The 115,343-nt window shown below is 57.7% G+C and carries 91 protein-coding genes (2 of these 91 cut by a window edge); 28 read left to right on the top strand and 63 right to left on the bottom strand.

Annotated features, from left to right (window positions below):
* Together NMK_RS03325 and NMK_RS03320 are read right to left on the bottom strand one after the other, a co-directional pair.
* Positions 1-999 carry the 5' portion of an EAL domain-containing protein gene (locus tag NMK_RS03325; RefSeq protein ID WP_227871336.1) on the bottom strand. Its footprint begins 1,422 nt before the window's first position, so the window shows 999 of its 2,421 coding nt (coding positions 1-999); its start codon is at positions 997-999; its stop codon lies beyond the left edge, outside the window.
* A 157-nt stretch (positions 1,000-1,156) separates the two neighbouring features.
* The gene (locus NMK_RS03320) at positions 1,157-2,035 is read right to left on the bottom strand and encodes a DMT family transporter (RefSeq protein ID WP_109014328.1); all 879 of its coding nucleotides are present in this window, start codon (positions 2,033-2,035) and stop codon (positions 1,157-1,159) included.
* 98 nt (positions 2,036-2,133) lie between these two features.
* Between NMK_RS03320 and dapC the strand changes: the two genes are divergently transcribed.
* The gene (gene dapC / locus NMK_RS03315) at positions 2,134-3,312 is read left to right on the top strand and encodes a succinyldiaminopimelate transaminase (RefSeq protein ID WP_109014327.1); all 1,179 of its coding nucleotides are present in this window, start codon (positions 2,134-2,136) and stop codon (positions 3,310-3,312) included.
* A 75-nt stretch (positions 3,313-3,387) separates the two neighbouring features.
* On the opposite strand, the gene NMK_RS03310 is transcribed toward dapC, so the two are convergent.
* Both NMK_RS03310 and miaA read right to left on the bottom strand, forming a co-directional pair.
* Positions 3,388-4,875: an adenylate/guanylate cyclase domain-containing protein gene (locus NMK_RS03310; RefSeq protein WP_146187125.1), complete on the bottom strand. Its 1,488-nt coding sequence runs from the start codon at positions 4,873-4,875 to the stop codon at positions 3,388-3,390.
* A gap of 141 nt (positions 4,876-5,016) precedes the next feature.
* On the bottom strand, positions 5,017-5,925 hold the full coding sequence (miaA, locus tag NMK_RS03305; RefSeq protein ID WP_265415756.1) for a tRNA (adenosine(37)-N6)-dimethylallyltransferase MiaA: 909 nt from the start codon (positions 5,923-5,925) through the stop codon (positions 5,017-5,019).
* A 187-nt stretch (positions 5,926-6,112) separates the two neighbouring features.
* Here miaA and NMK_RS03300 point away from each other — a divergent pair, with 187 nt between their 5' ends.
* Complete coding sequence (locus NMK_RS03300; RefSeq protein ID WP_109014324.1) at positions 6,113-7,738, top strand: methyl-accepting chemotaxis protein; 1,626 nt, start codon at positions 6,113-6,115, stop codon at positions 7,736-7,738.
* Positions 7,739-7,741: 3 nt separating this feature from the next.
* On the opposite strand, the gene NMK_RS03295 is transcribed toward NMK_RS03300, so the two are convergent.
* From NMK_RS03295 to NMK_RS03285, 3 genes are all read right to left on the bottom strand, one after another.
* On the bottom strand, positions 7,742-9,016 hold the full coding sequence (locus NMK_RS03295; protein WP_109014323.1) for an MFS transporter: 1,275 nt from the start codon (positions 9,014-9,016) through the stop codon (positions 7,742-7,744).
* A 71-nt stretch (positions 9,017-9,087) separates the two neighbouring features.
* Positions 9,088-10,908 carry a DNA mismatch repair endonuclease MutL gene (mutL, locus tag NMK_RS03290; protein WP_109014399.1) on the bottom strand — a complete coding sequence of 607 codons (1,821 nt, stop codon included), beginning with the start codon at positions 10,906-10,908 and terminating at the stop codon, positions 9,088-9,090.
* A 46-nt stretch (positions 10,909-10,954) separates the two neighbouring features.
* Positions 10,955-12,163, bottom strand: coding sequence for a DesA family fatty acid desaturase (locus NMK_RS03285; protein WP_109014322.1), 1,209 nt, complete (start codon positions 12,161-12,163; stop codon positions 10,955-10,957).
* 124 nt (positions 12,164-12,287) lie between these two features.
* Here NMK_RS03285 and NMK_RS03280 point away from each other — a divergent pair, with 124 nt between their 5' ends.
* The gene (locus NMK_RS03280; RefSeq protein ID WP_109014321.1) at positions 12,288-12,716 is read left to right on the top strand and encodes a hypothetical protein; all 429 of its coding nucleotides are present in this window, start codon (positions 12,288-12,290) and stop codon (positions 12,714-12,716) included.
* A gap of 35 nt (positions 12,717-12,751) precedes the next feature.
* Here NMK_RS03280 and NMK_RS03275 read toward each other — a convergent pair whose 3' ends face one another.
* Complete coding sequence (locus tag NMK_RS03275) at positions 12,752-13,213, bottom strand: cyanophycin metabolism-associated DUF1854 family protein (RefSeq protein ID WP_109014320.1); 462 nt, start codon at positions 13,211-13,213, stop codon at positions 12,752-12,754.
* Positions 13,210-15,495: a cyanophycin metabolism-associated ABC transporter gene (locus NMK_RS03270; protein WP_109014319.1), complete on the bottom strand. Its 2,286-nt coding sequence runs from the start codon at positions 15,493-15,495 to the stop codon at positions 13,210-13,212. The genes NMK_RS03275 and NMK_RS03270 overlap by 4 nt, the downstream gene beginning before the upstream one ends.
* Positions 15,496-15,747: 252 nt before the next feature.
* Here NMK_RS03270 and NMK_RS03265 point away from each other — a divergent pair, with 252 nt between their 5' ends.
* The 4 genes from NMK_RS03265 (at position 15,748) to NMK_RS03250 (ending at position 22,347) form a co-directional block, all read left to right on the top strand.
* Positions 15,748-17,925, top strand: a complete 2,178-nt coding sequence (locus NMK_RS03265; protein ID WP_109014318.1) for a cyanophycin synthetase — start codon at positions 15,748-15,750, stop codon at positions 17,923-17,925.
* A gap of 35 nt (positions 17,926-17,960) precedes the next feature.
* Positions 17,961-20,528 (top strand): cyanophycin synthetase, encoded by a 2,568-nt coding sequence (gene cphA / locus NMK_RS03260; RefSeq protein ID WP_109014317.1) that lies wholly within the window; start codon positions 17,961-17,963, stop codon positions 20,526-20,528.
* A 156-nt stretch (positions 20,529-20,684) separates the two neighbouring features.
* The gene (locus NMK_RS03255; RefSeq protein ID WP_109014316.1) at positions 20,685-21,524 is read left to right on the top strand and encodes a hypothetical protein; all 840 of its coding nucleotides are present in this window, start codon (positions 20,685-20,687) and stop codon (positions 21,522-21,524) included.
* A gap of 13 nt (positions 21,525-21,537) precedes the next feature.
* Positions 21,538-22,347 (top strand): DODA-type extradiol aromatic ring-opening family dioxygenase, encoded by an 810-nt coding sequence (locus tag NMK_RS03250; RefSeq protein ID WP_109014398.1) that lies wholly within the window; start codon positions 21,538-21,540, stop codon positions 22,345-22,347.
* A 21-nt stretch (positions 22,348-22,368) separates the two neighbouring features.
* Here the strand turns inward: NMK_RS03250 and NMK_RS03245 are convergent, their stop codons facing one another.
* The 5 genes from NMK_RS03245 to NMK_RS03225 are packed head-to-tail and all read right to left on the bottom strand — an operon-like array spanning position 22,369 to position 31,870.
* Complete coding sequence (locus tag NMK_RS03245) at positions 22,369-23,814, bottom strand: efflux transporter outer membrane subunit (protein ID WP_109014315.1); 1,446 nt, start codon at positions 23,812-23,814, stop codon at positions 22,369-22,371.
* Positions 23,815-23,825: 11 nt separating this feature from the next.
* Positions 23,826-26,939: a multidrug efflux RND transporter permease subunit gene (locus NMK_RS03240; protein WP_109014314.1), complete on the bottom strand. Its 3,114-nt coding sequence runs from the start codon at positions 26,937-26,939 to the stop codon at positions 23,826-23,828.
* A gap of 1 nt (position 26,940) precedes the next feature.
* Positions 26,941-30,033, bottom strand: a complete 3,093-nt coding sequence (locus NMK_RS03235; protein WP_109014313.1) for an MdtB/MuxB family multidrug efflux RND transporter permease subunit — start codon at positions 30,031-30,033, stop codon at positions 26,941-26,943.
* A complete protein-coding gene (locus NMK_RS03230; RefSeq protein ID WP_109014312.1) occupies positions 30,030-31,382 on the bottom strand; it encodes an MdtA/MuxA family multidrug efflux RND transporter periplasmic adaptor subunit in 1,353 nt (450 codons plus the stop codon). Before NMK_RS03230 ends, NMK_RS03235 begins: the two co-directional genes overlap by 4 nt.
* Positions 31,383-31,402: 20 nt before the next feature.
* Entirely contained in the window at positions 31,403-31,870 is a 468-nt protein-coding gene (locus tag NMK_RS03225) for an OmpH/Skp family outer membrane protein (RefSeq protein ID WP_227871335.1), read from the bottom strand.
* Between the two features lie 298 nt (positions 31,871-32,168).
* Here NMK_RS03225 and mqo point away from each other — a divergent pair, with 298 nt between their 5' ends.
* Together mqo and NMK_RS03215 are read left to right on the top strand one after the other, a co-directional pair.
* Positions 32,169-33,656: a malate dehydrogenase (quinone) gene (gene mqo / locus NMK_RS03220; protein WP_109014311.1), complete on the top strand. Its 1,488-nt coding sequence runs from the start codon at positions 32,169-32,171 to the stop codon at positions 33,654-33,656.
* Positions 33,649-34,878 (top strand): SGNH/GDSL hydrolase family protein, encoded by a 1,230-nt coding sequence (locus NMK_RS03215; RefSeq protein ID WP_227871334.1) that lies wholly within the window; start codon positions 33,649-33,651, stop codon positions 34,876-34,878. Before mqo ends, NMK_RS03215 begins: the two co-directional genes overlap by 8 nt.
* Before the next feature lie 6 nt (positions 34,879-34,884).
* On the opposite strand, the gene NMK_RS03210 is transcribed toward NMK_RS03215, so the two are convergent.
* The 5 genes from NMK_RS03210 to NMK_RS03190 form a co-directional block, all read right to left on the bottom strand.
* On the bottom strand, positions 34,885-35,316 hold the full coding sequence (locus NMK_RS03210; RefSeq protein WP_109014397.1) for a DUF2721 domain-containing protein: 432 nt from the start codon (positions 35,314-35,316) through the stop codon (positions 34,885-34,887).
* Positions 35,317-35,331: 15 nt separating this feature from the next.
* Complete coding sequence (gene tpiA / locus NMK_RS03205; protein WP_109014309.1) at positions 35,332-36,123, bottom strand: triose-phosphate isomerase; 792 nt, start codon at positions 36,121-36,123, stop codon at positions 35,332-35,334.
* A 254-nt stretch (positions 36,124-36,377) separates the two neighbouring features.
* Positions 36,378-37,379, bottom strand: a complete 1,002-nt coding sequence (locus NMK_RS03200; protein ID WP_227871349.1) for an AraC family transcriptional regulator — start codon at positions 37,377-37,379, stop codon at positions 36,378-36,380.
* A 12-nt stretch (positions 37,380-37,391) separates the two neighbouring features.
* Complete coding sequence (locus NMK_RS03195; protein WP_227871333.1) at positions 37,392-38,480, bottom strand: NAD-dependent epimerase/dehydratase family protein; 1,089 nt, start codon at positions 38,478-38,480, stop codon at positions 37,392-37,394.
* Between the two features lie 266 nt (positions 38,481-38,746).
* Positions 38,747-41,287: a CHASE domain-containing protein gene (locus tag NMK_RS03190; RefSeq protein ID WP_109014307.1), complete on the bottom strand. Its 2,541-nt coding sequence runs from the start codon at positions 41,285-41,287 to the stop codon at positions 38,747-38,749.
* 439 nt (positions 41,288-41,726) lie between these two features.
* Here NMK_RS03190 and NMK_RS03185 point away from each other — a divergent pair, with 439 nt between their 5' ends.
* Entirely contained in the window at positions 41,727-46,040 is a 4,314-nt protein-coding gene (locus NMK_RS03185) for a DEAD/DEAH box helicase (protein WP_109014306.1), read from the top strand.
* Positions 46,041-46,137: 97 nt separating this feature from the next.
* Positions 46,138-46,419: a hypothetical protein gene (locus NMK_RS03180; protein ID WP_181376151.1), complete on the top strand. Its 282-nt coding sequence runs from the start codon at positions 46,138-46,140 to the stop codon at positions 46,417-46,419.
* 97 nt (positions 46,420-46,516) lie between these two features.
* On the opposite strand, the gene NMK_RS03175 is transcribed toward NMK_RS03180, so the two are convergent.
* A complete protein-coding gene (locus NMK_RS03175) occupies positions 46,517-47,503 on the bottom strand; it encodes a zinc-dependent alcohol dehydrogenase family protein (protein ID WP_109014305.1) in 987 nt (328 codons plus the stop codon).
* 150 nt (positions 47,504-47,653) lie between these two features.
* Between NMK_RS03175 and NMK_RS03170 the strand changes: the two genes are divergently transcribed.
* From NMK_RS03170 to NMK_RS03150, 5 genes are all read left to right on the top strand, one after another.
* A complete protein-coding gene (locus NMK_RS03170) occupies positions 47,654-48,334 on the top strand; it encodes a TetR/AcrR family transcriptional regulator (RefSeq protein WP_109014304.1) in 681 nt (226 codons plus the stop codon).
* 2 nt (positions 48,335-48,336) lie between these two features.
* Positions 48,337-49,770, top strand: a complete 1,434-nt coding sequence (locus tag NMK_RS03165) for an efflux transporter outer membrane subunit (RefSeq protein WP_109014303.1) — start codon at positions 48,337-48,339, stop codon at positions 49,768-49,770.
* Entirely contained in the window at positions 49,767-50,879 is a 1,113-nt protein-coding gene (locus NMK_RS03160) for an efflux RND transporter periplasmic adaptor subunit (RefSeq protein WP_109014302.1), read from the top strand. Before NMK_RS03165 ends, NMK_RS03160 begins: the two co-directional genes overlap by 4 nt.
* A gap of 12 nt (positions 50,880-50,891) precedes the next feature.
* Positions 50,892-53,981, top strand: coding sequence for an efflux RND transporter permease subunit (locus NMK_RS03155; RefSeq protein ID WP_109014301.1), 3,090 nt, complete (start codon positions 50,892-50,894; stop codon positions 53,979-53,981).
* A 77-nt stretch (positions 53,982-54,058) separates the two neighbouring features.
* Positions 54,059-54,943: an arginase gene (locus NMK_RS03150; RefSeq protein ID WP_109014300.1), complete on the top strand. Its 885-nt coding sequence runs from the start codon at positions 54,059-54,061 to the stop codon at positions 54,941-54,943.
* Positions 54,944-55,023: 80 nt separating this feature from the next.
* On the opposite strand, the gene NMK_RS03145 is transcribed toward NMK_RS03150, so the two are convergent.
* The 7 genes from NMK_RS03145 to NMK_RS03115 form a co-directional block, all read right to left on the bottom strand.
* Positions 55,024-55,311, bottom strand: a complete 288-nt coding sequence (locus NMK_RS03145) for a PsiF family protein (protein ID WP_109014299.1) — start codon at positions 55,309-55,311, stop codon at positions 55,024-55,026.
* A gap of 216 nt (positions 55,312-55,527) precedes the next feature.
* The gene (gene ccoG / locus NMK_RS03140) at positions 55,528-56,976 is read right to left on the bottom strand and encodes a cytochrome c oxidase accessory protein CcoG (protein ID WP_109014298.1); all 1,449 of its coding nucleotides are present in this window, start codon (positions 56,974-56,976) and stop codon (positions 55,528-55,530) included.
* Positions 56,977-57,086: 110 nt separating this feature from the next.
* A complete protein-coding gene (locus tag NMK_RS03135; RefSeq protein WP_109014297.1) occupies positions 57,087-58,358 on the bottom strand; it encodes an NAD(P)/FAD-dependent oxidoreductase in 1,272 nt (423 codons plus the stop codon).
* An 80-nt stretch (positions 58,359-58,438) separates the two neighbouring features.
* Positions 58,439-59,824, bottom strand: coding sequence for a TolC family outer membrane protein (locus tag NMK_RS03130; protein WP_109014296.1), 1,386 nt, complete (start codon positions 59,822-59,824; stop codon positions 58,439-58,441).
* Positions 59,825-59,828: 4 nt separating this feature from the next.
* Positions 59,829-60,038, bottom strand: coding sequence for a YgaP family membrane protein (locus tag NMK_RS03125; RefSeq protein ID WP_109014295.1), 210 nt, complete (start codon positions 60,036-60,038; stop codon positions 59,829-59,831).
* 11 nt (positions 60,039-60,049) lie between these two features.
* Entirely contained in the window at positions 60,050-63,232 is a 3,183-nt protein-coding gene (locus NMK_RS03120) for an efflux RND transporter permease subunit (RefSeq protein ID WP_109014294.1), read from the bottom strand.
* Positions 63,229-64,254, bottom strand: coding sequence for an efflux RND transporter periplasmic adaptor subunit (locus tag NMK_RS03115; protein ID WP_181376150.1), 1,026 nt, complete (start codon positions 64,252-64,254; stop codon positions 63,229-63,231). Before NMK_RS03115 ends, NMK_RS03120 begins: the two co-directional genes overlap by 4 nt.
* A gap of 116 nt (positions 64,255-64,370) precedes the next feature.
* On the opposite strand from NMK_RS03115, the gene NMK_RS03110 reads away from it, so the two are divergent.
* The 5 genes from NMK_RS03110 to cydX are packed head-to-tail and all read left to right on the top strand — an operon-like array spanning position 64,371 to position 67,723.
* The gene (locus tag NMK_RS03110) at positions 64,371-64,712 is read left to right on the top strand and encodes an ArsR/SmtB family transcription factor (protein WP_109014395.1); all 342 of its coding nucleotides are present in this window, start codon (positions 64,371-64,373) and stop codon (positions 64,710-64,712) included.
* Between the two features lies 1 nt (position 64,713).
* Positions 64,714-64,905, top strand: coding sequence for a cytochrome oxidase putative small subunit CydP (gene cydP, locus NMK_RS03105; RefSeq protein WP_109014292.1), 192 nt, complete (start codon positions 64,714-64,716; stop codon positions 64,903-64,905).
* A gap of 9 nt (positions 64,906-64,914) precedes the next feature.
* Positions 64,915-66,465, top strand: a complete 1,551-nt coding sequence (locus NMK_RS03100) for a cytochrome ubiquinol oxidase subunit I (protein WP_109014291.1) — start codon at positions 64,915-64,917, stop codon at positions 66,463-66,465.
* A gap of 10 nt (positions 66,466-66,475) precedes the next feature.
* Positions 66,476-67,618: a cytochrome d ubiquinol oxidase subunit II gene (gene cydB / locus NMK_RS03095; RefSeq protein ID WP_109014290.1), complete on the top strand. Its 1,143-nt coding sequence runs from the start codon at positions 66,476-66,478 to the stop codon at positions 67,616-67,618.
* 9 nt (positions 67,619-67,627) lie between these two features.
* The gene (gene cydX, locus NMK_RS03090) at positions 67,628-67,723 is read left to right on the top strand and encodes a cytochrome bd-I oxidase subunit CydX (RefSeq protein ID WP_109014289.1); all 96 of its coding nucleotides are present in this window, start codon (positions 67,628-67,630) and stop codon (positions 67,721-67,723) included.
* 270 nt (positions 67,724-67,993) lie between these two features.
* On the opposite strand, the gene NMK_RS03085 is transcribed toward cydX, so the two are convergent.
* Genes NMK_RS03085 through NMK_RS03075 form a run of 3 tightly spaced genes read right to left on the bottom strand, consistent with a single transcriptional unit; the run spans position 67,994 to position 69,907 of the window.
* Positions 67,994-68,284 (bottom strand): c-type cytochrome, encoded by a 291-nt coding sequence (locus tag NMK_RS03085; RefSeq protein ID WP_109014288.1) that lies wholly within the window; start codon positions 68,282-68,284, stop codon positions 67,994-67,996.
* 2 nt (positions 68,285-68,286) lie between these two features.
* A complete protein-coding gene (locus tag NMK_RS03080; protein WP_109014287.1) occupies positions 68,287-69,504 on the bottom strand; it encodes a molybdopterin-dependent oxidoreductase in 1,218 nt (405 codons plus the stop codon).
* Positions 69,505-69,526: 22 nt separating this feature from the next.
* On the bottom strand, positions 69,527-69,907 hold the full coding sequence (locus NMK_RS03075) for a sulfite exporter TauE/SafE family protein (protein ID WP_109014286.1): 381 nt from the start codon (positions 69,905-69,907) through the stop codon (positions 69,527-69,529).
* Positions 69,908-70,082: 175 nt separating this feature from the next.
* On the opposite strand from NMK_RS03075, the gene NMK_RS03070 reads away from it, so the two are divergent.
* Both NMK_RS03070 and NMK_RS03065 read left to right on the top strand, forming a co-directional pair.
* Positions 70,083-70,997, top strand: coding sequence for a LysR family transcriptional regulator (locus tag NMK_RS03070; protein WP_109014285.1), 915 nt, complete (start codon positions 70,083-70,085; stop codon positions 70,995-70,997).
* A 68-nt stretch (positions 70,998-71,065) separates the two neighbouring features.
* Entirely contained in the window at positions 71,066-71,962 is an 897-nt protein-coding gene (locus NMK_RS03065; protein ID WP_109014284.1) for an NAD(P)/FAD-dependent oxidoreductase, read from the top strand.
* A 34-nt stretch (positions 71,963-71,996) separates the two neighbouring features.
* On the opposite strand, the gene NMK_RS03060 is transcribed toward NMK_RS03065, so the two are convergent.
* Entirely contained in the window at positions 71,997-72,215 is a 219-nt protein-coding gene (locus NMK_RS03060) for a hypothetical protein (protein WP_109014283.1), read from the bottom strand.
* Between the two features lie 294 nt (positions 72,216-72,509).
* On the opposite strand from NMK_RS03060, the gene NMK_RS03055 reads away from it, so the two are divergent.
* The gene (locus NMK_RS03055; protein ID WP_109014282.1) at positions 72,510-72,995 is read left to right on the top strand and encodes a TspO/MBR family protein; all 486 of its coding nucleotides are present in this window, start codon (positions 72,510-72,512) and stop codon (positions 72,993-72,995) included.
* A gap of 4 nt (positions 72,996-72,999) precedes the next feature.
* On the opposite strand, the gene NMK_RS03050 is transcribed toward NMK_RS03055, so the two are convergent.
* Positions 73,000-73,872, bottom strand: coding sequence for an HDOD domain-containing protein (locus NMK_RS03050; protein WP_109014281.1), 873 nt, complete (start codon positions 73,870-73,872; stop codon positions 73,000-73,002).
* Between the two features lie 220 nt (positions 73,873-74,092).
* On the opposite strand from NMK_RS03050, the gene NMK_RS03045 reads away from it, so the two are divergent.
* Positions 74,093-74,272: a hypothetical protein gene (locus NMK_RS03045; RefSeq protein ID WP_109014280.1), complete on the top strand. Its 180-nt coding sequence runs from the start codon at positions 74,093-74,095 to the stop codon at positions 74,270-74,272.
* Positions 74,273-74,406: 134 nt separating this feature from the next.
* On the opposite strand, the gene NMK_RS03040 is transcribed toward NMK_RS03045, so the two are convergent.
* From NMK_RS03040 to NMK_RS03025, 4 genes are read right to left on the bottom strand one after another with little or no spacing between them, the layout of a single operon-like run.
* A complete protein-coding gene (locus tag NMK_RS03040) occupies positions 74,407-74,802 on the bottom strand; it encodes a hypothetical protein (protein ID WP_109014279.1) in 396 nt (131 codons plus the stop codon).
* Positions 74,803-74,831: 29 nt separating this feature from the next.
* On the bottom strand, positions 74,832-75,989 hold the full coding sequence (locus NMK_RS03035) for an HlyD family secretion protein (RefSeq protein ID WP_109014278.1): 1,158 nt from the start codon (positions 75,987-75,989) through the stop codon (positions 74,832-74,834).
* Positions 75,979-77,406, bottom strand: a complete 1,428-nt coding sequence (locus NMK_RS03030; RefSeq protein WP_109014277.1) for an efflux transporter outer membrane subunit — start codon at positions 77,404-77,406, stop codon at positions 75,979-75,981. Before NMK_RS03030 ends, NMK_RS03035 begins: the two co-directional genes overlap by 11 nt.
* Positions 77,406-79,031, bottom strand: coding sequence for an MFS transporter (locus tag NMK_RS03025; RefSeq protein WP_109014276.1), 1,626 nt, complete (start codon positions 79,029-79,031; stop codon positions 77,406-77,408). The genes NMK_RS03030 and NMK_RS03025 overlap by 1 nt, the downstream gene beginning before the upstream one ends.
* 132 nt (positions 79,032-79,163) lie before the next feature.
* Here NMK_RS03025 and NMK_RS03020 point away from each other — a divergent pair, with 132 nt between their 5' ends.
* Positions 79,164-80,027, top strand: coding sequence for a LysR family transcriptional regulator (locus NMK_RS03020; RefSeq protein WP_109014275.1), 864 nt, complete (start codon positions 79,164-79,166; stop codon positions 80,025-80,027).
* Between the two features lie 21 nt (positions 80,028-80,048).
* Here the strand turns inward: NMK_RS03020 and NMK_RS03015 are convergent, their stop codons facing one another.
* The 18 genes from NMK_RS03015 to glgC form a co-directional block, all read right to left on the bottom strand.
* Positions 80,049-81,884: a nitric oxide reductase activation protein NorD gene (locus tag NMK_RS03015; protein WP_109014274.1), complete on the bottom strand. Its 1,836-nt coding sequence runs from the start codon at positions 81,882-81,884 to the stop codon at positions 80,049-80,051.
* Position 81,885: 1 nt separating this feature from the next.
* The gene (locus NMK_RS03010; RefSeq protein WP_109014273.1) at positions 81,886-82,836 is read right to left on the bottom strand and encodes a 4Fe-4S binding protein; all 951 of its coding nucleotides are present in this window, start codon (positions 82,834-82,836) and stop codon (positions 81,886-81,888) included.
* 3 nt (positions 82,837-82,839) lie between these two features.
* On the bottom strand, positions 82,840-83,655 hold the full coding sequence (locus NMK_RS03005; protein ID WP_370848363.1) for a CbbQ/NirQ/NorQ/GpvN family protein: 816 nt from the start codon (positions 83,653-83,655) through the stop codon (positions 82,840-82,842).
* On the bottom strand, positions 83,652-83,915 hold the full coding sequence (locus NMK_RS03000) for a cytochrome C oxidase subunit IV family protein (protein ID WP_109014272.1): 264 nt from the start codon (positions 83,913-83,915) through the stop codon (positions 83,652-83,654). The genes NMK_RS03005 and NMK_RS03000 overlap by 4 nt, the downstream gene beginning before the upstream one ends.
* Before the next feature lie 155 nt (positions 83,916-84,070).
* Entirely contained in the window at positions 84,071-84,682 is a 612-nt protein-coding gene (locus tag NMK_RS02995; protein WP_109014271.1) for a cytochrome c oxidase subunit 3 family protein, read from the bottom strand.
* Positions 84,683-84,806: 124 nt separating this feature from the next.
* The gene (locus NMK_RS19015; protein WP_146187124.1) at positions 84,807-85,067 is read right to left on the bottom strand and encodes a hypothetical protein; all 261 of its coding nucleotides are present in this window, start codon (positions 85,065-85,067) and stop codon (positions 84,807-84,809) included.
* 271 nt (positions 85,068-85,338) lie between these two features.
* Positions 85,339-88,635 (bottom strand): EAL domain-containing protein, encoded by a 3,297-nt coding sequence (locus NMK_RS02985; protein WP_109014269.1) that lies wholly within the window; start codon positions 88,633-88,635, stop codon positions 85,339-85,341.
* Positions 88,632-89,738 carry a chemotaxis-specific protein-glutamate methyltransferase CheB gene (gene cheB, locus NMK_RS02980; RefSeq protein WP_109014268.1) on the bottom strand — a complete coding sequence of 369 codons (1,107 nt, stop codon included), beginning with the start codon at positions 89,736-89,738 and terminating at the stop codon, positions 88,632-88,634. The genes NMK_RS02985 and cheB overlap by 4 nt, the downstream gene beginning before the upstream one ends.
* Complete coding sequence (locus tag NMK_RS02975; RefSeq protein ID WP_109014267.1) at positions 89,735-91,921, bottom strand: hybrid sensor histidine kinase/response regulator; 2,187 nt, start codon at positions 91,919-91,921, stop codon at positions 89,735-89,737. The genes cheB and NMK_RS02975 overlap by 4 nt, the downstream gene beginning before the upstream one ends.
* 10 nt (positions 91,922-91,931) lie before the next feature.
* Positions 91,932-93,566 (bottom strand): methyl-accepting chemotaxis protein, encoded by a 1,635-nt coding sequence (locus tag NMK_RS02970; protein ID WP_109014266.1) that lies wholly within the window; start codon positions 93,564-93,566, stop codon positions 91,932-91,934.
* Between the two features lie 13 nt (positions 93,567-93,579).
* Entirely contained in the window at positions 93,580-95,307 is a 1,728-nt protein-coding gene (locus NMK_RS02965; protein ID WP_109014265.1) for a methyl-accepting chemotaxis protein, read from the bottom strand.
* Positions 95,308-95,369: 62 nt separating this feature from the next.
* Positions 95,370-95,912, bottom strand: coding sequence for a chemotaxis protein CheW (locus NMK_RS02960; RefSeq protein ID WP_109014264.1), 543 nt, complete (start codon positions 95,910-95,912; stop codon positions 95,370-95,372).
* Positions 95,909-97,252, bottom strand: coding sequence for a CheR family methyltransferase (locus NMK_RS02955; RefSeq protein ID WP_181376149.1), 1,344 nt, complete (start codon positions 97,250-97,252; stop codon positions 95,909-95,911). Before NMK_RS02955 ends, NMK_RS02960 begins: the two co-directional genes overlap by 4 nt.
* Positions 97,253-97,259: 7 nt before the next feature.
* Positions 97,260-97,718: a chemotaxis protein CheW gene (locus NMK_RS02950; RefSeq protein WP_109014262.1), complete on the bottom strand. Its 459-nt coding sequence runs from the start codon at positions 97,716-97,718 to the stop codon at positions 97,260-97,262.
* A gap of 212 nt (positions 97,719-97,930) precedes the next feature.
* Positions 97,931-98,908, bottom strand: a complete 978-nt coding sequence (locus NMK_RS02945; protein ID WP_109014261.1) for an ROK family protein — start codon at positions 98,906-98,908, stop codon at positions 97,931-97,933.
* A 16-nt stretch (positions 98,909-98,924) separates the two neighbouring features.
* On the bottom strand, positions 98,925-100,934 hold the full coding sequence (locus NMK_RS02940; protein ID WP_109014393.1) for an alpha-amylase/4-alpha-glucanotransferase domain-containing protein: 2,010 nt from the start codon (positions 100,932-100,934) through the stop codon (positions 98,925-98,927).
* A 10-nt stretch (positions 100,935-100,944) separates the two neighbouring features.
* A complete protein-coding gene (locus NMK_RS02935) occupies positions 100,945-102,702 on the bottom strand; it encodes a glycoside hydrolase family 57 protein (RefSeq protein WP_109014260.1) in 1,758 nt (585 codons plus the stop codon).
* 83 nt (positions 102,703-102,785) lie between these two features.
* Complete coding sequence (gene glgC, locus NMK_RS02930) at positions 102,786-104,078, bottom strand: glucose-1-phosphate adenylyltransferase (protein WP_109014259.1); 1,293 nt, start codon at positions 104,076-104,078, stop codon at positions 102,786-102,788.
* Positions 104,079-104,230: 152 nt separating this feature from the next.
* Here glgC and glgB point away from each other — a divergent pair, with 152 nt between their 5' ends.
* Both glgB and pgi read left to right on the top strand, forming a co-directional pair.
* On the top strand, positions 104,231-106,408 hold the full coding sequence (gene glgB / locus NMK_RS02925) for a 1,4-alpha-glucan branching protein GlgB (RefSeq protein WP_109014258.1): 2,178 nt from the start codon (positions 104,231-104,233) through the stop codon (positions 106,406-106,408).
* Positions 106,409-106,416: 8 nt separating this feature from the next.
* Positions 106,417-108,060, top strand: coding sequence for a glucose-6-phosphate isomerase (gene pgi, locus NMK_RS02920; RefSeq protein ID WP_109014257.1), 1,644 nt, complete (start codon positions 106,417-106,419; stop codon positions 108,058-108,060).
* 66 nt (positions 108,061-108,126) lie between these two features.
* Here the strand turns inward: pgi and NMK_RS02915 are convergent, their stop codons facing one another.
* The 9 genes from NMK_RS02915 to fabF form a co-directional block, all read right to left on the bottom strand.
* A complete protein-coding gene (locus tag NMK_RS02915) occupies positions 108,127-108,522 on the bottom strand; it encodes a hypothetical protein (protein ID WP_181376148.1) in 396 nt (131 codons plus the stop codon).
* A gap of 49 nt (positions 108,523-108,571) precedes the next feature.
* Positions 108,572-109,336 carry an MBL fold metallo-hydrolase gene (locus tag NMK_RS02910; protein ID WP_109014256.1) on the bottom strand — a complete coding sequence of 255 codons (765 nt, stop codon included), beginning with the start codon at positions 109,334-109,336 and terminating at the stop codon, positions 108,572-108,574.
* Positions 109,327-110,106 carry a TatD family hydrolase gene (locus tag NMK_RS02905; RefSeq protein ID WP_109014255.1) on the bottom strand — a complete coding sequence of 260 codons (780 nt, stop codon included), beginning with the start codon at positions 110,104-110,106 and terminating at the stop codon, positions 109,327-109,329. Before NMK_RS02905 ends, NMK_RS02910 begins: the two co-directional genes overlap by 10 nt.
* A gap of 19 nt (positions 110,107-110,125) precedes the next feature.
* Positions 110,126-110,506 carry a PilZ domain-containing protein gene (locus NMK_RS02900; RefSeq protein WP_109014254.1) on the bottom strand — a complete coding sequence of 127 codons (381 nt, stop codon included), beginning with the start codon at positions 110,504-110,506 and terminating at the stop codon, positions 110,126-110,128.
* A complete protein-coding gene (holB, locus tag NMK_RS02895; RefSeq protein WP_109014253.1) occupies positions 110,503-111,534 on the bottom strand; it encodes a DNA polymerase III subunit delta' in 1,032 nt (343 codons plus the stop codon). The genes NMK_RS02900 and holB overlap by 4 nt, the downstream gene beginning before the upstream one ends.
* On the bottom strand, positions 111,521-112,132 hold the full coding sequence (gene tmk / locus NMK_RS02890; RefSeq protein WP_109014252.1) for a dTMP kinase: 612 nt from the start codon (positions 112,130-112,132) through the stop codon (positions 111,521-111,523). Before tmk ends, holB begins: the two co-directional genes overlap by 14 nt.
* Entirely contained in the window at positions 112,132-113,130 is a 999-nt protein-coding gene (mltG, locus tag NMK_RS02885) for an endolytic transglycosylase MltG (protein WP_109014251.1), read from the bottom strand. The genes tmk and mltG overlap by 1 nt, the downstream gene beginning before the upstream one ends.
* Positions 113,114-113,953: an aminodeoxychorismate lyase gene (gene pabC / locus NMK_RS02880; protein WP_109014250.1), complete on the bottom strand. Its 840-nt coding sequence runs from the start codon at positions 113,951-113,953 to the stop codon at positions 113,114-113,116. Before pabC ends, mltG begins: the two co-directional genes overlap by 17 nt.
* Positions 113,954-114,294: 341 nt before the next feature.
* Positions 114,295-115,343 carry the 3' portion of a beta-ketoacyl-ACP synthase II gene (gene fabF / locus NMK_RS02875; RefSeq protein WP_109014249.1) on the bottom strand. It continues 190 nt past the right edge of the window, so 1,049 of the gene's 1,239 nt are visible here — the last part of the coding sequence; its start codon lies off the right edge, out of view; its stop codon occupies positions 114,295-114,297.

Raw genomic sequence — 115,343 nt, 5'->3', positions numbered from 1 at the left:
CGCCGCCACCTGGGTGGCCGGCTGTTGTTGCGGCATGGCGAAGTAATAGCCTTGAGCGTAGATCAGTCCAAGATCCTGGCAAAACGTGATGTCTTCGACCCGCTCCAGACCTTCGGCGACTACGGTACATCCCAGGCGCTGCGCCATGGAGATAATGGCATCCAGCAGCACCGTGCGTGCTCGGCTGCCCTGTGCTTCATGCACGATGGTCCGGTCGATCTTGATGAAATCGGCCCGCACGGCCGCCAGCGTGCGCAAGCCGTTGAAACCGGAACCCATGTCGTCCAGTGCAATGCGCAGGCCCAGCTTGCGGATTTCGTCGCAATGCTCGGCCAGTAACTCGGGCGCGACTTCCTCGCTCTCGACGATCTCGATGACGATATCGCGACGGTCGATACCCAGGCGTTCCATCGATTCCAGCAAAGGTGCCAACCACGTGCGCTGGAGGATGGTTTGCGGCAACACATTGACGAACAGCAGCGTACCCGGAGGAATATTGTGCGCCTTGCCTTCCAGCGCCAGCATCGTGCAGACGTGGTCCAGCTCGTCGGCGCGATTGACCTGCCGTGCCAGCTTGAAGGCTTCTTCTCCGTTTAGCAATTGGCCTACGGGATCGACCATGCGGCACAAGGCTTCGTAGGCGAACACCGTACCTGGCTGGGTGAAATCGACGATGGGCTGGAAATGCATTTGCACGTGCGAATCCAGGTCTCCCAGCAACCAGGGGTGGCGCTGCTGGGCGTAGAAGGTATTGAATGGCAGCGTGGCGGCGAGGGCCTGAGCCGGGTGGATGGTTTCGCAATCCTGCGATAGCAAGACGAAGGATTGGTCCAGTACCCGGGGCGGCAGCGTGGCGACAAGCGCATTCATGCTGCGCATCAAGGCATTGCGATCTTCGAAGGCTGCTGTGTATGTGCCGTCGCCCGACGACATCATGTTCAACGGTTCGAGAGCCGTCCCCGCTGCATGGCCCCCTGGAATGCGCAGATAGAGTTTCATAGTGGATTCTTCGATCAACTGTTGTATCGAGAATCCTGCAAGGGTTGTGCCAGGCTTAATTCCTACAACTTGTAGGGAACAGCTCACCTTTGGCTTGAGCTGCAACACATTTTGGTGCGGCACAACGTGCAGCGATGTCAAATTCGGTGCATTTTGCTTACTTCTTCTCTTCCATCTTGCCCGAATAAAGTGCGGCGCCGATGATCATCAGGCCGCCTATCCATTCACGCGGTGATAGTTCTTCGCCTGCCAGCCAGTAGGATGACACTGCTGCGACTACAAGCTCGAACATGAAAATCACTGCGGCTTTGTTAGCAGGCGTGTTAGTCACGCCCAACTGGACCAGCCACGTGGTCGCCGCCAGCGCCAAGCCCATCAATAGCATCATGCCCCAATGGATTGAGCTGATGGATGGCAGCGCCCCATGCGGGTGCTGGACCAACATGAAAACGCCGGCAATGACGAACACGCCGATCCACACGGCAAACGACTTGGCCTGCAACGATACATGGCCTGCCCAGCGCGTCATGACGTTCGTTGAAGCAAAGCCGAAGCCTGCAGAAAGCGCAATCCATTCCGCCCAGTTTTGCGGCAAGGGCCAGCTGCCCGGTTGCCACAGCATGGTCAGCATACCCAGCAGGGATAGCAGCATCACCACGTAGCCGGGACGCCCTGGTTTCTCGTGCAGCAGGAATCGGGCAAGTATCAGCGTCCAAAGCGGTGCGAGATAAAACAGCAGCAGCACGCGCATGACTTCGCCTTCGAGCACCGCAAGCACATAGCTGAGGTTGGTCCAGCCTGCGGCGATGGCGATCCAGAAGGCTTCTTTGGGGATATGGCGCACTTCGCGCCAATGCCGTGCAAATACGACGATACCGGCCAGCAAGGCGAATCCGTAGGTCAATAGGCTCGACTGGATACCGGTAATGCCGGCTTCTTCCAATAATCGATAGGGATACCAGATAAGCCCCCAAACGACAGCACCGAAAATGAGACCGAACTGGGAAAAGGTTTGAGACGGGGTGAAATTCGACATGCCGGCAATCTAGCAGAAAAGCCGCTGCGAACGAAATTCATGGATTGTGACTGTCTGCCGAGACTGACCTTAGGTGCGCGAGCGGTTATAATTTAGGGATGAATCCGAACCTATCCAAGCTGCATCCCTACCCGTTCCAGAAACTGCGCGATCTGTTCCAGGGCATTACGCCCAACCCGTCGCTACGTCAGGTGAATCTCTCCATCGGCGAGCCCAAGCACGAGACGCCGGGATTCATCAAACAGGCGCTGATCAACGGGATGGACGGATTGTCCAACTATCCGACGACCTTGGGCAGCATATCGCTGCGCGAGGCGATTTCGGACTGGATGGTCCGCCGCTACGGGATTCCGGCGCTCGATATCGAAAAACAGATCATTCCCGTCAACGGTAGTCGTGAGGCTTTATTCGCTTTCGCCCAAGCTGTCATCGATCCGACGCGCGCTAATCCTGTCGTGGTCAGCCCTAACCCTTTCTACCAGATATACGAGGGCGCAGCGCTGCTGGCCGGGGCCGAGCCGTATTTCCTCAATACCCTGCCCGACAACGATTTCCGCATGGATTACGCCAGTGTGCCGGAATCCGTCTGGCAGCGGACGCAATTGCTGTACGTCTGCTCGCCCGGCAACCCAACGGGCAAGGTCATGAACCTGGACGATTGGCGCGAAGTTTTTGCACTGGCCGACAAATACGGCTTTGTCATCGCTTCCGACGAGTGCTATTCGGAAATCTACTTCGATGAGGCGAACCCGCCGCTAGGCGCGCTTCAGGCCGCACATAAGCTGGGCCGCGATTACACCAACCTCGTGATGTTCAGTAGCTTGTCCAAGCGTTCCAACGTGCCGGGCATGCGATCGGGTTTTGTCGCTGGCGACGCCAAGATATTGGAAAAATTCCTGCTGTATCGCACCTATCACGGCTGCGCCATGAATCCTGCGGTGCAGGTTGCAAGTGCCTCTGCCTGGAGCGATGAAGCCCATGTGCTGGAAAATCGTCGTCAATACCGCGAAAAGTTTGCGGCCGTAACCCCCATGCTCAAATCCGTGCTCGACGTCGACATGCCGGATGCGGCCTTCTATCTATGGGCTAAAACTCAAGGCTCGGATACCGAGCTTGCGCAGAAGCTCTATCGTGAATGCAACATCATCGTGCTTCCAGGAAGTTTCCTGGCCCGCGAAGCGCATGGCGTGAATCCTGGTGCCGGTTTTGTGCGTATCGCCCTGGTTGCCTCGCTGGAGGAATGCGTGGAAGCCGCAGAACGTATCGCTGCGCTTTAACTCGGCGGTAAAAACAAAAACGGCGAGCCGGACATCCTGGCTCGCCGTTTTTTTGTGCCTCGCGATTGGCCGTTTCTACTCACCCACTTCCACGATTTCGGTAATCGCCAATGCGGCGATATCCACCAGCTTTTCATAGCGCGGCGAAGTCAGGTCGATCAATTCGGAAAGCCTGGAATACGAGGCGTTGACGAAGACTTCGCGGCCGTCGCGATCCTGGCGCTTGATGCCGAACCTGACCTTGCTGCGCTCTTCCACCGACAGCTTGCCCAACAAATTCTTGGTGGCCCAGATCGAACCGTGACGGGCGAAGTCTGACAAACGTGCGGCATGATTGATGGTGTCGCCCAGTACCGTGAACTCGACCTTGGTTTCGGCATGGAACACGCCCAGCCACTCATGACCTTCGTTAAGCCCGGTGTTGAGGAACAGCTCGTTGAGCCAGTTCTTGCGCAGTTGCCATTCCTTGCTGATGCGGCGCATGGCCTCGCGCATCTCCAACGCGCAATTCAAGGCATTGACGATGTAATTGCAGTCCGGCTGCGGGAAGAAGTAATACACCATGCCGTCGCCGACATGCTTTCCATGCGTGCCGTAATAACGGCGGAAAATCGGATCCATGGTGGCCCAGATCTGATTGATCAGTTCGAAATACTCCTCGGGCGGAAGCTCGGAACAGATGCGAACGGAATTCTGTAAATCGGCCACCATGACCGCAACATCGGTTAATACCGGCAGGCGTCTTTTTAGTAGGTTGCGGATGACTTCGTCGCGGCGTTCCAGCAGCCCCAACAAGCCATTCGCCCCTGCGCCTTCGTGGGCAAAAATCACTAAAATCCCTTCACGAAAATAGGATGCGTAAACTCGGTAATACTCGTCCTTGCCATCAGTGCCCTTGAGTTGCAAAGGCAGTTCGGCAATCGGACTGGAACTGGCGCCGTTCACCCCGGCCAAGGTCCCCGTCACCCCCAGCGATGCGTTCCCAAGCACCGAAGCCACACGCTCGCGGCCCATCTGCATGTGCAGTTGGGCAAACGCCTCGCGGTTTTGCAGTTGGCTACCGTAGCTGCCGCGATTGAAGAATTCCAGCACGCTACGTTCCTTGGTATCCGCAGGCAGCTTGTCGAAGTTACTCAGCAGCATGGCGCGAGCTTCTTCGTTGTACCAGTTGATCTCCAGATTGTAGTTGACCATGTAGGCGGGATAAGGCACTTGGTCGATGGTGAGGCGCAAGGGGCCGGTTTCGGGTAAGGAACGTACTTCGGCAGCTTTTGACTGAGACTGAGGTGTTTCGATGGCTTGGTTTTGCGACATTTCGAATCCTTCCAGTTGGAGTTGGTGCGCGATGTCGTGCATGGCGACACCATCTTTTTTCAGTTGTTTGATGCGTTCGATACGGCTAAGGGTGTTCTCCGGGAAATGGCCGATTTGACGGGCTCGGGTCTGGGCATCGTCGCCTGGGCTGGCGACAACGGGACGCGGCAGCAAACCCAACGCAATATAGTTATTGAGCGTGGCGCGCGATATGCCGGTGGCTTTGATAATGTCCAGACTGGTCAACACAATATTTAGACAGTTTAAACAACTGCTTTAACTTGTTTAGACAGTTCCAGTCTGAATTAATAAACTGTCCAAGTCAAGCGGAATGTAGCATTTATCCTACAACTGGGTGTTGCAATCCTACAACAGGCCAGAAGTTATTCCTTACCACAGCGCGAACTGTCTAATGTTATGTATTAGACACTCTACGTAATTGGCATTTAGACAGTCCATGTGTTGCGTATCTTGCATTCCTCGCAGCCAGGTCATTTGACGTTTAGCCAGTTGGCGCGTCGCCGCGATTCCTTTCTCGCGTAGTTCTGCGTGACTGATTTCCCTTTCAAGGTATTCCCAGGCTTGGCGATAACCCACGCATCGCATGGACGGCATATTCGGGTTCAGATCGTAGCTTTCGCGCAATGCTTTCACTTCGGTGATCAGCCCCTCCTCCAACATCAGGTCGAAGCGTTGGGCGATACGCTGGTGCAACACAGCGCGGTCGGATGGCAGTAATGCGATTTTGAGCAAGCGATAAGGAAAACGGTCGGTTTTATCTTCGCGCAGCAAAGCCGACATCGGTCGCCTTGTTATCAGGAAGATTTCGAGCGCCCTTTCGATGCGCTGAGCATCGTTGGGTTGTAGTCGCGCCGCGGTTTCAGGATCGATGCGTTGCAATTCCTCGTGCATGGCCGGCCAGCCGATTTTTTCGGCGCGAGCAATCAACTCTTCGCGTAATTCAGGATCGGCTTGCGGCAATTGGCTCAAGCCGTGCTGCAGCGCGTTGAAATACAACATGGTGCCGCCTACAAGCATGGGAATCCTGCCCCGTGCCGTGGCCTCCCCCATCAAATGTAAAGCATCCGTGCGGAATTGAGCCGCGGAATAAGCTTCCGTGGGATCGATGATATCGATGAGGTGATGAGGTGCCTGCTGCAAGGTTGCGGCATCCGGCTTGGCCGTGCCGATATTCATGTCGCGGTAGACCAGCGCCGAGTCCACGCTGATCAGTTCCACCGGCATCTGCTGCGCAAGTTCCACGGCCGCGGCGGTTTTACCGCTGGCTGTGGGGCCCATGAGGAAAATGGCTGGGGGTAAGGTTGAAGATGGCATCCGTAACGAAAGAGTCATAGTACTGCAGTGGGATTAGCACTTAATTTGTGCGAATTGACGCACCAAAATGATGCGATTTTGTAGGGAATTCCTTATACTTCCGGCCCAATAACAAGAAATCAGAAAATGAAGTCTTCGAGGGACCAAGAATATGAGAATCCTCTTTAATGTTTCGATCAAGACGCAATTGTATGCGTTATCCGGCTTGCTGTTGTTGCTCATGCTGTTCATCGGATTATCCGGTCTGTTTCGACTGCACTCCTCCAATGAGGCATTCGCCTCGGTCTACAACGACCGCGTGGTTCCCTTGAAACAGCTCAAGGTGGTTGCGGACATGTACGCCGTCAATATTGTCGATACGTCTCATAAGACAAGAAATCGCAATATCGACTGGGATGCAGCCATCAAGAACGTGGATGAGGCCGAAGCCAAGGTCAAGGAAAACTGGAATGCTTACATGGGTACATATATGGACCCACAAGAAAAGGCATTGGCTTCCGATACTTCCGCAAGCATTAAAGTCGCCGATCAGGCGGTGGACGAGCTAAAACGGATACTGGCCGCGCACGACGAAACGTCGCTTGCGGAGTTCACGACATCCCGACTCTACCCAGCTATCGATCCCGTTTCAGGCAAGATTTCCGATTTGGTGGAACTGCAACTTGATCGCGCAAACAAAGGGTTCGGCGCATCCCAGCAGGCTTACTTGCTGACGCGCAACGTGACGATCGTTATGCTGCTGCTCGCGGTCGGCTTGGGGCTGGTGCTGAGTACCATGATCATCAGAACCATCAATCAACCGCTCAACATTGCCGGCGACGCAGCCAAGCGGATCGCCAACGGCGATCTTTCACGTGACGTCGAAGTCATCGGCACTAATGAAGCCGGTCAATTGTTGATGGCTATCCGCAATATGCGCCGTCATTTGGTCGACATGATTGGAAAAATAGACGAAAACGTGCAGGAGGTATCCCAGGCCGCCAGCCAATTGGCAGCAGCTTCTCATCAGGTTGCAAGTAGTTCGGAACAGCAAAGCGAGGCTACGGCTTCGGTTGCGGCTGCGGTGGAAGAACTGACGGTAAGTATCGAACGCGTGTCCGATAACGCGTTGGCTGCTGAGCAAAAAGTTGTCGAATCCGGCCAGCTCTCGATCCAGGGCGGGCAGGAGGTACACCATGCAGCCGCTGAAATGACTCGCATAGCTCAAGCCGTGGGCCACACAGTGCAGCAAATGGAATCGTTGGGTGGCCAAGCCCAGCAAATCGACAAAATCGCCGGCGTCATCAGCGAAGTTGCCGATCAGACCAATCTACTGGCGTTGAATGCGGCCATCGAGGCGGCGCGTGCCGGGGAGCAAGGTCGTGGATTTGCTGTCGTCGCCGACGAAGTTCGCAAGCTGGCCGAGCGCACGACGGCCTCGGCACAGGAAATTACTGCTGTCATTAGCTCCGTGCAGGCGCATACCGAAGAAGCCTCGCTCAGCATGCAAAAAGGCCATGAGCGCGTTACCGAAGGGGTTGCCCTGGCGACGCGAGCAGGTACGTCCATGCATCAGATCAGCGAGAGCTCGGAACAAGTGGTTTATGTCGTAGCGGATATCTCGTCGGCACTCAAGGAGCAGAAGATCGCGAGCAGCAGCATTGCGCAGAATGTGGAACGCATCGCGCAAATGACTGAGGAAAACAGCGCAGCCGTGTCCGAAGTCGCTTCCGCCGCAGCACGTCTCGAAGCCTTGGCGGTCAGCCTCAAGCAGGCATCGGATGGGTTTCGTACCTGATCGTCAGAAAGCCTGGTCGCGCGTCTCACGCATCAGGGCGACGGCAAGCAGGCTGATCGCGGCGGCGGCGGAAACGTAGCCGCCGACCCAGGCCAAACCTCCTTGTGCGACGAGTTGCTGCGCGATGTACGGTGCAAAGGATGCGCCCAGAATGCCACCCAGATTATAAGCGGCGCCCGCCCCGGTGTAGCGCACCTGCGGGGGGAACAATTCCGGCAGCAAGGCGCCCATTGGCGCAAAGGTCGCTCCCATGAGAAAAAGCTCCAGCGACAGGAACGCCGTGATCTGCACGTAATCGCCGCTGCCCAGCATGGGCGCCAAGGCGAATCCGGATAGCAGCGCGGCAAAACCCGCCGCCAATAAGACCGAACGACGTCCGAAACGGTCTCCCGCCCAGGCGGCTAACGGCGTGGCAGCTGCCATGAATACGACGGCAACACAGAGCATGCCGAGGAAATGCGGACGCGGAATATGCAGCGTGCCGGTGCCGTAGCTCAACGAAAACACTGTCGAGATATAAAACAGCGCATAGCACACCACCATCGCCAAGGCACCAAGTGACATCGGCGCGGCGTGCTTTCTTAGCATTTCCATTGCCGGCACGGCCACATTTTCATGACGCGCCAGGGCTTGGGCGAATACCGGTGTTTCGGCAAGTTTCAGCCGTACGTACAAACCGACCATAACCAACAATGCGCTGGCGATAAACGGGATACGCCAACCCCAGGCACGAAATTCTGTGTCATCCAGCCCCCATGCCAGCAGCAGGAAACTTCCCGTCGCGCAGAGAAAGCCAGCCGGTGGGCCAAGTTGCGGAAACATGCCGAACCATCCGCGTCGGGCCTTGGGTGCGTTTTCCGTCGCCAGGAGCGCCGCGCCACCCCACTCACCTCCCAGGCCGATACCTTGGCCGAATCGCAGCAAGCAAAGAAGGACGGGCGCCACGGAGCCGATGGCATCGTATCCTGGCAGAAATCCGATCAACGTCGTCGAGACGCCCATCACCAGCAGCGAGGCTACCAATGTCGCCTTGCGGCCGATGCGGTCGCCGAAGTGGCCGAACACCAGCGCGCCGAGCGGTCGCGCCAGAAAAGCGATGCCGAACGTCAGGAAGGCGTTGAGCGCCTGCGCGGCAGTATCGCCCTTGGGGAAAAACACCGGGCCGATGACTAGGGCTGCGGCCATGCCATAGATGTAGAAGTCGTAAAACTCGATGGCCGTACCGATGAAACTGGCGAAGGCGATGCGTAGGGTGGATACGGGAGAGTGATTGTTCATGCGCTTATGATGCGGTCACGATTGATTGTCAGTTGATATGACGCTTAGCCGACACGGCCGGCAAAGCTGGCTTATTGCCCACGCATGAACATTTTGTCGAGGTCTGCCATCGACAGATGAAACCAGGTGGGGCGCCCGTGATTGCATTGCTCCGATCGTTCCGTCGCCTCCATATCGCGCAGCAAGGCGTTCATCTCGGTGATCGTCAGCGAGCGGTTGGCACGTACGGCGGAGTGGCAAGCCATAGTGGCGAGGAGTTCGTTACGGCGTTCGGTCAACACTCGACTGCCGCCGTATTCACGGACATCTCGCAACACATCCCGCGCCAGCGCCACAGCGTCAGAATCGGCCAGGATGGCGGGGATCGAACGCACGGCCAAGGTCGTGGGCGAGAGCACGGCGATTTCGAATCCCAAATCGGCCAGCACTTCGCCCTGCTCTTCCGCAGTGGCGACTTCCAGACGATCCGCATGAAAACTCAATGGCAAGAGCAGCGGCTGGGTAGCAATGGCCTCGGCATCCAGCGCTGTCTTGAGCTTTTCGTACATGATGCGTTCATGAGCGGCGTGCATGTCCACGACGATCAGCCCCTGTTTGTTTTGGGCCAGGACGTAGACGCCATGAAGTTGGGCAATAGCAAAGCCGAGTGGGAAATCCTGCGGCAATTCCTGTGAAATCGATTGAACTGCCTGGGCTACTGCAATATCCGCGAAAGTTGCACCTTCTGATGTCCCTGTCGGCAAGGGCGTGCTGCGCCCGAATAGCGTCTCGTAAAAATTCTGCCCCTCACCGGCGCGCAGCGGAATTTGCGGCTGGTAGGTCGGATAAGGCTGGGCCTGGAAGGCCGGGGTCGGTGGTGCGGATGCAGTCTCGGCAACGATCAACGGTGCAGCCGTGGTCGCCGTGCCGGCAGTCGTGGCAAGCGCCTTATGCAACGAGTGGAAAATGAATCGGTGCACGGCTTGGCCGTCGCGGAAACGTACCTCGGTCTTGGTCGGATGTACGTTTGCATCGACCAGTGCCGGATCGATCTCAAGGAACAAGACAAAGGCCGGATGACGCTCGTGATGCAGCACATCCTGGTAAGCCTGGCGAATAGCGTGGGCGATCAACTTGTCTCGGACAAAACGGCCGTTGACGTACACATACTGGGCGTCGCGCCCCATGCGCGAAAACGTCGGTTTGGCCGCCATGCCCCACAAGCGCAGCGCGCCGCCCTGCTCGTCCAGCGGCAATGCGGCTGCGGCGAATTCGGTGCCCAGCACAGCGCCGATACGCTTGGAAGCCTCGGAAGACGGCAATCGCCATTTAGCGCTGCCGTTATGGGTCAACTGAAATCCGACATCGGGCCGCGACAGCGCAACGCGTTTGAAAGCTTCTTCGCAGTGGCCGAACTCCGTCGCTTCCGTTTTCAGGAATTTACGCCGCGCCGGGGTATTGAAATATAAATCCTGCATCTCGACGATAGAACCGCCTTCCAGCGCCGCCGGTTGCAAGGCCGAATACTGACCTCCGTCGGCGTCGATACGCCACGCGTGGCGTTCTCCCCGTGCACGGCTGGTCAGGGACAGACGCGATACCGAAGCCACGCTGGCTAAGGCTTCACCGCGAAAGCCGAGGCTCGCGACATTCTCCAGGTCTTCCAGACTGGCGATCTTGCTGGTGGCATGGCGTGCCAGCGCTAGGGCCAGTTCTTCCTTGGGAATGCCGATACCGTCATCCGCCACGCGCAGCGACTTGATGCCGCCTTGCTGCAGGCTCACTGCAATATCGGTCGATTGAGCGTCGAGGCTGTTTTCGAGGAATTCCTTAAGCGCTGAGGCGGGACGTTCCACCACTTCGCCGGCGGCGATTTGGCTGATGAGAACGTCGGGGAGAAGTTGGATGGGCATGGCGACGATTATACCTGCCATGCCGGGAATCAATTAAGACAGATATTTAGGCGTAGCAGCGCAGTTGCTGTGAAAACTCCTGCAATGCGCGAATACCGCTTTGTTCGGCCCGGCGACACCAGTCTTCCAACTGCTGAACCAACTGTTCTCGCGAGGTCGTGGACTTGGCGCCGAACTCGACCAATTCCTGCCGCATCGAGTCGATGGTGCGCAAGATGCTGCTGGCATGCAGCGCCTGGCTCAAGATGGAAAGTTGGGGCTCGGGCAGGTTGCCCGTTCCTTTTTGCAGCCATTGCTTGACCGTACTGTTGGCCCAGGCCTGTTTGAAATCGGGCAATGGGTGCGACTTACGCAGTTGCTTGAATTCCCGGATGGCCGTGCGTTTGAGGATGCGGGCAAAGCGCGCCTGGACCTCGTAGCGATGCACGATCAGGGCCTGCAGCGTGACGAGATCGCATTGCGGCTTGAACGGTACTCGACGCATCCTCGGCGCTACCTTCAGCACCCTAGCGAGCCGAAATGCAGCCAGCGTGCGGATATAAGCCCAGCCGATATCGAATTCCCACCACCTGTTGGAGAGCCGGGCCGAGGCGCTGAACGCGTGATGATTGTTGTGCAGTTCCTCGCCGCCGATCAGGACGCCCCAGGGCAGGATGTTGCGCGACGCGTCTTCCGTGACGAAATTGCGATAACCCCAGAAATGTCCGATACCGTTGATGACGCCGGCTGCGAAAAAGGGAATCCAGATCATCTGCACCGCCCATACTGTGATGCCGATTGCCCCGAACAGCATGACATCGAGTACGAACATCAGTGCAATGCCCAGGCTGGGATGGCGGGCGTAGACGTTGCGTTCCAGCCAATCGTCCGGAGTGCCTTTGCCGTAAACTTGCAAGGTCTCCTTGTTCCTGGCTTCCTTGCGATAGAATTCGCTGCCTTCCAGCAGAATGTTGCTAATACCGTGGATTTGCGGGCTGTGCGGGTCTTCTTCGGTTTCGCAGGTGACGTGGTGCTTGCGGTGGATTGCCACCCATTCCTTTGTCACGATGCCAGTGGTCAGCCATAGCCAGAACCGGAAAAAATGACTCACGACGGGATGCAGCGTCAAGGCGCGGTGCGACTGGTGGCGATGCAGGAAGATGGTCACGGAGGCGATGGTGACATGCGTCATGGCGAGGGCTGCCAAGGCAAACCCCCACCAGGGCAAATCGAACCAGGGAACACCGAGTAAAGGCAGATCGAATGAGCCGGACATAAGAACCTCCGAGTGTTGCAGGACCGCGGGAATCGCCGTCGAAAAGCGCCATCTGCGATAATATCAGCGGTGTATCGCGCCGGTGCGGAAACGAAAAAATTTTCTTTTGCGGGAACTATTTACGATGAAAACCATATCCATTCTGACGTTCGCGGCCTTGCTCGCCGGATGTGCCGCAGAGACGGCCAAAAGCAATGGCCCCAGCGAGCGATTGACCGATCAGCTGGCCGCCATTCAGGTCATCAAGACACAGCCCACTGCAACCAAGGATTGCCCTGTGACGGTCAAAGTCACCAACAAGATGGGAATAGACTGGGATGGCGTCAGCTATCAGCTGGGCGCAATGAATAAATTGGGGGTGGCGACTGGCCAGATCATCGGTGCGCCGCGGCATGCCACAAAGCCGGGCGCCACATTAACGGAGAGCAACCAGGTATTGGGCGTCCCCTGCGATAAAATCGTCAACGTCTCGGTGCTGTATTTTTCTTACTACCCTGTCGGTAAGAACGCCGTGCACATCCACAATGTGCAGGTGAAGGCGCAGCTTAAATAACGCGACTACCGGCTGTGCCGTCCAGGGCACAGCCCTTACAGGAACCGGTCGAGGATGCGGCGGCCGGTCTTGTCCAACGTCGTAATGTCGCGGATCAGGTACTGGATGCCGTGGCTGTCTGCCACGATCAATGTGGTCTGGCCCAAACGGCGTAAATCTTCTTCGCCTTTCAACACGAACGACGCCTCGCCGCGGTCTGTTACCACGTCCCAGGTGCTCGGCGTGGCAAAGCTGGATACACCCTTGATGCGTTGAATGGCTGGCATGAATTCGCGACTGGCGAGTTCATCTTTGAGTAACGCGGCAATCTCGGCGGGCAAATCTTTTAGACGGTCGATCCAGGCTACTTCATGCCCTTCCGTATTCACTACGGCAATACCTGCTTCCGGTGCAGTCACGGGAAAGGCACGTACCGGCAGCACGCCCTCGTGCCGGATGCCTTCTCCGTCGGTCAAAACCAGTCGTCCGAAGGCGTTGCGGGTCAATTCAAAGCTCATGCGTCACCCTCCTCGTCGTCACTGTCATCAATGTCGGTATCCACGTTGCGGGCCTGGGCCTGATACAACTGGTAATACGCCCCTTCCTTCGCCATCAGTTCGTCGTGGCTGCCGACTTCGACCACTTGTCCGCGATCCAGCACGACCAGACGGTCGGCCTTGCGTAGTGTGGAGAGTCGGTGCGCGATAGCAATCGTGGTGCGACCTTGCACCAGATTGTCGAGGGCTTTCTGGATTTCCTTTTCAGTCGTCGAATCGACCGAGGACGTTGCTTCGTCCAGGATGAGAATGCGCGGATCGATCAGCAAGGCTCGGGCGATGGAAATGCGCTGGCGTTCGCCGCCGGAGAGGCTCTGCCCGCGCTCGCCTACCAACGAATCGTAGCCTTGCGGCAGACGCAAGATGAACTCATGCGCATGGGCTGCGCGCGCCGCGGCGATGATTTCCTCGCGCGTGGCGTCCGGCTTGCCGTAGGCGATGTTCTCGGCAATGGTGCCGAAGAACAGGAAAGGTTCTTGCAATACCAGGCCGATATTGCTTCGGTATTCGGCCACTGGAAGGGAGCGAATATCCACGCCGTCGATGAACACCGCACCTTCGGTCGCATCGTAGAAGCGGCAGATCAGGTTGACCAGGGTACTCTTGCCGGAGCCGCTATGACCGACCAGTCCCACCATTTCACCCGGCGCAATGGCGAGATCAACACCGCGCAAAATGGCGCGGTTGCCGTAGCGGAAGCCCACATCGCGGACCTCGATCCGGCCTTGCACGGCGCCAAGATGCACGGGATTCGTCGGCTCGGGGACGCTGGAAACGTGGTCGAGGATATCGAAAATACGCTTGGCACCCGCCGCGGCCTTTTGCGTGACCGAGACGATACGGCTCATGGAGTCGAGACGAGCGTAGAAGCGGCTGATATAAGCCAGGAACGCCGTCAGCACGCCGACCGTGATCTGGTCCTTGGAAACCAGCCAGATACCGAATGCCCAGACGACTAGCAGCCCGGCCTCGGTAAGCAGCGAGACCGTCGGGGAAAACAGCGACCAGATCTTGTTGAGCTTGTCGTTGACAGCCAGGTTGTGACGATTGGCATTGCGGAAGCGCTCCGCCTCGCGCCGCTCCTGTGCGAAGGCTTTCACCACGCGGATGCCGGGAATGGTATCGGCCAGCACGTTGGTGACTTCGGACCACACGCGGTCGATTTTTTCGAACCCGGTGCGCAGCTTGTCTCGCACCACATGGATCATCCAGGCGATGAACGGCAGCGGCAGCAGCGTGACCAGCGCCAGCCAGGGATTGATGGAAAACAGGATCGCGGCCGTCATGACGATCATGAGCACGTCTGTGGCGAAATCCAGCAGGTGAAGCGACAGGAACACGCAAATACGATCCGTCTCGCTGCCGATGCGCGCCATCAAGTCGCCGGTGCGGCGCCCGCCGAAATATTCCAGGGAGAGTCGCAGCAAGTGTTCGTAGGTCGTCGTACGCAAATCGGCGCCGATACGTTCGCTCACCAGCGCCAGGATATAAGTCTTGGCCCAGCCCAACCCCCAGGCCAGGAGCGCCGAACCGAGCAAGCCGGAAAGCAGCAGGCCGACTATTTTAGGATCGATCGGCGCGCCGTTCTGGTAGGGGATCAACACCTTGTCCATGAGCGGCATGGTGAGGTACGGCGGCACCAGGGTGGCCGCGGTCGAGGCCAAGGTCAGCAGGAATCCCGCCAGCAGCTGGTTTTTGTAAGGCTTGGCGAAGCGCCAGAGGCGGAACAAGGTCCAGGTCGAGGGCGGCGTATGGATTTCCTGCGTGCAGATCGGGCACTCTTCCTGATCCGGCTCCAATGGTGCCTTGCATTTGGGGCAAATCGCCTCGTTAGCCTGTTTGACCGGTTCGCCGGTGACATGGCTTTCCAGGTGTTGCTCGAAATGATCGACCAGCTTGAGCGCAGCCACATTGACCGCCAGCGTGTAGCGCCAATTGGCCAGGCGTTGCTGGGCGTCTACCAGTTCCAGTGTGCCCACGCCCGCATGATCGGTGTGCTTGAGCATTAAACCCGGTCGATAACCCCATTCCTGCCAGGTTTCGCCGGTCTCCGGCGTTTTCGCCAAAAGGCGGCGATTGGTGACGACGATCCAGCCTTGCGAAAACGTCAGCCTAGTGTCGAGGTCGAGTTCCAGCCATGATAAAATCGCCTCGTTCCCGGCAAGGCGCGGCACAAGCTCGCGGCTCAATGGGTCTGGCAGGCTGGGACTGTTGGACGTCGGGGATAGCGCGGTGTTATTCATACTCGATTCATGGGCCGGCATCGGGCCGGAAAACGCCGCAAGTATAACCGAGAGTCCCCACTTCTTGACCGAACCTCATACATCTCAGCCGGAACACGCGAACTCGGCAACGTTCCATACCAGAACGAATTTCGCGAGTAAGGCTGGAGTAAGCCTCCCCTATTACTATCCGCTTGCAATGTTGTGCAAGAACCGCCTGCTTTCCGAGATTGCAGGCAATTATTGAAGCACTGTTAAGGCCAATCGCCGCAAATGCAAAAGAAAGACATCAAGTTTCTCCGCATCAATTATCTTCGCGGGCCGAACATGTGGACCTATCGTCCCGTGCTCGAAGCCTGGATCGACATCGGCGTGCTGGAGGATTTTCCTTCCAACACCCTCCCCGGTTTTTATGATCGCCTGACCGCATGGCTGCCCAGTCTGGTCGAGCATCGCTGCGGTGTGGGCGAGCGCGGCGGTTTCCTGATGCGCTTGCGTGAAGGCACCTGGGCCGGGCATATCCTGGAACACGTGACCATCGAACTGCAAAACCTCGCCGGCATGCAGAGCGGTTTCGGCAAGGCACGCGAAACCTCGACCCGCGGCGTGTATAAGGTGGTCGTGCGCTCCCGCCATGAAGAAGTCAGCCGCTTCGCCATGATGGAAGCACGCGAGCTGATCTTGGCCGCGATAGAAGACCGTCCCTACGACGTCAAGGCGACGGTGATCAAGCTGCAGGACATGGTGGATTCGCTCTGCCTCGGCCCCAGCACCGGTTGCATCGTCGATGCAGCGACTGACCGCCGCATTCCCCATATCCGCCTGAATGAAGGCAACCTGGTTCAACTCGGCTACGGCAGCCATCAGCGTCGCATCTGGACGGCTGAGTCTGACTTGACCAGCGCCATCGGCGAAAGTATTTCCCGCGACAAAAACCTCACCAAGAGCCTGCTGCAATCCTGCGGTGTACCTGTACCCGAAGGCGAGATCGTCGAAAGCGCTGAAGAAGCCTGGGAAGCGGCTGAAGACATCGGTCTGCCGGTCGTGGTCAAGCCGACCGACGGCAATCACGGCCGCGGCGTTTCGACCAATCTCACTACGCGTGAAGAGGTCGAGGCGGCCTATGCTGTCGCCATCGAAGAAGGCAGCGAAGTCATCGTCGAGCGCTTCATTCCCGGCCACGAGCATCGATTACTGGTTGTCGGCAAGCGCGTGGTCGCTGCTGCCCGCGGCGAAATCGCCGGTGTGGTGGGCGACGGCAAATCGACCATCCTCGAACTCATCGAAAGCCAGATCAACAGCGACCCGCGCCGGGGCGAAGCCGAGGAATACCCGCTCAGCCTGATTATTGTCGACCGCGAGCCGGTGGTGAAACTGGAACTCAAGCGTCAGGGCTTTACCCCCGAATCCGTCCCGCCCGCCGGCAAGGAAGTGTTGATCCAGCGTAACGGCAATGTCTCCATCGATATCACCGACCAAGTCCATCCGGAAGTGGCCGAAGCGGCTGCCCTCGCGGCTCGCATTGTTGGCCTGGATATCGCCGGCATCGATTTGGTAGCGCAAGACATTTCGCGCCCCTTGGAAGAACAAGGCGGCGCCATCGTCGAAGTCAACGCCGGCCCCGGCCTGCTCATGCACCTCAAGCCGGCCGAAGGCGAACCGCGTCCGGTGGGCCAAGCCATCGTCGATCATCTGTTCCCCGAAGACGAATCCGGGCGCATTCCCATCGTCGGCATTACCGGCAGCCGAGGCAAAACCAAGGTTGCAAGACTGGTCGCACGCCTGCTCAACCTATCCGGCAAGCAAACCGGTTTGGCGTGCAGCGACGGCCTGTTCTTCGGCACGCGCCAAGTTGAAAAAGGCTACAGCAAGCCCTGGGAATCAGGCCGCAAGATACTGCTCAATCGCACTACGCAAGCCGCCGTGTTCGAAAACAGCCCGCGTGCCATCCTGGCCGACGGCCTGGTGTACGACCGGTGCCAGGTGGGTGTGGTAACGAATATCCTCAACGCCGAAGGTCTCGCCGATTTCTACGTGCACAACGAGGAGCAGGTCTACAACGTGCTCCGCACCCAGGTAGATGTGGTGCTGCCTGACGGTTACGCCGTTTTGAATGCCGCCGACCCGTTGGTAGTGGAAATGGCGCCGCTGTGCGACGGCGGCGTGATTTTCTATGCGCTGACGCAGTTGTCTTCCATGGGCGAGCATTTGGCCGAAGGCGGTCGCGCCGTATTCGTACGCGACGAGCAGATCATCCTGGCGGCCGGGCTGAATGAAACCGTGCTGGTCAACCTGAACGCCATCCCCATGGTGCGCGACGGTGTTGGCGACATCATGGTCGAGAACCTGTTGGCTGCAGTTGCCACGGCATGGGCGCTGGACATTCCCATCGAGATCATCCGCGCCGGTACCGAAGGCTTCGACCTGCAGCTGGCCGGCATTATCAAGTGAACTTGCAAGACTAAAAACGAGTAGGAAACCACTTCATGGAAGTTTCTCGTATCCGGGCTTTACGCGGCCCTAACCTGTGGAGCCGCCACACCGCCATCGAAGCCGTCGTATCGTGTATCGATGCCGCGTGTTTCATCCCCGACATCCCTGCTTTCGAAGCCCGCCTGCGCGAGCGCTTCCCCGGCATCGGCCTGTTGCAGCCCGAAGGCCACGACGAACCCATTGCCATGGCCCACGCCCTGGAATGCGCTGCGCTGGATCTGCAAGCACATGCCGGTTGCCCGGTGACATTCAGTCGCACCCAGCCCACTACGGAACCAGGGATTTTCCAGGTTATCGTCGAATACAGCGAAGAACCTGTCGGTCGTCTGGCCTTCGAACTGGCTCAAGACTTGGTGCGCGCGGCACTCAACGACACGCCGTTCGATCTCGATGATGCCCTCACTCGTTTGCGCGAGTTGGATGAAGACGTGCGCCTGGGTCCCAGTACCGGTTCCATCGTGTTAGCCGCTGCTGCACGAGGCGTTCCCTATCGTCGTCTGACGGAAGGCAGCCTGGTGCAGTTTGGCTGGGGCAGCAAACAGCGCCGCATCCAGGCTGCAGAAACCGATCGTACCGGCGCCATCGCCGAGGCCATTGCGCAAGACAAGGAACTCACCAAGCAATTGCTTGATGCCGCCGGCGTGCCTGTGCCGCTCGGCAAGACGGTACGCACCACAGAAGAAGCCTGGGCGGCCGCGCTGGAAGTAGGTTTGCCCGTGGTGGTAAAACCGCAGGACGGTAATCAGGGCAAGGGCGTCACCGTCAACATCACCACGCAAGAGCAACTCAACGCCGCGTTTGCCGCCGCGGTGGAAATTAGCGACAACATCCTGGTCGAGCGCTTCCTCCCCGGCCACGATTACCGCCTGCTAGTGGTCGGCAACCAGGTCGTGGCGGCCGCCCGTCGCGATCCGCCGCTCGTCATCGGCGACGGCGAGCACACCATCCGCCAGTTGATCGACCAGGTCAACAGCGATCCGCGACGCGGTGAAGGCCATGCGACCTCGCTGACCAAGATTCGCCTTGACGACATCGCCATCGCACGCCTCGAACTGCAAGGCCTGACGCCGGACGACGTGCCGTCCAAGGGCAAGCGCGTGGTGTTGCGCAACAACGCCAATCTCAGCACTGGCGGTACCGCTACAGACGTTACCGAGGACGTACATCCGGAAATGGCGGCGCGCGCCGTGGCTGCGGCGCAAATGGCCGGACTGGATATCTGCGGCGTGGACGTGGTCTGCGACAGCGTCATTAAATCCATGGAAGAACAAGGTGGCGGCGTGGTCGAAGTCAATGCCGCACCGGGCTTGCGCATGCACTTACAGCCCTCGTTCGGCAAGGGCCGTCCGGTGGGTGAAGCCATTGTCTCCACCATGTTCGGTCCGGGCGAAGACGGCCGCATCCCCATCGTTGCGGTCGCCGGCACCAACGGCAAGACCACCACGGTACGCCTCACCTCCCACATCCTCACGCTGAGCGGCAATCGCGTGGGCATGACCAATTCCGACGGCGTCTACATCGAGAAAAAACGCATCGATACCGGCGATTGCAGCGGCCCCAAAAGCGCACGCAATGTCCTGCTGCATCCGGATGTGGATGCAGCCGTATTCGAAACGGCACGCGGCGGCATCCTGCGCGAAGGCCTGGCCTTCGACCGCTGCAATGTAGCCGTCGTCACCAATATCGGCCTGGGCGACCACCTCGGCCTGAGCTTTATCACCACGGTGGAAGACCTGGCCGTGGTCAAGCGCGTCATCGTTCAGAACGTGGCACCGGACGGCATGGCTGTACTTAACGCCATGGACCCGATGACGGCAGCCATGGCCGATGCCTGTCCGGGCAGTGTGACTTATTTCTCCATGGATCTGCACCATCCGATCGCCTATACGCACCGGGCCCAGGGCAAGCGCCTGGTCTACCTGGACGGCGATGCCATCGTGGCGGCAGAAGGCAGTTTCGAAGAGCGCATTCCGCTGGCCGACATCTACATCACGCATAACGGCGCGATTCGTTTCCAGATCGAGAACGCCATGGCCGCAACAGCGGCCGCCTGGGGTCTCAATCTTGATTGGGCGATTATTCGCGAAGGCCTCAAGACCTTCGTCAACGACGCCCAGACTGCGCCGGGCCGCTTCAACCTGTTCAACTATCGCGGCGCGACGCTCATCGCCGACTACGGTCATAACCCGGACGCCATCATCGCGCTGGTCAACGCCGTGGAGAACATGCCGGCCAAGCGTCGCTCGGTGGTCATCAGCGGCGCGGGCGACCGTCGCGACGTGGATATCCGCCATCAGACGGAAATTCTCGGCGACATATTCGACGACGTGATCCTCTACCAGGACCAATGCCAGCGCGGTCGTGCCGACGGCGAAGTGCTTGGGCTCCTACGCCAGGGGCTCGTCAATGCCAAGCGCGCCAGCCATGTGGAGGAAATCCGCGGCGAGTTTGCCGCCATCGATGCGGCTTTGGCACGGTTGAAAGAAGGCGACTTGTGTTTGATCCTGATCGACCAGATCGATGAAGCACTGGCGCATATCGCCAAGCGTGTCGCGGAGTAGCGGTATCGCTTAAAAACATAAAAAGCGTCATAAAATCAATAATAAAAAGCGCAGGCGGATCAGCTCCCCTGCGCTTTTGTTTTAGAATGTCCAGCGGGTAGGCAGCATGGTACTTGTGCGGGATTGCGCCATCAAAATCACAGGGGGAAACAACGCATGACCAAGGTTCTTAAAATCTCGGCCATCATCTTGATCGCGGGAGTACTGGCTGTCTGGTTCGGCTTGCCCGACCTGCGCGATACCTTGATCGCCCATGTAAAGCGGCTGTCTGCCCCGGCATTCGTGCTGGCCCCCAACGACATGAAACCGCAGCCTCAGGCGCAATGGCTGGAAGCCTATCGCAGCCTTGGCTACGATCTGCAATGCAACGGCAATCCTGCTCCGCAAGCGCGTGTTTCAACTGACGACGACACGGTTTGCACCGCCATCATCAAGTCGTATGACGGCATTCCAGCCGATAGCGTGGACTTCCTGTTCCATAAGGGCGAGTTGCAGCACATACGGATTGGTTTTCCCGACACATCGATGGAGGCACTGCAAGCCCACCTGAACGATGCTTTCTCGAAGTCGCGGCGGCTGGATCAACAGCCTGGTGCGGAAATATTCGGCAAAAACGTTCACGTATGGCCGGTTGCCGAGGGTGTCGTCATCATCCCGCGCACCGTGGCTCCCAACCAACCGCTCACGCTGATATGGACGTCAAAATCTTCCTTGCTGCGCGACTTGGAGGCCAAGAAAGACCGGGCAATGCAGGAATTGCAGAAACTGCGGGAAAAAGCACAGTCTGCTCCGGCTGTACCGGCCCCCGTCGTTGAAACCGCGCCCGAGGCTGAATCCGCAGCTGCGGCCTCTCCTGCCCCTTCAAAGCCGACACACAAGCATGGGAACACCCGCCATGCGACGGTATCAAATCATGGTACGTCGCCCGATGCCGACTTGAGAAAGTGCCTGGATATGCCCACGGACCGCGATGTCGCTCGCTGCGCAGCCCATTGAATGCAAGATTGAAATGACCGCCCTTCCCACTTATTTCATCTCCCACGGCGGCGGCCCCTGGCCGTGGATGGATTGGCGGCAGATGTTCGGCAATCTCGAAGCTTCGCTCAAGGACATGCCGCGACAAATCGACATGAAGCCCAAGGCGGTACTGGTGATTTCAGGCCACTGGGAATCGCGAGAATTCGCCATCATGGCAAACCCGCATCCGCCCATGGTCTACGACTACTCCGGTTTTCCGCCGCACACCTACGATGTGGTCTACCCTGCTCCTGGGGCACCGGAATTGGCGGAGCGCGTTCACAGCCTGATCGAAAAATCAGGCCTTCCGGCCCGATTGGACATGACACAAGGTTTCGATCACGGCGCCTTTGTCCCGCTCTATGTCATGTATCCCCAGGCCGATGTGCCGGTGATCCAGCTTTCACTCAAAACCGGTCTCGATCCGGCAGAGCATCTAGCCGTCGGCCGAGCACTGGCGCCGTTGCGCGAGGAAGGCGTGCTGATCGTGGGCAGCGGCTTGAGCTATCACAATCTACGTTTGATGGGGCCGGCGTCTAGAGAGCCTTCGAACCTGTTTGATGCCTGGCTGCAGCAGGCGTTATTGCATTCCGAGCCGGCAGTTCGCTCGCAAAAACTGATTGATTGGGGACAAGCGCCGGCAGCCAGGATTGCGCATCCGCGAGAAGATCATTTGCTGCCACTGATGGTGGCGCTGGGTGCCGCTGAAAATGAAACCGCCGCTATGGTCTACCACGACGAAGGATTATTCGGCGGCATGACCGCCTCCAGCTTCCGTTTCGGCGAAGCTATCCACCGGTAGCGCAGGCGATCTTCGCAACAATCAATGTTCGGCTTTCGGCGCTTGCGCTACTTCGTCCAGCTCCGACACATTCCAACCACCGCCTAATGCCTTCACCAATTGCACCGCTGCCGTCAGGCGGTTGCCCAGAATCGCCAGCGCATTCCGCTCATTAGTCAGCGCGATGGTCTGCACGTTGACCACGTTGATATAGCTCACCGTCCCGGCCTTGTACTGGTTGGTCGTGATCGCCACCGATTCCCGTGCCGCTTTCACCGCCTCGTCCTGCAAGCGTGCCTCCTCTTCCAGGATGCGCAACGAGGAAAGGTTGTCCTCGACCTCCTGGAACGCCGTCAGCACGTTTTGGCGATAATTGGCGACGTTCTCGTCGTAGGCGGCGATCGCTTGCTCGGTCTTGGCCTTGCGCAAGCCTCCGTCGAAGATGATCTGGGCCAATGACGGCCCCAAGGTCCAGAATCGGCTCGGGTAGGTCAGCCATTTGGCGAAACTGGCGCTTTGGAATCCCGCTGCTGCGCTCAAGGTCAGGTCGGGATAGAACGCGGCCTGGGCCACGCCGATCTGGGCGTTGGCAGAAGCTGCGCGGCGCTCGGCGGCGGCGATATCCGGACGGCGCTCCAGCAAGGCGGATGGCACGCCAACGGGAATGTCCGGCAGCGCCAGGTTGAACGTGACCGGTGCGATGGTGAACTCAGCCGGCGCCTTGCCGATCAGTACGGCGATGGCATGCTCCAGTTGCGCGCGCTGCACGCCCACGTCCACGGCTTGCGCCTGCGCCGATTTGAGCTGGGTTTCCGCCGTGACCACGTCGCCGCGCGCCACCACACCCACGGCGTATTGGTTCTTCGTGAGTTGCAGTGATTTCTCATAAGCGGCGACGGTATCGTCCAGCAGTTTCTTGCGTTCGTCAGCCACGCGCAGCAAGAAGTAATCCTGCGCCAATTCGGCCTGGGCGCTCAATTTGGCGGCTGCAATATCGGCTGCGCTGGCTTGCACATCGGCGTTCCCAGATTCCACCGAACGCTGGACCTTGCCCCAGATATCAGGCTCCCAGCTTGCATCCAGGCCGAGCTTGTACAGCGTGGAGGTGCGGCTGATGTTGGTGTTGGTCGAACTCGTGCCGCCGGAACGGCTACGGGTGACCGAACCGCTGCCCGATACGGTCGGGTAGGAACCCGCTCTCGCCTGCTGGGCCAGGGCGCGAGCCTGCCGGAATTGCGCCTCGGCGGCGCGGATGTTCTGGTTGGAGACTTCCACCTGCTCCGCCAGGCCATTCAATACCGGATCGTTGAAGGACTCCCACCATTTGCCGCGCGGCAGTTCGTCCTTGGGCTCGGCCGCTTTCCAGCCTTGGGCTTCCTTGAAGGTTGCAGGTGTGGCGATCTCGGGTTTGACATAGTTCGGCCCAACGGTACAGGCACCGAGCATGGCGGCGAGGCTAATGGCGAGAAATGAATGAGCGTGACGCATGCAGCAAATCCTCAATGCAGTGCCGGGGCCGAGTTCGGCTCGCCGCGGAACGTGCGGCGGAATGACCGGTTGAACCAGAGACTGAAACGGTCGAGATACAAGTAAACCACCGGCGTGGTGTAGAGCGTGAGCAACTGGCTCAACAGCAGCCCGCCGACGATGGAAATCCCCAGCGGCTGGCGCAACTCAAAGCCTTCGCCGATACCGGATGCCAGCGGCAGCGCCCCCAGCAGCGCGGCCATGGTCGTCATCATGATGGGGCGGAAACGCAGCAGGCAGGCTTCGTAGATGGCTTCCCTGGGCGAAATACCCCGGCTGCGCTCGGCGTCCACGGCAAAATCCACCATCATGATGGCGTTCTTTTTCACGATGCCGATGAGCAGGATCAAGCCGATCATCGCCATGATGTTGAGCTCGGAATTGGTCGCCTGCAACGCCAGCAGCGCGCCGACGCCGGCAGAAGGAATCGTCGAGATGATGGTGAGTGGATGGATATAGCTCTCGTACAACACGCCCAGCACGATATACACCGCCAACAAGGCAGCTGCGATCAGCCACGGCTGGTTTTTGAGCGATGCCTGGAATACCTTGGCCGTGCCCTGGAAGCCGCCGCGTATCGTGGCTGGTACACCGAGGCCGGTGAAAGCCCTGTCGATGGCCGTCGTGGCTTGGGATAGCGAGACGCCGACCGGCAGGTTGAACGAGATGGTCGATGCGGCGAATTGCCCCTGGTGATTGACCGCTAGCGGTCCGGTAGAAGACTCGAACCGAGTGATAGCAGTGAGCGGCACCTGTTGCCCGCTGGACGTGATGAGGTAGATGTCGCGCAAGGATTCCGGGCTTTGCCAGTACTGCGGCGCGACTTCCATAACCACGTAATACTGGTTGAGCGGCGCGTAGATGGTCGATACCTGGCGTTGTCCGAAGGCGCTGTTGAGCACGGTATCGATATCGCGTGCCGAAATGCCCAATCTTGCCGCTGCGTCGCGATCCAGCGTCAGACGCGTCTCGAAACCCTTGTCCTGCTGATCGGTGTTCACATCCACCAGTTGCGGCAGCTTGGACATGGCGGCCCGAATACGCGGCTCCCAAGTGCGCAATTCTTCCAGGCTGTCGCCCTGCAAGGTGTATTGGTACTGTGCATTGCCCATGCGGCCGCCCATGCGGATGTCCTGCACCGGCTGCAGGAACAGGCTAGCGCCGGGAACCCGGGATAAGGGTTTGCGCAGCCGCGCCATCACTTGATCGGAGCTTTCGTGCTGGGCGCGCTGGTTCAACGGCTTGAGCGTCACGAACATGAAACCGGTATTGCGCTGTCCGCCGCCGACGAAGCCGACAGCGTTTTCCACGGCAGGATCCTTGCGCACGATCTCGATGAATGCCGCCAGTTTCTGGCGCATGGATTGGAAAGAGCTGCCTTGGTCTGCCTGGATTCCCCCCGCCAAGCGTCCCGTATCTTGCTGTGGAAAAAATCCTTTTGGTATAGCAATATACAAGTAAATATTAAAGCCGATTGTCAATATTAGAATCAGCAAGGTAATGACGCTGTGGCGCAACACGACGTCCAATGTGCTGCGGTAGGCGGAGAGCAGCGCATCGAAACAACGCTCGGCAAAAACGCTCAACCGCCCCTGCTGTTGGGGCTCGTGGGTTTTCAGCAACCGTGCGCACATCACCGGGGTGGCCGTCAGCGAAACCAGCAAGGAGACTGCCACGGCAACCGACAGCACCACCGCAAATTCGCGCAGCAACCGCCCCACGATACCGCCCATCAGCAGCAGCGGGATAAACACCGCAACCAATGAGATGCTCATGGAAATTACGGTGAAGGCGACTTCGCGTGTGCCCTTGAGCGCCGCCTCGAAAGGCCGCATGCCGGCTTCGATGTGGCGCGAGACGTTTTCCAGCACCACGATGGCATCGTCCACCACGAATCCCGTGGCCACGGTCAGCGCCATGAGCGAGAGGTTGTCGAGGCTGTAGCCGCACAGGTACATTACGCCGAAGGTGCCGATCAGCGATACCGGCACCGCGACGCTGGGAATCAACGTGGCACGGACGTTACGCAGGAAAATGAACACCACCATGATGACAAGGCCGATGGAGATCATCAGCGTGACCTCCACGTCGTGCACCGATGCACGAATGGTGGGAGACCGGTCGCTCACCACGTCCACATTGATGGCGGCGGAGATCGAGGCGCGCAGTTGCGGCAGCGTAGCTTTTACCCGGTCTACGGTCTCGATGATGTTGGCGTTAGGCTGGCGGCGGATCTGGATCAGCACCGCCGGCTTGCCATTGGACAAGCCCTCGTTGCGCACGTCCTGCACCGAATCCGCCACCTCCGCTACGTCGGAAAGCCTCACCGCAGCACCGTTTTTATAACTGATGATCAGCGGCATGTATTCCTTGGCGGTGTGCGCCTGGTCGTTGGCGTAAATCTGCCAATGGCGATCTCCGGCCTCCAAGGTGCCCTTGGGACGATTGGCGTTGGTCGCGGCGATCGCGCTGCTGACTTGCGTAATCGGGATGCCGTATTTGCTGAGTGCCGTAGGATTGAGTTCTACCCGTACCGCCGGCAACGAGCTTCCGCCCACGCTGACCTGCCCTACCCCTTTCACCTGCGAAAGCTTCTGTGCAATGACGGTAGATGCCGCATCGTAGAGCTTGCCCTGCGGCAGGCTGTCGGAGGTGAGCGCCACTATCATGATGGGCGCATCGGCGGGGTTCACCTTGTGGTACGTCGGATTGGTGGGCAATCCGGAAGGCAGCAGTTTGCGCGCGGCGTTGATAGCGGCTTGCACGTCGCGTGCTGCGCCGTTGATGTCGCGTTCGAGGTCGAACTGCAAGGTGATGCGCGTGGAGCCTTGCGAGCTCATCGACGTCATTTCGTTGATGCCGGCAATTCGGCCCAGGGAGCGCTCAAGCGGGGTCGCTACTGCCGTCGCCATGGTTTCCGGGCTGGCGCCGGGCAGGTTGGCCTCGACGGAGATGGTCGGAAAATCGACTTGCGGCAGAGGTGCGACCGGCAGCAATCCGAACGAAACGATGCCCGCCAGGGTGATCGCCAGCGTGATGAGGCTGGTTGCGACCGGACGATGGATAAAGATCGCCGAGAAGTTCATCTCACGCCTCGACAGGCTTTCCGCGCCATTGCGCCATTCGTCGGCCCAAACTGTCGAAGGCGAGATAAATCACGGGCGTGGTGAACAAAGTCAGCACCTGGCTGACGATCAAGCCACCCACCATCGTTAATCCCAACGGATGGCGCAGCTCAGACCCCACGCCCGCACCCAACATCAACGGCAATGCTGCCAGCAAGGCGGCCATGGTGGTCATGAGAATCGGCCGCAGGCGCAGCAGACAAGCCTGGTATATCGCCTCGCGCGGCGGCAAGCCCTGATCGCGCTGCGCTTCGAGGGCGAAGTCGATCATCATGATGGCGTTCTTTTTCACGATACCGATAAGCAGGATGATGCCGATGATGCCCACGATGCCAAGGTCGTTACCCGACAGCATCAGCGCGAGCAAAGCGCCGACGCCGGCGGAGGGCAGCGTGGAGAGGATCGTCACTGGGTGGATATAGCTCTCGTACAGCACGCCCAGCACGATGTACATGGTGACGATGGCCGCGACGATGAGCAGCAGCTCGTTGGCAAGCGAGGCGCGGAACGCCGTAGCCGCGCCCTGGAAAATCAGCTGAGTGCTTTGCGGCAGGCCGAGTGCCTGCTGCGCTGCGTCGATCTCCCCGACTGCATCGCTAAGCGAAGCCCCAGGCGCAAGATTGAACGAAACATTGGCCGCCGGGAATTGCCCGAAATGGTTAACTACCAAGGGCGCCTCGCGTTCCCCGATCTTCGCCACCGAACTCAATTGCACCTGTCCGCCACTCGCAGTGGGTACATAAATGCCGTTGAGCGCCTCCAGCCCGCGCCGATGTTCCGGCCCGACTTCCAGCACCACGCGATATTGGTTTGACTGCGTGAAGATGTTGGAAATCAGCCGCTGGCCGAAGGCGTTGTAGAGCGCGTTGTCGATAGCCGCCGTGGTAATCCCCAAGCGCCCAGCCGCATCGCGGTCGATGTCGAGATAAGCTTGCAAGCCCTTGTCTTGCAAATCGCTGGCGACGTCCTGCACCTTGTTCGACTGGCGAAGCCGCTGCACCATTTTTTCCACGCTGGTCGACAGCACTTGCGGGTCGGCGTCCTCCATCACGAATTGGTACTGGCTGCGGCTAACTCGGTCCTCGATGGTCAAATCCTGGATCGGCTGGGTGTAGAGCGTAATGCCGCTCACCGAAGCTGCACGATCTTGCAGGTTGCGCATCACCGCCGCGATATCGCCGTCGCGCTGTTTCTTGGGCTTGAGGTTGATCAGCATGCGCCCGGTGTTGAGCGTGGCGTTGCTGCCGTCCACGCCGATGAAGGACGACAGGCTTTCCACGGCCGGATCTTGCAGCAGCGCCTCCGCCAAGGCCTGCTGCCGCTCTGCCATGGCCGAGAACGAGACCGAAGGATCGGCTTCGGTGATACCTTGCACAACGCCGGTATCCTGCACCGGGAAAAAGCCCTTGGGAATCGCGATATAAAGCACCACGGTCAAGGCCAGCGTGCCCAGCGCGATCAACAGCGTCAGCGGCTGATGGTCCAGCACGCGGTTGAGCAGCGAGCCGTAGGCCTTGGTCATATGCTCGATAAAATTACCCGCGGCATGATAGAACCATCCGCGCCTGGTCTCGCCTTCAGGCTTGAGCAGCCGTGCGCACATCATCGGCGTCAGGGTCAGCGAAACTACGGCCGAAATCAAGATGGCGATGGCGAGCGTGATGGCGAATTCGCGGAACAACCGCCCCACGACATCGCCCATGAACAGCAACGGAATCAGCACCGCAATCAAAGACAGCGTGAGCGAAATAATGGTGAAACCGATCTGCTTCGAGCCCTTGAGCGCTGCGTCCAGCGGCTTCTCGCCCTGCTCGATGTAGCGGGCAATGTTCTCGATCATGACCACGGCATCGTCCACCACGAAACCTGTGGCGATCGTCAGCGCCATCAGGGTGAGATTGTTGATACTGAAATCGCCCAGATACATCACGCCGAATGTGCCCATGAGCGAAATCGGCACCGCGACGCTGGGAATGAGCGTGGCCGGGATGTTGCGCAGAAACAGGAAAATCACCATCACGACGAGCGCGATGGACAACATCAGCTCGAACTGCACGTCTTTCACCGACGCACGGATGGTCGTCGTGCGGTCGGTGAGCATGATCACGTCTACCGCGCCGGGAATCGACACCTGCAACTGCGGCAAGAGTTGCTTGATGCGGTCTACCACCTCGATGACATTGGCGCCGGGCTGGCGTTGTACGTTGAGGATCACGGCCGGATCATGGTTGGCCCAGGCGCCGAGTTGCACGTTTTCGGCATCGTCCACTACGTCGGCAATATCATCCAGGCGAATCGGCGCACCGTTTCTATAGGCCACAACGATCTGCTTGTATTCGCCCGGAGACTTGAGTTGGTCGTTCGCCTCGATGGTCGAGGCGCGCATGGCACCGTCGAAGCTGCCCTTGGCCTGGTTGACGTTGGCGTTGGTGATGGAAGTACGCAGGTCTTCCAGCGAAAGGCCATACGATGCCAGCGCCTTGGGGTTGGCCTGCACGCGTACCGCAGGGCGCTGTCCGCCGCTGATGCTGACCAGGCCGACGCCGGAAAGCTGGGAAATCTTCTGGGCAATGCGGGTATCCGCCAGGTCTTCCACCTTGATGAGCGGCAGTGTTTTCGAGGTCAGCGCCAGTGTGACAATGGGCGCGTCAGCGGGATTCACCTTGCTGTAGATCGGCGGCGTCGGCAGATCGTTGGGCAGGAAATTGCCCGCGGCATTGATGGCTGCCTGCACCTGCTGCTCGGCCACGTCCAGGTTAAGCGATAGGTTGAATTGCAGCGTGATGACCGATGCCCCGCCCGAACTGCTCGAGGACATCTGCTTCAACCCCGGCATCTGGCCGAACTGGCGCTCCAGCGGTGCGGTGATGGAAGACGTCACGACATCCGGGCTGGCGCCGGGATACAACGTCGTGACTTGGATGGTCGGGTAATCGACCTCGGGCAGCGCCGACAGCGGCAGAAACTTGTATCCCATGAAGCCCGCCAGCAGGATGGCGAGCATCAACAGCGAGGTGGCGACCGGTCGGAGGATGAAAATCCGGGAGGGATTCATTGCGCGCTCCGGCGGTGTTTACCCCCTTTATTCTGGCCGCCCGGCCCGGCTTTGCCCGATGTCTCGTCTCCGGTGACCATCTTCTCCAACGGCTTCACGGGCGAGCCGTCGCGCAGCTTATCCGCGCCGTCGACCACGACGGATTCGCCCGGTTGCAAACCGCTCACGATCGCGATCATCTCGCCTTCTGCCACGCCGGTTTTCACCGGACGCATTTCCACCTTACTGGCGGGCCGGCCATCTGGCTTGGCGGCGCCGGGCTTGTTGTCTTGAGGCTTGTCATGCGGGGGTGTTGCGTTGTCCGGTGCTGCGCCATCCGGTTTTGAATGCTCTTTGCCTGGGGTTACCACGAACACAAAATCGCCGTTGCGACCTCGCTGCACGGCCGCAGAAGGAATGGTGACCGCGTTCTTCAATACATCCACGAGCATGCGGACGTTAACGAACTGGTTGGGGAATAGCGTGTTGTCGTCGTTTTTGAACTCACCACGCAGCTTGAGCGTGCCGGTGGCGGTGTCGATCTGGTTATCCAGCGTCAGTAGCGACCCTGTGGCCAGTTTATTGAGCTTAGCCTTGTCCCAGGCCTCCAGCGGGACCACACCGCCAGCCTTGAGCCGCTGCGTCACCGCCGGCAGTTGGTCTTCGGGAATGCTGAACAGCGTGGTAATCGGCTGAAGTTGGGTGATGGTGACAATGCCGCTGGCGTCCGAGGCATGGATCATGTTGCCCGGATCGACGGCACGCAAACCGACGCGACCTCCGATGGGTGCGGTAATGCGGCAATAGCTCAGTTGCAGCTTGGCGCTGTCCACCTGGCCCTGGTCCACCGCGACTGCAGCGCGTTGCTGCCGCACCAATGCTTCTTGCGTATCGACCTGCTGCTTGGCGATGGAATCCTGCGCCAGCAGCGTCTTGTAGCGCTCCAGGTCGATCTGGGCGTTTTCCAGCGCGGCTTTGTCCTTGGCCAACTGGCCGTTGGCTTGCGTCAATTGCACCTCGAAAGGCCGCGGGTCGATTTCGGCCAGCAATTCGCCAGCCTTGACCAACTGCCCTTCGCGGAAATATACCTGCATCAACTGCCCATCGACGCGGGCCTTGACCGTGACCGCATTGCGCGGCGTCACGGTGCCCAAGGCATCGAGGTAGACCTTGACGTCGCCCTGCCCCGCCTTGGCGACCAGCACCGGCGTCGGGCGCCCCTTGGCATCGAATTTACGCGATTCGCCTTGCGGCGCTACCGCATGCTGTCGATAGTAGAAAAATCCGCCGGCGACGATCCCGGCCAGCACGAGGGCGCCGACCAGGATACGAGTGCCGGATTGTTGTTCACTGGGCTTCTCGATGGGCATATGAAAGTTAGACGGGCACCTTACTTACTGCTTGGCGCGGCACCCAGAGATTTAAGGACTTTGTCGGTAATGTCGGTGCGCTTGTTGGCATAGACGATCCCGCTGTACACCACCAGATCGTAGCCTTCGGATTCGGCAATGGTGTTGATGGTCTTGTTGATGCGGTCTTGCAGGGTTGCCAACTCTTCGCTCTTGCGAATGTTGATGTCTTCGTTGAGTTCGCGCTGCTTACGTTCGAAATCGAGGCGCAGGCTGGAAGCATCCTTGCCAGCGGTTTCCTGGTCGCTGATCTGCTTCTTCAGACGGTCGAGTTCTGCCGCGCGGGGGCTGAATTCCTTTTCCAGCTTCTTGCCGACTTCTGCGGTCTGCGGCGCATTCTTCAGCAGACGGTCGACATTGACGAAGCCGACCTTCATGTCGGCAGCAGTCGCGGAAAAGACGCTCAGGGCGAGACTGGCAGCCAACAGGGTTTTCAGAAATTGGTTCAATTAAGTTCTCCTTGCAACGTTTGAAAAGTTAACCTGGGCGTGTATCCCCGGTTTGTCATCAGGTGCTTTTTTTGTATCGGTTTGTATCCGGCCAAGCATACTAAAACAAAACCTTCGAATTATGACCGTTTATGCCAGGGCAATAATTCAAATCGGATTAAATTTTTGTAAAAACCCGGCCCAACCCGCTTATTTTACAGAAGCCTTTGAGATGCCTATCATTCGGGGTGCGCCTGAGTCCTTCGGGCCGGCTTTTCGATCCAATTTCCGATCCAAACTTTAACGAATCGATTTTTCAATGCCCGAACAACAAGTAGATGTGCTGCTCGTAGGCGGCGGCGTCATGAGCGCCACGCTGGGCACGATGCTGGCACAAGTCGACCCCAGCCTTTCCATCCTCATGGCCGAGCGCCTGGACCGCGTTGCCGCAGAAAGCTCAGATGGCTGGAACAACGCAGGCACCGGCCACGCCGGCTATTGCGAGCTTAACTACACTCCGCAAGCTGCAGATGGCTCCGTTGCTATCAACCGCGCGCTGGCCATCAATGCGGCTTTCGAAACCTCGCTGCAACTCTGGTCCGGACTAGTAGAGAAACGGGTGCTGCCGGAGCCCACCAAATTCATCAATCCGGCGCCGCACCTTAGCTTGGTGTGGGGCGAAAATGACGTGGCGTTTTTACGCGAACGCCACGCCAAGCTAAGCGCCCATCATTTGTTCGCCGACATGCAATACAGCGAGGATCGCGGCCAGCTTGCCGAATGGATGCCGCTCGCCATGCAGCAGCGCGACTCGGCGCAGGCCCTGGCTGCCACGCGCGTCGCTTACGGTTCCGATGTCGATTTCGGCGCGCTGACCCGTCATTTAGTTTCTGCGCTCCAACAGCATTCCAATTTCGAACTACGGCTCAAACATGAAGTCGCGTCGCTGGATCGTCTTAAAAACGGCAAATGGCGCGTGCGACTGCGGGATCATCAAAACGGCAAGGATACGGTGGTCGAGGCCGGCTTCGTCTTCCTCGGTGCGGGTGGCGGCGCCCTGCCCTTGCTGCAAAAATCCGGCATCGCAGAAAGCCGCGGCTACGGCGGTTTCCCCGTCAGCGGGCAATGGCTGGTATGCAACCGGCCTGAAGTCGTCAGCCAGCACCATGCCAAGGTCTACGGCAAAGCACCGCTGGGCGCGCCGCCGATGTCGGTGCCGCATCTGGATACACGCATCATCGACGGCAAACCCGCGCTTCTGTTCGGCCCATTCGCAGGCTTTACTACCAAGTTCCAGAAGCGTGGTTCGTACCTGGACCTGATTTCTTCCATCAAGCCCAACAATCTTAAATCGATGTTGGGCGCGGGTTTTCACAACATGGACCTCACCCGCTACCTGATCGGCGAAGTATTCCAGTCGCATGCCGAACGTGTCGCCGCGCTGCGCAATTTCTACCCCGATGCGCGAGAAGAAGACTGGACCCTGGCCTTTGCCGGCAAGCGCGTGCAGATCATCAAGCAATGCGGCGAAAAATGGGGCAAGCTCGAATTCGGTACCGAAATCGTAGCCGCAGCGGACGGCTCGCTGGCTGCGCTGCTTGGCGCATCTCCAGGCGCATCCACCTCGGTCCCAGCCATGATCGATGTGCTGAAGCGTTGCTTCGGCAAGCGTTTCGACGAAGCGGCCTGGCGCGACAAGATGCAGGCCCTGGTGCCGTCTTACGGGCAATCGCTCGTCGAGAACGCCGATTTGCTGCATCGAGTACGACAACGCACGCTTTCAATCCTGGGATTGCAGCGTGACTAAAGCGATGCCGGCGCGGTGGCTTTCCCTGATCGCTGCCGCGCTGCTCGCCTGCGTTACCCTCGCCTGCGCCGAAGAGTCTCCCGCCCGCTGGGCCGCTACCTGGACCGCCAGTCCGCAGCCGGTTTGGGATAACAGCTATCCCACTCCCGTTCGCATTCCCGAATCCCTCAACAACAGCACCGTGCGGCAAATCGCCCGTGTCAGTCTCGGCGGTAAGCGTTGGCGCGTGGTGATTTCAAATCGTTTTGGGAAGACGCCGCTGCATCTGGGCGAAGCTCATCTCGGGCTCAGCCAGGGTGCGGGCAACCTCGTTGCCGGTTCGGATAGAAAACTCACGTTCGGCGGTAATGCCTCGATAGATATTCCGCCCGGTGCACCTGTCGTCAGTGACCCGGTCGAACTGGAGGCCCAGCCATTCTCCAATCTGGCCGTCTCCATCTACCTGCCGGACTTAACACCGCTCACCACCTTCCATTGGGATGGTCTGCAGACGGCCTATATCGCTCCCGGCAACGTCAGCGGCAATGAAATCGCCGTCTGGTCCGGCCGCAGCAAATCGCGGGTGTTCGTCAGCGAATTGTTGGTCGAGACCAGGTCGGAAACGCGTGTCATCGCAACCCTAGGTGACTCCATTACCGACGGCAATGCCACCACGCAGGACGCCAATCGCCGCTGGCCGGATTTGCTCGCGCAGCGTTTCGCCAACAAACCCGTCGCCGTGATTAACGCCGGCATTTCCGGCGCCCGCTTGCTGAAAGACCGCATGGGCACCAACGCCCTCGCCCGTTTCGATGATGACGTGTTAAGCCAGCCGGGCATCGCCAGCGTAATCGTGCTGCTGGGCATCAACGATATCGGTTGGGCGGGCAGCATCGACAAAGGGGCGGAAATACCCAAAGCGGAAGCGCTCATTGCGGCCTACCGTCAATTGATTGCTCGGGCGCATATCCACGGTGTTCGTGTTATTGGCGGCACCTTGCTGCCCTTTGAAGGTGCGGTTTATTACTCGGCGGAGAAAGAAAAGGTTCGGCAGGCGCTCAACCAGTGGATACGCACGAGCGGCGAGCTCGATGCCGTGGCAGATTTCGATGCTCTGCTGCGCGATCCGGCACATCCGGGAAAACTGCTGCCGACCTATGATGTAGGCGACCATCTGCATCCTAATGACGCAGGCAGCCAGGCGATGGCCGACGGCTTGGATCTAAAGACGCTGCTTCCCTAGAAAAGCCTAGCGACGGCTCTGTACGATAATGCTGCCGGTGGCGAGGAAAATCTCGCGCAAAAAGCACAGCAGGCCGGAAATCAGCGCCACCATGGCCGAGATAAACAGCAATGACACCGCGTTGGAAGGATCGACGCTCATTTGCGCGCCGACGAACAAGGCCGCAATGACGATACAAATCAACAGCGCCGAGCAGGTGCACAGCGTAATCGCACGGTTCACCCACTTCGAACGCCGCATCAGCACCGACATTTCCACATCGTGCGCCTGGCGCACGGCTTCCGACGCATTGTTGAGCGCCCGGTAGCGGTCCACGATGCGTGCCAGCCGGTTCGACAATACGGCCAGGATGGAGCCGACGCCCGTCAGCAGAAACACCGGCGCAACGGCCAGTTGAATCACATGGGCGACGGACGTGAGTTGCGTGACGTTTTCCACCAAATCCCCACCCGCTTAAAGCGCCGCCGCCCAATGCATGGTCGCCGCATCGAGCGCGTTCGCCGCCAGGCAGATCGGCACGAAACTCTCTGCCGTGAGCGAAGCCCCGCCGATCAACCCGCCGTCGATATCCGGCATGCGGAACAACTGCGCGGCGTTTTCCGGCTTGACGCTGCCGCCGTATAGGATGCGCACCTTGGCCGCAATTTCGGCATCGCACCGGGCAATGCGGGCGCGGATAAAGGCATGGACTTCCTGCGCCTGTTCGGGCGTCGCCGGATGCCCCGTCCCCACCGCCCAAAGCGGCTCATAAGCCAGGATGGAATTCTTCAACACGCCCGGCCCGTAGCGCCGCAAGATGGAATCCAACTGGCGCCCGACAATGAACTCCGTCCAGTCCGAATCCCGCTCCTCGCGCGTTTCGCCCATGCAAAGGATAGGCGTCATACCGGCTTCTTGCGCCGCATGGAAACGCGCCGCGGCCGTATCGTCGGTCTCGTGGAACTGCATGCGCCGCTCGGAGTGCCCGATGATGACGTAGGTGCAGCCCCAATCGGTCAGCATCGTCGGCGAGACCGCTCCCGTCACCGCCCCATCGCCTCGAGCGCATAAGTTCTGTGCCCCCCAGGCGATATTCGTGCCTTCCAGCATGTGCTGGGCCTGGCAAAGATAGGGGTACGGCACGCAGACCACATAATCCGCATCCCTGGCCTGCCCAACCCCTTTGATGACACCTTCCAGCAGCACCTTGTTGGTGGCGATGCTGCCATGCATTTTCCAATTCCCGACAACCAGCTTGCGACGCATGATAAAAATCCTCAATCGAATCGTTCGATGATAATCCTAAAGGTGGGGGGACGTCAGGGGTTGGAGGCGCATTGAGACGTCTTAGCGCTCATTGGCAAGGCGGAGAATAGAATTTTCAGAATATTTTAGAGAGAGAAGTCCAGCCCTACTAAAAGACTGAGAATGCCGTGTCAGTAGGTTCGGCTTGTGAGCCAGCATAAGGTCTGAGCTACACTTCCCGAATACTTTGTTAACTTCATTCAAATCCAATTCAGTTAACTGACCAATTGCATTTCGGTTTTATGGCGATAGCTGCCTGGGGTCGTCCCCGTCCAATCCTTAAATGCTCTATTGAAGGAGTTGACGTCCTGGAACCCAAGCAAATAGGCGATCTCGCCTTGCGCCATGGCCGGTTTACGCAGGTAATGCATGGCCAGTTGCTGTCTCGTGGCATTGAGAACATCCGTAAAACTGGTCGATTCTTCGCTCAATTGCCGTTGCAAGGTACGGGTACTTACGGCTAATTGCTTCGCAACAAAATCAATTGAATACTGTCCGGCAGGCAATCCTTCCAAAAGCACTGCCTTAACGCGATCGCTCATCCTGGCCGTCGAATCAAGCGTCGATAGCCTCTTGCGCAGGCTTCCTTCAAAAAACTCCCACATTGATTCATTGGCCGTCAGGAAAGGCCGGACGCCATCCTGTTTGGAAAAAGAGACCCTAGTGAGCTTTCCCCGTTTGGGAGCAACCCCAAAATAGTCAACATAGGCTTCAAGCTGATCGGGCAATTCCGGCAGGACTATCTCCTTGGGGATCATCCGATAACGAGTGCCCAATCTCACGAGCTGCGTGATGAAGACAAGCTCCGTAACCGCCAGGTTTCGCGGCATAAGCCCATCATCCCCATAGCACTCCAATGTGATGGATGTGCGTTCTGCCCCCACATCGACGATCAGCGTCATCGGACCGATGAGTTTCTTGAAAGAGGATAAACGCTGGAGTGCGATATTCAGGTTCGGGCTGCATAAACTGGCAAAAATCGCAGGATCAAATGCCTCGACCGAGATCGCCTTCCCAATCTTGAGAGGAAGCATTTGAGTTCCATCCACTTGCTCAAGGGCATGCCATAACTGGAAATACTGCGCTGTGCTGACGGTGGCATCCTTGCGCGAGAACAAGTCCGAAGGAAGCCCCGCCAATCGCAATACGTCATCAGGATTAACGCCAATATCGCAGATCAGCAGCCGCCAGCCAGGCTGTACCGTAAATTGAGTCACGCGTTTCAATGGTTAAGCTTTCTTTGGGCAGCAAGCCTTAGGTTCGGGAAGCTGACCATGATCGATCAATTGTTGAAACATTTCCTGCATGGAGACTTGTAATGGCCGATAGCTCATGCCAAGTTCACGAATGCTTTTTCCATTGTCTCCAACCCATGGATAGCCTACGTTTCGCGACACGAATTTCCAAGTAGTGGTTTTGTCTGCCAACGGTCCCACCAACCATATCAGCCATTTAGGAAGCGCCCTTCGCGGGACTGGATACTGACTATATTGAGGTAAAAGGGCCTGGGCAAGACCTAAAAGCGATGTGTTGTGTCCTGAAATAATGTTTCGCCCGTTGGCGTTAGGCAAATAGGCCGCGCGAAGCTGGGCTTCGGCCAAATCGCGCACGTCGATAGCCCCCACCCCAATATCCGGAAGACCGGCCTTCAGCCGCCCATTCCCCAACTGACGAACCAGGTTGAAGCTTTCCGATGCTACATGCGGAATCGTCCCGGGACCAATCACAAAGCTGGGATTGATCACCACCAAACTCCATCGAGACTGACTATTTGCAATCTCCCATGCAGCTTTCTCGGCTGCGGTTTTGGAAAACGAATAAGGCTGATGATGCAATGAGGATGTCGTATTCCAGTGTTCTTCCGTAAACACCCCATTGGGGATATTTTCACGGTCCGCCGTATCGCCATAGATGGCTGCGCAACTGCTCGTCAAAACCACGCGTTTTACCGAGGCGGTTTTATTGACAGCATCGAGAACATTTCTTGTCCCAAGCACAGCCGGGTCGACAAGATCTTTTTGCGGATCGGAAATGTTCAGCGTAAAGGGGGAAGCGGTATGAAACACGATTTCACATCCGGCCATCGCATTTTCATACGAGCCTTGATCCAGCAAATCCGCCTTGAAGAAATGAATCGAGCCCGGCGACTTGGATGCCAGGTCGTTGAGGTGCTTGATCTTGTTGGCATCGGAAGGATCACGCACAGCCGCATGCACAGTGACGCCCTCATCCAGAAGACGCTTAACAATCCATCCAGCCACATAGCCGGTGGCCCCCGTAACCAATACAGGCTTGGTTTTATCTATATCGAGCATCATGCATTTCCTCTATTAAATTCGATACCAAAAAATTGAATTTTGATTCGTACTTCACAGAGAAATTGTCTGATGAAAGGGCTTTCTTTGAACTAGCGGATGGCGCCAATGCGTATTCCAATGGCGCCAAGAGGTGCGGGGTTAGGCCCTATTGAGATTAGCCACTAGGGAAATGTACGTTGTAACAGGTTGGAGATGGCAACTATCGACCCAAAACTGACAGTCAACTTCGGACTTAAGAAAGCTCAAGTATCATGACTATGAAAAAGCTAATTAGGAATAGTCGCTTGGTTCATTGATGAAATGCGATAGGTATTTTTTCCCGAGGCTTTTGCTGAGTACATTGCCTCATCAGCCCGCCTAATTAAATCTTCCTCGGTATTAGTCTTCTCGTTGTATTGCGCAATACCGATACTGATGCCTATTGTCACTTTGTTACCATCTAACTTAAAAGGTCTGGAAATGTTCTGAATAATCTTTTTTGCCTCAGCAATGGCGTCCTCCTCACTGTTCATGCCGCTGAAGATGATGGTGAATTCATCCCCACCCAAACGCGATACGGTATCGCTTTCGCGCACGCATTCAGACAAGCGCTCTGCGACGCCGATCAATAACAAGTCGCCCACTTGATGCCCCAACGAATCATTCACGGCCTTAAAACCATCCAAATCCATGTACAGCAAGGTTAGGCCGTTCCTATTGCGGCGAGCCATGAAGATGGCCTGGCGTAAGCGGTCGTAAAACAGAGTACGGTTTGGCAGATTGGTCAGCGTATCGTAGTGAGCCATGTGTTCGATACGCTCCTGCGCCAGCCTCTGCTCGGTGATATCCTGCACAGCGCCGATACTTCGTAGCATCTGAGTTTCCTTATCGTAAGAAATCTCGCCTTTTGCCCGTAAATACTTGACCCGGCTGTCAGTCATAAGTAATCGATGTTCGATTTCCCACGGCTGATGATGAATGACGGATTCCTTGAAGGCGTTATCGACTTGAGCACGGTCATCGGGGTGAATTGCCTCCAGTACCGCTTCATAAGTGGGTTGAAATGACGTGGGATCGCGCTCGAAGATCCGATACATTTCATCTGACCAGTCCAAACGATGGGTTGTTAAATCTTCTTCCCAACTACCCAAACGGGCAACACGCTGCGCTTCCTTTAGGCGCTCCTCGCTATGTCGCAACTCGCTGGTCATGTCCTGCGCTAACTTGAGTGCGCGAGCACGGCCAGCTGCTAGCAGCCACATGACTAATGAGAGCAAAATGGTAATCAGAAAACCGCTGGTTCGAATAGTTGTGATGCGCTTGGTATCAATGGTCGCTTCAAAGTTTGACTGGGAAGTTAGCATGACCGTCCATATTTGCCCTCTGGTCTTGATCTGGCTCGTGTAATGGAATAGTGGTGCAGTAGATTGCGCTTGGTCGGGACGACTATCGTAAATCAATGTTTCGGCGTTCGGTGTCGTACCCTCATAGATCTCAAGATCGATGTTGTGAACCTGTTCGCCTAGTATGCCGGCCATCAGGTCATTCATTCGGAAGGGTGCATATACCCAACCGAGAATATTGGAGCGGCGCTCTGATACGGTTGTATGCGGTCTGCCATTGAAGTACACCGGCAGGTACATCAAAAAACCGCTTTGGACTTCTCTGTCGGTCTCTTGTACCAGTTTGACCTTGCCAGACATGATGGATCTGTCCAGGTCACGTGCCTGCTCCATTGCCGTGCGACGTATCGGTTCAGAAAACATGTCGTAGCCAAAGGCGCGCAAGTTGCGACCGGAAAACGGTTCAATGTAGATAATGGAGGTGTAAAACTCGCGCTGCCCCTGAGGGGATAGCGTGTAGTCGGGGAATCCTTGTTTCCGCACAGATGAAATATGAGCAACTAGATCATCCGGATGAACAATTAGCGACAAGCCAATCCCGAGTATGCCTGGATAGCGTCTTTCCAAATCCAGAGACGATACAAAATCATGGAACTCGTTGCGTTCGACCTGTTGGGATGCGACAAACAATCCTCTAGCACCGCGCAGAATTTGTGCATAGGCATCTAGTCGCTGTTCGATACGTAATGTTACTTCTCGACCCTGATAATCAAAATAATCCTGCTGTTTGCTATGCGTTTCTGTGACGGCAAACTGCTGGATGAAGTAGACGGCAAGAAATCCTGTAACCAAAACTAGCAGCACGGGAAGGGCAATAAGGTTGGTACTGCCCATACGTGACTTTCGTGGCTCGTTAAGCAATGCGAGCATTAGCGGAAACATCACCACTACGCCCAACGTATCGCCCAGCCACCAGGGCAACCATTGTCTTGTGAAATCGGTGGCATTGATCACACCTACGGCCCAGAGACCACTCACCGAAAGCGTAGCACTCGTTACGCACATGAGCGGAGTAAGCGACAAGAACAATAGGCTATTACGGATATTAGTTAAGGAACCTTGTTGATCAATTATTCGGCGTAAAAACCAGCCAGCCAGGGCCGCTTGCAACATGGAAGCAACGGCAACGATGAAAGCTACCTCGACATCCTGGAGTACGATCTTGTGATTGCTGGTATAGCCGACCCACTCATTAAGCGTCAGCGACCCAAGAAAAATCCATGGAAGTGTCTTTCGGCCGCCGATGAAAACAGCCGCAATCGCTATTCCGGCGGGAGGAAAAATGGGACTGGCATAGCCAGGAGGAAGCGCCAGCATCAACGCAAGCTTGCCGCTAGCGATATATGCGACAGTCAGCAGCAAGTAGGCCATGAGTGCTAGCCGCTTTTCGGAAACATACCCCTGAAAATCGGCGATGATTGCCATCTATAAAGTGCCCCCTGATGGTTGAATCGGCAAAGGGTTAAATAAACTCTTCAATATCGTCAGCCAGACATTGAGTGTTATCCCCCTGCTGTATATATCAGCTTAATAATTGCAATAACGCTGACCATCTGTCTGTAATGTTGTAACAACATATTAGCTTTTTGTGATGTAGACAAAAACTAATATGTTGTTTCGATCCCAAAATATTCAGGATGAGAGATTAGGAAATGTGTCATTTGAGCAGATGTATTAGGTGCGATATCGATCAAAATTGCATAGCGAATGAAATCGCACTGCTAATGACTACTGAGGACCGCTAATGACCGAAAGCGTACATTGAATGAGACAAATTGAAGGGCCATTAATAGCTGTTGCTGTTAGCGAACCATGCAGGTGACCAACAATGACAGAATATTTCTTCTTGCCCTAATATCATCGTATGTTGGCCGCAAATCCTACTATCGCAGCATTGACCGGTTTTCACCCTGCCACCATCAACTGGTTCGCAAGCACATTCCCTTCAGCAACCGAAGCCCAAACCCAAGCTTGGCCCCTAATCCGAGCCGACAAATCCGTCCTCGTAGCCGCCCCCACCGGCTCAGGCAAAACTCTAACCGCCTTCCTCACCGCCATCGATAAGCTAGTCCAGCAAGGCCTAGCCAATAATGGCGCTTTACCGGACGCCACTACAGTGGTCTACGTCTCCCCGCTCAAAGCCCTTTCCAACGACATCCGCATCAACCTGCAACTGCCGCTGGAAGGCATCGAGCAGGAACTGACCAAGCTTGGCCTGCCCACGGTGAATATTCGCACTGCCGTCCGCACCGGCGACACCACCGAGCAGGAACGCATCGCGATGCGCAAGAAGCCGCCGCATATTCTGGTGACGACGCCGGAGTCGCTTTACATCCTGCTGAGCTCCGATTCCGGCCGGGCCATGCTGCAAACGACGCAGAGCGTGATCGTGGATGAAATTCATGCCATGGCGGGCACAAAGCGCGGGAGCCATCTGGCGCTGAGCCTGGAGCGGCTGGAGGCTTTGTGCGGACGCAAGCTGACGCGCATCGGGCTTTCGGCGACGCAGAAACCTATCGAGACCGTGGCAAGTTTCCTCGTCGGCGATGGGCAGCCTTGCGCCATCGTCGATGTCGGCCATACGCGGGCTCGGGATTTGGCGATTGAAGTGCCGCCGCTGCCGCTGGAGGCGGTGATGGCGAACGAGACCTGGGACAAGGTTTACGACCGGCTGGCGGAGCTGGTGCAGCGGCATCGCACGACATTGGTATTCGTCAACACGCGGCGCACGGCGGAACGCGCTGCCAAGCATTTGAGCGAGCGTCTGGGCGAGGCCGCGGTAGCGGCGCATCACGGCAGCATGGCCAAGGAGCACCGGCTGGATGCCGAACAGAAGCTCAAACGCGGCGATTTGCGCGTGCTCATCGCGACCGCCTCGCTGGAGCTGGGCATCGATATCGGCGACGTCGATCTGGTGTGCCAGATTGCCTCGCCCCGCTCCATCGCGGCGTTTTTGCAGCGCGTAGGGCGTTCCGGCCATCAGGTGGGTGGCATGCCCAAGGGCCGGCTGTTCCCGACTTCGCGCGACGATCTCATCGAATGCGCGGCCTTGCTGGATGCGGTGAAGCGTGGCGAGCTGGACGAGCTGCATATCCCCGAAGCGCCGCTGGACGTGCTCGCCCAGCAGATCATCGCGGAAGTCGGCTGCCAGGAATGGAACGAGGACGCCTTGTACGACCTCTATCGCCGCGCCTGGCCTTATCGCAATCTCAAGCGCGAGCAGTTCAACGACGTGCTGCGCATGCTGGCCGAGGGTTATAGCAACCGTCAGGGGGCGCATCGCGCTTATATCCATCGCGACGTGGTGAGCAAGACTTTACGCGGACGCCGCAACGCCAAGCTTACCGCCGTGACTTCGGGCGGCACGATTCCCGAGAACGCCGATTACACCGTGATCCTGGAGCCGCAGGGGCTCAACATCGGCACGGTGAACGAAGATTTCGCGGTGGAAAGCCTCGCGGGCGACGTGTTCCAGCTCGGCAATATGTCTTACCGCATCCTCAAGGTGGAAGCCGGCCGGGTGCGCGTGGAAGACGCCCATGGCCAGCCGCCGAACATCCCCTTCTGGCTGGGCGAGGCGCCAGGGCGCAGCGATGAGCTTTCCACCGCCGTGGCGCGGCTGCGGGAGGATATCGAGCGCTGGCTGAATGAGGCTGGTGGCAACGATGCGGTAGAGCACGCCACGCGACGCTTGATGGAAACCTTGAGCCTGAGCGAAGCGGCAGCCCGGCAGATTGTGGAATATCTTTCACGTGCCCGTGGCGCGCTAGGAGCCCTGCCGACTCGGCATACGCTCATCATGGAACGCTTCTTCGACGAATCCGGCGGCACGCAGCTAGTCATTCATACGCCTTTCGGCAGCCGGATCAACCGCGCCTGGGGCTTGGCGCTGCGCAAGCGCTTCTGCCGCAGCTTCAATTTCGAGCTGCAAGGAGCAGCCACCGAAGACGCCATCATTCTCTCGCTCTCGACGAGCCATAGTTTTGTTTTAGATGACGTGTGGCGCTACCTCTCCCCAGCCTCCAGCGAGCAAGTGCTGATCCAGGCGCTGCTGGATGCGCCGCTGTTCGGCGTACGCTGGCGCTGGGCGGCGATGACGGCGCTGGCTTTGCCGCGCTATACCGGCGGACGCAAGATTTCGCCGCAAATACAGCGCATGCGCAGCGAAGACCTGCTCGCCACCGTGTTCCCCGACCAAGTGGCGTGCCTGGAAAACATCGTCGGCGAACGCGAGGTGCCGGACCATCCATTGGTCAATCAAACCGTGGACGACTGCCTGCATGAAGCCATGGATACCGAAGGCTGGCTGGCGTTGTTGAAACGCATGCAGAACGGGGAAATCCGCCTCATTGCCCGCGATCTCCCCGCGCCCTCTCCGCTTGCCGCCGAAGTGCTCACGGCCAAGCCCTACGCCTACCTGGACGATGCGCCTATCGAGGAACGCCGTACCCAAGCTGTGATGAACCGCCGTTATTCCGAGCCCGATTCCCCAGGCGATTTGGGCCAACTGGACGCCGAAGCCATTGCCAGCGTCCGCGAAGAAGCCTGGCCGCAAGCTCGCAGTGCCGATGAAATGCACGAAGCGCTGGTCGGGCTGGGATGCATCACGGCAGAGGAAACCGTAGCTAATCCCGGATGGGCCGAATGGCTGGGCGAGCTGGCAAAAAGCGGCCGGGCGACCAGGCTACAAGCCGCGCCAGACAAGGCATTGTGGGTCTCGGTCGAGCGTTTGCGTAGTTTGCAGACGATTTATCCCACAGCGGAGACCACGCCTGTGCTCGCCGTTCCCGAGGAATACAACACCGAATGGAACGAAGAAGACGCCCTGACTGAACTCATCCGCGCACGCATGACCGGTTTCGGGCCGCTCGCCGTTGCGCAAATCGCGGAGCCGCTGGGGTTGTCGTCCTCCCTCGTAGATCAAGCCCTGATGCGGCTCGAAACCCAAGGCAACGTGATGCGCGGCCGCTTCACGCCTGCCGCGACCATCGAGGAATGGTGCGAACGCCATTTGCTGGCGCGCATCCACCGCTACACCATCAAGCAACTCCGGCGCGAGATCGAGCCCGTCGAGCCCAAGGATTTCATGGGCTTTTTGCTCGACTGGCAGCACGCTTCGCCGGAAACGCGATTGGAAGGCCGCGATGCATTAGCTGAAGTATTGCATCAGTTCGAAGGCTATCAAGCCGCAGCAAGCGCCTGGGAAGCCGACCTGCTGCCGGCACGCATCAAGGATTACGAAGGCCATTGGCTGGATGAGCTGTGCCGCGCCGGAAAAATTGTCTGGACGCGCTTGAGCAAATCTTCCGGTGCCGCCACGGTAAAAGCGACGCCTATCGTGCTGCTGCCGCGCCGGGAGGCCGTTACCTGGAACAAGCTGGTAGCGCACCAATCACCGCCAGAACTCTCGCATCGGGCAAAGCTGGTTCAGCAGGCTTTGGCTGACCAAGGCGCGATGTTCTTCGACGATCTTCTGGCCGAGAGCCGCTTGCTGCGCAGCGAGTTGGAAACAGCGCTTGGCGAGCTGGTATCGGCAGGCCTGGTCAATGCCGATAGCTTTGCCGGATTGCGCGCCTTGGTCATGCCGGCCAATAAGCGCACCTCGCACCCTAGGCGTCGCCGCACCGCCCTTCTCGGCGGCATGGAAGACGCCGGACGTTGGGCGCTTTTGAAGCGGTCAGCCCCGGAGCCGCTGGACGGAAACATGCGTACAGCCATGGATACGGAGGCCTTGGAGCACGCCGCCCTGGTACTGCTGCGGCGCTACGGCGTGGTGTTCTGGCGCATGCTGGAACGCGAGGCCGACTGGCTGCCGCCGTGGCGCGATCTCTTGCGGGTGTATCACAAGCTGGAAGCCCGCGGCGACGTGCGCGGCGGCCGGTTCGTGCAAGGCATGACGGGTGAACAGTTTGCCCTGCCCGAGGCGATTCCGCTGTTGCGCGAAACGCGAAAACGCAAGTCCGAGAATAGTCTCGTCAGTCTTTCCGGCGCCGACCCGCTTAATCTCGCCGGTCTGCTTTTTCCTGGCCAGAAAATCCCAGCGCTGGCAGGCAACCGCGTACTCTACCGCGACGGCATTCCCATTGCCGCCTGGATTTCGGATAAACCGGTCAACCTGGAACACTCTGGTCAGGATCTCACGCACGAGTTACATGTTCGGCTGATTCGTGTAGGCTGAGCCAGCGCTTAAGTCAACCTCAGGCGGGCTCGAGCGTTATTTACTCACGCATCGCCGCTGGCGTTGCGATTCAATCCATAAAAGCAAGGAGTTGAATATGTTGAGGAAGTTACTGGCAGTAGCACTCTCCCTGATGCTGGCAGCAGCAAGCGGCATGGCCCTGGCAAAGCAGGGCGGCCATGGCGGCAGCGCCGGGGGCAAGTCTGAAACACACATGAGCGAACAAGGCGAAGCCAATACCAACGGACCTAACGCGGAAGATCGCGACAAAGGCCAGGAACGCGCCGCCGACCGCCAAAGCGACAAGTCCAAGGGACATCATCAAACGCATGAAAAAGGCACCCACACAAAACACATGGGTGGCGGTAAAAAACACTGATTTTCTGACGTAACTGATAACACTAGCAGCCAGCTTAGCGAGCAGGCTTCCTGATCCCCGTCCCTAGCGACGGGGATTTTTTTATTCCATCACGGGTTCAATCCATTACCAGTACCGCAGCGCCCTTCACTTCTCCTTGCCTCACGCGCGAAACCGCTTGATTGGCGTCATCGAGGCGAAATGTCTCGACCTCTGTCTTAACGCCCAGCCTGGGCGCCAATGCCAGGAACTCCTCGCCGTCACTGCGCGTGAGATTGGCGACCGACTTAACCGTCCGCTCGCCCCACAAAATGTCGTACGAAAACGCCGGAATCTCGCTCATGTGGATGCCGGCACAGACCACGGTGCCGCCTTTGGCGGTGTGGCGTAGTGCTTCCGGGACCAATGCACCCACCGGCGCAAACAAGATGGCGGCATCGAGGGCTTGCGGCGGCGCGGCATTCGAATCTCCGGCCCAGGCAGCGCCCAATTGACGGGCGAAACTCTGCCCTTCCAAGTCACCCGGCTTGGTAAAGGCGTAAACCTCGCGCCCTTGGGCCTTCGCCACTTGGGCAATGATGTGGGCCGCAGCACCGAAACCGTAGATGCCGAGCTTTTCCGCTTCACCGGCGGCGACGAGCGAGCGGTAGCCGATCAAGCCGGCGCAAAGCAATGGCGCGGCTTCTGCATCGGTGTATTCATCAGGCAATGCGAGGCAATAATCCTGGTTCGCGACGGTAAATTGCGCATATCCCCCGTTCAATGTGTAGCCGGTAAAACGCGGCGTGTCGCACAAGTTTTCGCGACCGGAAGTGCAATAACGGCAATGCCCGCAAGTACGGCCCAGCCACGGCACGCCGACGCGCTGGCCAACCGCGAAACGTTGCACGTTCTTTCCCTTCGCAACAACCCGCCCGACAATTTCATGGCCCAGGACGAGGGGCAAGGTTGGGCCAGGCAAATCGCCGTCAATGACGTGCAAATCCGTTCGACACACGCCGCAGGCGGCGATTTTCAGCAGCACTTCGTCATCACCGGGTTCCGGACGCGGTAAATCGACTTCACGCAATGCTTGTCCCGCGGCCTCCAGCACCATGGCTCTCATTGGTTGCTCCCGTGTTTTCAATATCTTTATGGTACGACCATTTCCGCATTCTGGATTTGACTCACCCTTACATTTATTTACCCGATCAACCATTGACGATCCAGGCATTCATACATAAACTAAACCGTACAGTTTAGTTATGAGGTTGCCATGCGCACCAAAAGCGAAACACGACGTCAGGCCATCCTGGATGCCGCCCGTGCAGTATTCGAGGAACAAGGCTTCGAACAAGCCACGATGGATGCCATTGCCGGGCGCATGGGTTGTTCAAAGGCCACGTTGTACAACTACTTCGATTCCAAGGAGACCTTGTTCATGGCCTTGATGCAGCAGGCCGCGGGCGAACAGGTCAAGAGCGTGTTTCCCATGCTGCATCCTGGCTTCGAGGGTGACACCTTGCCGGAAGAAGTCACCGAGGTGCTGGCTGTGCTGGATCCGGCCGCCGACCTCCCCGCCACGTTAAAAACCTTTGCAGAGCGTGCCCTCAGTACTTTTTATACGCCCTCCATGCTCGCCACACGCCGCATGCTGATCGCAGCCTCCAATAAGCCGGAAGTCGGTCGGGACATTTATCAATGCGGTCATGGCCGCGTCATCCCCATCGTGCAGGGGTTTTTTGCCCAGGCTATCCAGGCCGGAAAATTGCGACAGGCCGATCCGCACATCGTAGAAGCGCACTGGCGTGCCCTGGTCAACGCCGAAGTGCTCGATCCAGGCCTGCACAACGTTTGCCCGGAACTCACGCCGGCCATCATCGAACAAATAGCGGCACGCGCAGTCGAGGCTTTCCTGCGCATTTACGGACTGGAACAACCGGGAATGGAGCATTAAGCATGAGTCTCCGACTTCGAATGATTTCCCTGCTGACCATGGCTGCACTGCCAACCGCTTGCAGTCTGGTGCCGGCGTATCAAGCTCCAACTCCAGCTACGCCACAGCATTGGCAAGCTGCCCTGCCCCATGCCGGCAATACGGCCGACCTCGTCCACTGGTGGAGCCAGTTCGACGACGCGACCTTGACCGACTTGCTGCAAGCGGCCGAACACGACCATCCCAGCCTGGAGAAAGCCGCCGCAGCTATCCGCGAGGCCCGCGCCGCCATTACCAGCAGCAAGGCTGCCGGTTTGCCCGCATTGACCGGAAATGCTTCGGATATCCGCAATTCCTCCAACAGCCTGCAACACACGCCGGCAGCCACAACCCGCTCCGCAGCATTGGATGCAAGCTGGGAAATCGATATTTTCGGTGCCGTGCGCTACGCCACCGAATCCGCCCAGGCCAAGGCTGAAGCGCGAGAAGGCGATTGGCACAACGCCCGCGTCTCGTTGGCAGCAGAAGTCGCGACAGATTACGTAAGCTATCGCGCTTGCCAGCAGCAGGTTGCGGCGTATCAGGCTGAACTGGTTTCGCAGCAGGCCACGGTACGATTGACCGAAACCCTGACCAATGCAGGCTTCAATGCCCCTGCCGATGCCAATCTGGCACGCGCCACGCTAGCCTCGACCTCTGCGACGCTGACGGCCCAGCAGGAAAGCTGCGATCTCACCGTGAAATCTCTGGTGGCACTGACAGGCCTGGATGAGACCGCTTTGAGGGCAAAGCTGAATAGCGGCAAAGCCGATATCCCTGCACCTGCAGGTTTTGCCGTCACCGACCTGCCCGCAGCCCAAATCAGCCAGCGGCCGGATGTCAGCATCGCAGAACGAACCCTGGCTGCCGCCTATGCCGATATCGGTAGCGCCGAAGCCGACCGCTACCCGCGTTTGTCGCTGCTGGGCACGATTACCGCAACGGCCACAGGCGGCGCTTCGGCAACCACTTGGTCGTTCGGTCCATCACTGACCGCGCCCTTGTTCGATGCCGGAAAGCGTCGCGCCAATGCCGAGGCGGCACGCGCTCGGTACGACCAAGCGCTCGCCACTTACAAGCAAACGGTGCGAAGCGCGGTGGAAGAAACCGAGCAAGCCTTGGTGCGGCTTGAAAGTGCCAGCCAACGCGAACAGGACGCTCGCACCGCCGCCGCCAACTATCGTGCTTATCTCACTGCCTCCGAGCAACTATGGAAATCCGGCGGGATGAACCTGCTTGATCTGGAAACTGCACGTCGCTCCGCGATTTCGGCCGACCTCAACGTCATTACCCTGAAACGCGACCAGGTGAACGACTGGATCGCGCTGTACAAGGCCTTCGGCGGCGATTGGCAAGCCGTGCCAGCCCCTACTACAACAGGTACAACAAGCTCTTCCAAGGAAGCGAAGCAACAATGAAAACCCAGTACAAGATCATCCTCGTCGCCGTTGTCGCGGCCTTGGCCGTGGGCGGCAAGATTTTGCTCAGCCACAAGCAGGCGCCGGCACCGGTTTCCAACGTGCGCCCGGCCAGCTTGAGCGTTACTGCTGTAACCCCATTGAGAGTGCTATGGCCGCAAACCGTACCGGCGCAAGGTGCGATTGCGGCCTGGCAGGAAAGCATCGTCAGCACTGAGATCGGCGGTTTGCGCATCGCGCAGGTACTGGTCGACGTCGGCAGCCAGGTCAAACGCGGGCAAGAGCTTGCCACCTTGTCCCAGGAAAGCGTGACGGCCAATGTGCACAAACAGGAAGCCGCCGTTGCTCAGGCCAAGGCCAGCCTCGCCCAAGCCAAATCCGATGCAGAACGGGCTCGCGTCGTGAGCAGCAGCGGCGCTTTGTCGGAGCAGAAAATCCAGGAATACCTGATCGCCGAGGAAACCGCTCAGGCTAACCTGGCTTCAGCCCAGGCCGCGCTGGAAAGCGCCCGGATCGACCTCAATCGCACACATATCCTGGCGCCGGACGATGGCGTGATTTCGTCCCGCACCGCATCGGTAGGCACGGTGGTTAACGCAGGCACGGAGTTGTTCAAGATGGTGCGGCAGAACCGCCTGGAATGGCGTGCCGAAGTGGCTGCGCCGCAGTTGGGCGGCGTGCAGGCCGGCCAGAAAGCCGTGGTAATGCTACCGCAAGGCGGCGAAGTCTCAGGCAAGGTGCGCATGGTGGCGCCGACCTTGAGCGCAGATACGCGAACCGCCCTGGTCTATGTCGATCTGCCCCACGGCAGCCCGGCCAAGGCAGGCATGTATGCCGAAGGTCGTCTCGAACTCGGCCAGCGCGAGGCACTCACGCTGCCGATTTCGGCCGTGGTACTGCGCGACGGCATGAACTACGTATTCGAGATCGGTCAGGGGGACCTCATCGACCAACGCCAGGTGAAAACCAGACGGCGCGAAGGCGACCGCGTGGAAATCGTTAGTGGCTTGTCGCCGCAAGCTCGCGTGGCGGCCACTGGCGGCGCCTTTCTCAACCAGGGCGACCGCGTGAACGTAGTACCGGACCAGTTGCAGAACGCTAAGCAGTAAGGACCATTCTTCATGAATTTTTCCGCGCTTTCCATCCGCCATCCCGTCCCGGCGCTGCTCTTGTTCGCCATGCTGTGCGTGCTGGGCCTGCTGGGCTTGCGCGCCCTGCCCATCCAGAATTTCCCCGATATCACCTTCCCTACCGTGACGGTCAGCGCCACGCTGGAAGGCGCGGCACCCAGCCAGCTGGAAACCGACGTCGCCCGCAAGATCGAGGACAAGCTCGCCAGCCTGGGCCAGGTGAAGCACGTGCAAACTGTGATTACCGATGGCTCGGTCAATATCAACATCACTTTTGAAATTGAGAAAGACAGCAACGAGGCGCTCAACGACGTGCGCAACGCGGTGGACAGCGTGCGACCAGAACTTCCCGCCGACATGAATCCGCCGGTGGTTTCGCGCGTCACCACGACCGGCAGCGCGATCCTTACCTACGTGGTGCAGGGCGACGGCATGGACGAGCAGGAGCTCTCGTGGTTCATCGACAACGACATCGCCCGCGCCATGCTGGCGGTGAAAGGCGTGGGCAGCGTCACCCGCATCGGCGGCGTGAGTCGCGAGGTGCAGGTCGATCTCGACCCGGCACTCATGAACGGTTTAGGCGTGACGGTCTCCGATGTCTCAAACGCGCTCAAGGGCATGCAAAAAGACGCTTCCGGCGGACGCGGCGATATCGGCGGCAACGTGCAATCGATGCGCACCTTGGGCGCGGTTGGCTCGCCGGCTGAAATCGCTGCCATTAGTGTGCCTTTAAGCAGCGGAAAGTCCGTGCGGCTGGACCAGGTCGCCCACATCAAGGACGGTATCGCCGAGCGCGCCAGTTATGCCCGGCTCGACGGCAAACCGGTAATCGCATTCAACATCACCCGCATCAAGGGTGCCAGCGAGGTCAGCACGGCCAGCGGCGTGCGCGAGGCGATTGCCAGGTTTTCGCAAGAACATCCGACCGTCAAGATCGACGAAGCCTTCAATGGCGTGAATGCCATCGAAGACAACTACATCGGGTCGATGCACCTCTTGTACGAAGGCGCGCTGCTGGCCGTGTTGGTGGTGTGGTGGTTCCTGCGCGATATCCGGGCGACGCTGGTCTCGGCCACGGCGCTGCCGCTATCCATGATTCCCACCTTCGCCGCCATGCATTACCTCGGCTTCAGCCTCAACGTGCTGACGCTGTTGGCGATGGCCTTGGTGGTGGGGATTCTGGTGGACGATGCGATCGTGGAAATCGAAAACATCGTGCGCCATTTGCGCATGGGCAAGACACCTTTCCAGGCCGCGATGGAGGCCGCAGACGAGATCGGCCTCGCGGTGATCGCCACGACTTTTACGCTGGTCGCGGTGTTCCTGCCCACGGCCTTCATGGCGGGCGTGCCGGGGCAGTTTTTCAAGCCGTTCGGCATGACGGCAGCGATTGCGGTATTGATGTCACTGCTTGTCGCCCGCCTGCTGACGCCGATGATGGCGGCTTACCTGCTCAAGCCGCACGAGGTGGATACCTCCGACAGCCGCATCATGACGATGTATCTGAAAGTCGTGCATTTCTGCCTGACGCATCGCAAGACGACGATGGCCGCAGCGGTGGCGTTCTTTATCGGTTCCATCGCGTTGATCCCGCTACTGCCGACCGGCTTTGTGCCTGCCGCCGACATCGACCAAACGCAGGTTTCGCTGGAAATGCAACCGGGCACCAATCTCGACGAAACGCTGAAAGTCTCTGAACTGGCCGTGAACAAGCTGAAAGATATCCCGGAGATCACCCGCACTTTCATTGCCGCCGGTACCGCCAAGGCGGCCGACGGCATCATGACCACCACGACCAGCGATACGCGCAAGGCGACCCTCAACGTCATCCTCAAGCCGCGCAGCGACCGTAGCCGCAAACAGTCGGAAGTGGAAAAAGACATCCGGAAGGCGTTGGCAGACCTGCCCGGCGCTCGGGTGGTCGTGGGTGGGGCCGGAGCTGGCGACGAACTGCTGGAAATCACCCTGACCAGCGACGACGCCCGAGCATTGGACGACACCGTGCGAAAGGTAGCGCAGGAAGTGCGCGGCATCCCCGGCCTCGGCAATATCACCTCCAGCGCGGGTCTTCCCCGTCCCGAGGTGCAGATTCGCCCCGATTACGCCAGGGCAGCCGAACTGGGCGTGACTTCCGTCGATATCGCCACCGTTGTGCGCGCGGCTACTAACGGCGATTTCAGCACGGCCATGCCCAAGCTTAACCTGCCGCAGCGTCAGGTGCCGATCCGGGTGCGGTTGCAACGCTCGGTGCGCGAGGATATCGACGCCATTGCACAACTGAGGGTCCCCGGCCGCAACGGCCCGGTGCCGATATCGGCGATTGCCACGATCGGCATGGGCAACGACGCCAGCGAAATCGACCGTCTCGACCGCCAACGCAACATCACCCTCAAAGTCGAGTTGAACGGCCATGCCATGGGCGAGATACAGCGCCAGGTCGCCAAACTGCCGACCTTGCAAAAACTGCCGCCGCAAGTACATCGGCAGACCACAGGCAGCGCCGAGCGCCAGGGCGAGTTGTTCGCCAGTTTCGGCACCGCCATGCTCATCGGCGTGCTTTGTATCTACTGTGTGCTGGTCTTGCTGTTCCACGATTTCATGCAGCCCGCCACCGTGCTCGCCGCCCTGCCGCTGTCCATGGGCGGTGCTTTCCTCGCACTGCTGGTCACCGGAAAAAGCTTCTCCTTCCCTGCGGTGATCGGACTGCTCATGCTTATGGGCGTGGTCACCAAGAACTCGATCCTGCTCGTGGAATACGCCATCCTGGCGCGCCATCGCGGCGCCAGCCGGTTCGACGCGCTGCTCGACGCCTGCCACAAGCGCGCCCGCCCCATCGTCATGACCACCATCGCCATGGGCGCCGGCATGCTGCCCACCGCCATGGGCTTGGGTGCCGAACCCAGCTTCCGCTCCCCGATGGCCATCGCCCTGATCGGCGGCCTCCTGACCTCGACCATGCTCAGCCTGTTGGTGGTGCCGGTGGTGTTTACCTACGTGGACGATGTGCTGCGATGGGTAAAAAGCTGGCTGCCGAAGCCGCATGGGCATGAGGAAGAAATGGCAGGCGCCCCGCAAACATAAATAAAGCTAAGGGGATTTTAGTGACGACCAAATGTCTATATTGTCGTCACTATTCCCTTTGCCGGCACCCATCCGCGATGTCAAAAAACACCCGCCCCACCTCCATCATCGGTGTAGAAAACGGCTTCGGGGCCGGGAATCCGGCATGTAAGGACGGGCCTCGGGTGTTAAAGGCGCTGGGCATGCTGGGCGGCATCGGGGATGCTGAACATGTGCTGCGATGGGATGAGGAAATCAGTCTCGGCGACCATCCCCAGGACAAAATCCGGGCGGTCGCGCGCATCGCCGCCGAACTAGCCGAACTCACTTATCGTCATCTGATGGAAGGCGACCGCCCGCTGGTACTCGGCGGCGACCATTCCTGTGCCATCGGCACCTGGTCGGGCGTGAAGCGTTACCTCGGTCATTCGGCACGGCTGGGCCTGATCTGGATCGACGCTCACATGGACAGCCACACCTTTGCGACCAGCCCAACGCACAACATTCACGGCATGCCGCTCGCCTGCCTGCTGGGTGAAGGCGAGCCTTGTTTCACCCGCATTGCGGTGCCCGAACATAAACTGCGTCCGGAGGATGTATGCCTCATCGGCGTTCGTAGCTACGAGAGCGAGGAAGCGGCTTTTCTCCGGCAACAGGGCGTCCGGGTGTATTTGATGGAGGAAGTCCAGCAACGCGGCATGCAGGCGGTGTTCGACGAAGCACGCAAGCATGTATGTGCCGCGACGCAGGGCTACGGCATCAGCCTGGATATTGATGCTATCGACCCTTTGAGCGCTCCTGGGGTGGGTACGCCGGTTTCAGGCGGATTACGACTCAACGAGGTGGTGGCGGCCTTGAGCGAGGTGCATGACGATGAAAAACTGCTGGCGCTGGAGATCGTCGAATACAACCCCTGGCTGGACCGCCATTTCATTACGGCACACAGCATCCGGCAGCTCTGCCGCGCCATCGTCACGGCCTGAACATTACAGGCGTAAAAAAGCCTCTTGCCGTGACAGCAAGAGGCTTTTCCATTTCCGGCAAGAGGCCGGGCAATCGTGTATTACTTGGCGGACAAGCAATCCTTCATGAACTTCTTGCGGTCGTCGCCCTTCAATGCCTTGCTGGTCGCATCGGCGTTGCAGGTCTTCATCTTGTTTTGCTGGGAGTTGCCGGCTTCTTCCTTCTTGGCGGACAGGCAGTCCTTCATGAATGCCTTGCGTTCGTCGCCCTTGAGCGCCTTCTTGCCGGCATCGGCGTTGCAGGTCTTCATCTTGTCTTGTTGAGTGCCGGCGTAAACGGGCGCTGCGGCAACACAGGCCAGGGCCAACACAGCTAGCAATTTCTTCATCTTCGATCTCCTCTCATGCTATTGAATTGTGGGACTGCTCTGTCATCCTAAGCCGATAACATTACACCAAGCTTACAGGAAGGGTTAAGGATTCATCCACAAAACTCGTGGATGATGCTGTGGAAAACTTACTTAAGCGCTTGAGCGGATATAGGAAAAAAGAACAGGCAAAAAATTGCACAGCCTGCGCATGAAGCCGCAGGCTGTGCACCGGGATTAATGGTGTTCTTTTTCGGAATCGAAACTGACCGAACGTTCGGCTTTCTTGTCCGGCTCGGACACCGGCACGATGACGAAACGGAAGCCCTTGGTGTGCTCGGCCAGGTCTTCGTTCAAGTCCACCTTGACCGGGAAACGTACGTCCTTGCCAGCCACAACCGTGACCGGGTTGGTCACTGTGTCGATCTTGATGGCGCTCTCGGGCACGCCGTCGGCCTTGATCAGGTAGGACTCGTCCTTCTGCGTCTTGTTGACGATATGGACGTCGTAGCGATTGCGCACGGTTTCATCGGAAAGCTTGACGTAGAGCGGCTGGCGCACCTGGAAAATACGTACCTCGTAATCGGTACGCGAGGTGTAGATATAGACCAGCATGCCCACCATCAAACCCAGCGCGCCCAGATAGCCCAACACCTTGAGGCGCATGAAGTTGAGGTGCGGCTTGCCAGGTTTTTCCTGGTTGAGATTACCCTCGGAATCGTAGCGAATCAGCCCGCGCTCCCAGCCCAGCGAATCCATGATGGTATTGCAGGCGTCGATGCACAGCCCGCAGGAGATGCACTGGTACTGCAAGCCTTTGCGGATATCCACGCCCGTGGGACACACCTGGACGCAGAAGCCGCAATCCACGCAATCGCCATGACCTTTCTCGTGGCGCTCCTCCAGCGTCTTGGCACCCGCCTTGGGGGCAAGACGACCGGCACTGCCCTCCCCGCGCTTGGCGTTATAGCTCGGCACCAGGGTGTCGGTTTCGTACATCACGCTCTGGAAACGGGCGTAAGGACACATGTAGATGCAAACCTGCTCGCGGGCCAGGGCACCGGCGATAAAGGTGCTGACGGTGAGTGCAGCGACCGAGAAATAGGCCGTGGAGACTGAATCGCCCGAGAAAAAGCGGAACAGGAATTCCGGCGTGTGGTTGAAATAAGCCACGAAGGTAAAGCCGGTCCAGAACGAGAGCAGCAGCATGAGGAAGCGCGCGCCGCCCACCTTAAGGATTTTCTCTATATTCCACGGCTGCTTGGCGAGCTTCATGCGGGCCGGACGCTCGCCCTGGATGATGTGCTCGATGAGCATGAAGGCGTCGGTCCAAAGCGTCTGGAAGCAGAAATAGCCGCACCAGGCCCGACCGACCAATCCGGTGGCGAAAAACAGGAAAGTCGCTGCGATGAACAGCAGCAGCGACAACATGAAGATATCCTGCGGGTAGACCACAATGTCGAAGATGAAGAAACGGCGCGATACCAGGTCGAACAAAATCGCCTGATGCGAGCCGCTATGGCGTTGCCAGGGAATCCACGGCAGCAGGAAATAAATGCTGTAAGCGAGCAGTAAAATCCCCGTCTTGAAGTTGCGAAACCTGCCTTTGACCGTACGCGTATAGATCGGAATGCGCTTTTGGTACAACAGCGGCTCGTTGTCGTCTTCGACCGTGGTATTCGTCATGACTGCCCCCTCGGTAATTTACAAAATATAGAACTCATTTTATATCAATCGATACTAATACAGGAGGCAATTGTCTGACTTTGTTCGATGCAGCAACCCCGCGCCCTCCTTCAATCGAGACGCTCGATCCCCATGGCTCGGAGCACGTATTTTTCGAAGATCGGTTCGGGCGAGCCGGATTTCATTTTGTACATGAAATATTTCTCGAACGCGATCTTTGCATAGTGCACCCACTTGCCCTTGCGCATCCAGTTGGCGTTGCGCGGCGGAATCTGCGGCAGCGCCACGAAAGCGGCGCCGCTATCGCCCATGTCCGCGAGGCAAATGGCGTTCCACGAGCCCTTGGCAGTGCCTTTTTCTCCCGCGATATCGGCGCAAATGTTGTCGACGATGGCCGTCACCATGGTCTCGATCATGTAGCCGGTCTTGGGTGCTCCGGTCGGCACCGGTGTCGCTTCCACGGGCGGAATCGCCACGCACACGCCGGCTGCAAAAATATTGGGATATTTGGGGCTGCGCTGATGCTCGTCGATCAGCACGAATCCGCGCGGGTTGCATAGCCCTTCCACCTTGGCCACGGCATCCACGCCCTTGAACGACGGCAGCATCATGGAGAATTTGTAGGGCAGTTCGTGTTCCTTGACCGGATTGCCCGCCATGTCCACTTCGGTCGCGAACATCTTGCCCGGCTCTACTTTGGTCACGCGGGCATTGGTGATCCACTTGATGTCGTTGTTGCGGAATTCCGACTCCATCATGCCCTTGGAATCGCCCACGCCGCCCAGCCCGAGATGGCCGATGTACGGCTCGCTGGTGACGTAGGTAATGGGCACTTTCTTGCGCAAACGACGCTTGCGCAAATCGCGGTTGAGGATAAAGGTGAATTCGTAGGCCGGGCCGAAGCAACTGGCGCCGGGCATGGCACCGATGATGACGGGACCGGGGTCGTCAAGGAAACGCTGGTAAGCCTCCCAGGTATGTTCGGCGTGGTCTACCGAGCAGATGGACTGGGTAAAGCCGTCGGTAGGACCGGCTCCGGGCACTTCTTCGAAAGCCAGCCGCGGCCCGGTCGTGATGACCAGGTAGTCGTAATGCAGGGCATCGCCGTTGGCAAGATGCACTGTATTGGCCTCGGCCTCGATACGCGACACCGGGCTGCCGATGAACCCGATGCCTTTTTTCTCCAGGAATGGCCGTACCGGAAAAGTGATTTTCTCGCGCTTGGTCCAGCCTACCGCCACCCAGGGATTGGACGGCACGAACTGGAAATAATCCACGGCGCTCACCACGGTCACCTGATGTTGTGCCCCCAGCTTGGCCTTGAGTTCATACGCTGCAGGCATGCCACCGATGCCCGCTCCCAACACTACGATATGTGCCACAGCAGTTCTCCTCTTGGTTAAACGGCTGGCTCAGGCCAAGCTCTTGTTGTTTTAGAATTTTTTTAATACATCATCACGCTTTAATACTTTTCCGCCTCCGCAAGCACGGCGTTGACTTCAGTCAGCTGCTTCTCGCCCAGCTCGCCCGCGCTGGCCGCCAGGCTGAGGTAGGAAAGCAGCAGCTGGTACTTGGCGCGGTTGAGCTCCTTGCGTGTTTCGGCGGCTTCCTGCACGGCGTTGAGCACGTCCAGCGTGGTGCGGTCGCCGACTTCCTTGCCGAGTCCGGTAGCGTCCAGCCGGGTTTGTGCCGATTGCAAGGCTTGCTCCAGCGCCTTGATGCGGGCTTGTCCTACGTTGACGCCGTTCCAGGCGGTCCGTGCCGCTTGTGCCGCACGGATGCGGACGGCCTCGGACTCCTGGCGCGACTGTTCTGCCAGTGCCATGGCTTCGCTGTATTTGGCGTCGCGAAGGCCGCCGGTAAAGAGCGGAATGGTGAGTTGCATGCCGACGCTGACCGCATGATTGATCAGGCCGGAATCCGCGCCGCCGCCGAGGCCGCGCAGTTCCTCGCCTCCGGCCTGGGCGACCAGGTTGAGCACCGGCGCATGGGCGTTGCGGTGTTTTTCGATTTCGTCGGTGGCGATGCCCTGGCGGATTTCCTGCATTTGCAGCGCCAGGCTGCTGCGCTTGGCGCGTTCTACACAGTCATTAAGATCCCCGGCATTAAAGCGTTGCAGGTCGGCCGCTTCGGGCAAGCGTGAAAGCTGCCCGTTCAAACCGCTGATATCCGCCAATGCCGCCTGTGCCAATTGCAGGTTGCTCTCGGCCTCCAGCTTTTGCGAATCCAGCGCATCGGCACGAGCCTGGGCCTCGCGCACGTCGATCACCGCTACGTCGCCTTCCTTGAAGCGCTCTTTCGCGCTATCCAGGGCTTCGTTCACGGCCCGGCTCTGCCGCTGGATGGCATCCAGTGCATCTTCTGCCAGCAGCACGTCGAGATAAGCCTTGGCGACGCGCAGCATGAGCTGTTGTTCTTCCGCCGAATACTGCACCTCGGCGAGTTGCGCCTGCTTGGCGAGCTGGCGTTGCGTGGTGCTGCGTTCGGCGTCGAGCACGGATTGGGTCAGGGTAACGTTCAAGCGCACGTCCACGCCCAGATCGGTCTTGGTGGTAAACGAGGCGCTGTCCGCCGCGCCCATGCCGGGGGCCGAAAATTGCGCGTGGTTGATCTTGTTGTAGCTGTTGATGCCGCCCGCCCCGGCCTGCAAGCTCACTTGAGGCAAGCCCAGCGCCCTGGCCTGCGCGGTTTTGCTGTGTCCCACGTCGACACCGGCCCGCGCCGCGCCGAAAACAGGGTCGACGTTGCGCGCGGCGTTCCACGATTCCAGCAGGTCGACAGCCTGCGCCTGGCCAGCCAGGGCCAACAGCGCTGCCGCGACCCAGCCGTGAAGGGGTTTGGCGTTCATCTTCTCAACAACCGCCCTTGACGCCCAGCTTGCGCAAAAGACTTTCCATCAGGCACCAGTTGGTAAAGCCGCTTTGCAGCAGGTTGGCGCCGATGAAGGCGGTAAACCACAGCCAGGCGCGGCTCACGAACAGCGGGCTTTCGGGCACGCCCAGCAAGAGGCTTAGCAGGATCAGCGTGCCGGCGATGATGCGTACGGTTTTCCAGGAAGTCATGGATATTCTCCTTAAGCGAATTGGCGTCGATAAGCGACGAAATACAGCAAGGGGATCACGACCAGCGTGAGCAGGGTCGAGACCAGGATGCCGAAGATGAGCGAAATGGCGAGGCCGTTGAAAATCGGGTCGTCCAGGATGAACAGCGCGCCCAGCATGGCCGACAGCGCCGTCAGCAAAATGGGCTGGGCACGGGTGATGGCCGAATTGACCACGGCCTCCTTGAACGGCTTACCCTGCGCGACCTCCAGGTTGATGAAATCGACAAGCAGGATGGAGTTGCGAACGATGATGCCGGCCAGCGCGATCATGCCGATCATCGAAGTCGCGGTGAATTGCGCGCCCAATAAGGCGTGGCCCGGCATGACGCCGATGATGGTGAGCGGAATCGGCGCCATGATGATGAGCGGCGTGAGATAGGAACCGAACTGCGCCACGACCAGCAAATAAATCAGGATGAGGCCGACGCCGTAGGCCGCGCCCATGTCGCGGAAGGTTTCGTAGGTCACCTGCCATTCGCCGTCCCACTTGATGGCGAAATTGCGCTGGCTGTCGCCCGGCTGGCGGATGAAGTATTCGCCCAGCACACCGCCGCCGGGGATTTCCAGTTTACCCAGCGCCGAGCGCATGCCGAACATGCCGTAGAGCGGGCTATCCACGTGCCCTGCCATATCGCCGACGACATAGCTCACCGGCAGCAAATCCTTGTGATAAATCGGCTGCTCGCGGGTATCGGCAACTGGCTGCACCAACTCGCGCACCGGCACCAATTGACCGTTGACGGCACGCACCGGCAGGGACAGCAAGGCTTCCGCATTGCCCATACTGGAGGCCGGTAGGCGCAGCCGGGTCGGCGCCGGGTATTTGCTGGCGTCGTGCAGATAGGTCACATCCTCGCCGCCGAGTCCGGCTCTGAGGGTAGCCACAATATCGGCCTGCGCCACGCCGAGCAGCGCGGCCTTCTTGCGGTCCACGACCAATTCCAGCTTGGGGGCGTTCGCGATCGGGCTTTCGTCGGTATCGACGATGCCATTCGTAGTGTCGAAAACTTGATGAATGCGATGGGCCAAAGCATTGCGATGGGCGTCGTCCGGCCCGTACACCTCGGCCACGATGGGCGATAGCACGGGCGGTCCGGGCGGCACTTCCACCACCTTGACCTTGGCGCCGAGCTGGGCGGCTATTTTCTGCAACTCCGGTCGCACGCGGCTTGCGATGCCGTGGCTTTGCTCGCTGCGGTGGTGCTTATCCACAAGGTTAACCTGGATGTCGCCCACCTCGCCGCCGCTGCGCAGGTAATACTGGCGCACCAGGCCGTTGAAATTGATGGGCGCGGACAAGCCGACGTAAGCCTGATAATTAGTCACTTCCGGCACGGTCATGAGATACGCCGTCATGGCGTGCAGCACGCTGGCCGTCTTTTCGGGCGGCGTGCCGGCCGGCATATCGACCACCACCTGGAATTCCGACTTGTTGTCGAACGGCAGCATCTTGAGCACGACCAGCTTGAATACCGGCAGGACCAGCGACACGGCGATCAGCGCTACGACCAGCAGTCCCAGCTTGAACCGGTTGGCAGCACCTCGCCTGTCGTCGAGGAATGGCGCGAACAGCTGCGAGATGACTGGTGCCACCTTGGCGACCGGCTCCGCGGCATGCGCCGTACGGCGGAGCCACAGGCGCGACAGCCACGGCGTGACGATAAAGGCCACGGCGAGCGAGATCACCATGCCCATGCTGGCGTTGATCGGGATCGGGCTCATGTAGGGGCCCATCAACCCCGATACGAAGGCCATGGGTAGCAGTGCGGCGATCACGGTCAGCGTGGCGAGGATGGTCGGGCCGCCGACTTCATCCACCGCCGCGGGAATGATTTCACGCAGAGCGGCTTCGGGATGGAGTTTCATGTGGCGATGGATGTTCTCGACCACCACGATGGCGTCGTCCACCAGGATGCCGATAGAGAAAATCAGCGCGAAAAGCGACACCCGGTTGATGGTGAAGCCCCAAGCCCAGGAGGCGAACAGCGTGGCCGTGAGCGTCAGAATGACCGCCGTGCCGACGATAGCCGCCTCGCGCCGGCCCAAGGCCAGTAAGACCAGCAGGATCACTGCCGAGGTGGCGAAGATTAACTTTTGGATGAGTTTTGTGGCCTTGTCGTTGGCGGTCTCGCCGTAGTTGCGCGTGATTTGCAGGCTGATATCGCCGGGGATGAGCACGTTGCGCAGTTGTTCGATCTGCTGAATGACGTCGTCGGCGACTGCGACTGCGTTCTGCCCCGGCTTCTTGGTCACGCTCAAGGTAACAGCCGGGTATTCGTGGCTCGACTTGCCGTCGCCGTACCAGACATATTTCTCTGCCGGCGGAGGACCGTCGCGAACCGCTGCCACGTCCTGCAGAAACACCGGGCGGCCGTCATGCACGCCGATCACCAGTTCCGCCACGTCGTCGGCGCTGACGAGGTAGTGCCCCGCCTCAACGCTGATGCTGCGGTTGGTGTTGACGGTTTCGCCCAGAGGGGCACCGGCATTGGCCGATTGCAGCGCACGCCGCACGTCGCCGACTGTCACGCCCGCCGCATTCATGCGATTGGGGTCGAGATCGATATTGACCGCCCTGCCCGGGCCGCCCAGCGTCTGCACCTCGCGCGTGCCTTCGATGTGCTTGATCTCAGCCTCCAGCGCATGCGCCACGCGTTCGAGTTCGAAGGCGCCCTGCTGCTGGTTTTTGGCAATCAGCGTGACGGTAATAATCGGTACGTCGTCGATGCCCTTGGGCTTGACGATGGGGTCGCCCACGCCTAGGTTTTTCGGCAGCCAATCGGCGTTGGATTGAATGGTGTTGTAGAGCCGCACAAGGGCTTCGGTGCGCGGCACGCCCACCTTGAACTGCACCGTCACCACGGCCATACCGGGGCGGGAAACGGAAGTCACATGCTCGATATCGGCGATCTCCGCCAGCACCTGCTCGGCGGGTACCGCCACCATTTGTTCGACGTCCTTGGCCGATGCGCCGGGAAACGGGATCAGCACGTTGGCCATGGTGACATTGATTTGCGGCTCTTCCTCGCGCGGCGTCACGAACATGGCGAACAGGCCGAGTAGCAAGGCAACCAGCGCGATCAGCGGGGTAATGCGGGCCTCGAGGAAAAATCCGGCAATCCGGCCGGCAATACCGAGACGGGGTGGCGTCATGGCTGCACCGCCTTGGCGGCCGCGATAGGATCAAGCGCCACTTGTTCGCCTGCCTCGACGCCGGCCAGGACTTCCATTCGATCTCCTAGCTGGCGGCCGAGGCGCACTTGCCGCAGCTGCGGCCGGCCCTGCTTGTCCACCACGTAGACGGCATTCAATTCGCTGCGGCGGAGCACGGCCGAAGCCGGAATAGAGAGCTTGCCGTCGGCATCGGACTCCGTCATCGGCAGCGCGGCGCGGCTGAACATACCCGGCTTGAGGCCGGAAACCGTTCCGGGCAAGCCGATGCGCACTTGCACCACATGGCTCACGGCATCGGCCATGGGCAGCACCGTGAGCTCTCGGCTCGCCATCCTGCCTTGCACCGCGCCCGGGATTTCGACCTGGATATCCGCTTGCTGCTTGAGCTTGGCCACGACACTCTGCGGCACATTGGCGACGACGCGCATGGCGCGGGGTTCGTACATGGCGATCAAGGGTTTGTCGGGCATCGCCATGTTACCCACCTCGGTCATGACTTCGGCGATGACGCCGGAATACGGCGCATAGATCGCATGGAGCCCGGTTTGCACGCTGGCCATGCCGCTTTGGGCCGTCTGGGCTTGTGTTTGGGCCTGTGCCGCCTTGAAATCGGCTTCGGCACGCTCCAGTGCGGCCTGGCTGATGTACTGTTTATCGTAAAGACGCTGCTTGCGTTCGTATTCCTTGCGTGCCGCGGCCAGCTGGGCTTGGGCCGCTACGACCTGGGCCTGGTTGGTCGCGACCTGCTGTGCTGCGAGGCGCGTGTCGATGCGGGCCAGCAGCTGGCCGGCCTTGACCGTATCGCCGGCCTTGACCGTGAGCGCTGTCACACTGCCCGTGACTTGTGCCGCGATCAGGCTGCTCTTCACGGCTTCCACCACGCCTTCGGCCGTATAAGTTCCGTTGCTGCCGGATGACGCAACCGGCGCCGTTGCCAACGGTGCTGCAATGGCCGAGCTAACGGCCAGCAAGAGGCTGAATATCTGAATTAATGTTTTCATACGATGAGTGCATCTCATATCAGCGTTTGTTAATTAACTGTATTACTAATTGGTTATATGGTCAATAAATAAATTCTGATATCATTCAAACTCTCGTGAAAACCTTTGGTGAAACCATGACCAAAATGGACGACCGCGCGTTGACCTACGTAGCGGACTATTTCAAGGCACTCGCCGAACCCACCCGGCTCAAGCTGTTGAACGCGCTGCGCGACGGTGAAATGAACGTGGGCGACTTAACGGGCGCCACCGGCTGCACGCAAGCCAACGTTTCCAAGCATCTTTCCATGCTGTCGAAAATCGGCCTGGTCAAGCGCGACAGCCGGGGCAACAACGTGTTCTACCGCATCGCAGACCCCAGCATTTACGACCTGTGCGACCTCGTATGCGGACAGATCGGCCAGAAAATGGCCTCCGAAGCCGACATTCAAATGTTATTTACCGCACCGAAGCGTTAAGATGCGCACTGCGTTCTGGCAGCGAGCCATTTCCAGCCTCAAGAATCGGACATCGCTCAAGCGCGATATCGCGGTGCTGCTCGTCGTGAAACTCATCTTGATGGTCGGGATTTGGGCGCTGTGGTTCTCACACCCCATGCCCAAGGACGCAAGCGCGGAAAATACCGCCCGAATGTTGCTGAACAAGAAATAAGGAGCCTTCATGCTGCCCTCCCCCGAGGTCGTCGACCTCTCCCGCCTGCAATTCGGGGCGACTGCGCTGTATCACTTTTTGTTCGTGCCGCTGACGCTCGGCCTGTCGTGGATCCTGGTCATTATGGAATCCGTCTACGTCATGACCGGCAAGCAGGTCTACAAGGACATGACCAAGTTCTGGGGCAAGCTGTTCGGCATCAACTTCGCCATGGGCGTGACCACCGGCATCACCATGGAATTCCAGTTCGGCACCAACTGGGCCTATTACTCGCACTATGTGGGCGACATTTTCGGCGCGCCGCTCGCCATCGAAGGCCTGATGGCGTTCTTCCTCGAATCGACCTTCGTGGGCCTGTTCTTCTTCGGCTGGGACAAGCTTTCCAAGGAAAAACACCTGCTGACGACGTTTTTGGTCGCGCTCGGCTCCAATCTTTCTGCCATGTGGATTTTGATCGCCAACGGCTGGATGCAGAACCCGGTGGGAGCGGCGTTCAACATGGAAACCATGCGCATGGAAATGACGGATTTCGCCGCGCTATTGTTCAACCCGGTGGCGCAGGTCAAGTTCGTGCATACGGTGGCCGCAGGCTATGTGACGGCCTCGATGTTCGTGCTGGGGATTTCGAGCTGGTATCTGCTCAAGAAACGCGATATCGGCTTTGCGCTGCGCTCCATCGCCGTGGCCTCGGGCTTCGGCCTGGCGTCCGTGCTGTCGGTCATTATTCTCGGCGACGAATCGGGCTACACCACGGGCGAAGTGCAAAAGGTGAAGCTCGCCGCCATCGAAGCGGAATGGCACACCGAACCGCCGCCAGCGGCGTTCACGCTGATCGGCCTGCCCAACCAGGAGGAGGAGCGCACCGATTACGCGGTAAAGATTCCTTTTGCGCTGGGCCTGATCGCGACGCGTTCCATCGATGAGCCGGTCACCGGCTTGAGCGATATTCGCAAGGAAAACGAGCAGCGCATCCGCGACGGCATGCTGGCTTACGGCGCGCTGGTCAAGCTCAAGCCGGGCGACCGCACTGCCCAGGCCGCGTTCGACCAGTACAAGACGCACCTGGGCTATGGGCTGTTGCTCAAGAAATACACGCCCAACGTCACCGACGCCACCGAAGCGCAGATCCAGCAAGCCGCCAAGGACACCATTCCGCGCGTATTCCCGCTGTTCTGGACCTTCCGCATGATGGTGGGCCTGGGCTTCCTGTTCCTGTTCATTTTCGCGAGTGCGTTCTACTTCACTATCCGCCGCAAGATCGACCAGCAGACCTGGCTGCTGAAACTGGCCGTGTTCGCGATACCGCTACCCTGGCTGGCGGCCGAACTGGGCTGGTTCGTGGCGGAGTACGGACGCCAGCCGTGGACGATCTCGGGCATCCTACCAACCCAACTATCCAGCTCGTCGCTGTCCACCGGCGACCTGAAATTCAGCCTCGCGGGCTTCATCGGCTTCTATACGCTGCTGCTCGTCACCGAGCTTTACCTGATGTTCAAGTATGCGCGCCTCGGGCCGTCCAGCTTGCACACCGGCAAATACCACTTCGAGCAGGCCGCCTGAGGAGAACGTCATGACATTCGACTATGAAACCCTGAAACTGGCCTGGTGGGCGTTCATCGGCGTGCTGCTGATCGGCTTCGCCATCACCGACGGCTTCGATATGGGCGTGACCGCCTGGCTGCCCTTTCTGGGCAAGACCGACGACGAGCGCCGCATCATCATCAACAGCGTGGGCGCCACCTGGGAAGGCAACCAGACCTGGCTGATCACCGCGGGCGGTGCCATTTTCGCCGCCTGGCCGTTCGTCTATGCGGCGGCGTTTTCCGGACTGTATGTCGCGCTGTTGCTGGTGTTGTTCGCGTTGTTTTTCCGTCCGGTCGGTTTCGACTATCGCAGCAAGCTTGCCAGCCCGATCTGGCGCAATACCTGGGATTGGGGCTTGTTCGTGGGCGGCGCAGTGCCTGCGCTGGTGTTCGGCGTGGCGTTCGGCAATCTGCTGCAAGGTTTGCCTTTCCACTTCGACGACACGCTGCGTGCCTTCTACACCGGCAGCTTCTGGGCGCTGCTCAATCCATTCGCGCTGTTGTGCGGCGTCGTGAGCCTGTCCATGCTGATGATGCACGGCGGGATTTACCTGCAATTGAAGACGGACGGCGTGGTGCAGCAACGCGCCCGGCGCGCCACCTTGCTGGCCGGAATGGTCTGCGCCGCGAGCTTTGCACTGGCCGGGGTTTGGCTGTCGGTTGGCATCGAGGGGTATCGCATCGTGTCGATGCCTGACGCTAACAGCGTATTCAATCCTTTAGCCAAGACGGTGGAGAAAGCCGCCGGCGCGTGGCTGGGCAATTACCGCAGCCAACCTTTGACATTGATTGCACCCGCGCTGGGCTTCCTGGGCATTGCCTTCGCCTTGCAACTGGCCCGCATCGGGCGCCAGATTCCGGCCTTCGTATTCAGTTCGCTCGCACTGGCCGGCATCATCCTCACCGCCGGCGTTTCCATGTTCCCCTTCATCATGCCTTCGGCGACCGATCCCAATAGCAGTTTGACCGTGTGGGACGCGGTTTCCAGCAAGAAAACCCTGGGGATCATGTTCATCGTCACCGTGGTCTTCCTGCCGATCATCTTGCTCTACACCTCCTGGGTGTATCGCGTGCTACGGGGCAAGATCACGGAAAAAACCATCCAAGACAACACGCACACCGCTTACTAGGAGCCTTTCATGTGGTATTTCACCTGGATTCTCGGCGTCGGACTCGCACTTGCTTTCGGCATCATCAACGTGATGTGGCTGGAAGCGGACATGCCCGAGGAATAAGCTAGGGCGTGTTCACACTAAATTCACGTATGCGTTGTTTCAGGAAAGCGATGGATGCAAGGCGTGGAGCGCAGCGAATGGTTATTCCATTCGCAAGCTTTGCAACGCAGCAGACGCACTTTCCTGAAACAACCCTCCGGGACGGGGGCCGTTTGAGCGCCCTCCTTTGTCGCAAGCCGCTTGTTGTGAGCGGCACAACCACGCGTCTTGCTTCGCGGATGGCATCTCAAACCGCCCCCGTCGCATTCGCGAATTTAGTGTGAACACGCCCTAGTCGACGCCGTATTGCCGCGTCAGGTAATCGACGATCAGTACGGCGTCCTCGTCGCTGATGGGCGCACCCATGACATTCCGCATCTTGTTCACGGTCGCCGCCCATTTTTCCTTTTTCATGAACGGCGAATTGATCTGGATCATGTCCAGGCTGTGACACATAACGCAATTCGCCATCACCTGCTCCCGCCCGATGCCGGGCTTGAGTTCAATCTGATCTTCCTCCGCCCAGGCCGTACCGGATACTGCAACGGCCAACAGTCCCATCCAAACAGTCTTCTTGGTCATGATTAAACCACCTCCACGGTGATGCGCTGCACGGCGTTGTTATGATAACCGGCGGGATTGAACTGCGGTTCCAACGGTTGGGTATGGCCGGCGTTATTGGTCGCTCGCACCGATAGGCTGTGCGTCCCCGCCGCTTCGGGTTTCCAGGCAAAGGTCCATTGCCGGAACGAGTAGCGGCCGTGGTCGGTACCGAGCTGAGCAAGCTGCCATTGCCGCCCGCCGTCCTGCGACACTTCGACGCGAGCGATGCCATTGCCGCTATCCCAGGCAATGCCCTGCGCCGTGACCGTCTCTCCTCGGGCTAACTTTTGGCCGTCCTTGAGGTTGACGATCAAGGTGTTGACGACCAACTCCGTGACCGGCGTTGTGGCATCACCCTCCTTTTCTTGCGAGGTAAAACGCACACCGGGGAACATATCCCTGGGGATGCGGTAGGCCGGGCTCATCCAGAACGACTTGGCAGGCCGGGTCAGGGCCGCGATAGAAACGACTTTCTTCACCCAATAGGTCGCCGCCCAACCTGGCACGACCATCCGCACCGGTCCGCCGTTGAGATGAGGCAAGGGTGCGCCGTTCATTTCGTAGGCGATCAACGTGTCTTCGTGCAAAGCCTTGTCCAGCGGCAGGCTTTTGACGAAATCGGGTGTTTTTTCATAAGCCGGGGTATCGGCGCCGTTGAATTCGATCTCGACGGTTTTTGCATCGAGGCCGATCCGCGCCAGCACGTCCTTGAGCCGCACGCCTTTCCATACCGCATTGCCCATGGCGCCCTTTTCCCACTGCACGCCGGGCACGTGGGGATTGGAAAGACCGCGACGATTGCCTGCACATTGGCAAACAGCTGTGATTTCAGCCGCCTCGAATTCGTACTTGAGCTGATCTAATGTTAGCGTCATTCCCTGCCGGACGCCCTCCCCGCCAATATCCAGACGCCATGCACGATCCTCGATCTCCGGAATCTGGCTCAAATGCCAGCGCACGAAAAAGGCATCATTGGGGGTGATCACGCTGGAAAAATACTCGATGGGCGTTTCATAATTGATCGGCCGGTAAGTGCGTTTGATCAGCGGTCGCTTGCCAGGGAGGCTTTCCAGCAGGGAGGCAGCGATGGTACCGGCAGGCAGTTCGGTGGCAGCAACCCAACGCGGCACAAGGCTTGCACCGGCACCTACCAGCAACAAATCGGCGGCGCCTTTCAAAAACTTTCTTCTCGTTAGCATGATTCTCCTCTTTGAGTTCTCGTTATATAGCTCGCGCGGCACTGGCAGTCAGGTAGGCTCCCATCAAGAGCACGAACAACCCGAACACCAGCTTAAGCGTATGTCCGTTCAGCTGGTTTGCGATACTGGCCCCCAGCCATCCGCCCACTAGCACCCCGGCCGCGACGATGCCGGCGACCTTGAGATCGACGTTGCCGCTGCGGTAGTACTCCGTCACGGCAGCTAGTCCCACCGGGGGCAGCAGGATCGCCAGGCTGGTTCCCACGGCGGCGTGCTGGCTGAACTTGGCCCAGTACATCAAGGCGGGAACGATGAGAATGCCGCCGCCGATACCGAAGATGCCCGACGAAACGCCGGCACCCAGGCCGATCACGAGCAGTATCAGGAGATAAGGTGTTGTCATGTCAGGCATCCTTTTCAAGTTAACAGCCGAGGCCGGTGCTTTTCGTGATGGACTACGCCCATCGTTCGAGGCCCACGATTCATCATGGGACAGCACTTTAAAACTCGGAAAACTACTTATCAAACGAATACTTTTTGTGATATCTATCGATTAATTCGATATAGAGACTTCCACCATGCGACTAACGCTTCGGCAACTCCAGATATTCACCGCTATCGCACGCAGCGGCAGCACCACGGCCGCCGCAGAGCAGATCAGCTTGTCGCAATCCGCCGTGAGTGCCGCCGTCAAGGAACTGGAGCAAAGCCTCGGCCTGGAGTTGTTCGACCGCGTGGGAAAACGCCTGCTGCTGAACGACCACGGGCGCGCGATCCTGCCGCAAGCCATGGATCTGCTGAGCAACGCGGAGAGCCTGGAACTGCTGTGCCACGGCAACGCCCCTTGCCAGCTGCGAATCGGTGCCAGTCTGACTATCGGTAATTATTTGCTGCCCGATTTGCTGGCCGATTTCTTGCGCAATCAGGGCTTCGACATCCATGAAACGACCCCGCCGCTTAAGGTCGTGGTGGCGAGCACGAGCGATATTGCCGGCCGGGTGGAAAACTACGATGTGGATATCGGACTGGTGGAAGGCTTGTGCAATCGCCCGACGATCCGGAGCGAAGCCTGGCTGGACGACGAGTTGGTCATCGTTGCGGCCCCCGACCATCCCGTCATCGAGGCCGCAAAAGATGGACGCATCCCGCTCGAACGTCTGGCCCAAGCCAACTGGCTGTTGCGCGAAACCGGTTCAGGTACGCGAGAAGCGCTGGAACAAAGGCTGCTGCCCAAGCTGGGACATATCAAGAGCACACTGGAATTCAACGACCACGAAGCCATCAAGCACGCCGCCATGGCCGGGCTCGGCATCGCTTGCCTATCGCGCTGGGCAGTCAAGGACAGGCTCGTCAACGGCCAGCTGTTGGAACTGAATACCGAACTGGGGCGATTGCAGCGACAGTTCAACATCCTGTTGCAGCAGCACAAGCACATCACGCCGGGCATGCGGAAATTCCTGGATTTCCTGCAACGCCCTTCACCGCAAGCTTAGGCTCGCCAGCCGACATTAGCCCACAAGTTGGACAGATAGACTGGTGGTTTTACTCCAGGTGAGCCCCAATGGCGCTTTCGCAGTATGACGTCCTTATCGTTGGCGGCGGTCCGTCCGGATTGACCACGGCGCTTTATCTAGCGCGGTTTCGGCGCAACGTCCTAGTCGTCGACGACGGAAACAGCCGTGCCGTCAAAATCCCGCGTTCGCACAACATGCCCGGCTATCCCGAAGGCGTAATGGGGGCCGAACTGGTCGCGGCAATACGCAAGCAGGCGGCGCATTACGGGGTCGGCTTCCAAAGCGGTCGTATCGTTTCCCAACGCAAGACCGAGCAGGGATTTAGTGCTGAATTGCAAAGCGGGGAAGAAATTGCTGCACGCGAGCTGGTGCTGGCGACCGGGGCCAGCGACATCGAACCGCCCATGCCCTACTTCATGGACGCGGTGCGCTGCGGAGCCTTGCGTTATTGCCCGGTATGCGACGGATACGAGGTGATTGGACAAATGGTGGGCGTGTTGACCGATAACGCCCACGGCATCAGGGAAGCCCTTTACCTGCGCAATTTCACCCACCGCCTGAAGCTGTTCTTCACCCAGCCTTTTGATTTAAGCGCAGAACACCGACTCGCCTTGCAGGAGGCCGGTATCGAAATCGTCGAACATCCGGTAGACAGCATTCGCCAATGGAACGGCGACGTGGTGCTACGTTGCGGGGAAAATGAAAGCCGCTGCGATTCGGTCTACAGCGCGCTGGGGATGCGAGTACATTCGGAATTGGCCCAGGATGCGGACCTGGATGACGACGGTTATATTCAAACCGACGCACACCAGATGACCAACATCGAGGGGCTTTATGCTGTCGGGGATGTGTCGCAAGGACTCAACCAGATCAGCGTTGCGATAGGTAACGGGGCCAAGGCCGCCGCTTCCATTCATTTGGCGCTTGGACGCGCCTGGAAATAACTTCAGTGACTACAGCTTCTGCTACTTGCGAGGATTACAGGCATTCCATGTAATCGGCGTATTCAGCGGGACGCCAGTGCGCATTGAACTGCTTCATCTTTTGTTCCCACTCGAAATCGCTCTTGCATTCCTCGTGCAGCAAACCGTCCGCGATCATGCCGTGGCAATACTTGCAGCTGTTCTTGTGGGCCAGCGGTGCAGCGTACTTATGGCTACTACGGGTCGAACTATAAACTTCTGAATCTGAAGACATCAATCTCATCCTTTTGTTGGGTTTTTAATCTTGTGCAATTAACGGCAACATCTTAATAAAGTTGAATGAAGGTTTTATTAAGATTTCCATTAATGAATAAGCAAGATACGCTCCAATGCTTACTCGAATCTTTCAATGCAATCGCTATGAAACTAAATCCATTGAATTTTTTCATAGGATTGGTGCATGTGACCATGCCAATGCAAAACAGTTCTGGACGGCAATCAACCAGGATTTGTGCAGACACAAGCAGTCGGTGCACCGTTTCGATTCGTTTTCATGGAGCCTAGCGGTATGTCACGCAATGATATTTCGACCACAGCCACGTCAAAATCCCTGTCCCTGCTGCTATTGGTCCTGGCCGTAGCGCTGGTAGCGGCAACGGCCGCTACCGGTATTCATTTCCAGCCGGGGGATTGGTACGAAGCCCTGCAAAAGCCGGCTTGGACGCCGCCCAATAGCGTGTTTCCGCCGGTGTGGAGCTTGCTATACCTGATGATTGCGATTGTTGGATGGCGTGTATTCAGAAGTCGTGACAGTACTGCGATCTGTCTTTGGCTGGCGCAGCTGATGGCGAACGGACTATGGTCGTGGCTGTTCTTCGGCTTGCACCAGCTACCGTGGGCGCTGACCGATATCCTGATCATAGCCGGACTGGTCGGCGCCCTTGTGCAACATTGCTGGAACGTGGACAGATGGGTTTCATTCCTGTTGCTGCCCTACCTGTTATGGGTGCTCTATGCAGCCTCGTTGAATGGGGCCATCCTGCTGCTGAATTGATGCCCTAGCGCATGGCCGCCAGCAAATCCTCGCGGAACTGTTCTAGGTCTTCCACGTCGACGCCGAAATGGACGAGCGCACGTTGATACATCTCATCACCGACTTCCACATCGACATGCGATTCGGAAGTATTGATGATGTACTCGGCGATATGGGCAATGGCGACCAGGGATGTTGCGCCGCTTGAAATGATTGTTTCGGGCAGGTCGTAGACCTCGGGATCGTGGTGGAAACGAATCGCCTGCCCGACGACGGCTGGCAACCCCCATCCGCGCGTGAGCAAATAACCGATGACCGGATGCGTGCACGGATAGAAATCGTTTTCCGCCGTGTATAGCAGTTGGCCGGTTTCGCGGCATCGGTTCAGCAACTGCTCGTAATCGGAAAAACGCTTCATCATGAGCGGGATGCCGATATCGTGGAACAAGGCATAGGTATAGGCGATATCGGGCGAGACGCCGTATTGCCGCTTAGCAATCATGCCCGCCGCCGTCGCCAATGCGGCCGTTCTATCCCAAAACTCCTCGATGAAGCTGGGCGCAATCTTGTGCATGCTGTTGCGAAGCGCGGCAGCAATCACCACGCATACCACATTGCGCATGCCCAGCCTTTCCAACGCAGTACGGATATTGGAAATTGCTACCCCTGCCCGGAACAAGGGGGAATTGGCCAGTTTCAGGGTGGCGGCGGCCAGGGAAACATCGCTGGAAATCCACTTCGAGATTTTCTGAATATCCGGCGATTCGCGCTGGGATTCCTTCAGAACTTCGGTCACGATCGTCGGGCAAGCCGGGATATCAATCGTATTGACCACGGATTCGATATCCTGGTCGCTCAGCTCTCGAGGATGAAATGTCCCCTGATTGATCGAGTGCATATTCAAAATCAAGTCATCTCACTGGAAATCAATTAAAATATATCTGCAATACGGTTTCAGTTTTATCACTTTACTCTAATATTAGGTCGTCCGTAAGTGGTGGACTACATAAGATTTGAGGAATTGGGCGGCTTTCGGGCATTGACAGCGATTTGAATTCCGCCAATAATTAATTCAGGATGGTTTGGTCCTTTTATTTGACCGCACAAAGGAAAACATCATGACCATGGAATACCTTGATACCGAACAGGAATCCCCTCTTGAGGAAGACGAGGTCGTCGTGCATCCTGCCGTCGAAAACATCCTGACGTTCTGGTCGGACGAATCCAGGCAAGCTGCCGAGGTCGCAGAGCGCTTCAAAGGCATAACCTCGCAAAATCAAAACGCGTCTAGCCACTAAATACTGCATTCATTAAACAAAAGAGCCCGGTCTAAATCCGGGCTCTTTTGTTTTACACGTCAAGATTTTCTATCCGCAATACCGCTACCAGCAATTTCTTCAGTAAACCGGTTTCAATAAGCTGTGCTGCTCGCTTAATTTGCCTCGACCGTCATATCCTGCCAACGCTCCCTCCCCGCCCTGATTACGTCGCGCAATCCCAGCGGCACGACGACCAGAAAGCTGACCATCCAAATGACCAGCCACATGTGGAAAGCCCCGCCGAACAATTTTTTCAGCTCGTTGGTATAGGTCAGAATCACTAGCACCGCACCGATCAGCCCGTAAAACCGATAGCCGCCGAACCGAATGTAGTTACGGATGATGGGATTGGGATGATGCGCGCTGGACGCATAAACGAGGATGGAACCGGCGATCCAGATCAACAGCAACGGAAAGATTGGCATCAGCGTGATCGCGATCATCGATAGGATGTTAAATCGCTGTGCGGTTTTCCGTTGCGACTCGGCCGTCAAAATACGCGTTTCCATAACTTGCTCCTGTAATGAGTACTTGGATTTCAAAAGGCTTTCGATGCGTTGAGACGAATGATGTTGTCCGCCTGGCTGAGCGCCTCGCTTAGCTCTCGCTCGTAGACTGACGTCCGATTCGATTCAGTGTCAGTGTTTACAGCGGAGGCCAGCAAATGGGGCTGCCGATTGTTTTCCGAATGTTGGATTTCCACAGTAACCGACATCCCGGGCCGTAGCGGATGTGCCGTCAATTCCTTGGAATCGATGCTGATACGGACCGGCACGCGCTCGACGATATGGATGTAATTGCCGGTGGAATTGTCTGGAGGGAACAGGCTGAACGTGCTACCGCCGGCAGGTTCAATCCCTAGCACCTTACCGTGGTACGTCACTTCCTGGTCGTAGATATGAGCGGTAATCAGTGCATCCTGCCCGGGAGAGACGTTTTTCATGTCCGTCTCCTTGATATTGGCGGTGACCCATAAATCCTTGAGCGGTACAACATTCATGAGCAACTGGCCGGGCGTCAGGTTTTGGCCAGTTTGGACGCGCCGATTGGCCACATAGCCGCTGACAGGAGATCGCAACGTGGTTCGGTGGCATTGGATGTAGCTCGCGACGTATTCGGCCTTTTCCTTCAATACCCACGGATTGTTTTGCACCGTGGTATTGGCGACCAGCGCGCGCGACTTGCCTGTTTTTGCCTCTGCCGCGAGGATTTGCTGATCCAGGATGGCGAGGTCGGCCACGGCATCCGCCACCTTCTGACCGGCGATGGCACCCTCCGCTTCTGCTTGGCGATAGCGCGCGAGATCGTCGGCGATCTTGGCCCTCTGCGCCTTGAGGCTGGCCAATTCGGCTTCGGTTTGCTGCACTTCGGAAAACTGGCTGCGCGTCTTGCGCACAGCCTCAGCCAGGTTGGCGGCGGATTTTTCCAGTTGCTCCGTCATCAGGTGCAATTCCTGGCTGAGCAAGGGCTGGCCTGCTTCCACGTACATCGAATTATCGACGTTCACCTTGACCACGATTCCCGGCACAAGCGCCTGGACGGGAATGATGTTGCCCATCACGTAGGCGTCGTCGCACACTACATGCGGCCGCAAGAACAAATACCAGTATGACAAGCTGCCGACACCTGCCACCGCCATCAGCGCCCAGGCATAGCGCAAGCGGTGATACCGCGTCCTGACCTTGTTATCGGACATCCGCTACTCCCTGGAATTCACCGCCCAGTGATGTGGCAAGATCCGTCATGGCCGCCAGCCATTGCAGCCTCGTTTCCATGAGGCTCATTTCAGCTTGATTCAATTTGGTTGTTGCTCCTATTTCTGCTGATTGATCGTTAAGTCCGGCCCGATACTCGGCGGCGGCGACACGTGCATAGGCCTGCATCTGGCTCAAGGCCTCCTCCTTGTCGGCGAGCATCTGCCGGGTGTTGTCCATATCCGCCAGTCCCGTGGCGACTTGTCGTGCGGCCGTAAAAACAGCTTGGTTATAGGCGTAGATGGAGGCTTCGTAGGCGGCGGCGTTTGCAGCGAAACGGCCTTTCAACGTACCTCCGTCGAATATGGGCAGGCTTACCGCCGGGCCGATCGCATAAGTCGCGCTGCCTGTCGAAAGCAAACTGTTGAGCCCGATGCTGTTGAGCCCGATCAAAGCGCGGAGATTGATGTTGGGATAAAACGCTTTTTGCGCGGAGATTTCTGCATGCAGGAAGTATTTGACTTGCCATAGCGCACGCTCGATGTCAGGCCGTTGCGAGAGCGTGTCGAGACCGAGGTTTTCCGGCACGGGCAATGTCGGCGGCAGGCCGGGTGCGATGGCGTTGATCTCTGCGTCGTAATCAGGCCCCTTTCCCAGCAAGGCCGCCAGCGCGAAATGCAAAGCCTGCTGTCGCTGGCGCAAAGCCGACAATTTGGCTTTTTCCCCGGCAATCGAGGCATTCTGGGCAATCGCCCGCGAAGAGGATTCCAAGCCCGCCCGATAAGCCGCACGCATGACGGCATGCCCGGCTTCGGCAAGGTGAATCACCTCATCCTGCTTGTTCAACATCCATCCTGCCGTCTTGAGGGCGAAGTAGGTTTTGATGATGGCCGCTCTCAGCAGGAGTTGGCTCTCCTTGTAGCTAGCGCGCGCGGCCTCGGTCCCGGCCTGGGCCATGTCCACGTTTTCCTGCTCCTGGCCGAATAGGTCGATGCGATAGCTCAGCATCAGCGGATTGATGTTGGCGACGGTATAGGTCTTGCCGTTGTAGATGGCGTGGTCGCCGTTGTCGGAGCGATGCATGCGCGTCATGTCGTCGGCCGTATCGAGATGCGGCAGCTGTTTCGCGCCCGCCATCACAATCTGCGCTTGCGCCTCGCCGATCCTGGCCTTGGCCTCGGCGAGCCCTGGGTTATCGCGTATGCCGATTTCCAGCAGCTTGTTCAGTTGCGGATCGTCGAATATCGACCACCACTCGTGCATATCAAGCTTGGAAACCGGCGTTACCGCCGGATTACCACGCACCAATGGTGACGGCACCTGGATCTCGCCGATTTGCGGCGGAGCTTCTTTCAAGGCAGGCGCACAAGCGGCGAGCATCACAACCGGCCACAGAAAAACGATCCGTATTATTCGCATCAGGGCTCCTCCCCCAGGCTTTCCACGATCTGCTCCAGTTTCTTGTCCTTGTGGAGGATATGGCGCGAGCGGACCAGCCAGACCATTGCAGCCAGAGCCAGGAAGTACATCCCCAGGAAATGAAACATCGCGTTGAGATTGAGCAGGCCGCTTTGCAAACTAGCCTGGGCATGCATTTCGTGCCGGATCGCTGCCGCTGGCATATCGCCGCTTTGCAGGACTGCATCGAAATAGTTCTGGCTTAGCGCGGCATCCGGGCCATTGAGGTAATTGCGATGTCGGGCCAGGTAATGGTCCCAGGTAATGTCCGAGATGGTGATCGCCAGCCCCGCAGCCATGTTTCTGAAGGCATTGAGCACATCGATGCCGTGCAGTTGTTCGGCATCGGGTACGTTGCTCAAGGCGATGTGGTTGAGCGAGATGAACAACAACCCAAGGGCCGCGCCCTCAAGGAACTGCGGCCACAGCAAGGTTTCCCATGTAGCAGGACGCGCATAAAGACTCATCCACCAAAAGCTGGCTGCCAGGCCCACGAATGCCACTGTCGCCAACAATCGCGGATCGTAACCGCGATGCAAGAGGTGCTGCGCCCAGAGATTAAGCGGTTTGGAAAAGGCAAACAGCGGTAGAAATAGCAGCCCCGCGTGCCATGCCGTAAAACCTTCCACGGTTTGAAGGCGAATGAGGTACTGCACGATGGAGCTCTGCAAGCCGATGAAAGCCAAGCATAGGATGACGAAGCCAAGGCGAAAATTGGGGTAGCGGAAAATGGCGGTTTTCAGGATGGGATGCGTGGCGTGGCGGTTGTGAATACAGAACAACGTCGCGAACAGCACAAAAAGCGAGCCGATCCACCACAAACCATATTCATTGCTGGTCATGTCGCTGATCAAGCCGACATCGAAGAACTCCTGCAGTGCAATGGCAGCGCCGCCGAACAACAGGAACGAGCGCCACGGCCCAGCTAATGGAGGAACTTCGCTCATCTTTTGCGCCTCAGGCCGTTCCGTCAACGCCCATAAAAAGACAGCCACGCACAGGCTTGCCGCAAACGAAACAACGAACAACCAACGCCAGTCCCCGAGCTTGTAGGCAAAAAAACCGCCTAACGCCGGGCCGATGGAAAACGGCGCAAACACGGCCAGGCTCCATAGCGAGACAGCCACTTTCTGGTGGGATTTCTTGTATTGATCGAGCAGTAACGCCAGCGATGGCGACAGGCTCAACCCGGCGGCCAGCCCCTGCAACGTCCGGGCAAAGGTGAATATCGGGTAGTAGCGAGTGGACAGTAAGACAAGCAGGCTGGCGAAAGCGAACAATACATAGGCGGAAATGGCCGCATCGCGAGCGCCGAGCCGTGCCATCAAGGGGCGCGCCAAGAGAAATGCGGCGCCCATGGCGATGAAATAATTACTCTGCCCCCAGACCGCATACGCGAGCCCCTCGCCGATGCTTCCGGCCACATAGGGCAGCATAGGTAGATAAGCGCCGGCGCTCAGGATACTGACGAAGTGCCCGACCCCCAGCACCAGGTTGAGCAAGATGAAATGTAGCGGCGACAGCTCGCGCGAACAGGCTGCCCAACCCAAGGTCCATCGTCCTGCATCCAAAACTGCCGTTTTCATACCCGCCTCTGCCGTTTTATTGCGGCAGAGCTACAAACTCAACCGTTAAACAAAGACGGCCAGTATAGATAGACGGTAGAAATAAAAATAATGAAATATAATGCTATTTAAATTCAATTATTTTGATATTAAATGGATATCAACCTCGCGCGTACTTTCCTGGAAATCGTCAGAACTGGCAGCTTTATCGCGGCATCGCAAAACCTTCACGTGACCCAAACCACCGTCACGGCACGCATTCATTCATTAGAGTCTCTTTTAGGTTGTCGGTTGTTCATTCGCAACAAAGGCGGAGCCAAGCTGAGCGATAACGGCAAGCGCTTTGTAATGTATGCGAGCCAGCTCGTCGAATCGTGGGATGCAGCGCGGCGCGATTTGCCCTTGCCTACAGGTACCGAACGCATCATCACCATCGGCGGCGAAATCAGCTTATGGAACCCGCTATTGCTGAGCTGGATGAAGGAACTGCGCGCGCAGAAACCGGAGTTGGCCTTGCGCGTGGAAGTCGGCGAGCCTGCCTCATTGCATCAAAAGCTGGAACGCGGCGTCATGAGCGCTGCCATCGTCCATTTGCCCGAATACTGGATGGGCATGCAGGTCGAACAAATCTGCGAGGAAAAGCTGGTCATGGTGCGCTCTGCCAAAGGCGCCGAGCCCTATGTGCTGATCGACTGGGGAGACGAGTTCATCGCCCAGCATCACGCGGCCCTGCCCCAACTGTCGCGAGCCGGACTCTCCGTCAACCTGGGGCCGCTGGCGCTACCCTATCTCCTTGAAAACGGCGGTAGCGGATATTTTCGTACCCGCGTGGTGCAAAGCTATCTGGACGAGGGTTCGCTGGAGCGTGTCAAGGATGTCCCTGAATTTTCATATCCCGCCTACGTGGTTTACCCGCGCAACCAGGATCGGGAACTGATGGAGGATTTGCTGCCCATTCTTAAAACCGTCGTGGAGAAGGAATTCGACTGGTCGCAGCGGTTTAGCTGGGATAAGTAGCTTACGCGACCCGAAGACGCCTCAGTGTGTCATTTGGGCGTACAGCAAGGGCAGTTCTTTCGGCAGATCTTCAGGCTTGCGAATAAGCGCATAGCCGCTTGGGCCGAACAGGTGCGGCAGATAGTCGTTAGCCTCTCGATCTATCGTTACGCAAAAAGGTCGCAATCCCAGCGCACGGGCCTCACGAATCGCCTCGCGCGTGTCTTCGATGCCATAGCGGCCTTCGTAGCGGTCAAGATCGTTGGGTTTGCCGTCGGTGAGCAGCAACAACAGACGCTGGCTGTTGGGCTGCTCCGCAAGCAGTTTCGAACCCTGCCGAATGGCGGCGCCCATGCGGGTGTAATAGCCGGGTTTAATGGCGGTGATGCGGCCCCGCGTTTGGCCGTCGTAGCGTTCGTCGAAGCTCTTGAGACGGTGAAAACGCACGTGGCTGCGCTTGAGCGAGGAAAAGCCGTAAAGCGCGAAGCGGTCGCCCGTAGCAGAAAGCGCCTCCGAGAACAGAAACAGGCTGTCGCGAATGACGTCGATCACCCGTGCATCGTTGGAAGCATAAGCATCCGTAGACAAGGACAAATCGGCCAGCAGCAAACAGGCCAGGTCGCGCTGGCGGTCGATATGCGCCCGATACAGCCCGCGTTCCCCACCGCCTAATCCGGCCAGGCGATCGGTCTCGTGCAGCAGCCACGCGTCGAGGTCGATTTCCTCACCTTCCGGTTGCATCCTGAGCCATTGCTTTGTTGGAGCCAGCGCCTGGAATTGGCTGCGCAGACGGCGTGCAGTACGACGCAGCGGCTGCGGCAACTCGCACGGTGCGGCCTGTCGTGCGACCATTTCCTGCAAGCGGCAATAATCGGGTTGAAGCACCCGCTTTTTCCAATCCCACTCGGGCAAGGAAATGCCTTCGCCCAGCACGGCGTCATCCTCCGCGGCTGCTGGCAAATCGAGATCAAAGCGCAATCGTGCCGCACTCGTTTGAGCGTCGCGAGCGACGGTAAGACTGTCCATGTCTTCCGCGGCACGGGCCGCATTGTCAGCATGCTCTTCCTCGTCCTGTGGACGGTTGACCTTGATGTATTCCGTCCACGAAAACAGGCTCTCGGCGCGGAACAGCATGAGAAACCCGTCCTTGCCATCGGGCATCTCTTCGCGCTCTGCCACGAGCTTGCGGCGGCTCTGCGCCGTTTCCTTTGATGCCGACTCGCGCTCCGGTGCGCCCTCCCCGGCTGCCGTCTTGCCGGTTTTGGCGAGCGGCGGATTCGGATGCAGCCATAGCGGCACCGGTTGAAACGGTCGCCGTGCAGACGGTAAATCATCGACTGAGCCCGGTTTCAGCAAGGCGGCGCGGATGGCATGTTCCTGCGCGGCCTCGTCCTCCGGCAAAATTGTCGGCAGACGGCGCAATTTCAGGAACGCTTCGACCAGACGTTGATAGCGTGTCTTAAGACCAGGGAAGCGTTGCAATGTCTGTTGCGTCGCCTGCTGGTTGCGGACGATCCACGGCTGGCTTTCGTCGATCTCTGCCGCAGAAAGGGCAACCAGCCAGAGGTAAAGGTCGCGGTTAAGGCTGCGCTCGGCGAACAAATCGATGCGTTCAGGCAGTCTGAGCGTCTCGCCGTCGCGCCAGCACAGTTCGACCTTCTCCCCGCTCGCCGCAAGGCGTTCCAGCCAGCGACGCCGCGCACCGTGGCGTGTAGAGGGTGCCGCAGAAAGATTAAGTCCGCCATCGCCGCCTAGGGCACGGAAAAACACACCAGCAGTCTTGCCGATCTCATCCAGCGAGACAACCGCTTCGGCATGGCGCCTATTCGCCGCGCGGGTCACCAGTTTGTGCCAGAGTTTGCCTACGTGCTCTTCCATGTCAGTTCACTTTCAAAATGGGGATCACTCGCGAGCGGCGAGTTCTTGCAGTGGACCGGTCTGCCTTATCCAGCGCCGCCTCTCCCGCTTGCCATTCGAGCAGCGACTGCCCGTTTTGTGCGATATGGCAGGCACTGATGCAGCTTGCGCACTGGGTACAGGAAAACATGTGGCGCTTGATGGTGCGGGGCTTGAGCCGCATCGGGCAGGCGTTGTCGCAGGCGTTGGTGCAATCGTGGCAGGCCCTGGCGCGGCTGCGGTCGAAGCTCACCACCATGGCTTGCCGGTTCGCCATCCAGGCCAGGCTCTGGAACAGCCCAGCCGCGCAGCCGAAGCGGCAGAACAAATGGCGGGCGAGCATGAATTCGGCAAAGAACAGGGCCATCCCCACGCCTATGAATAGTGTTTGGTTGCGCGTCAGCGTGCCGTGCCAGAGGTTGGCGTAGATTTCCATCGGCGGCAGCAGATAGGTCAGCAAGACCGTCGCCCAGAAGAAAGCGAACATCGCTGCGAGCGGCAGCAGCACCAATAACCAGGCCTTGTGCTGCCTGATTGGCGCAGCGCCTTTGTCCTGCGTCGGCAGCGTTTCGCCATCCCACACGCTATGTTTGCCGATAGCGCGGCGCATGAGCTGGTTGAGGGTCTCCACGACTGAAAAATGCGGGCACAGCCAGCCGCAGTAGAGCCGGCCGTATTTGAGCGAGACGAGGATGACGGTACCCACCAACAAGGCAACCGGCACGAAGCCGCGCAGGAAAATATTGAGCGCGGCTTGCAGCGGCGTGATCTGGTGCGCCAGCAGCGCATCGAGCCCGAGCGTCCAATCCAGCCCGAAGATGACGAAATGACCCTGCACGATGTCTAGCCGGAACAGGTCGAACACGGGCGCGAGCACGAACAGGACGAAGAACCCGCCCTGCACCCAGCGCCGCGTTGCCTGCAAATTGCCCATGATTTAACGGCCGAACGTGGCTTCGATCACTTCATCCAGCGCCGCCGCCGTATCCGGATCGTCGGTCAGCGTCTCGACCAGCGCGGCATGGCAAGCTAAGGCTGGCTCGCAGCCGTCCTTGATGAGCGTAGCGGCGTAGACCAGGAGCCGCGTGCTGGCGACTTCCTCGAGGTCGTGGTCGCGCAAGGCGCGGAAGGCCTGGGCGATAGAGACCAGCCGCTTGGCTGTCATGGGATCGATGCCGGTTTCGCCCATGAGGATAGCTTCTTCCTGCAGCGTAGCGGGAAAATCGAAGCTCAGCGAAACGAAGCGCTGCCGCGTGGACGGCTTCATCCCCTTGAGGAAATTCTGGTAGCCGGGGTTGTAGGACACCACGAGCATGAAGGACGGATGCGCCTCCAGCAGCTCTCCAGTGCGGTCGATGGGCAAAATGCGGCGGTCGTCGGCGAGCGGGTGCAGCACCACGGTCGTGTCCTTGCGCGCCTCCACCACTTCGTCCAGGTAGCAGATGCCGCCCTCGCGCACTGCACGCGTCAACGGCCCGTCACACCACACAGTTTCGCCGTTGGCGATGAGGTGCCGCCCGACGAGATCGGCCGCCGTCAGGTCGTCATGGCAGGCCACGGTGTAGAGCGGAAGGCCGAGCCGTGCCGCCATGTGCGCGACGAAGCGCGTCTTGCCGCAGCCCGTCGGCCCCTTGATGAGCAGCGGCAGCGTATTGCGCCAGGCACGCTCGAACAGCTCCACCTCGCTGCCGTTGGGTTTGTAAAACGGAATCGCTTCCGCCGTTTCCTTGAGATTGGTCACCGCAGACATCATTGCACCCCCATGAGATAAGCCGCGGCAATCAGCCCGCCGACCAATATGAAATAAACGAGAACGAGCGCCCGCCAGCCCCAATACGCATGACGCACCCCCATGAAATAGTTCGCCACCATCTGGCCCTTGATGAGCGCGATGACCAGCAACGCCAGCATCGCCCCCTTGCCCGCCAGCCCGGTTTCGCCGATACGCCAAGTCGTGATGGTGAGTCCGACGAGCGCCAGCCAGATGAAGGTAGAGAATGTATCCGTCTTCATTTCATCCCCCTCGGAAGCCCTGAACAAATGGCTGCGCGGGCAAATCGCTGTGTTGCGCGGTGCTCATTCCCTCGCCTATCCAATTGATATGTCTCGATCATTGCGCTCCGTGCGCCTTGCGCTTTATCCCGCTCGCTCATTTGTTCAGGGCTTCCTTAATGAATGATGTAAACAAGCGGAAAAAGAATGATCCACAACAGATCGACCATGTGCCAGAACGAAGCCCCGGTTTCCACCCCCACATAGTCATGCCTGCTATACCCGCCGCGCCGCGCCTTCAGAATGACGCAAGCCAGGATCACCATGCCCATCAGCACGTGCATGAAGTGGAAGAATGTCAGCGCCAGGTAGAACATGTAGAAGGTGTTGGTGCTGAGCGTGATGCCCGCCGCGAACTTGGCATGAAACTCCATCATCTTGATCGCAACAAACACCCCACCCAACAGCAGCGCGCCGATAAGCCAGTTCGCGCAACCCTGCGAAGCCCCCCGCCTGATCGCCGAAACCGCCCGCACCACGCAATAACTGCTCGTAATCAACGCCAACGTATTGATCGCCCCCGAAGTCCGGCTCAACGTAAGCTGGGACTCGTTGAACAACTCGACATTGTGGACGCGGGTAAAGGCATACACGACAAACAACACGCCGAAAGCCAGCATCTCGGCGAGGATGAAAATCCAGATAGCAAGGTCGCCCGGCAACGCACCATCAGCAGGCTGGGCTGGCTCTGGCTCAAACTGCTGTATAGCTAAGGTGCATAAGTTCATGAGAGGCTACTCGTTAATGATATGGCCTCATATTATGGGGGTTGGTGTTGCGAGTCCTTGATTTGCGTCAATTGGAGTTGGCGTGAGAATTGCGTTTAGCGTCGGTGATAACCGGGATGTCAGCCTAGCCGTCCGTTGCCGCAAGAAGCGACATGGCGTTGCCGTCGAACGGCAGGCCTTTGAATTGCCGGCTGGTCAGAACCAGATCTGGCCGATGGATTTCATCAGTGATGCTCTGGTCAATGGCCGGCACATCAAGGTTCTGACCACCGATTTCAGAATTTCCGGCCAATATGTGATGAGGATGATGGATCAGGCGGCGGTCCGGGGCTATCCCAAGGCCATCCGAACCGGGAAAGGCGCTAGACAAATGACTTACAAACATGGTGTTCTCTCGTCCTTATTCATCCACAGAACCTGTGGATAAGTTTGTGAACAAGCTCGTCATAAGTTTGTAACTCATTCTTGCAATTGCGCTTTTCCAAGCTAGATCAAAAATTAAACAATCCAATTTTATTATTTATTATCAATAACTTAATCAAATACCCAGGAATAACGGTAAATTTGCGTTAGAACTTAAAGTAAGTTCTCAAGTAGTGTGCACAACTTGTCTTGACAAGTGTGCGCGAAGGTCCGTGCATATTGCCTAAGAGGCTCTAAGAACTCGTTTTCTCGGTAAAACTTTTCATCCACGCAAGGCACGATTCGGCCGGTAACGGCTTGCTCAAGTGGAAGCCCTGGATTTCATCGCAGCGATGTTGAGCCAGGAATTCCAGTTGGGCTTCTGTTTCCACCCCTTCCGCGATCACGTTGAGTCGCAGTTCATGTGCCATGCTGATGATAGACCTCACCAGCGCCGCAGCATCCGGGTCGTTCGTCACGCTAAAAACAAATGACTGGTCGATCTTGACTGCAGTAACGGGAAACCGGCGCAGGTAGCTGAGAGACGAATAGCCCGTACCGAAATCATCGACGGCCAGACGTATTCCCATCCGTCGAAACTCATTGAGGATATCCAGCGTATTTTGCGATGCTTCGATGAAGATACTCTCGGTGAGTTCAAGCTCCAACTGCTGCGGATCGAAGCCGGTTTCGGCGAGGATACTCCCCACCACTTGTCCCAAGTCCTGCCGATCGAACTGCCTGGCGGAAAGATTGACGGCGATACGAAGCTGCGGCAGTCCTAATTCGGACCATTGAGTAGTCTGCTGGCACGCAGTCTTCAGGATCCATTCACCAATGGGAACGATCAGTCCGGTTTCTTCAAGGATAGGAATAAATTCACCGGGAGAGATGACGCCAAGCTTCGGATGCTGCCAACGCAGCAACACCTCCAACCCGATCAATTGTCCGGTCTTGAGATCGGCCTGGGGCTGGTAATACAGCAAGAACTCCTGCCGTTCCAGCGCCTGCCGTAATTGACTCTCCAGTTCCATCCTGCGCATAGCGGTTTCCGTCATGCTGCTGGTAAAGAATTCAAAACGATTCTTACCGGCATTTTTGGCACGGTACATGGCAGTATCTGCGTTCTTGAGCAGTAAATGCTCGTCCAGTCCGTCACGCGGGAACAAGCTGATACCGATACTCGCCGTGAGAAACAACTCGTATTCATCGACGGTGTAGAGTCGGGCAACGGCTTCGAGTATTTGCTGAGCCGTGACGGTAACCTCCTTTGGACGCTTGATATCGGTCATCAACACGGCGAACTCATCACCTCCCATGCGAGATACAGTATCGATTTCCCTCACACATCCCTTGAGACGTTCGCCCGTTTCTTTCAGCAGCATGTCGCCGATGTTATGTCCCAGGCTATCGTTGACGTTCTTGAAACGGTCGAGGTCGATGAACAGGACTGCCACCATATCTCCGTTGCGGCTCGCCTGAGCCAGCGCCAGACGCAGCCTATCCTGCAATAGCGAACGGTTGGGCAAGCCGGATACACCATCGTAGGAGGCCAGGTAACTCAGCATTTCGCCCTTTTGGATATTGCTCAGGGCATACCCGACATCACCTACCATTTCCTTCAACAGCTTGATCTCGTCCTGATCGAAGAACCCAGGCTCGGCTGAATACAAGGTGAATACGCTATCGATACGACCATCGACTTCAATAGGAAAAGCCGCAAGGGATCTGAATCCCTCGCGATCCGCCAAGGCTCGCCAATTCATCATCGCAAGGTCATTGCGAATATCGTTGCAGATGACGGGGCGCCCTTCTCGTAACGCCCGTGCCACAGGGCCCTGTCCATGCGGCGATTGGGGGTCGAGGGAAATTGCCAACGCATCGAGATATCCGTGTTCAACGCCCGATTGCTCCTTAGGTACGACGATGCCAGCTTCTGTATCGATTTGCCCGATCCAGGCCAGCTTGAAGCCACCGTCTTTGGTGGCAATGTCGCAAGCGGTTTTCAATAATGTCCTACGCTCGCCGATATGCACGATCGCCATATTGATGCCGCTCAGCACCGCATAGACCCGGTTCAGCCGCAGGATCCTCTCTTCCTGCATCTTGCGCTCGGTGATGTCCTCGATAATGCCATCCAACCGCAATGGCTGCCCTGCATCATCGCTGACCAGATGAGTGCGATCACGCAGCCACCTGATTTCACCGTCGCCGCGCAAGATGCGGTACACGATATCGGAACTGCCTTGGTGCAGCACAGTTTCGAGGCTGGCCAAGGCATTAGCACGGTCTTCGGGATAAACATTCTCCAGCCAGACATGGGAGGCGGCAGTGAGGATCTCCATGGGCTTACCGTACATCGTCTCGGCCGCACGATTAAGGAATAGCAACTCGTGGGGCGGCTTGGCCGAGGCTGAGTAGACCACGTCCTCCATGGACGCGAGGATGCTGTCGAGCTTTCCCTGAGTTTGCAGCAAGGCAGCGGTACGCTGTTCCACCAGGCGTTCAAGTTGGGTATGCAAGTGGGCTCGGTTGAGGGCAATATTGACCTGTTTGCCGATGCCGTTAGCGATCTTGAGCTCGTCTTCGTTGAACACCTTGCCGCCGTACCCGGACAGATTCATGATGCCCAGCATCTCATCCGGCGTACCGAGCGGAATGCTGACATGGGCAGCATGTTGAACCGGATCGAGCTGCTTGAGCCGTTCACAATCCAGGATATTGGTAGCTTCATTCAATTCGCCAGTCAGCAAACGCCGTTGGCAATGGCAGCCGTTTTCCGATACATGGCAGAACTCCGGCAGCATGATATGGCGCGCCCCCGCCAGGCGAAATCCCGCCTCTCCATCTCGCAGCCATATCCAGCATGCTTGTACGCCTGGCATTTCCAGCGCTTTTTCCACGGCATTCTCGACGACTTCCTGCTCGCTGGTCGCATGATTCAAACCGTCTGCAATCTGGTACAAGCCGTTCAGCGATTGATGGGAATGCTCGAGCCGCTGTTGCTGCTGCGTCAGCTCATCGTTCATGCGGATAGCTTCTTCGTAGATGGAAATCAGCAAATCGAGGATTTGCTGTCGTTCCACAGTAATGAAATGCCGCTGCCCCAGCAGGTAAATCTCAATCCCCATCTGCACCGCCTGCCCTTTACGCATACGCCGGTTCATCAGCAGGTAGTCAATATGAGATAACAGGTATTTTTCGTCGTAGGGCTTGCGGATAAAGTGATCCGCGCCGCATTCCAGCCCCTTCATCACATCGCGCACATCCGCCATGCCGGTCACCAGCATGACCGGGATATGAGCCGTATCGCTATTGCTCTTAACTGCCTTGCAAAGCTGATAGCCATCCATCTCTGGCATCATCACATCGCTGATGATGAGTTGCGGCGTGCCCCTGGCAAGCGCTTCCAAGGCAAGCTTTCCATTAGCCGCCGCCGTGACGTGATAGCCGTTCTGCTCTAGCAGGTAGCGGAGTTTTTGAGCTTGCGTCGGACTATCCTCGGCAAGCAGGATTTCCGTCGGCGGGTTGTTGTTCGTGTTCTGCATCATGTCACTCCCTCTTTGCCATGGCTAAGGCTTTCGCTATATACAAGCGCAGCTAATGCCGCAGCGATTTTTTCCGGGGAAAGCACCTGGCTTGCCGCACCCAGCCTGACCGCTTCCCCCGGCATTCCATAAACGACCGAACTCGATTGATCCTGGGCAACAGTCAGCGCACCGCGGTCTTTCATGCTGCCAAGCTCCGCCGCCCCGTCCTGGCCCATTCCGGTCAACAACACGCCCACTGCATGGGCGCCATAGGCTTCCGCCACAGAACGAAACAGACACGACACAGAAGGGACGTGTCCATGCTCGGCCTCGCTATCGATCAAAACCACTCGCCCTTGCCGGCTCACCGTCATGTGCTTGCCGTCCGGGGCGAGATAGATGCAGCCGGGAAGAATCGACTCTCCATCCTCGGCAAGCCTGCAAGGAAATCCGGAAGCTCCGGACAGCCATTCAGCAAACCCGCCTACAAATCCCTCGGTAATGTGCTGCACGGCAACGATGGGGATGGGATAAGGCTTGGGAAGTTGGGAAAGAATTTGCCGCAGCACCAGCGGGCCTCCGGTAGAAGCACCTATCGCGATTAATTTGATATCGCGCTGAACGCTAACATCGACATGTGGTTCCGTCATCGACTTAGCCTGTGGATGGCTTCCCCAGCGCCGCACTACCTTGACCTCGGACATGAGCTTGACCGTCTGCATCAACGCCCGGATGCATTCCGCCTGATCCGCCAAATGAAAATTGGCAGGCCGCCTGACGACGGCGACTGCCCCCGCTTCCAACGCAGCCAGGGGCGACCGGAGTTCGTCCTCGGACAAGCTGCCGGTCACGATGACGATGGGCACCGGATTGGTTTCCATGATGGCCCTCGCCGCGGCATAGCCATCCATTCGCGGCATATGAATGTCCATCGTCACGACATCCGGCTTTTTATTTTTGACCGCCGCCACGGCTTCTTCTCCATTAGCGGCCGTACCGACGACCTGAAATCCTGGGTCTGAGGCGAACAGGTAGGCCAGGAACTCCCTTACCGTAGGCGAATCGTCCACCACCAAGACCTTGATGGGAGATTTATGGCCGGTACTGCGCGCTTGGGCGTTCATGACAACGGCACCAACTGAGCAATCGTCCCAAGCAAATCGCTTTGCTCGAAGCTTCTTTTGACGATATAGGCATTGGCCCCGGCCGTCATACCGCGCTGCCTATCCTGCTGCGACTCCAGGCTTGTGACGAGCACGACCGGGATATGGGCAAAACGACTATCGCGACGAATGCGCTCGGTTAGGTCAATGCCATCCATGTGAGGCATTTCGACATCTGTCACGACAATGTCGAAATGCCCGCCCTTGAGCTTTTCCCAGGCATCCGCGCCATCCACGGCTGTCGTCACCTGGTAACCACCCATTTCCAGCAAGCTCTGCAACACGCTGCGTGCAGTGATCGAGTCTTCCGCTACCAGCACACGTTTAGGTGCGGCAGGAGGTGATTGGGCGGGCTGAAATTTATGCTGTATCACTGGCATGGGATGCAAAGCCGATTTCAATAAATCAGGTACATGCAGGATGGGCACGACTTTTCCCGAGCCCAGGATCGTCGCAGCTTCAATGTTGGGCACGCGCACCAGCTGTTTGCCCAGGCTTTTCACCAACACCTCCTGCTCGTGCAGGACAGCATCGACGGAAAATGCGATTTTTTTATCCCCCTCACCCAGTACGACGGCCTTGACGAAATCGTCATCGATCGCCGGCGTATCCAGCCCCAAGGTCACAGCGAGGCTGATGATGGGGACGGCGTCACCGTCGATGCGCAGGGTTTGCATTCCTTCCAGGAATTCGACGTCAGTTCTAGGAACGCGCACTGAACGTTGCACATGCCGCGTCGGCAACACGAAGCAATGCGGTCCTACGTTGACGAGGATGCCGCGATAATTGGCCAAGGTATTGGGGAGTTGCAAGCGAAAACGGGTGCCGACATCGAGACGAGACTCGACTTGCAGGCTTCCGCCCAGTTTTTCGACCTTTTCGCGTACGATGGCTAGGCCTAAACCGCGTCCGGAGACCGCCGTCACCACCGGGCTGGTAGTCAAGCCGGATAGAAACAACAAGTCCAGCGCCTGCTCGTCCGTCATTTTTTCCAGCAACGCCTGGTCAATCAATCCGAGTCGGCTGACGGCGGATTTCACCTGGTCGACATTCACCCCGCCGCCGTCGTCCTGGATACAAATTTCGACGCGTTCTCCGCCAAGAGGCGAAAGCACCAGGCTAATATTCCCCCGCTTGGGCTTACCTTTTCCCGTTCGCAGGCTGGGCAACTCGATGCCGTGATCTACACTGTTGCGCAGCAGGTGCACAAGCGCATCCTTGATCTCCTCGAGAATACGGCGATCGACCTGCAATTCTCCTCCACGCATCTGAAAGTCGATTTCTTTCCCCTGCCCGCGGGCCAAATCGCGCACCAGCTTGGGAAAGCTTTCCAGCAATACCGAAAACGGCATCAGCAACGCAGACTTCATGTCGTCGAGCAAATCGCCCGTCATCCGGCCCAAAGCACGCAAGTCCAATTCAGCCGCTTTATCGAGTCGCGCGACGTCCTGCAATAACTGCTTCATGAAAGCCGTGTGATCCTGCAGCAACTCGCGCCATCCCGGTTCACGATGATCTTCAGCCTGCAATCCGGGATAGCGTCCGCTGAGATTGCTCCACGTCTTGTTCCAGGCATCGACCTGGATTCGTAGCGCCGAGAGTTCCTGTTTGCGGTGCTGCGCCATCAGCTTGGCGGCAAGCATTTCCTCGGCCTTGAGAAACACAGCATCGAGTTTTTCGGCCGAAATACGCAGGGTTGGAGACAACACGCGAGGAGCAGCTGTAGCCTCGACGGGCCTGTTCTGCGGGAGGACGGAATCGACGGATACACTTTCGGTCGCAGAAACAGATGCAGATGGGATTCCGGTCTCGGCCTCCAGCAATGTGCCAATGCGATCCACCGAAACGTGCAATTGATCGAGTATCTGCGGCGTTAGGGACGACTCCTTGCGCTTGAGAGAGGCGAACGTTGATTCGATCTGATGGCAAACATTCTGAATCTCGGGATAACCCACCGAAGCCGCAGCCCCCTTCAGACTATGCGCTTCGCGAAATATCGTTTCGATCCATTGCGCACGCAACGTCTCGTCGCCGGGTTCTTCCAGCGCTGTCAACCCAGCGTAGATTTGCGCCAGGTGCTCTTGCGCCTCGACTCGGAAAGTCGCCTTGAGGCGTTCGAGAAAATCGCTTTCCTTTTCCGGCATAGCCGCCTCTTCAAGCCTGCTCGACCAAGCGCTTGAGCTTGAGGCCGAGCTCGTGCAATTGATGGGCTACACGCTCGGTTTGACGCGTGCTATCGACATTCTGCGTGCTGGCATCGCCGATACTGCGGATGGCCATGACCGCCTGATCGATCCCTACCAACTGCTGCTGTGCCGATACCGCGATTTGCGTCGCCGCCTCCGTAGCTTGTTCGATGCTGGATGAGAGGTGGGTAATGGCATCACCGGCCTGACGCGACAACGCCATGCCGGACTCCACAGCACGGCTGCCCTGCTCTGTTGCGGCAACGGCCGCCTGGGTGGCATTCTGGTTCTCGCGCAAAATCTGTCGTACCTGCGTAGTAGCCGCCTTGGATTGTTCGGCCAGGCTCTTGATTTCCTGCGCCACGACGGAAAACCCCTTGCCGTGCTCGCCAGCCTTGGCGGCCTCGATGGCGGCATTGACCGCAAGCACGTTGGACTGCTCGGCGAGATCGTTCACGGTATTGATGATGTCGGCGATAGATTGTCCATGCTCCAGCAAGCGGGCCGTGCTCTGGGCGATGGATATCATTTGAGCGTGGATGCGCTGCATAGAGTCGATGGATTCAAGGACTGCCTCGCGCCCGTGCTGGGAGATTTCCGACGACTGGTTAGCGGTATCGGAAACCTGACGCGCCTTGTTAGCAGCCAGGATAGCGGTCTGCTTGACCTCCTCCACCGTCGAGGTCGTCTGATTAACAGCAGTAGCCGTTTCTACCGAGGTTGCCGTCAGCTGACTGACTGCCGTCAAGATGTCGTTGGTGGAAGAAGACAGCACATCCACCATGGCCTGCATTTCCTGCATCAATTCGCGCAGCCCTTGTTCAGCCCGCTTGCGCTCGGTAATGTCGATAATACTGACCAGCACCAAGGTATCGTCATCGCCCTGGATGGCATTGAGCCCGATTTCTACAGGAAACTCACTGCCGTCCCGGCGCAGCCCGAACAAGTCTCGCCCTGCACCCATGGGACGGTCGCTGGGATGCGCGAAATAAGATGCCCGATACCCCCCGTGCATGCTCCTGAACCGCTGCGGGACCAGGATATCGACGGATTGCCCAACCATCTCTTCACGCGCAAAACCGAACAGTTTTTCGGCTTGGGCATTCACCATCAGCATGCGCCCATCGCGCCCCACCACGATGATTGCATTAGGCGCGGCTTCGACCACACGACGGAATCGCTCCTCGGCGCGTTTGCGCTCGGTAATATCGATGATGCTTGCCAGCACGCGGCCTTCGGGGTCGTCGGCTATGGGATTGAGCCCGATTTCCACGGGAAACTCCGTGCCGTCTCGCCGCAGCCCGAACAAGTCACGCCCCGCCCCCATGGATCGGACGCTGGGATTGCCGAAAAAAGCCATGCGGTGCGCGGGATGCGCTGCCCTGAATCGCACCGGCACCAAGACTTCCACTGGTTGGCCGATCAATTCCTCGCGTGGATAGCGGAACATCTTCTCGGTCTGGGCGTTGACGAGGGTAATTCGGCCGTCTCGCCCGGCCAGCACGATGGCATTAGGCGACGATTCGACGATTTGCCGGAACAACGCCCGCTCGCGGCCATGCCCGAAAATATCGGTCCGAAACCAATGCTTGATGCGGTTCATATGCCCTCCCGGGTTAAACCCTGTAGCGCTCGACTAGCTGCTTCAATCGAATCCCCAGTTCGTGCAGTCCCTGGGCCGCTGCTTCGGCCTGTCGCGTGCCGGCGAGATTCTGGGCACTCGCCCGGCGAATATTGTTCATGGCCTGGGCGACTTGATCCATGCCCACCAATTGCTGTTGGCTGGATGCGGCAATCTGCATCGCGGCCTGGGCTGATTGCGTAATACTGTCCTCCAGGGCATGTATGGCATGACCTGCCTCTACCGATTGACGCGAGCCGTCTTCCACCACGCGAGCGTTGATCTCTGTCGCCTTGACCGCCGCCCCGGTTGCTTTCTGAATATCACCCAGCATGGCCCTCACCTGGCTTGCCGCTTGTTTGGACTGCTCCGCGAGGCTCTTGATTTCCTGCGCCACGACGGAGAATCCCTTGCCGTACTCGCCCGCTTTCGAGGCTTCGATGGCAGCATTGACGGCCAGTACGTTGGATTGCTCCGCCAAGTCGTTGACAAGGGCGATCATCTCGCCGATGGCGAGGCTTTGTTCGCTCAATCGGGCGATGCTCTCGGCAGTTGCCGTGGTCTGCTCGCGGATGCGGCTCATGCCGTCCACGACATCTTCTACGGCCTGTCGCCCTGAGCGTGAAACCTCGGTGGTGCGTTGTGCTTCCTCCGATACCTGGTGGGCTTTCTGGCTGGATACCAGCACAGTCTGCTTGACTTCCTCGACCGTGGTCGTGGTTTGGCTGACTGCCGTGGCAGTTTCCGCGGCGCCAGATGCGACTTGGGCAGTGGTTGCCATGATTTCGGAAGACGAAGACGTCAGGACGTTCAAGCCTTCGCGAATCTCCTGCGTCAGCCGGCGTAGATGTTCGTTCATTGCGGCGAAGGCATGGCCCAATTGGTCTTTTTCAGATTGGACATGCACCGGTTGGGTCAAATCGCCCTGCGCAATCGACTGCGCAGTTTGCGCCATTTGCCGAAGTGATTTGAGCATGTGCTGATTGGCTTGCATGAGCGAACCGATCTCGTCGCTTCGGTCCGCTAGTTCAACATCCATCGACAGGTCGCCTGATGCGATATGTTCGGCGACCAAGGTAGCATTCTTGAGCGGTTGTGCAATATGGCGTGAAAGCAGATAGGCCGCACCGAAGACGATCATGCCTGCCACAACAGTGCCGTAGATCACCCAAAGCAAGGCATTGCGTGCGCTCTTATCGGCCTCTACGGTGCGCACGCCGAGCAATTCGTTCTCGGTGTTGGCCATTTCGTTCAGCAACGCGCGAACATCGTCCATGACAGCCCGGCCGTCTCCGGCCAACATGCGGTCGCGGGCCGCGGTAAACCCTTTGTCGCGTCGCAATTCGACCGTCGCCTTGACCACCCCCAGCTTCTGGGCGACCAACGGCCCCAGTTTGTCCAGACGCTGCTGCTGCACGGGGTTATCCGTCGTAAGGCGGCGCAACGTTTGCTGGATACGATCGATCTCAGGCAAAGCGGCGCGGTACGGTCCGAGATATTGCTCATCGCCGGTGATGACATAGCCGCGCTGGCCGGTCTCCGCATCCTGGAGCTTTACCAGCAGCTGATCGAGCTGCGCGAGCACACTATAGGTATGCTCCCGCCAATGCGCCGCCTCAGTCAGTTTTATCGTGCTGTGGTACGAGGTATTACCGACCACCACCAGCACGAGCAATATGGACATGAAACCCATCCACAGCTTGACCCCGATCGATATTTTCAAGGTTGTTCTCCCGTTGTTCACTTCCTTGGCAAGCAGCGCTATCCACGCCCATTATTCAGCGCTCATTCCATTCCCTGGTTTACGACGATGCGTCCATCACAAAGTAATTTCTGGCCATCCAGCAGCAACACGCCGTCTCGCGTAATGCCCAGGAAATACTCCTGCCGCAATCCCGAAGGCGCGGCAAGCGGCGGCTGCAATTCACGGGCTGCATCTGTCTCAAGCACCGCATCGGCCAGCACGCCGAACTCCATTTCGTCGTGACTCAGTACGATGACCTTGTTCAGATCGGACAAGCCACCCTCAGGCAAGCCCAAGTATTGCCTGAGATCGATTACCGACAATACTTGCCCGCGCACATTCATGAGGCCGGCGACGAATGCAGGTACGCAGGGCAGCGGGGTCAATGCCTTGAGCGGGACGACCTCTCTTACGAACCGGCTTTCGATCCCGAATGTCTCAAACGCCAGGCGGAACATGAGATACAAAACAGCCGGTGTTTCATCCTGGTGAGTCAACGGTTGTGCCAGCGCTCGGGCACGTTGTTCGAGAATTCGCTGATTTCTCTCCAAGTCCGTCAATGACTCATCAAAGGCTTCGCTCATGAGGATGCTTCCGCCGTTGAAAGAAAACTTTCCACCATGTGTTTGAGCCGCAAGGCGGTCAAGCCGTCCGAGCCGACAGGCACGATGTCCGGTTCAATCTGTTGCAATTGTTCAAGCGCTGCCCGTAAATGGCGCACTGACGAAGCATGGTCCAATTCCTGCCGATAGAGCCGCCCCAACATGACGTGGGCCATGACAAAGGCGGAATCGAGTTGAAGGAGATGTTCCAGTGCTGCAACGGCAGCAGCGGGCTGGCCCTGTTCCAGTAACAGCGTGGCGAGCAGGTAATGCCATTCAGGGTTACTGGGCGCGCTATCGACCAGACGTCGACAATGGATCAAGGCTTCATTCACCCGGCCCTGGTTGGCAAGCTCGACGATTGTTCGGTGGGATTCATCCGGATCAATGTCACGGCCTGGCCGCCGCTTGAGTCGATGTGTAACGACATGAAGAGGTTGCGGCACATCCATGCCCTTGTGGACGACATCAAACTCATGATCAGACTTGCGGTGGACCACCTGCCCCCGCATTTGCAGGGGATCGAGACCATACCCGGAAATCAGCGACGCTTCTGCCGGCGTCGCCAGCAGATAACCATCGTCCTTAAGCGCATGGGCCAGTCGACGCCCGGCATCATGCGCCGCCTCCGGCGTGAAATACATCAGCACATTGCGACACAGGATCAGGTCGGCGGCACCATGCAGCAAGGGTGCTGCACGGTCGGCGAGATTAAAATAGGAAAACCGAACCCGCTCGCGAATGTGCTTATGGATTGAGAAATCACCCTCCTGGCGCCGATCGAAATAGTATTCGCGCAATCCCGGAGGTGGATTGCGGAACGACCAGGCACCGTATACGCCCGTCTCGGCTTTTTCCAAGGCCTGCGGATTAACGTCCATGCCGAGGACCAAGGCATCCCAAGCCTCAGTCGGAGGTAGTATTTGATCGAGCAGGATAGCGAGGGAGTACGCCTCCTCCCCTGTCGAGCAGCCCATGCTCCACAGACGGATGCGACGTTCACTGCGCCGCTGCGTCATGATGAATGGCAAGAGTTCATGACGCAGCAGATCGAACAGCCCCGGCTCGCGGAAAAAATAGGTTTCGCCGATGGTGAGATGGGTGGCTAGTTGCTGGATGCGTGGCTTGTCGAGTGGCGAGGAAAGCAACTTAAGCAAGAAATCCTCATCGCGTTCATAACCTTGGGCCAGCGCCAGCTTTTCGATGCCTCGCTGCAAATCGGGGATGCGTTCGGACGAAAAGTGTAATCCAAGATGCAATGCCAGCTGGTGCCGCAATGCGTCGATGAGGCCAAGATCGTGGCAATCCGTGTTCATATCCATGCCAAGTTCATATTGCATCATGTTCATAGTCACGCATGGCCAGATCGAGTTGAGCCGTCTCCTCCAGTGACAACAGCTTTTCCAGGTCCTGGATCAGGATCAGCCCCTGCCTTGTGCTTACAACGCCGGTGAGATAGGCCAGAGCAGGCATCAGGTGTTCGGCTGGATGGAGTGCAGCGGCATCAGGAGCAAAGACCTCTCCCAACGCGTCAGCGACCAAGACCACTGGCCGTTGAGGCGTGCGAGCTACGATAAAACAATCGGTGGGCGACAAAGCCTTATCAGGGAGAGAGAATCGACGCCTCAAGCTGACAACGGGAAGAACCGCGCCGCGGATATCGAGGATACCCAGTACCGCATGAGGGGGATCAGGCAAGGAAGTAAGTGCGGCTGCGCGGTAGGTTTTTTCTACCGCGTCTATATCAATTCCACAGGTCCAGTCATCGATCTTGAACGTCAGAAGCATGCGCCGGCTCAAGCCTCTCTTGAATGTGTATCAGCCGAACTGAAATCCTCCCCCGGCAAGATTCAGTGCGACATGACAGTCATTACCCCATGATGCTATTGAATTGTGACAACTTTGATTACGGAGCAGACCTATCAGATTTGATAGGTAGACAACGAAACTCAGCTTTTGTGGCGAAGAAAGTGAAGAAAATCAGAAGAGAAGGAAGAAAGCTAGCTGCGTAGTTTGGCAGCATGGCCCAACAATGCTGCGCCAAGAATGCCTGCGTGATCGCCGCCCTGGCTGATGCCGACAGAAACGCGCTGACGTAACACCGGGATGAGATCCTGCTGAAGTCGAGTATGGAAGGCTTCCTGCATAAGGCTCCATGCCAGGCTCATGCCGCCGCCGATCACCACATGCTGGGCATCCAACACCTTGAGAATGCTCGCCAAGCCCTGAGCCAGTGCTTCTGCCGCACGACGGTAAGCCGCGAGAGCATGGGCGTCACCTAACTCGGCCTGACGCGCGACGAACGCCGCATCGCCCTCATGCCGTCCCGACAACTCACGGTAGCTCAGCACCACGCCGCTTGCCGAGGCGTATTGTTCCAGACAGCCGCGATTGCCGCAGCCGCATTGGCGACCGTCTGGCTCGACGATGATATGACCGACTTCCATTGCGACGCCGTGGAAGCCGGGAAACGGCTTGCCGTCGAGGATGAAACCGCCGCCGACACCAGTTCCAAGTCCTAGGTATACCAAGCTGCGTACATCCAAACCGCCCAACACATATTCGCCGTAGGCCGCAGCCAAAGCATCGTTCTCGACAATGACCGGCAGGCCGAACATTTGAGACAAAGGGCCGCTGATGTCGACGTTCAGCAATCCAGGCAGGTTGGGCGACTGCGCGACTTGCTGGGTCGTCGGATCGATAAATCCTGGGAAACCGATGCCGACCGCATTCACCTGCGGATACTGGTCGAGCGCCATGCGGATGCCAGTGGCCAGTGCCTCGATGATGGCCACCAAGGCTTGCTCGGCTGGCAGCTCACGACACATCCTGGAAAAATCGGCCTGCACGCGGTGTTCCCAAGCCAGGCCGGAACCGTTGACGACACCGACGCGCAAATTGGTGCCACCAACATCGATGCCCACGACATGGGCATCGTCGCGACTTAGAATATTTTCCAGGTTGAATTCAGCCAGCATGCTTTAGAACAGTTCCTTAGAACACTTCCAGGGCGATTCTCAATGCCGAAAACTCCGAAATATCCCAGGTCAGCACCACCGTCACGGCCTGCATGATTTTCTCGAAGCCGGCCTCCGACTGCGACACGCTGAAATGCGGCCACGACTGGAAAGCGGCCGGCTGGCTGCAAGAGAGCGCGAGCTTGCCGCCCAGCACTTCATCGTCTAGCCAGATATGGGTGAGGTCGTTGATGTGCTGCGCTTGACCGAAGCCGCCGATGATGTCCTCACCCAATCGGAATCTGCCCGCTGGGCCATCGCAACTCGGCATGGCGAGATTGATTTCGACCGTGAACAAACCCTGAGCGTTGCGCCCGAAATCGTAATCCACGAACAAACTGTTGTCCTTGAGAGCGATCTTCTTGCCGACGGCGATTTCGTCCAACTCCGACTTGAATGCCAGGCCAGGCTTGCGCGTTGCAACCGGCTGATAGCACAACTGTACGGTATCGGCCGCACTATCGTGCTCGCGCCATTTATCGATGAATAAGGCCTTGGGATGGTTATCGGTGGCCAAATCCTCGGCACCGATGACATGCTTGAAGCTGACCCGCTCGTGCGGATTGGCGATCCCTTCGCCCTGATGCTGGTGGTCGTTGCCGGCGTCGACCTTGCGGTGGTAATGCTCGGTCTGACGCATCAGCGTATCGCCGAAGTTGTGCCTGAGGCGATAGGCGTCGAATTCGCAAATGGCCGCCGTGCCGTCCATGCGCACCACTGCCTGGAGATCGGCGTTGTGCAGGAAGATTTCATCCTGTCCATCCAGGTCAAGATCGACCGAGATTTTTTCCGGACGCGGATCAACTTTATCCAGCATGCCTTCCAGCGCCACGATGGCGTTATAGACCGCCCGGCGCAGGTGAGGCAGATAAAGACCGCCGAACAAACCGTGCCAGTAGGCATCGTTGGCTTGCGCCTCGTACAACTGGTCGAGCATTGCCGGCGTCTTCTTGGCATCAGGCAAGGCGTGATAACGCTGCGACAAGGACAGCATGCGCTTGTGCATCCAGTTGGACTCAGGAAAGCGCATGAAAAAGTTGCGCCAGATACCGCCGCGCACGAAAGGCTTGCTGACTTCCCAACGCCCTTCCCGCTTCTCGCGGTCCACCATGTCGGCGTAGTGATGCGCAGCCGGCACCGGCAGCGTCCACTCGTTCATTTCGCTGTAGGAGGCCGTGGGCAGGTACACCACCCCCTTGGTGCGAGCCTTCGCGTGGTAGTCACAATAACGCATGGGCTTGATGATGTCCGATGCCAGCACACCCTCGATGAAATCCTTGAGCCAACCGCGTTCGTACACCCAGTGATAGGTTTCCGGCCAGATGCCGAATTTTTCGATATCGTCGAAATAGACGGCGGCGGCCTGCCCGCTCTCGTCCGCCATACTCTCCAGGTAGCTCACCACCTCATTCGCCGGAGCGAACGGCACTCTGTAGCGGAGAGGCTCGGAAATCGGGTAGAGATCGAGCTTGCGGCCATCTTCCTCTGTCGTATAGAAACCGTTCAGTTCGCCATCCTGCTTGCCGGTGCACATGAAGTGGTAGTCATCCACGGTGACATACTTGACCCCGGCATCAGCCAGCGCCGGCACCACGGTGGATTCCCATACGCGCTCGGTGAGCCAGGCGCCGCTCGGCGCTTGGCCAAAATGTTTCTTCAGGTAACCGGAAAGCATCTTGATCTGGCCTACGCGGTCGCGAGAGGGAATCGCTGCCAAAACAGGTTCTGTATATCCGGCGCCGAACAACTCCGCCTGGCCGCGCGCCACCATTTCTTTCAGCAATTGCAGGTCTTGCGGGTAATGCTGGAGCAGGTAATCCAGCAGCCAGCCGCTGCTGTGCAGTGAGAAATGGAAATCTGGGTACTTGTACAGCACACGCAGGAAAGGGCCGTAACAACGCATGTGGGCGTCGTCCAGCACGTGTTTGAAATTGCCCACCGGCTGGTGGGCATGGACGCCTAGAAGCAAGGCAACGGATATGGTCATGGTAGCCCTTTTATTCTTGCCCGCGACGCATCGTGCCGCCGGCTTCCGCATTGCCTCCGCCCGCGCTGATCACCTTGCCTAGCGCAGCGGGAATGGGAAGTTTCAATAAACGATAAAGGTTGGACAAATTGCGCCGGAAAAGCAGGTCGAAACTGGCCACGCTGTGCGACGGGTTATAGTCGCCAAACCACCAGAACCAATCCGAACCTTCGCAATCTGCCAACTGTTGTTCGGCCGCATGTTTTTCTTCTTCATTGAGCAAGCCGTCTGCCATTACCCGGTCGAAGCTTTGCTTGGCTTCGCATAGCAAATCCCACGCCCGGTTTTTGGCTGGATCGCCGATCCACGTGCTGAAAGTGCCGTAGACCCAACTGCCGGCGACAACGCCAGGCAGGTTTTCACTGACAATTTCAGGCACATGCATCATGGCTGTTGCCGTACCCTGGCTGGCGGCGGGCGTCACCATTTGCGTGATTTCGCTGAACGTCGCCATCTCGATATCGGTATGTGCAGCAACGGCATCGTATAGCTCGCTCAAGAAATAGTAGCCGTTATAGGGGTAGTACTCCCAGGCGTTTTCTCCGTCGAGAATGATGCTGACAACCGGCGATGATCCCTCGGGATGCCGATGCAATATCTGTTCCAGCTCATGTACAAAATCGTTGACCGCATCGCGGCCGTACCACTTGGAATATTCAAATCCGATCTTGTCTGATAGTCGGTCGTCGCGGAAGAACATGGTCAAGGCGTTCTGCCCGTCGGAAACGCGATAAGGCTTGTACAAGTGATATTTATCGGGCGATAAAGCCTGGTCACCATAGGCATGACGGAGGCTGTTGGCCAGTACGCCCTCGCCTGTCGCTCCCCATTGGAAACCTTGTTTCGCAAGTAGCATGAGCGCAGCTTGAGACACGCCGCCTTCGGCTGGCCAAACCCCTTTGGGCGCCTGACCGAAACGTTCGCGGTGCGAGGAAATAGCCGATTCAATATGGCGTTTTGAACGCGTCAATCCTCCCGGATACCGTGTGGATTCTGGCAAGGGCATGTCGGAAGCGGCTTCCCGCGCACTGTTGAAATCCAGCAACAACGGCAGGATGGGATGGTAATGCGGCGTGGTCGAAATCTCGATCTGGCCGTTTTCGACCAACTTGCGATAGCGCCCAATCAATCCGGTCATGATCTCGCCGATGAGGTCGAACAAGGCGTAACGCTCTTGAGGGGTGTAGTCGTAACCCTTGGCCATGAGCCGTGCCACCAGTTCCGAAGTACGCCGAATGCTTTCACCGATCCACGACAGGTGATACCACACCAGCAAATCGGCGAGGTACTGCCCGGATAGATAGGCGAAGACATCTTCGTTCTCATGCTGCAACGTGCGATAGATGTTGAACAACCGATTGAAATGCGGAAACGGCGTCAACATAGTGGCGTGATTGCAGCGGAAGCAGCTATCCAAAATCAGCTTGCGCTGTTCCGGCGTGACCGTGTTGTGGTCAGGCAGCTTCAATAGCGCCAGCAAGGGATCGCGCATGTTCCCGGACTTGAACTGGAGCACGTAATCCTCGAGTTGGTCCAGCAGCACGGGCACGAAATTGAAGCAGCCCTTGGCGTCCGGATTCTTCTCGAAGTGGTACGCCATGTCGGTGTAGTCCTTCATGGCGTGCAAATAAGTCCACGGCAACACGAACTCGCCGCTCATGAAATCGCGGTAATCCGGCTGGTGCATGTGCCAGTAGAGGCAGAGATAAAGCTTGCGGGGTTGGGACATAGATTTCACGCTGAGATGCCGGGTACTGCCGAAAAATAAAAGTTAACGCCGCGTGCTCGATCGACGCGACGTTAACTTAGCAATTACCTTGCCTGGTGGATGCTTTGCCCCAGCATGTCGGGGGTCACCAGTGTGATGCCCTTTTCAGAAACATAGAAACGCTTGCGGTCTTCATCCGGGTTGACGCCGATCTGCATGCCGTCCGGGATCTTGCAACCTTTGTCGATCACCGCACGCTTGATCGTCACATAGCGGCCGATATCGACCTTGGGCAGGATGACAGAGTCTTCGATCAGGCTATAGCTGTTAACGCGCACATCCGAAAACAGCAGAGAACGCTTCACGCAGGAGCCGCTGATGATGCATCCGCCCGAAACCAGTGCATCGACCGCCTTGCCTCGACGATCTTCCTCATCGAACACGAACTTGGCGGGCGGCAACTGTTCCTGATAGGTCCAGATCGGCCATTCGCGGTCATACATGTTGAGGTCAGGCACCACCTTGGTCAGCTCCATGTTGGCTTCCCAATAGGCATCAATGGTTCCAACATCTCGCCAGTAGTACTTGTCGTCCTGGCTGTTGACCGCGCTATCAGAGAACCGATGCGCGAACACGCGGTATTTCTTGATCAGGTAAGGAATAATGTCGTGACCGAAATCGTGCGTCGAATTCGGATCGTCGGCATCGCGGATCAACTGTTCATAGAGGAACGCGGCATTGAAGACGTAGATGCCCATGCTCGCCATGGCTTGCGTCGGATCGCCGGGGATGGGATCGGGGTCGGACGGCTTTTCGCGGAACTGGATGATGCGATCGTTCTCGTCCACGCCCATCACGCCGAATGACTTGGCTTCTTCGATCGGCACGTTGATGCAAGCCACCGTCATGTCGGCCTTGTTGCGCACGTGCACCGCCAGCATCTGGCCGTAGTCCATCTTGTAGATGTGGTCGCCGGCGAGGATGAGGACATATTCCGGCCCCATGACCCGCAGGATGTCGAGATTCTGGAACACGGCATCGGCCGTACCCTTGTACCACTCTTCCTCGACGCGCTGCTGTGCCGGCAGCAATTCCACGAACTCGTTGAACTCGCCCCGCAGGAAGCCCCAGCCGCGCTGGATGTGCTGAATCAGGCTGTGGGCCTTGTACTGCGTCACCACGCCGATGCGGCGGATACCGGAGTTCATGCAGTTGGAAAGCGGAAAATCGATGATGCGGAATTTTCCGCCGAAAGGGACGGCGGGCTTGGCACGCCAATCGGTCAAGGCTTTGAGACGAGAACCTCTGCCTCCGGCAAGAATCAATGCCACGGTGTTTTTGGTGAGGGCACTGACAAAGCGCGTTGAAGTCGAATCTGGCTTCGATTCCTGCTGCATTTTTACCTCTCCTGATTTATAGTTTGCGTTTGAACGCATGGCGCTAGTCCGCAAGCCTTGTAGCGGCGCGCTTGCAGCCATTATAGACAGGTTGAAAAGATAAAACCAACACCCGGAAACCGGCTTTCAACCTTTTCACTTGGGCCTAATCAATGGCAACAAAAACAAAGCACGATCCGCAACTGAACCTGATCCTGGAAGCCCGGCACCACAATCCATTCGCCTGGCTGGGGTTGCATCAGGATCACGGTCAAGCCGTGTTGCGGACGTTCCTACCCCACGCTGGCCGGGTTTGGGTGAAAATCGGCGAAGCATGGGAAGAAATCCCCCGCAGCCATCCTGACGGTCTCTACCTCTGGAAGGGCGCATCCCTGCCCACTCCCACACCGTTGCGCTGGGAACAAGACGGCAAGCTACACCAAGCCTGGGATGTCTACACCTTTCCTCCCATGCTGTCGGAGCACGACCTTTACCTCTTCAATGAAGGCAAGTTGCGTCAGGCTTATCGCATGCTGGGTGCGCATATCGTCGAACACTGCGGAGTGCGCGGTACGCGTTTCGCCGTGTGGGCGCCCAATGCGGAACGCGTCAGCGTCATCGGCGACTTCAACCGCTGGGATGGCCGCGTCAATCCGATGCGCGCTCACGGTTCCAGCGGCGTCTGGGAAATTTTCATCCCTGGGTTAGAAGCCGGGCATCTATACAAGTTCGAGATACGCAATCGCCAAACCGGACACATCCTGGTCAAGACAGACCCCTACGGTGCAAGCTTCGAAATGCGTCCGGGCACGGCTTCACGCATCACTGCGCCTGACACCTACACCTGGAACGACCAAGGCTGGATGCAGGACCGTGCCAAGTCCGATTGGCTGCATGCGCCGTTCAACATCTACGAAATCCATGCCGGCTCCTGGCACCGCGGCGCCAACAACAGCTTTTTGCACTTTCGAGAGCTGGCAGACACCTTGGTACCCTACGTCAAAGACATGGGCTACACCCACGTCGAACTCATGCCGGTCAGCGAGCATCCGTTGGACGAATCCTGGGGCTACCAGACCACCGGTTACTACGGCGTGACCAGCCGCTTCGGCACACCGGACGATTTCCGCTACTTTATCGACACCTGCCACCAAGCAGGTATCGGAGTCATTCTCGACTGGGTACCGGCGCATTTCCCCAAAGACAGCTGGGCGCTGGCGCGTTTCGACGGCACAGCACTCTACGAACACGAAGACCCTCGCCTGGGCGAACACCAGGATTGGGGCACGTATATCTTCAACTACGGCCGCAATGAAGTCCGCAATTTCCTGGTAGCCAACGCGCATTACTGGCTCAATGAATTCCACATCGACGGCCTGCGCGTCGATGCCGTGGCTTCCATGCTGTACCTGGATTATTCGCGCAAGCACGGCGAATGGCTGCCCAACAAGTTCGGCGGGCGAGAGAATCTGGACGCTATCCAGTTCATGAAAGAACTCAACATGATGGCGCACGAGGAATTCCCGGGCGCCTTGACCATTGCCGAGGAATCGACCGCGTGGCCCATGATCTCCAGACCGGTTTATCTCGGCGGCTTGGGCTTCTCGATGAAATGGAACATGGGCTGGATGAACGATACGCTGTCGTACATTAAGCAAGACCCCGTGTATCGCCGTTACAACCATAACCAGCTCACCTTCGGCCAGTTGTATGCCTATAGCGAAAACTTCGTGCTGCCGTTTTCGCATGACGAGGTTGTGCATGGCAAACGTTCGTTACTTGATAAAATGCCTGGCGATGCATGGCAGAAATTCGCCAACCTGCGCCTGTTGCTGACCTACCAGATGACTTATCCGGGCAAGAAACTCAACTTCATGGGTAACGAATTCGGACAAGGCCGTGAATGGGCTGTGGGCGGTTCACTGGATTGGAGCCTGCTAGACACCGAGTGGCATAAAGGGATACAAAACCTGTCGCGCGACTTGGGACACCTGTACAAGAACACCAAAGCGTTGCACGAACTCGATTTTCAGCCGGAAGGCTTTGCCTGGATCGACTGCCACGATGCCGACCAGTCCATCGTTAGCTATTTAAGGCGAGCCCGGGACGGCAGTTACGTCATCATTATTTTGAATTTCACGCCTGTTGAGCGCCGGGGGTATCGCATTGGCGCGCCAGATAGTGGAAAATACTGCGAAATTTTCAACAGCAACGCCGGTATTTTCGGAGGAAGTAATACCGGCAACGGTTCGGGGCTGGAAGCAGAACCGACCGCGTGGATGGGATTTCCACAATCGCTCGTTGTCACAGTGCCGCCGTTAGCAGGCATTATTATTAAACATAATCAATAACCTAATTTATGTCACAACTGACCCAATCGCCAGCATGGCAAGCATTGCTGTCGCATCAGCAAGAGATTGCGCCGCTGCATATGCGCGACCTGTTCGCGGCCGACCCGGCCCGGTTCGACAAATTCTCCCTGCAGTTCAACGACATTCTTCTCGACTATTCCAAGAACCGTATCACCGAGCAGACCTTGTCAAAATTGTTCGCCCTCGCTCGCGACCGCAAGGTCGAATCATGGCGAGATCGCATGTTTTCCGGGGAAAAAATCAATTTCACCGAAAGCCGTGCGGTACTGCATACCGCCCTGCGTAACAAATCCGACCGGCCGGTACTGGTCGACGGCAAGGATGTGATGCCGGAAGTCCGGCGCGTCTTGGCACAGATGCGCAGCTTTACCGAACGAGTCCGCAGCGGTGAATGGAAGGGCTATACCGGCAAGAAAATCACCGATGTGGTGAATATCGGTATCGGCGGCTCCGACCTCGGTCCCTTTATGGTGTGCAGCGCGCTCCGCCCCTATAGTCGGCCCGACTTGCTCGCGCATTTCGTATCGAATATCGATGGCGCGCAGCTCGCCAACATCCTGGAAAAGTGTAACCCGGAAACCACGCTGTTCATCGTGGCCTCCAAGACTTTCACCACCCAGGAAACCCTGACCAATGCCAAATCGGCACGTGCCTGGTTCCTCAAGGCTGCGCAGGATGAAAGCCATATCGCCAAGCATTTCGTCGCGTTGTCCACCAATGCAACAGAAGTAGCGAAGTTCGGCATCGATACTGCCAACATGTTCGAGTTTTGGGACTGGGTGGGCGGCCGTTATTCATTGTGGTCTGCCATTGGTCTTTCCATTGCCCTGCACGTGGGTATGGACAACTTCGAGGAATTGCAGCAAGGCGCGTTCGACATGGACGAGCATTTCCGTTCCGCCCCGCTTGAGAAAAACCTGCCCGTCGTCCTCGGTCTGCTAGGCGTTTGGTACAGCAACTTCTTCAACGCACAAACCCACGCCATCCTGCCCTACGATCAATCGCTGTGCCGCTTTGCTGCTTATTTCCAGCAAGGCGATATGGAAAGCAATGGTAAGTTCGTCGACCGCGATGGTTTCCGTGTCGATTACGACACCGGTCCGATTATCTGGGGTGAGCCCGGCACCAACGGCCAGCACGCGTTTTATCAGTTGATCCACCAAGGTACGCGCCTGGTGCCCTGCGATTTCATCATTCCGATGCAAACACACTACCCAATCGGCGACCATCACAAGATCCTGCTATCCAACTTCTTCGCTCAAACCCAGGCCTTGATGATCGGCAAGACCAAGGAGCAGGCTCGTACAGAACTCGAAGCTGCCGGCTTGAGCGGTGCGGAATTGGAAACGCTGCTGCCGCACAAGGTGTTCGAAGGCAATCGCCCGACCAACTCCATCATGTTCGAAAAGCTCACGCCGAGAACGCTGGGCTCGCTGATCGCGCTCTACGAACACAAGATTTTCGTACAGGGCGTTATCTGGAACATTAATTCGTTCGACCAATGGGGTGTGGAACTAGGCAAGCAATTGGCCAATGCCATGCTGCCCAAGCTGTTCGACAAGACACCGGCAACAGCTCACGACGCCTCGACCAACGGCTTGATCAATCACTATAAGCAACACTGTTTGTAAGAGACACACGAACAAAAAAGGCCGGGATTTCCCGGCCTTTTTTGTTCATGCTTATCCGACGCGTTATTAACGATCGTTGAAAAACGCGATATTCATGCAGCGATCGTTGACGAAGGTCAGTTCCACGGTCTTGTAGGTATGCTTGTCGTCGTAGCGCACCAGGTTCTGGTAGTACCACATTTCCACCTTGGCACCGCTACCAGAAGTATCCAAAGGACGACCCAGAGTTGCTTCCGCATCAGACGGCTTGCTAGCTTGCGCCGTGCGTGCCGGCTTACCAACCGCTTCGGTCACCTGCTTGGTGGATTTATGGCTAAACAGACTGATGAACTGATCTTCATTAAAGGTTTTGGACTTTGCAGCTTTGGCAGCCTTGTCGGCGGCAAAGGCTTGCAACGGAGCGACCGAAGCCAATACTGCAGAGGCCAGGCACAGGGCAACTAGGGACTTCTTTACAAACATGAACAATCCTTTACGTGATCGATAGTTAATTATCGCATTCCAAAACGCTTCATGCCAGCATCAGCCTCAGCCCATCGTAACCGAGTGCAACCCCCTCCGGCAGTTCTTTCTGCAGCACATCGTAGTCGATCTCGTGCGTCATATGGATGAGGTACGCCTGACGTGCTGCAATCTGACCGACATACGCCAGACTTTGTTCCAAATTCACATGCGTGTGATGCGGTTTATATCGCAGGCAGTCGATCAGCAAGACATCCAAGCCTTGCAGCAAGGACATGGATGACTCCGGGATTTCCGAGATATCGGTCAGGTAGGCAAAATTGCGAATACGCCACCCCAAAATGTCGGAACGGCCGTGCTTCACTGGAATCGGAATTACAATTTCGCCGCATACGTTGAACGGTTCGGTGACGGCGTGCGCCTTTAGCACGGGCATATCCCAGTAGGTGCCTGCATCGCGGAGGGCATAGCCGAAGCGGCTGGTGATATTCTCGATGGTATGCGGGTTGCCGAACAAGGGGATTTGTTTTTTCTGGATTTGGCAGAATGCCCTCAGATCGTCGATGCCGTTGAGATGATCGGCATGGACGTGGGTGTAAAGCACCGCATCGACGCGACGGATATTTTCCCGCAGGGATTGAGTACGAATATCAGGACCGGTATCGATCAGGATAATTTCGCCGCTGTCGGTCTGGATCGCCGAGGAACATCGGGTGCGCTTGTTGCGCGGATTGTCGGAGCGGCAAGTATCACAATCGCACCCGATAACCGGCGTGCCTGCACTTGAGCCGACCCCAAGGACAATCAGTTGCAAAGCGCCGCCGCCTGTTTGAATAAGCGGAAGAAATTCGCGCTGGTCGCCTCGCCTACCTCATCAAGAGAAATGCCGCGCAGCGCGGCTATTTCTTCGGCCACGTGCTTCACATAACCTGGCTGATTGGTCTTCCCACGGAAAGGGACGGGCGCGAGGTATGGTGAATCCGTTTCGATCAGCATGCGATCAAGCGGGACTTTTTGAGCCAATTCTTTTAGCGCAACGGCATTCTTGAAAGTCACGATGCCCGAGAAGGAAATATAGAAGCCAAGCTCCATCGCCTGCTGAGCGATTTCCCAGGTTTCGGTAAAACAGTGCATTACACCGCCCACTTGCTCGGCATGCTCTTCACGCAGAATACGGATAGTGTCTGCAGCCGATTCTCGCGTATGAATGATGAGCGGCTTACCGGCAGCAATTGCGGCGCGAATATGCACGCGAAAACGTTGACGCTGCCATTCCAGGTCACCCTGCAAGCGGTAATAGTCCAGCCCGGTTTCGCCGATCCCGATCACCTTGGGATGCTGCGCCAATCGGGCTAGCTCATCCACCGTGGGCTCGTCCTCATTTTCGTAATCGGGGTGAATGCCGACCGTCGCAAACAAATGATCGTGCGCTTCGGCAACCGCCAATACGTTGGGAAAATCCCGCAAATTGACACTGATGCACAAGCCGTAGCGCACGTTGTTTTCGTGCATCTTGGCCAGTACGGCATCGATATTTTGGGCAAGGTCCGGAAAATCCAGGTGACAGTGGGAATCGATGAACATCAGGGATACCGCAAAAAAACTACATGGTGTGAGTAGGACGAGCGGACTTCAGTGCTCCGCCTAACAAGGCTTCGATCTTATTGCGCGCCTCGATACCGCCATCTTTCTCGCTAAATTGAATGCCGATGCCTTGAGGGCGCACGCCCTGAGTTACGGGCGTAACCCAAGTCACATGGCCGACCACCTTCAGCTTATTGGGATCGTCCAGGAGCGAAAGCAACATGAAAACTTCCTCGCCCAGCCTGTATGTGCGATTGGTAGGAATAAACAAACCGCCGCCCTTAAGGAAAGGCATGTAGGCCGCATACAAGGCGCCTTTTTCCTTGATGGAAAGGGACAGCACTCCAGGTTTTGGAGCAGTCGGCGTGGTCGATTCGTCTTTTTTCTGTTCGTCACTCATGGTCTGGCAGGGCTAGGGAACAATTGAGCATAACGTAGCAGCAAGGCTTCCAACTGTAATTCGACGTTCAAAGGATGCGAGGCCTGAGCCCGCGCTTCGGCCAATGTGCGCTGAAAATCAAGCAATCGGGGCAAGTCTACGCTTTTGGCTATGCCTTGCAAAGTAGACTGATGCTCGGGGAAATAGCGCACGCTACCCGCCAATATCAGCGAGGAAAGGTCGTACATCCATTTCTGCAGGATATCGATCGCTGTAGCAAAATCCCCACGTGCCCATCCGACAGAAAGTGCGTCGATGCGCCCGCCTTTCTTGAGGTGCTGGGTGAGCGACTCGACTTCTTCACGCACCTCGACAGTATCTGCTTCCAATGCTGCTAACGGCGTACCTCCGGTAAAGGCCAAGCCGAAGGCCGGATCGGCCAACCCTTGCGCTCTGAGCCAAGCGAGGGATTCGTCCTTATTTGGTACCGGCATCGCCACTTTATGACAGCGGCTCAGGATGGTGGGTAGCAAGCGCTGCAATTGATGGGTAAGCAGGATGAATGCGGTCGCCGGAGGCGGTTCTTCAAGAACTTTCAGCAATGCGTTGGCAGCATTTGCATTCAAGGTTTCGGCCGGCTGGAGAATAATCACACGCAAACCATGACGGTGCGACGATAGTCCGACGAGGTCTCCCAGTGCGCGAATTTGATCTACGGTGATGAAGCGCGATTTTTTCTTGGCCTTGGGCGCACTGCCCTCCCCAGCTTCATCATCCCCCTCTGAACGATCTTCTGGCTCTACCTGACGAAAATCGGGGTGATTGCCTTGCGCCAGCCAGCCACAGCTCAAACAAGCACCGCAGGCGACTCCATCCGGTTGGGGGCTTTCGCACAATAACGACGCTGCCATGGCTTGCGCGAACGCCAATTTTCCCACGCCTTGCCGACCATGCAGCAAAAAAGCATGGGGCAAGCGGTCGCGCATACCCATAAGCCGCTGCCAGAGTGCGGATTGCCAAGGGAAAATGGCGGGCTTATCCAAGGCCATGAAGAAGTGCTTTCAGGGTTTCTTGAATCTCGGGAATGGTTCGGCCGGCGTCGATGATGCGGAAGCGTTGCGGGAATTGCCGGGCACGTTCCAGATAAGCCGTGCGGATACGTTCGAAAAAGTCGGCATTTTCCTGCTCGAAGCGATCCGGATCGCGCGCACCGGCCAATCGCTGACAACTCACAGCAACGGGCACGTCGAACAAAAGCGTCATATCCGGCTGCAGGCTCTCTTGCACCCAGCGCTCCAAAGTCTCGATTTTACTGGCTGAGACACCGCGCCCGCCGTGCTGATAAGCAAAGCTCGCATCGGTAAAACGGTCCGACAGCACCCATGCACCTCGCTCCAGCGCCGGCAGGATGACTTGCGCCAGATGCTCCCGCCGCGCGGCAAACATCAGCAAGGTTTCCGTTTCCGCACACATGGCGTCATGCAGCAACATTTCACGTAAGCGTTCTGCCAATTGCGTGCCACCAGGCTCTCGCGTGACGATCAGCTCTCGTCCGCCGGCTCGCAGCAATTCGGTGATCAACGGAATATGGGTGCTTTTACCTGCTCCGTCGACGCCCTCAAGCGTGATGAATTTTCCCCTCGCCATTAATTCTTTCCTAATTGATAACGTGCAACGGCACGATTATGGTCAGTCAGGTTCCGCGAAAACACATGGCTACCGTCGCCCTTGCCGACGAAATACAGATAACCATTGCGCTGATCTGGATGCAAAGCCGCTTCTATCGCACCCATGCCAGGGTTGGCAATCGGCGTAGGGGGCAAGCCTGCTCGCGTGTAAGTGTTGTAAGGGGTATCCATCAACAGGTCGCGCTTGTGAATGTTGCCGTCGTAGGATTCGCCCAGCCCATAAATCACCGTGGGGTCAGTCTGTAAGCGCATGCCAAGTTTCAACCGGTTAAGAAACACCCCCGCGATCAGGGGCCGCTCCTCCGACTTGCCGGTTTCTTTCTCGACGATCGAAGCCATGATCAGCGCCTGGTAAGGATTCGTGTAGGGCAAGCCAGGTGCTCGCGTCGACCAGGACTGAGCAAATTTATCGTGCATGGCCTGATAGGCACGCTTGAGTATATCGATATCGCTCATGCCGCTGGCAAAGTAGTAGGTATCGGGGAAAAATAAACCTTCAGGATGAGTTTCCGTGGCACCGATGCGTTGCAGAATCTCGCTATCGGTCATCGCCATACCTAGATGCTTAATGCCCTCGTGACGGTTCAATTCATCTCGCATCTGGCGGAAAGTCCAGCCTTCGATAAAAGTCACACCGATCTGAGTCACGTCGCCGTTGCTCAGCATCTCGAACAAGCGATACGGCGTAAGGTCGCGGTCCAATAGATAATTGCCGGCCTTGAGCTGCGATGCGCGACCGGTCAACCGCGCCATGACGATAAAGCTCCATGGCTCGTTGAGAATATGCTCGTCGACCAACTGACGAGCTACCAAACGGATATTACTGCCCGCCTTGACTACAAAAGTATGTGGCTTCTCTGCAATCGTGAGTTCGGATTGGGAAAAGTTCCAGATCCATGCGCCGAACCCGACAGCAACGACGCCCGCCAGCAATAACAACTTAGAGAAAAACCGCATCGTCCTCTTTCGACAATTGTTCCCGCAATTTAGCAGCCAGCACGCCAAATGGCCATGCATGACTTGCTAGATGATTGACCTGCCAGACGCCGTAAAGACTGTTGCAAATCACCACTTCATCGGCATCCATCAATTCGGAAAGCGTGATGGGCCGAACGACGGCTCGATACCCCAACTCCGGAGCGGTATCGATAATGCGTTGCCTAGTCACGCCAGCTACCCCACACTTACTCAGATCTGGCGTAATCAAGGTATCGCCAGAACGCATGAATACATTGCTCATGGTGCATTCAATGACATGGCCGTCGGTGTCGAGCATCAGGCCATCGACTACCTGCGTATCGACCCACTCCATGCGGGCTAGTACATTTTCCAGCCGATTAAGGTGCTTGATTCCAGCGAGACGCGGTTGGTGCCCCAATCGCGTTTGGCATAGAAACAGAGACACTCCGCTCGAATAGTGTTGCTCCGGATATTGAGGCAATGCCGTCTTGATAACCACTCGAGTGGGTTGTGCAAGCGCCGGCACTGCATAACCCCGTTCGCCTTCACCGCGCGTCACCACGATCTTGATTGCACATTCGGATGAGTCCCCCGCCAATTTGGAGATATCGCCGAGCAGTAATTCTTCAGAGGGGCAAACAATACCTAGCGCATTACAGTCCGTTTGCAAACGCTTTAAATGTGCAGTCCAGGTGCGTAACTGGCCTCGACGTATGGCCAATGTCCGGAACACTCCATCGCCGTAGGCAAATCCGCGATCGAAGGGAGATATCCCCGATTCGCGCTTTCCGTTGATCAGATATTCGTGTCGATGTTGCATCTCACTATTGTACCTGCCCTGGCAATAATGCTTATAGCGATTGAAGTAAGGAAAACCTGACTTGGATGAGGCGCACGTTTCTCCACAGCTCTTGTGGATAACTTTGTGAACAACCCCTTAAAAACGTAACTAACCCTTAGTTCCACATTGCTTTTTTCAAAATTGCCCACTTTTTAAACACAAGCTAATAGCTATTATTAATCAATAAGTTAAGAATAGATTTCATTAAACATCCATCTACCCTGAAAATAAAATGGCAAAAGTAGTAAACAATGTGCATAAATAGAAATGAAAAAGGGGCCTAAGCCCCTTTTTTATCAAGAAAAACCGTAGGATTTATCCTAAATTCTCTTAAAAACCAATGTTCCGTTCGTTCCGCCGAAACCGAAGGAATTAGAAATCGCAACATCGATTTTCATCTGCCGGGCTTCATTCGGCACATAGTCGAGGTCACATTGCGGATCTTGATTGAAGATATTGATCGTTGGCGGCGCCACTTGATCGCGAAGCGCAAGCGCTGAGAACACGGCTTCCACTCCACCGGCGGCCCCCAATAGGTGACCCGTCATGGACTTGGTGGAGCTCATCGCGATACGCCCGGCATGATCGCCGAATAAGCGCTTGGCCGCTTGCGTCTCAGCCATGTCCCCAGCCGGAGTCGAAGTTCCATGCGCGTTGACGTAATCAACCTGCTCCGGATTAATCTTGGCGTTGTTTAGGGCATTACGCATGCAGCGTGCAGCACCCTCGCCGTTTTCTGAAGGCGAAGTCATGTGATAGGCATCGGCACTCATACCGAAACCGGCAACTTCGCCGTAAATCTTGGCGCCGCGTTTCTTGGCATGCTCGTACTCTTCGAGCACCAACACGCCCGCACCTTCGCCAATAACGAAACCATCGCGATCGGCATCCCATGGACGGCTAGCCGTCGCAGGATCGTCGTTGCGAGTAGAAAGCGCGCGAGCAGAAGCAAAGCCACCCACAGACAACGCAGTAATCGCCGCCTCTGCACCGCCAGCCACCATGACATCGGCATCGCCGTACTCGATCATGCGCGCAGCATCGCCGATGCAATGGGTTGCCGTGGTACAAGCTGTCACGATAGCGATATTCGGACCTTTGAAACCATACATGATCGACAGATTGCCCGAGATCATGTTGATGATGGTGCCCGGAATGAAGAACGGCGAAATCTTGCGCGGGCCGCCCTCCATGTAGACCTTGTCTGTATCTTCGATCAATTGCAGGCCGCCGATCCCGGCACCGATGGAAACACCGATACGCTCGGCATTTTCTTCGGTGACTTCGAGGCCGGAATCCTTGACGGCTTCCATGCCCGCGACCAAGCCATACTGGATGAATGTATCCATGCGGCGTGCCTCTTTTGGAG

Source organism: Novimethylophilus kurashikiensis (genome assembly GCF_003112435.1).
GTDB lineage: Bacteria > Pseudomonadota > Gammaproteobacteria > Burkholderiales > Methylophilaceae > Novimethylophilus > Novimethylophilus kurashikiensis.
The sequence above is the reverse complement of the archived record's forward strand: the minus strand, read 5'-3'. Positions and strand labels throughout refer to the sequence as shown.

Bases quoted from the DNA above. Each gene is read 5' to 3' on its own strand.
- NMK_RS03040 (WP_109014279.1), bottom strand. From the start codon at position 74,802: ATGGAAACGCGTATTTTGACGGCCGAGTCGCAACGGAAAACCGCACAG.
- glgC (WP_109014259.1), bottom strand. From the start codon at position 104,078: ATGCAGCAGGAATCGAAGCCAGATTCGACTTCAACGCGCTTTGTCAGT.
- NMK_RS03150 (WP_109014300.1), top strand. From the start codon at position 54,059: ATGTCAAAAAACACCCGCCCCACCTCCATCATCGGTGTAGAAAACGGC.
- NMK_RS02945 (WP_109014261.1), bottom strand. From the start codon at position 98,908: ATGCTGGCTGAATTCAACCTGGAAAATATTCTAAGTCGCGACGATGCC.
- NMK_RS02900 (WP_109014254.1), bottom strand. From the start codon at position 110,506: ATGAGTGACGAACAGAAAAAAGACGAATCGACCACGCCGACTGCTCCA.
- NMK_RS03175 (WP_109014305.1), bottom strand. From the start codon at position 47,503: ATGAGAGCCATGGTGCTGGAGGCCGCGGGACAAGCATTGCGTGAAGTC.
- ccoG (WP_109014298.1), bottom strand. From the start codon at position 56,976: ATGACGAATACCACGGTCGAAGACGACAACGAGCCGCTGTTGTACCAA.
- NMK_RS03005 (WP_370848363.1), bottom strand. From the start codon at position 83,655: ATGATGTCTGCGGTGACCAATCTCAAGGAAACGGCGGAAGCGATTCCG.
- pabC (WP_109014250.1), bottom strand. From the start codon at position 113,953: ATGCAACATCGACACGAATATCTGATCAACGGAAAGCGCGAATCGGGG.
- NMK_RS03115 (WP_181376150.1), bottom strand. From the start codon at position 64,254: ATGAAAACATTAATTCAGATATTCAGCCTCTTGCTGGCCGTTAGCTCG.
- NMK_RS03045 (WP_109014280.1), top strand. From the start codon at position 74,093: ATGACCATGGAATACCTTGATACCGAACAGGAATCCCCTCTTGAGGAA.
- NMK_RS02975 (WP_109014267.1), bottom strand. From the start codon at position 91,921: ATGCCGGAAAAGGAAAGCGATTTTCTCGAACGCCTCAAGGCGACTTTC.
- NMK_RS19015 (WP_146187124.1), bottom strand. From the start codon at position 85,067: ATGTTTGTAAGTCATTTGTCTAGCGCCTTTCCCGGTTCGGATGGCCTT.
- NMK_RS03155 (WP_109014301.1), top strand. From the start codon at position 50,892: ATGAATTTTTCCGCGCTTTCCATCCGCCATCCCGTCCCGGCGCTGCTC.
- NMK_RS03300 (WP_109014324.1), top strand. From the start codon at position 6,113: ATGAGAATCCTCTTTAATGTTTCGATCAAGACGCAATTGTATGCGTTA.
- NMK_RS03100 (WP_109014291.1), top strand. From the start codon at position 64,915: ATGCTGCCCTCCCCCGAGGTCGTCGACCTCTCCCGCCTGCAATTCGGG.
- NMK_RS03085 (WP_109014288.1), bottom strand. From the start codon at position 68,284: ATGACCAAGAAGACTGTTTGGATGGGACTGTTGGCCGTTGCAGTATCC.
- NMK_RS02985 (WP_109014269.1), bottom strand. From the start codon at position 88,635: ATGATGCAGAACACGAACAACAACCCGCCGACGGAAATCCTGCTTGCC.
- NMK_RS03280 (WP_109014321.1), top strand. From the start codon at position 12,288: ATGAAAACCATATCCATTCTGACGTTCGCGGCCTTGCTCGCCGGATGT.
- NMK_RS03250 (WP_109014398.1), top strand. From the start codon at position 21,538: ATGACCGCCCTTCCCACTTATTTCATCTCCCACGGCGGCGGCCCCTGG.
- NMK_RS03185 (WP_109014306.1), top strand. From the start codon at position 41,727: ATGTTGGCCGCAAATCCTACTATCGCAGCATTGACCGGTTTTCACCCT.
- NMK_RS02970 (WP_109014266.1), bottom strand. From the start codon at position 93,566: ATGAACCGCATCAAGCATTGGTTTCGGACCGATATTTTCGGGCATGGC.
- NMK_RS02950 (WP_109014262.1), bottom strand. From the start codon at position 97,718: ATGCTTCTGACGTTCAAGATCGATGACTGGACCTGTGGAATTGATATA.
- NMK_RS03060 (WP_109014283.1), bottom strand. From the start codon at position 72,215: ATGTCTTCAGATTCAGAAGTTTATAGTTCGACCCGTAGTAGCCATAAG.
- NMK_RS03050 (WP_109014281.1), bottom strand. From the start codon at position 73,872: ATGCACTCGATCAATCAGGGGACATTTCATCCTCGAGAGCTGAGCGAC.
- NMK_RS03075 (WP_109014286.1), bottom strand. From the start codon at position 69,907: ATGACAACACCTTATCTCCTGATACTGCTCGTGATCGGCCTGGGTGCC.
- NMK_RS03080 (WP_109014287.1), bottom strand. From the start codon at position 69,504: ATGCTAACGAGAAGAAAGTTTTTGAAAGGCGCCGCCGATTTGTTGCTG.
- mqo (WP_109014311.1), top strand. From the start codon at position 32,169: ATGCCCGAACAACAAGTAGATGTGCTGCTCGTAGGCGGCGGCGTCATG.
- NMK_RS03110 (WP_109014395.1), top strand. From the start codon at position 64,371: ATGACCAAAATGGACGACCGCGCGTTGACCTACGTAGCGGACTATTTC.
- NMK_RS03235 (WP_109014313.1), bottom strand. From the start codon at position 30,033: ATGAATCCCTCCCGGATTTTCATCCTCCGACCGGTCGCCACCTCGCTG.
- NMK_RS03255 (WP_109014316.1), top strand. From the start codon at position 20,685: ATGACCAAGGTTCTTAAAATCTCGGCCATCATCTTGATCGCGGGAGTA.
- NMK_RS03320 (WP_109014328.1), bottom strand. From the start codon at position 2,035: ATGTCGAATTTCACCCCGTCTCAAACCTTTTCCCAGTTCGGTCTCATT.
- NMK_RS03120 (WP_109014294.1), bottom strand. From the start codon at position 63,232: ATGACGCCACCCCGTCTCGGTATTGCCGGCCGGATTGCCGGATTTTTC.
- NMK_RS03275 (WP_109014320.1), bottom strand. From the start codon at position 13,213: ATGAGCTTTGAATTGACCCGCAACGCCTTCGGACGACTGGTTTTGACC.
- NMK_RS03180 (WP_181376151.1), top strand. From the start codon at position 46,138: ATGTTGAGGAAGTTACTGGCAGTAGCACTCTCCCTGATGCTGGCAGCA.
- NMK_RS03145 (WP_109014299.1), bottom strand. From the start codon at position 55,311: ATGAAGAAATTGCTAGCTGTGTTGGCCCTGGCCTGTGTTGCCGCAGCG.
- miaA (WP_265415756.1), bottom strand. From the start codon at position 5,925: ATGGGCCCCACAGCCAGCGGTAAAACCGCCGCGGCCGTGGAACTTGCG.
- NMK_RS03070 (WP_109014285.1), top strand. From the start codon at position 70,083: ATGCGACTAACGCTTCGGCAACTCCAGATATTCACCGCTATCGCACGC.
- NMK_RS03240 (WP_109014314.1), bottom strand. From the start codon at position 26,939: ATGAACTTCTCGGCGATCTTTATCCATCGTCCGGTCGCAACCAGCCTC.
- pgi (WP_109014257.1), top strand. From the start codon at position 106,417: ATGTCACAACTGACCCAATCGCCAGCATGGCAAGCATTGCTGTCGCAT.
- NMK_RS03270 (WP_109014319.1), bottom strand. From the start codon at position 15,495: ATGAATAACACCGCGCTATCCCCGACGTCCAACAGTCCCAGCCTGCCA.
- NMK_RS03160 (WP_109014302.1), top strand. From the start codon at position 49,767: ATGAAAACCCAGTACAAGATCATCCTCGTCGCCGTTGTCGCGGCCTTG.
- NMK_RS02955 (WP_181376149.1), bottom strand. From the start codon at position 97,252: ATGGATATGAACACGGATTGCCACGATCTTGGCCTCATCGACGCATTG.
- mltG (WP_109014251.1), bottom strand. From the start codon at position 113,130: ATGCGGTTTTTCTCTAAGTTGTTATTGCTGGCGGGCGTCGTTGCTGTC.
- cydP (WP_109014292.1), top strand. From the start codon at position 64,714: ATGCGCACTGCGTTCTGGCAGCGAGCCATTTCCAGCCTCAAGAATCGG.
- NMK_RS03265 (WP_109014318.1), top strand. From the start codon at position 15,748: ATGCAAAAGAAAGACATCAAGTTTCTCCGCATCAATTATCTTCGCGGG.
- NMK_RS03065 (WP_109014284.1), top strand. From the start codon at position 71,066: ATGGCGCTTTCGCAGTATGACGTCCTTATCGTTGGCGGCGGTCCGTCC.
- NMK_RS02960 (WP_109014264.1), bottom strand. From the start codon at position 95,912: ATGAGCGAAGCCTTTGATGAGTCATTGACGGACTTGGAGAGAAATCAG.
- cydX (WP_109014289.1), top strand. From the start codon at position 67,628: ATGTGGTATTTCACCTGGATTCTCGGCGTCGGACTCGCACTTGCTTTC.
- NMK_RS03230 (WP_109014312.1), bottom strand. From the start codon at position 31,382: ATGCCCATCGAGAAGCCCAGTGAACAACAATCCGGCACTCGTATCCTG.
- mutL (WP_109014399.1), bottom strand. From the start codon at position 10,908: ATGCCCATCCAACTTCTCCCCGACGTTCTCATCAGCCAAATCGCCGCC.
- NMK_RS03020 (WP_109014275.1), top strand. From the start codon at position 79,164: ATGGATATCAACCTCGCGCGTACTTTCCTGGAAATCGTCAGAACTGGC.
- holB (WP_109014253.1), bottom strand. From the start codon at position 111,534: ATGGCCTTGGATAAGCCCGCCATTTTCCCTTGGCAATCCGCACTCTGG.
- cydB (WP_109014290.1), top strand. From the start codon at position 66,476: ATGACATTCGACTATGAAACCCTGAAACTGGCCTGGTGGGCGTTCATC.
- NMK_RS03035 (WP_109014278.1), bottom strand. From the start codon at position 75,989: ATGTCCGATAACAAGGTCAGGACGCGGTATCACCGCTTGCGCTATGCC.
- NMK_RS02935 (WP_109014260.1), bottom strand. From the start codon at position 102,702: ATGTCCCAACCCCGCAAGCTTTATCTCTGCCTCTACTGGCACATGCAC.
- tpiA (WP_109014309.1), bottom strand. From the start codon at position 36,123: ATGCGTCGCAAGCTGGTTGTCGGGAATTGGAAAATGCATGGCAGCATC.
- NMK_RS03245 (WP_109014315.1), bottom strand. From the start codon at position 23,814: ATGCGTCACGCTCATTCATTTCTCGCCATTAGCCTCGCCGCCATGCTC.
- NMK_RS03165 (WP_109014303.1), top strand. From the start codon at position 48,337: ATGAGTCTCCGACTTCGAATGATTTCCCTGCTGACCATGGCTGCACTG.
- NMK_RS03195 (WP_227871333.1), bottom strand. From the start codon at position 38,480: ATGATGCTCGATATAGATAAAACCAAGCCTGTATTGGTTACGGGGGCC.
- NMK_RS03285 (WP_109014322.1), bottom strand. From the start codon at position 12,163: ATGTCCGGCTCATTCGATCTGCCTTTACTCGGTGTTCCCTGGTTCGAT.
- NMK_RS02995 (WP_109014271.1), bottom strand. From the start codon at position 84,682: ATGAACTTATGCACCTTAGCTATACAGCAGTTTGAGCCAGAGCCAGCC.
- NMK_RS03170 (WP_109014304.1), top strand. From the start codon at position 47,654: ATGCGCACCAAAAGCGAAACACGACGTCAGGCCATCCTGGATGCCGCC.
- NMK_RS02915 (WP_181376148.1), bottom strand. From the start codon at position 108,522: ATGTTTGTAAAGAAGTCCCTAGTTGCCCTGTGCCTGGCCTCTGCAGTA.
- NMK_RS03000 (WP_109014272.1), bottom strand. From the start codon at position 83,915: ATGAAGACGGATACATTCTCTACCTTCATCTGGCTGGCGCTCGTCGGA.
- NMK_RS02940 (WP_109014393.1), bottom strand. From the start codon at position 100,934: ATGACCATATCCGTTGCCTTGCTTCTAGGCGTCCATGCCCACCAGCCG.
- NMK_RS03025 (WP_109014276.1), bottom strand. From the start codon at position 79,031: ATGAAAACGGCAGTTTTGGATGCAGGACGATGGACCTTGGGTTGGGCA.
- NMK_RS02905 (WP_109014255.1), bottom strand. From the start codon at position 110,106: ATGTTCATCGATTCCCACTGTCACCTGGATTTTCCGGACCTTGCCCAA.
- glgB (WP_109014258.1), top strand. From the start codon at position 104,231: ATGGCAACAAAAACAAAGCACGATCCGCAACTGAACCTGATCCTGGAA.
- NMK_RS03295 (WP_109014323.1), bottom strand. From the start codon at position 9,016: ATGAACAATCACTCTCCCGTATCCACCCTACGCATCGCCTTCGCCAGT.
- NMK_RS03190 (WP_109014307.1), bottom strand. From the start codon at position 41,287: ATGGCAATCATCGCCGATTTTCAGGGGTATGTTTCCGAAAAGCGGCTA.
- NMK_RS03130 (WP_109014296.1), bottom strand. From the start codon at position 59,824: ATGAACGCCAAACCCCTTCACGGCTGGGTCGCGGCAGCGCTGTTGGCC.
- NMK_RS03125 (WP_109014295.1), bottom strand. From the start codon at position 60,038: ATGACTTCCTGGAAAACCGTACGCATCATCGCCGGCACGCTGATCCTG.
- NMK_RS03015 (WP_109014274.1), bottom strand. From the start codon at position 81,884: ATGGAAGAGCACGTAGGCAAACTCTGGCACAAACTGGTGACCCGCGCG.
- NMK_RS03055 (WP_109014282.1), top strand. From the start codon at position 72,510: ATGTCACGCAATGATATTTCGACCACAGCCACGTCAAAATCCCTGTCC.
- NMK_RS03030 (WP_109014277.1), bottom strand. From the start codon at position 77,406: ATGCGAATAATACGGATCGTTTTTCTGTGGCCGGTTGTGATGCTCGCC.
- cphA (WP_109014317.1), top strand. From the start codon at position 17,961: ATGGAAGTTTCTCGTATCCGGGCTTTACGCGGCCCTAACCTGTGGAGC.
- dapC (WP_109014327.1), top strand. From the start codon at position 2,134: ATGAATCCGAACCTATCCAAGCTGCATCCCTACCCGTTCCAGAAACTG.
- cheB (WP_109014268.1), bottom strand. From the start codon at position 89,738: ATGAACGCCCAAGCGCGCAGTACCGGCCATAAATCTCCCATCAAGGTC.
- NMK_RS03010 (WP_109014273.1), bottom strand. From the start codon at position 82,836: ATGGGCAATTTGCAGGCAACGCGGCGCTGGGTGCAGGGCGGGTTCTTC.
- tmk (WP_109014252.1), bottom strand. From the start codon at position 112,132: ATGGCGAGGGGAAAATTCATCACGCTTGAGGGCGTCGACGGAGCAGGT.